The 111,654-nt window shown below is 70.1% G+C and carries 105 protein-coding genes and 13 pseudogenes (2 of these 118 only partly in view); 48 read left to right on the top strand and 70 right to left on the bottom strand.

The annotated features are described in order from the left end of the window. The 3 genes and pseudogenes from ACFYYB_RS27920 to ACFYYB_RS27910 all read right to left on the bottom strand — a co-directional run. Window positions 1–118: the beginning of an anti-sigma regulatory factor gene (locus ACFYYB_RS27920; protein ID WP_389438406.1), read on the bottom strand. It extends 296 nt beyond the left edge of the window; 118 of the gene's 414 nt are visible here — the first part of the coding sequence; the start codon lies at window positions 116–118; its stop codon lies beyond the left edge, outside the window. A gap of 86 nt (window positions 119–204) precedes the next feature. Beyond that, window positions 205–555, bottom strand: a pseudogene (locus ACFYYB_RS27915) (STAS domain-containing protein); the annotation flags it as partial. Continuing rightward, window positions 552–1,406, bottom strand: coding sequence for an STAS domain-containing protein (locus ACFYYB_RS27910; RefSeq protein ID WP_389438404.1), 855 nt, complete (start codon window positions 1,404–1,406; stop codon window positions 552–554). The gene ACFYYB_RS27910 and the pseudogene ACFYYB_RS27915, both read right to left, overlap by 4 nt. A gap of 220 nt (window positions 1,407–1,626) precedes the next feature. On the opposite strand from ACFYYB_RS27910, the gene ACFYYB_RS27905 reads away from it, so the two are divergent. Beyond that, window positions 1,627–2,724 (top strand): glutamate--cysteine ligase, encoded by a 1,098-nt coding sequence (locus tag ACFYYB_RS27905; RefSeq protein ID WP_389438402.1) that lies wholly within the window; start codon window positions 1,627–1,629, stop codon window positions 2,722–2,724. Window positions 2,725–2,814: 90 nt separating this feature from the next. Here the strand turns inward: ACFYYB_RS27905 and ACFYYB_RS27900 are convergent, their stop codons facing one another. Together ACFYYB_RS27900 and ACFYYB_RS27895 are read right to left on the bottom strand one after the other, a co-directional pair. After that, window positions 2,815–3,978 carry an aromatic acid exporter family protein gene (locus ACFYYB_RS27900; RefSeq protein WP_389438401.1) on the bottom strand — a complete coding sequence of 388 codons (1,164 nt, stop codon included), beginning with the start codon at window positions 3,976–3,978 and terminating at the stop codon, window positions 2,815–2,817. Window positions 3,979–4,743: 765 nt separating this feature from the next. Then, on the bottom strand, window positions 4,744–5,652 hold the full coding sequence (locus ACFYYB_RS27895) for a UbiA family prenyltransferase (RefSeq protein WP_389438400.1): 909 nt from the start codon (window positions 5,650–5,652) through the stop codon (window positions 4,744–4,746). Between the two features lie 89 nt (window positions 5,653–5,741). On the opposite strand from ACFYYB_RS27895, the gene ACFYYB_RS27890 reads away from it, so the two are divergent. The 3 genes from ACFYYB_RS27890 to ACFYYB_RS27880 are packed head-to-tail and all read left to right on the top strand — an operon-like array spanning window position 5,742 to window position 8,381. Further along, a complete protein-coding gene (locus ACFYYB_RS27890; protein ID WP_389438398.1) occupies window positions 5,742–6,812 on the top strand; it encodes a type III polyketide synthase in 1,071 nt (356 codons plus the stop codon). A gap of 7 nt (window positions 6,813–6,819) precedes the next feature. Beyond that, window positions 6,820–7,356 carry an isoprenylcysteine carboxyl methyltransferase family protein gene (locus ACFYYB_RS27885; RefSeq protein WP_389438397.1) on the top strand — a complete coding sequence of 179 codons (537 nt, stop codon included), beginning with the start codon at window positions 6,820–6,822 and terminating at the stop codon, window positions 7,354–7,356. Continuing rightward, entirely contained in the window at window positions 7,353–8,381 is a 1,029-nt protein-coding gene (locus ACFYYB_RS27880; RefSeq protein ID WP_389438396.1) for an NAD(P)/FAD-dependent oxidoreductase, read from the top strand. The genes ACFYYB_RS27885 and ACFYYB_RS27880 overlap by 4 nt, the downstream gene beginning before the upstream one ends. A gap of 19 nt (window positions 8,382–8,400) precedes the next feature. Here the strand turns inward: ACFYYB_RS27880 and ACFYYB_RS27875 are convergent, their stop codons facing one another. The 5 genes from ACFYYB_RS27875 to ACFYYB_RS27855 form a co-directional block, all read right to left on the bottom strand. Beyond that, on the bottom strand, window positions 8,401–8,895 hold the full coding sequence (locus ACFYYB_RS27875) for a hypothetical protein (protein WP_389438395.1): 495 nt from the start codon (window positions 8,893–8,895) through the stop codon (window positions 8,401–8,403). Window positions 8,896–8,996: 101 nt separating this feature from the next. Continuing rightward, on the bottom strand, window positions 8,997–10,019 hold the full coding sequence (locus tag ACFYYB_RS27870) for a DNA topoisomerase IB (RefSeq protein ID WP_389438394.1): 1,023 nt from the start codon (window positions 10,017–10,019) through the stop codon (window positions 8,997–8,999). A 151-nt stretch (window positions 10,020–10,170) separates the two neighbouring features. Further along, window positions 10,171–11,463, bottom strand: a complete 1,293-nt coding sequence (locus tag ACFYYB_RS27865) for a cation:proton antiporter (RefSeq protein ID WP_389438470.1) — start codon at window positions 11,461–11,463, stop codon at window positions 10,171–10,173. A gap of 318 nt (window positions 11,464–11,781) precedes the next feature. Further along, window positions 11,782–12,012 carry a hypothetical protein gene (locus tag ACFYYB_RS27860; RefSeq protein ID WP_389438393.1) on the bottom strand — a complete coding sequence of 77 codons (231 nt, stop codon included), beginning with the start codon at window positions 12,010–12,012 and terminating at the stop codon, window positions 11,782–11,784. Between the two features lie 62 nt (window positions 12,013–12,074). Next, window positions 12,075–13,271, bottom strand: coding sequence for a PP2C family protein-serine/threonine phosphatase (locus tag ACFYYB_RS27855; protein ID WP_389438391.1), 1,197 nt, complete (start codon window positions 13,269–13,271; stop codon window positions 12,075–12,077). A 316-nt stretch (window positions 13,272–13,587) separates the two neighbouring features. Between ACFYYB_RS27855 and ACFYYB_RS27850 the strand changes: the two genes are divergently transcribed. The 6 genes and pseudogenes from ACFYYB_RS27850 (at window position 13,588) to ACFYYB_RS27825 (ending at window position 16,598) form a co-directional block, all read left to right on the top strand. Beyond that, the gene (locus ACFYYB_RS27850) at window positions 13,588–13,866 is read left to right on the top strand and encodes a GlsB/YeaQ/YmgE family stress response membrane protein (protein WP_389438389.1); all 279 of its coding nucleotides are present in this window, start codon (window positions 13,588–13,590) and stop codon (window positions 13,864–13,866) included. A 153-nt stretch (window positions 13,867–14,019) separates the two neighbouring features. Beyond that, window positions 14,020–14,292 carry a DUF3253 domain-containing protein gene (locus tag ACFYYB_RS27845; RefSeq protein WP_389438388.1) on the top strand — a complete coding sequence of 91 codons (273 nt, stop codon included), beginning with the start codon at window positions 14,020–14,022 and terminating at the stop codon, window positions 14,290–14,292. Window positions 14,293–14,847: 555 nt separating this feature from the next. Continuing rightward, window positions 14,848–15,432 carry a DinB family protein gene (locus ACFYYB_RS27840; protein WP_389438387.1) on the top strand — a complete coding sequence of 195 codons (585 nt, stop codon included), beginning with the start codon at window positions 14,848–14,850 and terminating at the stop codon, window positions 15,430–15,432. Between the two features lie 24 nt (window positions 15,433–15,456). Further along, window positions 15,457–15,691 (top strand): annotated as a pseudogene (locus ACFYYB_RS27835) (thiamine pyrophosphate-dependent enzyme); the annotation flags it as partial. Between the two features lie 86 nt (window positions 15,692–15,777). Further along, window positions 15,778–16,158 carry a hypothetical protein gene (locus tag ACFYYB_RS27830; protein ID WP_389438386.1) on the top strand — a complete coding sequence of 127 codons (381 nt, stop codon included), beginning with the start codon at window positions 15,778–15,780 and terminating at the stop codon, window positions 16,156–16,158. A gap of 134 nt (window positions 16,159–16,292) precedes the next feature. After that, entirely contained in the window at window positions 16,293–16,598 is a 306-nt protein-coding gene (locus ACFYYB_RS27825; protein WP_389438384.1) for a WhiB family transcriptional regulator, read from the top strand. 77 nt (window positions 16,599–16,675) lie between these two features. Here ACFYYB_RS27825 and ACFYYB_RS27820 read toward each other — a convergent pair whose 3' ends face one another. Together ACFYYB_RS27820 and ACFYYB_RS27815 are read right to left on the bottom strand one after the other, a co-directional pair. Next, window positions 16,676–16,921 carry a hypothetical protein gene (locus ACFYYB_RS27820; RefSeq protein ID WP_389438383.1) on the bottom strand — a complete coding sequence of 82 codons (246 nt, stop codon included), beginning with the start codon at window positions 16,919–16,921 and terminating at the stop codon, window positions 16,676–16,678. Between the two features lie 253 nt (window positions 16,922–17,174). Then, window positions 17,175–17,534, bottom strand: coding sequence for a DUF1622 domain-containing protein (locus ACFYYB_RS27815; RefSeq protein WP_389438382.1), 360 nt, complete (start codon window positions 17,532–17,534; stop codon window positions 17,175–17,177). Window positions 17,535–17,713: 179 nt separating this feature from the next. Here ACFYYB_RS27815 and ACFYYB_RS27810 point away from each other — a divergent pair, with 179 nt between their 5' ends. The 4 genes and pseudogenes from ACFYYB_RS27810 to ACFYYB_RS27795 form a co-directional block, all read left to right on the top strand. Further along, entirely contained in the window at window positions 17,714–18,709 is a 996-nt protein-coding gene (locus ACFYYB_RS27810) for a magnesium and cobalt transport protein CorA (RefSeq protein ID WP_389438381.1), read from the top strand. A 182-nt stretch (window positions 18,710–18,891) separates the two neighbouring features. Next, window positions 18,892–19,630, top strand: a pseudogene (locus tag ACFYYB_RS27805) (YihY/virulence factor BrkB family protein); the annotation flags it as partial. Between the two features lie 163 nt (window positions 19,631–19,793). After that, window positions 19,794–20,050: pseudogene (locus ACFYYB_RS27800) on the top strand (DUF4235 domain-containing protein). A gap of 115 nt (window positions 20,051–20,165) precedes the next feature. Beyond that, a pseudogene (locus tag ACFYYB_RS27795) lies at window positions 20,166–20,387 on the top strand (LLM class F420-dependent oxidoreductase); the annotation flags it as partial. Window positions 20,388–20,436: 49 nt separating this feature from the next. Here ACFYYB_RS27795 and ACFYYB_RS27790 read toward each other — a convergent pair. After that, entirely contained in the window at window positions 20,437–22,158 is a 1,722-nt protein-coding gene (locus ACFYYB_RS27790) for a PP2C family protein-serine/threonine phosphatase (RefSeq protein ID WP_389438380.1), read from the bottom strand. Window positions 22,159–22,454: 296 nt separating this feature from the next. On the opposite strand from ACFYYB_RS27790, the gene ACFYYB_RS27785 reads away from it, so the two are divergent. Further along, window positions 22,455–22,748: an SsgA family sporulation/cell division regulator gene (locus ACFYYB_RS27785; protein ID WP_389438468.1), complete on the top strand. Its 294-nt coding sequence runs from the start codon at window positions 22,455–22,457 to the stop codon at window positions 22,746–22,748. Between the two features lie 277 nt (window positions 22,749–23,025). On the opposite strand, the gene ACFYYB_RS27780 is transcribed toward ACFYYB_RS27785, so the two are convergent. Next, window positions 23,026–23,496, bottom strand: a complete 471-nt coding sequence (locus tag ACFYYB_RS27780) for a Dps family protein (protein WP_389438379.1) — start codon at window positions 23,494–23,496, stop codon at window positions 23,026–23,028. 318 nt (window positions 23,497–23,814) lie between these two features. Here ACFYYB_RS27780 and ACFYYB_RS27775 point away from each other — a divergent pair. Further along, window positions 23,815–23,955, top strand: a pseudogene (locus ACFYYB_RS27775) (AraC family transcriptional regulator); the annotation flags it as partial. Window positions 23,956–23,970: 15 nt separating this feature from the next. Here ACFYYB_RS27775 and ACFYYB_RS27770 read toward each other — a convergent pair. The 4 genes from ACFYYB_RS27770 to ACFYYB_RS27755 form a co-directional block, all read right to left on the bottom strand. After that, entirely contained in the window at window positions 23,971–24,351 is a 381-nt protein-coding gene (locus ACFYYB_RS27770; RefSeq protein WP_389438378.1) for an STAS domain-containing protein, read from the bottom strand. Window positions 24,352–24,559: 208 nt separating this feature from the next. Beyond that, on the bottom strand, window positions 24,560–25,321 hold the full coding sequence (locus ACFYYB_RS27765) for a metallophosphoesterase (RefSeq protein ID WP_389438377.1): 762 nt from the start codon (window positions 25,319–25,321) through the stop codon (window positions 24,560–24,562). Then, complete coding sequence (locus tag ACFYYB_RS27760) at window positions 25,318–25,590, bottom strand: hypothetical protein (RefSeq protein ID WP_389438375.1); 273 nt, start codon at window positions 25,588–25,590, stop codon at window positions 25,318–25,320. The genes ACFYYB_RS27765 and ACFYYB_RS27760 overlap by 4 nt, the downstream gene beginning before the upstream one ends. Continuing rightward, the gene (locus ACFYYB_RS27755; protein ID WP_389438373.1) at window positions 25,587–26,249 is read right to left on the bottom strand and encodes a nucleotidyltransferase family protein; all 663 of its coding nucleotides are present in this window, start codon (window positions 26,247–26,249) and stop codon (window positions 25,587–25,589) included. Before ACFYYB_RS27755 ends, ACFYYB_RS27760 begins: the two co-directional genes overlap by 4 nt. Window positions 26,250–26,637: 388 nt before the next feature. On the opposite strand from ACFYYB_RS27755, the gene ACFYYB_RS27750 reads away from it, so the two are divergent. Together ACFYYB_RS27750 and ACFYYB_RS27745 are read left to right on the top strand one after the other, a co-directional pair. Then, complete coding sequence (locus ACFYYB_RS27750) at window positions 26,638–26,928, top strand: hypothetical protein (protein WP_389438372.1); 291 nt, start codon at window positions 26,638–26,640, stop codon at window positions 26,926–26,928. A gap of 470 nt (window positions 26,929–27,398) precedes the next feature. Continuing rightward, on the top strand, window positions 27,399–27,827 hold the full coding sequence (locus ACFYYB_RS27745) for an SRPBCC family protein (RefSeq protein ID WP_389438370.1): 429 nt from the start codon (window positions 27,399–27,401) through the stop codon (window positions 27,825–27,827). Window positions 27,828–28,193: 366 nt separating this feature from the next. Here ACFYYB_RS27745 and ACFYYB_RS27740 read toward each other — a convergent pair whose 3' ends face one another. Next, on the bottom strand, window positions 28,194–28,445 hold the full coding sequence (locus ACFYYB_RS27740) for a hypothetical protein (RefSeq protein WP_389438368.1): 252 nt from the start codon (window positions 28,443–28,445) through the stop codon (window positions 28,194–28,196). A 213-nt stretch (window positions 28,446–28,658) separates the two neighbouring features. Here ACFYYB_RS27740 and ACFYYB_RS27735 point away from each other — a divergent pair, with 213 nt between their 5' ends. Next, the gene (locus ACFYYB_RS27735) at window positions 28,659–29,447 is read left to right on the top strand and encodes an SDR family NAD(P)-dependent oxidoreductase (protein WP_389438366.1); all 789 of its coding nucleotides are present in this window, start codon (window positions 28,659–28,661) and stop codon (window positions 29,445–29,447) included. A gap of 72 nt (window positions 29,448–29,519) precedes the next feature. Here ACFYYB_RS27735 and ACFYYB_RS27730 read toward each other — a convergent pair whose 3' ends face one another. The 4 genes and pseudogenes from ACFYYB_RS27730 to ACFYYB_RS27715 all read right to left on the bottom strand — a co-directional run. Then, window positions 29,520–30,347, bottom strand: a complete 828-nt coding sequence (locus ACFYYB_RS27730; protein WP_389438364.1) for an aldo/keto reductase — start codon at window positions 30,345–30,347, stop codon at window positions 29,520–29,522. A gap of 86 nt (window positions 30,348–30,433) precedes the next feature. Next, a complete protein-coding gene (locus ACFYYB_RS27725) occupies window positions 30,434–31,849 on the bottom strand; it encodes an NAD-dependent succinate-semialdehyde dehydrogenase (RefSeq protein WP_389438362.1) in 1,416 nt (471 codons plus the stop codon). Between the two features lie 129 nt (window positions 31,850–31,978). Next, window positions 31,979–32,245 (bottom strand): GlsB/YeaQ/YmgE family stress response membrane protein, encoded by a 267-nt coding sequence (locus ACFYYB_RS27720; protein ID WP_389438361.1) that lies wholly within the window; start codon window positions 32,243–32,245, stop codon window positions 31,979–31,981. A 10-nt stretch (window positions 32,246–32,255) separates the two neighbouring features. Further along, window positions 32,256–33,195, bottom strand: a pseudogene (locus ACFYYB_RS27715) (AI-2E family transporter); the annotation flags it as partial. Between the two features lie 1,294 nt (window positions 33,196–34,489). Between ACFYYB_RS27715 and ACFYYB_RS27710 the strand changes: the two are divergent. Both ACFYYB_RS27710 and ACFYYB_RS27705 read left to right on the top strand, forming a co-directional pair. Continuing rightward, on the top strand, window positions 34,490–34,723 hold the full coding sequence (locus ACFYYB_RS27710; RefSeq protein WP_389438359.1) for a WhiB family transcriptional regulator: 234 nt from the start codon (window positions 34,490–34,492) through the stop codon (window positions 34,721–34,723). 518 nt (window positions 34,724–35,241) lie between these two features. Next, a pseudogene (locus ACFYYB_RS27705) lies at window positions 35,242–35,631 on the top strand (VOC family protein); the annotation flags it as partial. Window positions 35,632–35,921: 290 nt separating this feature from the next. Here ACFYYB_RS27705 and ACFYYB_RS27700 read toward each other — a convergent pair. Beyond that, entirely contained in the window at window positions 35,922–36,533 is a 612-nt protein-coding gene (locus tag ACFYYB_RS27700) for a DUF4394 domain-containing protein (protein WP_389438467.1), read from the bottom strand. 645 nt (window positions 36,534–37,178) lie between these two features. Between ACFYYB_RS27700 and ACFYYB_RS27695 the strand changes: the two genes are divergently transcribed. From ACFYYB_RS27695 to ACFYYB_RS27680, 4 genes are all read left to right on the top strand, one after another. Beyond that, on the top strand, window positions 37,179–38,012 hold the full coding sequence (locus ACFYYB_RS27695) for a DUF4352 domain-containing protein (RefSeq protein WP_389438357.1): 834 nt from the start codon (window positions 37,179–37,181) through the stop codon (window positions 38,010–38,012). A 177-nt stretch (window positions 38,013–38,189) separates the two neighbouring features. After that, window positions 38,190–38,384, top strand: coding sequence for a hypothetical protein (locus ACFYYB_RS27690; protein ID WP_389438356.1), 195 nt, complete (start codon window positions 38,190–38,192; stop codon window positions 38,382–38,384). A 32-nt stretch (window positions 38,385–38,416) separates the two neighbouring features. Further along, window positions 38,417–38,695, top strand: coding sequence for a hypothetical protein (locus tag ACFYYB_RS27685; RefSeq protein ID WP_389438354.1), 279 nt, complete (start codon window positions 38,417–38,419; stop codon window positions 38,693–38,695). Beyond that, entirely contained in the window at window positions 38,602–38,934 is a 333-nt protein-coding gene (locus ACFYYB_RS27680; RefSeq protein WP_389438465.1) for a HEAT repeat domain-containing protein, read from the top strand. The genes ACFYYB_RS27685 and ACFYYB_RS27680 overlap by 94 nt, the downstream gene beginning before the upstream one ends. A 240-nt stretch (window positions 38,935–39,174) precedes the next feature. Here ACFYYB_RS27680 and ACFYYB_RS27675 read toward each other — a convergent pair whose 3' ends face one another. Together ACFYYB_RS27675 and ACFYYB_RS27670 are read right to left on the bottom strand one after the other, a co-directional pair. Beyond that, window positions 39,175–39,831, bottom strand: a complete 657-nt coding sequence (locus tag ACFYYB_RS27675; RefSeq protein ID WP_389438352.1) for a fasciclin domain-containing protein — start codon at window positions 39,829–39,831, stop codon at window positions 39,175–39,177. 108 nt (window positions 39,832–39,939) lie between these two features. Next, window positions 39,940–41,523, bottom strand: coding sequence for a molybdopterin-dependent oxidoreductase (locus ACFYYB_RS27670; RefSeq protein ID WP_389438351.1), 1,584 nt, complete (start codon window positions 41,521–41,523; stop codon window positions 39,940–39,942). Window positions 41,524–41,903: 380 nt separating this feature from the next. Between ACFYYB_RS27670 and sigK the strand changes: the two genes are divergently transcribed. From sigK to ACFYYB_RS27655, 3 genes and pseudogenes are all read left to right on the top strand, one after another. Continuing rightward, a complete protein-coding gene (gene sigK / locus ACFYYB_RS27665; protein ID WP_389438349.1) occupies window positions 41,904–42,488 on the top strand; it encodes an ECF RNA polymerase sigma factor SigK in 585 nt (194 codons plus the stop codon). After that, the gene (locus tag ACFYYB_RS27660) at window positions 42,485–43,231 is read left to right on the top strand and encodes an anti-sigma factor domain-containing protein (RefSeq protein WP_389438347.1); all 747 of its coding nucleotides are present in this window, start codon (window positions 42,485–42,487) and stop codon (window positions 43,229–43,231) included. The genes sigK and ACFYYB_RS27660 overlap by 4 nt, the downstream gene beginning before the upstream one ends. A gap of 446 nt (window positions 43,232–43,677) precedes the next feature. Next, a pseudogene (locus ACFYYB_RS27655) lies at window positions 43,678–44,534 on the top strand (DUF4394 domain-containing protein). A gap of 101 nt (window positions 44,535–44,635) precedes the next feature. Here ACFYYB_RS27655 and ACFYYB_RS27650 read toward each other — a convergent pair. The 4 genes from ACFYYB_RS27650 to ACFYYB_RS27635 form a co-directional block, all read right to left on the bottom strand. Then, complete coding sequence (locus ACFYYB_RS27650; RefSeq protein ID WP_389438346.1) at window positions 44,636–44,953, bottom strand: SH3 domain-containing protein; 318 nt, start codon at window positions 44,951–44,953, stop codon at window positions 44,636–44,638. 301 nt (window positions 44,954–45,254) lie between these two features. Further along, window positions 45,255–46,937, bottom strand: a complete 1,683-nt coding sequence (locus tag ACFYYB_RS27645; protein ID WP_389438344.1) for a sulfite exporter TauE/SafE family protein — start codon at window positions 46,935–46,937, stop codon at window positions 45,255–45,257. Next, window positions 46,934–48,247 (bottom strand): tetratricopeptide repeat protein, encoded by a 1,314-nt coding sequence (locus ACFYYB_RS27640; RefSeq protein WP_389438343.1) that lies wholly within the window; start codon window positions 48,245–48,247, stop codon window positions 46,934–46,936. The genes ACFYYB_RS27645 and ACFYYB_RS27640 overlap by 4 nt, the downstream gene beginning before the upstream one ends. A gap of 116 nt (window positions 48,248–48,363) precedes the next feature. Next, window positions 48,364–49,962, bottom strand: a complete 1,599-nt coding sequence (locus tag ACFYYB_RS27635) for a DUF4331 domain-containing protein (protein WP_389438342.1) — start codon at window positions 49,960–49,962, stop codon at window positions 48,364–48,366. A 481-nt stretch (window positions 49,963–50,443) separates the two neighbouring features. On the opposite strand from ACFYYB_RS27635, the gene ACFYYB_RS27630 reads away from it, so the two are divergent. Further along, window positions 50,444–51,280 carry an alpha/beta fold hydrolase gene (locus ACFYYB_RS27630; RefSeq protein WP_389438340.1) on the top strand — a complete coding sequence of 279 codons (837 nt, stop codon included), beginning with the start codon at window positions 50,444–50,446 and terminating at the stop codon, window positions 51,278–51,280. 85 nt (window positions 51,281–51,365) lie between these two features. Here the strand turns inward: ACFYYB_RS27630 and ACFYYB_RS27625 are convergent, their stop codons facing one another. Both ACFYYB_RS27625 and ACFYYB_RS27620 read right to left on the bottom strand, forming a co-directional pair. Continuing rightward, window positions 51,366–51,845: a peroxiredoxin gene (locus ACFYYB_RS27625; protein WP_389438338.1), complete on the bottom strand. Its 480-nt coding sequence runs from the start codon at window positions 51,843–51,845 to the stop codon at window positions 51,366–51,368. A gap of 440 nt (window positions 51,846–52,285) precedes the next feature. Further along, a complete protein-coding gene (locus tag ACFYYB_RS27620) occupies window positions 52,286–52,525 on the bottom strand; it encodes a chaplin (protein WP_389438337.1) in 240 nt (79 codons plus the stop codon). A gap of 509 nt (window positions 52,526–53,034) precedes the next feature. Here ACFYYB_RS27620 and ACFYYB_RS27615 point away from each other — a divergent pair. Both ACFYYB_RS27615 and ACFYYB_RS27610 read left to right on the top strand, forming a co-directional pair. After that, a complete protein-coding gene (locus ACFYYB_RS27615) occupies window positions 53,035–54,315 on the top strand; it encodes a molybdopterin-dependent oxidoreductase (RefSeq protein ID WP_389438463.1) in 1,281 nt (426 codons plus the stop codon). Next, the gene (locus ACFYYB_RS27610; protein WP_389438335.1) at window positions 54,312–54,845 is read left to right on the top strand and encodes a hypothetical protein; all 534 of its coding nucleotides are present in this window, start codon (window positions 54,312–54,314) and stop codon (window positions 54,843–54,845) included. The genes ACFYYB_RS27615 and ACFYYB_RS27610 overlap by 4 nt, the downstream gene beginning before the upstream one ends. Here ACFYYB_RS27610 and ACFYYB_RS27605 read toward each other — a convergent pair. After that, on the bottom strand, window positions 54,815–55,366 hold the full coding sequence (locus ACFYYB_RS27605) for a class I SAM-dependent methyltransferase (RefSeq protein ID WP_389438334.1): 552 nt from the start codon (window positions 55,364–55,366) through the stop codon (window positions 54,815–54,817). The two genes, ACFYYB_RS27610 and ACFYYB_RS27605, sit on opposite strands and share 31 nt — an antisense overlap. Window positions 55,367–55,731: 365 nt before the next feature. Then, window positions 55,732–56,136: pseudogene (locus tag ACFYYB_RS27600) on the bottom strand (transposase); the annotation flags it as partial. A gap of 192 nt (window positions 56,137–56,328) precedes the next feature. Here ACFYYB_RS27600 and ACFYYB_RS27595 point away from each other — a divergent pair. After that, on the top strand, window positions 56,329–57,474 hold the full coding sequence (locus ACFYYB_RS27595; protein WP_389438332.1) for a hypothetical protein: 1,146 nt from the start codon (window positions 56,329–56,331) through the stop codon (window positions 57,472–57,474). A gap of 18 nt (window positions 57,475–57,492) precedes the next feature. Here the strand turns inward: ACFYYB_RS27595 and ACFYYB_RS27590 are convergent. Then, a pseudogene (locus ACFYYB_RS27590) lies at window positions 57,493–57,920 on the bottom strand (transposase); the annotation flags it as partial. On the opposite strand from ACFYYB_RS27590, the pseudogene ACFYYB_RS27585 reads away from it, so the two are divergent. Then, window positions 57,914–58,207: pseudogene (locus tag ACFYYB_RS27585) on the top strand (ferrochelatase); the annotation flags it as partial. The pseudogenes ACFYYB_RS27590 and ACFYYB_RS27585 sit on opposite strands and share 7 nt — an antisense overlap. A 40-nt stretch (window positions 58,208–58,247) precedes the next feature. On the opposite strand, the gene ACFYYB_RS27580 reads toward ACFYYB_RS27585, so the two are convergent. Next, the gene (locus ACFYYB_RS27580; protein WP_389438330.1) at window positions 58,248–58,829 is read right to left on the bottom strand and encodes a DUF4383 domain-containing protein; all 582 of its coding nucleotides are present in this window, start codon (window positions 58,827–58,829) and stop codon (window positions 58,248–58,250) included. Window positions 58,830–58,868: 39 nt separating this feature from the next. Beyond that, window positions 58,869–59,078: a hypothetical protein gene (locus ACFYYB_RS27575; protein WP_389438328.1), complete on the bottom strand. Its 210-nt coding sequence runs from the start codon at window positions 59,076–59,078 to the stop codon at window positions 58,869–58,871. Window positions 59,079–59,639: 561 nt separating this feature from the next. Between ACFYYB_RS27575 and ACFYYB_RS27570 the strand changes: the two genes are divergently transcribed. After that, a complete protein-coding gene (locus ACFYYB_RS27570; RefSeq protein WP_389438327.1) occupies window positions 59,640–60,338 on the top strand; it encodes an HAD family hydrolase in 699 nt (232 codons plus the stop codon). A gap of 592 nt (window positions 60,339–60,930) precedes the next feature. On the opposite strand, the gene ACFYYB_RS27565 is transcribed toward ACFYYB_RS27570, so the two are convergent. Further along, window positions 60,931–61,161 (bottom strand): hypothetical protein, encoded by a 231-nt coding sequence (locus ACFYYB_RS27565; RefSeq protein WP_389438472.1) that lies wholly within the window; start codon window positions 61,159–61,161, stop codon window positions 60,931–60,933. Between ACFYYB_RS27565 and ACFYYB_RS27560 the strand changes: the two are divergent. After that, window positions 61,085–61,621 (top strand): annotated as a pseudogene (locus ACFYYB_RS27560) (IS5 family transposase); the annotation flags it as partial. The gene ACFYYB_RS27565 and the pseudogene ACFYYB_RS27560 overlap by 77 nt on opposite strands. Window positions 61,622–61,694: 73 nt before the next feature. Here ACFYYB_RS27560 and ACFYYB_RS27555 read toward each other — a convergent pair. After that, window positions 61,695–62,033 carry a hypothetical protein gene (locus ACFYYB_RS27555; protein WP_389438325.1) on the bottom strand — a complete coding sequence of 113 codons (339 nt, stop codon included), beginning with the start codon at window positions 62,031–62,033 and terminating at the stop codon, window positions 61,695–61,697. A gap of 302 nt (window positions 62,034–62,335) precedes the next feature. Continuing rightward, complete coding sequence (locus tag ACFYYB_RS27550) at window positions 62,336–62,830, bottom strand: MarR family winged helix-turn-helix transcriptional regulator (RefSeq protein ID WP_389438324.1); 495 nt, start codon at window positions 62,828–62,830, stop codon at window positions 62,336–62,338. A gap of 64 nt (window positions 62,831–62,894) precedes the next feature. Between ACFYYB_RS27550 and ACFYYB_RS27545 the strand changes: the two genes are divergently transcribed. Further along, complete coding sequence (locus ACFYYB_RS27545; protein WP_389438323.1) at window positions 62,895–65,012, top strand: MMPL family transporter; 2,118 nt, start codon at window positions 62,895–62,897, stop codon at window positions 65,010–65,012. A gap of 135 nt (window positions 65,013–65,147) precedes the next feature. Here the strand turns inward: ACFYYB_RS27545 and ACFYYB_RS27540 are convergent, their stop codons facing one another. The 3 genes from ACFYYB_RS27540 to ACFYYB_RS27530 all read right to left on the bottom strand — a co-directional run bounded on the left by ACFYYB_RS27540 (window position 65,148) and on the right by ACFYYB_RS27530 (window position 69,438). Further along, window positions 65,148–65,891 (bottom strand): hypothetical protein, encoded by a 744-nt coding sequence (locus tag ACFYYB_RS27540; protein ID WP_389438322.1) that lies wholly within the window; start codon window positions 65,889–65,891, stop codon window positions 65,148–65,150. Between the two features lie 35 nt (window positions 65,892–65,926). Further along, the gene (locus ACFYYB_RS27535; protein ID WP_389438320.1) at window positions 65,927–67,858 is read right to left on the bottom strand and encodes a nitrate- and nitrite sensing domain-containing protein; all 1,932 of its coding nucleotides are present in this window, start codon (window positions 67,856–67,858) and stop codon (window positions 65,927–65,929) included. 215 nt (window positions 67,859–68,073) lie between these two features. Further along, window positions 68,074–69,438 (bottom strand): NAD(P)-binding domain-containing protein, encoded by a 1,365-nt coding sequence (locus tag ACFYYB_RS27530; protein WP_389438319.1) that lies wholly within the window; start codon window positions 69,436–69,438, stop codon window positions 68,074–68,076. A gap of 257 nt (window positions 69,439–69,695) precedes the next feature. On the opposite strand from ACFYYB_RS27530, the gene ACFYYB_RS27525 reads away from it, so the two are divergent. From ACFYYB_RS27525 to ACFYYB_RS27495, 7 genes are all read left to right on the top strand, one after another. Next, a complete protein-coding gene (locus ACFYYB_RS27525) occupies window positions 69,696–71,492 on the top strand; it encodes a GMC oxidoreductase (protein WP_389438317.1) in 1,797 nt (598 codons plus the stop codon). Further along, entirely contained in the window at window positions 71,473–72,114 is a 642-nt protein-coding gene (locus ACFYYB_RS27520) for an acetoacetate decarboxylase family protein (protein WP_389438316.1), read from the top strand. The genes ACFYYB_RS27525 and ACFYYB_RS27520 overlap by 20 nt, the downstream gene beginning before the upstream one ends. A 47-nt stretch (window positions 72,115–72,161) precedes the next feature. Further along, complete coding sequence (locus ACFYYB_RS27515; RefSeq protein WP_389438315.1) at window positions 72,162–73,958, top strand: AMP-dependent synthetase/ligase; 1,797 nt, start codon at window positions 72,162–72,164, stop codon at window positions 73,956–73,958. Then, window positions 73,955–74,581: a hypothetical protein gene (locus ACFYYB_RS27510; RefSeq protein WP_389438314.1), complete on the top strand. Its 627-nt coding sequence runs from the start codon at window positions 73,955–73,957 to the stop codon at window positions 74,579–74,581. The genes ACFYYB_RS27515 and ACFYYB_RS27510 overlap by 4 nt, the downstream gene beginning before the upstream one ends. Before the next feature lie 126 nt (window positions 74,582–74,707). Then, window positions 74,708–75,643 carry a dienelactone hydrolase family protein gene (locus ACFYYB_RS27505; protein WP_389438313.1) on the top strand — a complete coding sequence of 312 codons (936 nt, stop codon included), beginning with the start codon at window positions 74,708–74,710 and terminating at the stop codon, window positions 75,641–75,643. 36 nt (window positions 75,644–75,679) lie between these two features. Continuing rightward, window positions 75,680–77,074, top strand: coding sequence for an MFS transporter (locus ACFYYB_RS27500; RefSeq protein ID WP_389438312.1), 1,395 nt, complete (start codon window positions 75,680–75,682; stop codon window positions 77,072–77,074). 121 nt (window positions 77,075–77,195) lie between these two features. After that, on the top strand, window positions 77,196–78,164 hold the full coding sequence (locus ACFYYB_RS27495; RefSeq protein ID WP_389438311.1) for a hypothetical protein: 969 nt from the start codon (window positions 77,196–77,198) through the stop codon (window positions 78,162–78,164). 90 nt (window positions 78,165–78,254) lie between these two features. Here the strand turns inward: ACFYYB_RS27495 and ACFYYB_RS27490 are convergent, their stop codons facing one another. The 13 genes from ACFYYB_RS27490 to ACFYYB_RS27430 form a co-directional block, all read right to left on the bottom strand. Further along, window positions 78,255–78,644: an ester cyclase gene (locus tag ACFYYB_RS27490; protein ID WP_389438310.1), complete on the bottom strand. Its 390-nt coding sequence runs from the start codon at window positions 78,642–78,644 to the stop codon at window positions 78,255–78,257. A 352-nt stretch (window positions 78,645–78,996) separates the two neighbouring features. Continuing rightward, window positions 78,997–79,329, bottom strand: a complete 333-nt coding sequence (locus ACFYYB_RS27485) for a hypothetical protein (protein ID WP_389438309.1) — start codon at window positions 79,327–79,329, stop codon at window positions 78,997–78,999. A gap of 465 nt (window positions 79,330–79,794) precedes the next feature. After that, the gene (locus ACFYYB_RS27480) at window positions 79,795–81,228 is read right to left on the bottom strand and encodes an aldehyde dehydrogenase family protein (RefSeq protein WP_389438308.1); all 1,434 of its coding nucleotides are present in this window, start codon (window positions 81,226–81,228) and stop codon (window positions 79,795–79,797) included. A gap of 5 nt (window positions 81,229–81,233) precedes the next feature. Beyond that, window positions 81,234–82,583, bottom strand: a complete 1,350-nt coding sequence (locus tag ACFYYB_RS27475; RefSeq protein ID WP_389438306.1) for an FG-GAP-like repeat-containing protein — start codon at window positions 82,581–82,583, stop codon at window positions 81,234–81,236. 88 nt (window positions 82,584–82,671) lie between these two features. Further along, entirely contained in the window at window positions 82,672–83,418 is a 747-nt protein-coding gene (locus ACFYYB_RS27470; RefSeq protein WP_389438305.1) for an arylmalonate decarboxylase, read from the bottom strand. A gap of 13 nt (window positions 83,419–83,431) precedes the next feature. Next, window positions 83,432–84,151, bottom strand: a complete 720-nt coding sequence (locus tag ACFYYB_RS27465; RefSeq protein WP_389438304.1) for a hypothetical protein — start codon at window positions 84,149–84,151, stop codon at window positions 83,432–83,434. Continuing rightward, window positions 84,148–84,984, bottom strand: a complete 837-nt coding sequence (locus ACFYYB_RS27460) for an SDR family oxidoreductase (protein ID WP_389438302.1) — start codon at window positions 84,982–84,984, stop codon at window positions 84,148–84,150. Before ACFYYB_RS27460 ends, ACFYYB_RS27465 begins: the two co-directional genes overlap by 4 nt. Next, window positions 84,981–85,955 carry a hypothetical protein gene (locus ACFYYB_RS27455; protein WP_389438301.1) on the bottom strand — a complete coding sequence of 325 codons (975 nt, stop codon included), beginning with the start codon at window positions 85,953–85,955 and terminating at the stop codon, window positions 84,981–84,983. Before ACFYYB_RS27455 ends, ACFYYB_RS27460 begins: the two co-directional genes overlap by 4 nt. Beyond that, a complete protein-coding gene (locus tag ACFYYB_RS27450) occupies window positions 85,952–86,743 on the bottom strand; it encodes a hypothetical protein (RefSeq protein WP_389438299.1) in 792 nt (263 codons plus the stop codon). The genes ACFYYB_RS27455 and ACFYYB_RS27450 overlap by 4 nt, the downstream gene beginning before the upstream one ends. Before the next feature lie 4 nt (window positions 86,744–86,747). Continuing rightward, complete coding sequence (locus ACFYYB_RS27445; protein ID WP_389438297.1) at window positions 86,748–87,938, bottom strand: Rieske 2Fe-2S domain-containing protein; 1,191 nt, start codon at window positions 87,936–87,938, stop codon at window positions 86,748–86,750. 49 nt (window positions 87,939–87,987) lie between these two features. Continuing rightward, the gene (locus ACFYYB_RS27440) at window positions 87,988–88,971 is read right to left on the bottom strand and encodes an alpha/beta hydrolase family protein (protein WP_389438296.1); all 984 of its coding nucleotides are present in this window, start codon (window positions 88,969–88,971) and stop codon (window positions 87,988–87,990) included. Further along, window positions 88,968–89,771, bottom strand: coding sequence for a hypothetical protein (locus tag ACFYYB_RS27435; protein ID WP_389438295.1), 804 nt, complete (start codon window positions 89,769–89,771; stop codon window positions 88,968–88,970). Before ACFYYB_RS27435 ends, ACFYYB_RS27440 begins: the two co-directional genes overlap by 4 nt. Before the next feature lie 9 nt (window positions 89,772–89,780). Next, window positions 89,781–91,532: a nitrilase-related carbon-nitrogen hydrolase gene (locus tag ACFYYB_RS27430; RefSeq protein ID WP_389438293.1), complete on the bottom strand. Its 1,752-nt coding sequence runs from the start codon at window positions 91,530–91,532 to the stop codon at window positions 89,781–89,783. 106 nt (window positions 91,533–91,638) lie between these two features. Between ACFYYB_RS27430 and ACFYYB_RS27425 the strand changes: the two genes are divergently transcribed. Next, window positions 91,639–91,923: a Dabb family protein gene (locus tag ACFYYB_RS27425; protein WP_389438291.1), complete on the top strand. Its 285-nt coding sequence runs from the start codon at window positions 91,639–91,641 to the stop codon at window positions 91,921–91,923. 4 nt (window positions 91,924–91,927) lie between these two features. On the opposite strand, the gene ACFYYB_RS27420 is transcribed toward ACFYYB_RS27425, so the two are convergent. From ACFYYB_RS27420 to ACFYYB_RS27400, 5 genes are read right to left on the bottom strand one after another with little or no spacing between them, the layout of a single operon-like run. Beyond that, window positions 91,928–93,412, bottom strand: a complete 1,485-nt coding sequence (locus ACFYYB_RS27420; protein WP_389438289.1) for an aldehyde dehydrogenase family protein — start codon at window positions 93,410–93,412, stop codon at window positions 91,928–91,930. Continuing rightward, window positions 93,409–94,611: an FAD-dependent oxidoreductase gene (locus ACFYYB_RS27415; RefSeq protein WP_389438288.1), complete on the bottom strand. Its 1,203-nt coding sequence runs from the start codon at window positions 94,609–94,611 to the stop codon at window positions 93,409–93,411. Before ACFYYB_RS27415 ends, ACFYYB_RS27420 begins: the two co-directional genes overlap by 4 nt. Further along, complete coding sequence (locus ACFYYB_RS27410; RefSeq protein ID WP_389438286.1) at window positions 94,608–96,119, bottom strand: aldehyde dehydrogenase family protein; 1,512 nt, start codon at window positions 96,117–96,119, stop codon at window positions 94,608–94,610. The genes ACFYYB_RS27415 and ACFYYB_RS27410 overlap by 4 nt, the downstream gene beginning before the upstream one ends. After that, the gene (locus tag ACFYYB_RS27405) at window positions 96,116–97,399 is read right to left on the bottom strand and encodes an acyl-CoA dehydrogenase family protein (protein WP_389438284.1); all 1,284 of its coding nucleotides are present in this window, start codon (window positions 97,397–97,399) and stop codon (window positions 96,116–96,118) included. Before ACFYYB_RS27405 ends, ACFYYB_RS27410 begins: the two co-directional genes overlap by 4 nt. A 13-nt stretch (window positions 97,400–97,412) precedes the next feature. Beyond that, entirely contained in the window at window positions 97,413–98,720 is a 1,308-nt protein-coding gene (locus ACFYYB_RS27400; protein ID WP_389438283.1) for a flavin reductase, read from the bottom strand. Between the two features lie 194 nt (window positions 98,721–98,914). On the opposite strand from ACFYYB_RS27400, the gene ACFYYB_RS27395 reads away from it, so the two are divergent. Then, window positions 98,915–99,703 (top strand): IclR family transcriptional regulator, encoded by a 789-nt coding sequence (locus ACFYYB_RS27395; protein WP_389438282.1) that lies wholly within the window; start codon window positions 98,915–98,917, stop codon window positions 99,701–99,703. A 6-nt stretch (window positions 99,704–99,709) separates the two neighbouring features. Here ACFYYB_RS27395 and ACFYYB_RS27390 read toward each other — a convergent pair whose 3' ends face one another. Both ACFYYB_RS27390 and ACFYYB_RS27385 read right to left on the bottom strand, forming a co-directional pair. Further along, on the bottom strand, window positions 99,710–100,405 hold the full coding sequence (locus tag ACFYYB_RS27390; protein WP_389438281.1) for a hypothetical protein: 696 nt from the start codon (window positions 100,403–100,405) through the stop codon (window positions 99,710–99,712). A gap of 2 nt (window positions 100,406–100,407) precedes the next feature. Continuing rightward, entirely contained in the window at window positions 100,408–101,358 is a 951-nt protein-coding gene (locus ACFYYB_RS27385) for a hydroxymethylglutaryl-CoA lyase (RefSeq protein ID WP_389438279.1), read from the bottom strand. Window positions 101,359–101,422: 64 nt separating this feature from the next. Here ACFYYB_RS27385 and ACFYYB_RS27380 point away from each other — a divergent pair, with 64 nt between their 5' ends. Together ACFYYB_RS27380 and ACFYYB_RS27375 are read left to right on the top strand one after the other, a co-directional pair. Then, a complete protein-coding gene (locus ACFYYB_RS27380) occupies window positions 101,423–102,616 on the top strand; it encodes a CaiB/BaiF CoA transferase family protein (RefSeq protein ID WP_389438277.1) in 1,194 nt (397 codons plus the stop codon). 1 nt (window position 102,617) lies between these two features. Further along, complete coding sequence (locus ACFYYB_RS27375; RefSeq protein WP_389438275.1) at window positions 102,618–103,268, top strand: isochorismatase family protein; 651 nt, start codon at window positions 102,618–102,620, stop codon at window positions 103,266–103,268. A 50-nt stretch (window positions 103,269–103,318) separates the two neighbouring features. Here the strand turns inward: ACFYYB_RS27375 and ACFYYB_RS27370 are convergent, their stop codons facing one another. The 7 genes from ACFYYB_RS27370 to ACFYYB_RS27340 all read right to left on the bottom strand — a co-directional run bounded on the left by ACFYYB_RS27370 (window position 103,319) and on the right by ACFYYB_RS27340 (window position 111,008). Next, window positions 103,319–103,834: a TspO/MBR family protein gene (locus ACFYYB_RS27370; protein WP_389438273.1), complete on the bottom strand. Its 516-nt coding sequence runs from the start codon at window positions 103,832–103,834 to the stop codon at window positions 103,319–103,321. A 191-nt stretch (window positions 103,835–104,025) separates the two neighbouring features. Continuing rightward, window positions 104,026–104,688 carry a neocarzinostatin apoprotein domain-containing protein gene (locus tag ACFYYB_RS27365; RefSeq protein ID WP_389438271.1) on the bottom strand — a complete coding sequence of 221 codons (663 nt, stop codon included), beginning with the start codon at window positions 104,686–104,688 and terminating at the stop codon, window positions 104,026–104,028. Continuing rightward, window positions 104,685–105,380, bottom strand: a complete 696-nt coding sequence (locus ACFYYB_RS27360) for a neocarzinostatin apoprotein domain-containing protein (protein ID WP_389438270.1) — start codon at window positions 105,378–105,380, stop codon at window positions 104,685–104,687. Before ACFYYB_RS27360 ends, ACFYYB_RS27365 begins: the two co-directional genes overlap by 4 nt. Continuing rightward, window positions 105,377–107,188, bottom strand: a complete 1,812-nt coding sequence (locus tag ACFYYB_RS27355) for a hypothetical protein (RefSeq protein ID WP_389438268.1) — start codon at window positions 107,186–107,188, stop codon at window positions 105,377–105,379. The genes ACFYYB_RS27360 and ACFYYB_RS27355 overlap by 4 nt, the downstream gene beginning before the upstream one ends. Beyond that, entirely contained in the window at window positions 107,185–108,270 is a 1,086-nt protein-coding gene (locus ACFYYB_RS27350) for a hypothetical protein (protein WP_389438266.1), read from the bottom strand. Before ACFYYB_RS27350 ends, ACFYYB_RS27355 begins: the two co-directional genes overlap by 4 nt. After that, a complete protein-coding gene (locus ACFYYB_RS27345; protein WP_389438265.1) occupies window positions 108,267–109,244 on the bottom strand; it encodes a WxL protein peptidoglycan domain-containing protein in 978 nt (325 codons plus the stop codon). Before ACFYYB_RS27345 ends, ACFYYB_RS27350 begins: the two co-directional genes overlap by 4 nt. Before the next feature lie 153 nt (window positions 109,245–109,397). Then, window positions 109,398–111,008, bottom strand: coding sequence for a hypothetical protein (locus ACFYYB_RS27340; RefSeq protein WP_389438263.1), 1,611 nt, complete (start codon window positions 111,006–111,008; stop codon window positions 109,398–109,400). A gap of 281 nt (window positions 111,009–111,289) precedes the next feature. Here ACFYYB_RS27340 and ACFYYB_RS27335 point away from each other — a divergent pair, with 281 nt between their 5' ends. Continuing rightward, window positions 111,290–111,654: the beginning of an HpcH/HpaI aldolase/citrate lyase family protein gene (locus tag ACFYYB_RS27335; RefSeq protein ID WP_389438261.1), read on the top strand. It continues 565 nt past the right edge of the window; the window shows 365 of its 930 coding nt (coding positions 1–365); its start codon is at window positions 111,290–111,292; its stop codon lies beyond the right edge, outside the window.

Below are 111,654 nucleotides of genomic sequence, written 5' to 3'. Positions count from 1 at the left end.
GGTCCACCAGTGAGAGCCGGCACTCCTGCGCCAGGGCGCGTACCAGTTGACGGGCCTGGACCACTCCGGCGTTGGCAGTGATCTCCAGTACCTGCGGGCCTTGGTAAGGCCCGTTCACTGCCCGGCCGCGGCATCCGGCACGATGCCCTCGTGCCCGGATCCGCCCCGGGCGGCGAAGCTGTTCTCGCCCAGGGAGAGCGCGCGGGCCTGTTCCAGCATGCGCAGCCCCTTGTCGAGGGTCAGCGCGGTCCTCACCCCACCGAGCGAGAGACCGAGCTCGACCAGGGTGATGGCCACCGCCGGACGCATGCCGACGACGACGGTCTGCGCGTCCAGCAGGCGGGAGATCGAGGCGATGGTGGAGAGCATCCGGCCCACGAAGGAGTCGACGATCTCCACGGCGGTGATGTCGATGACGACCCCGTGTGCACCCGATTCCACCACCGCGGCGGCGAGATCGTCCTGAAGCAGCATGACGGCCTGGTCATCCAGATCCGTCTGGATGGACACCAGGAGGACCTGGCCGATGCGAAGGACCGGAACCTGCTCGCTCACCGGGCACCGGCCGACGGAGCGGTACGGGAGAAGGTGACGCCGGAGCGGCGCAGCGCGTGTCGCAGGGCATCGGCCAGGGTGGCCTTGGTGACGATGTCACCGAAGTCGATGCCCAGGGCCACGATCGTTTGGGCGATCTGCGGCCGGATGCCCGAGATGGTGCACTCCGCACCCATCAGGCGGGCGGCCACCACCGTCTTCAGCAGGTGCTGGGCCACCTCGGTGTCCACCGCGGGAACGCCGGTGATGTCGATGATGGCCTGTTCGGAACCGGTGTCGATCAGGGCCTGGAGCATCTTCTCCATCACGACCATGGTGCGGGCCGAGTCCAGGGTGCCGACCAGCGGAACGCCGATGACCCCGTCCCACAGCTTCACTACGGGCGTGGACAGCTCCATCAGCTGCTCGGCCTGTGCCGAGATCAGTTCCTCGCGCGTCCGGGTGTAGACCTCGATGGTGAACAGACCCAGGGAGTCGAGGAGGGTGGTGAAGCGCACGTAAGCCTGGACGTCGGCGTCACCGCCGGTCAGGGCCGACTCCAGCACTTCCTTGAGGGCGAAGACGCTGACGGCCGTCTCCGTAGGGCTGAAACCCTGTCGGGCGCGGTTGCGCGACAGCTCGGTGAGCAGGGCACGGACCTCGCCGAAGGCCTCCCCGCGGCCGTCCAGGCTGCCGTCTCCGAGGGCGGCCACCAGGGCGGTGTACAGCTCCTGGAGCTCGCGCTCCACCTCGGCGCGGCTCACTCGTCCGCCCAAAGAGTGGGTCACCTTCTGTGCCCACTCGGAGCCCAGGTCCTCACCTCGGACGGTCAGCAGGCCGATCAGACGATCAGTCACGGTCTCATCAGCCACAGCGCACATCCCTAATAGGGAGACCGAGCGGTCCCCTCCGGAACTGTAGGTCATTGCGCCGATCGGGGGACGCACTCGGCCCCGGCGGTACAGATCACGATGTGCTCACGCCCGGGCCCGCCAGGCCACGGGCCGGGGAAGCCCGAGGAGTCCCCGGCCGGTCGCAGTGAGGGACGGATGGAGGGGGGATGATCATGGAGCGTGCGGGTAGCCGCAGGAGGTGATCACCCTCGGAGTCGAAGAAGAGTATCTGCTGCTGGATTCGGCGACCGCCGAACCGACTCCCATGGTGGAGGAAGTCAGCCGCACGGCCGGCCTCGGGTCCCTCGCGGAGCAAGGCGAAGTGCAGGACGAGCTGCTGCAGGCACAGATCGAGGTGGCGACTCCCATCTGCTGGGCGCTCGAGGAGGTCGGAGGCCACTTGCTCCGGTTGCGCCACGCTTTGGCTTCGGCAGCCGAGTCCAACGGCTGCCGGATCGCGGCGACCGGTGCGGCTCCGGTGCGCGGGATCCTGCCCGTACCCGTCACTCGCAAGGCCCGGTACCTGCGGATGGAGGGTGAGGCACGGCAACTCGTCGACGAACACCTGATCTGCGGGATGCACGTCCACGTGGGGGTGCCTGATCGAGAGACGGGGGTGGCCGTGCTCAACCGGATCCGGGTGTGGCTGCCGACGCTGCTGGCCATGTCGGCGAACTCGCCGCTGTGGGACGGGCGTGACACGGGCTTCGCCAGCTGGCGCACCATCGTCTTCAGCCGCTGGCCCGTCAGCGGTCCCCCGCCGCACTTCGAGGGGCTCGCCGACTATGAGCGCCGTCTGGATGCGTTGGTGACCTCTGGCGTCATAGCCGACAGGGGACAGATCTACTGGCAGGCCAGACTGTCCGATCGCTACCCGACCATCGAAGTGCGCTGCCCGGACGTCCAGTTGACGGCCGAGGACGCCGTGCTGCTCGCCGGTGTCATCCGTGCCCTGGTCACCACGGCGATCGCCGAGGAGAAGGCGGGCCTGCCGCCCGTAACGGCGAGCGGCACGGAGGTTCTGCAGGCTGCGACGTGGCACGCGGCCCGGTACGGACTGAACGGCAGCCTCGTAGGGCCGGACGGCCGACCTGGCAGCAGCGGAGACGTTCTGTGTGCCCTCATGCGCCACATCACACCCGCCCTGGAGGACGCCGGTGACCTTCGGGAGGTGAGCGCGCTGTCGCACCGCCTCCTACGTGAGGGCACGCCTGCCGACCGCCAGCGCCGCGCTCTTGCCGATGGCGGGCTGTCAGCACTGACTGGACTGATAACCGGATCGGTACCGCCCAGTTGAAAACCGGGCACGTCCCGGCGCCCCCATCACGGTGTAGCCAGCGGAGTTTCTGCTCGGCGTCCGGTGGCGGGGAACGTCCAGCGGTCCGGTTCAGGCGTTGCTGAGGTCCTGTCGGCCCGTGCGGAGATCGACCAAGAGGCGCGCGGCGTCGGTCAGCAGGGTTCCCTGGAGGGTCGGGGCTGCTGATCGGGCCTCCGGACGGCTTTGGGAGTCTCTGTGTACCTCGTCGAGCCGGGCCGACGCTTCCTCGATGGTGCGATCAAGACGGCTGTCATCGGTGCGGGGGGTGCGTCCCATCTCGTCCATCGCGTCGGCCGAAGTCCTGAGCACGGCGGCGAGGCCGGTGCGGAAGGCCGGCGGCAGGTCATCGATCTCCCGGCTCTCGACGGCGTGGTCCAGCGTGCGGGTGATGGAACGCAGGTGGTCCAGTGCGCGCTGGGCGATCTTGACCGAGGCGCGGGTCCGGGGCAGGGCGCCAGCGGCGCCCTCGAAGCTGCGCCGGGGGTTGAGGAGGCCGTTCTCCTCCTCCGTCTCGATGCTGCGGTGAAGGTCCTCGCAGTCGCGGGAGAGGCGGCGCCAGTCCTGCCGCCACTGCCGCACCCGGTCGGCGTCGGGAGCCGTCGCTTCGAAGGTGTCGGCCAGGCCTGTCATCCGTTCGCTCAGCTCCGCGTAAAGATCGGTGGCGGCCGTCTGCCGGTGGCGGGCGTGGCGGGCGGGGGCGAGGAGAAGATGGGCGGTGAGTCCGCAGACCGCCCCGATCGCCACCGACGCGGCGAGGTGGCCGATGTAGTCGATCCGGCCCTGCCCGGAGGAGAAGGCGAAGAATCCCACGATGGCGACCTGGGCGCCCTGCCGACCCAGTCGCCGCGCGCGGCCGAGACAGAGGGCCACCAGGGTGAGGAGACCGAAGGTCCAGCCGTGGATGCCTGCGGTGGCCGCCAGCGCGGCGGCGAGTGCGGCGCCGACCGCCATGGCCAGGGCGTACTGGGCGCAGTCACGCAGGGAGCGGTACACGGTCGCCTGCAAGGCCACCATGGCGGTGTACGGCGCGAACGTCGCCACGGCCGGCGGCAGGAAATGCCGGGCGGCCGTCCAGGCCACCATGGCGGCCACGACGGTCTTCGCCCCCAGGAGGAGGGTGTCCCGCTCACTGCCCGGAGTCCCTACGGCACGCCGCACGAAGGCGACGGCCCGCGCGGCCGCCGCCTTCGCTCGTCCCGGAATTCCTCCCGGTGCGCTGAGCCGCATCGGCATGACGCCTCACCTCCCGGGGCCCGTCTGCCCTTACGGCGCCTACAAACGCCAGGGACCTGCTGTGACATGCTCGGGGGAGGAGGCCGGAACCGAACGACAGCTCGCACAGTCCCGCCCCTCGACGGTGCGGCGTCCCTCACCGCAGCCCCCCGGCCGGAGCAGGAGCTGCACACCCGCCCCGACGCCGAGGACGCCCGGTGCGAACCGGCCGACCCACGCCGACAACCCGCCTCCTGGCCCCGCGCCGTACCGGAGGCGGGAGCGGGGGCGGGCGCCGCCCGGATATCGCACGTACCGGGCTCTGGGCTCGTCCGGTGGAGGTGTCCTGCGAGCAGGAGGCCGAAGAGGCCGAAGGCGACTCCGCCGGCACCGCCACACAGATCACGGCCCCGGCCCTTGGTCCTCACTGGCAGGCGTGACGACCAAGGGCCTGGGCAGACGCCACGAATCCGTAGCGCCTGCCCTTCCGGAAGGAACTGAAGAATGCTGACCGACTTTGCACTCTCGCCCCAGGCCAGGGGTCAATGGATACCGGACGGCTGGCACTTGCCGATATTCGCGGTGTCCATTGCCGCGGTGGCGGTGATCATCTGGGTGTCACGACGCCGACAGGGGAAGTGAACGTCTCCGGCGGAAGCGGTGCCGTCTACGCGTCGGGCCGCCCACTACCAGGGGGCGTAGGCGTAGACGGTCTTTCCGCCGTCGGGGATGGGGTCGGTGCGGGTGTGAGTGGCGAGGGTCTTGACGGAGTGCCGGAGACCGCCTTCAGTCGACGGTCAGCGCATGGCCGGCGAGGACTAGGAGTACGGCGTCGGCTCCGGCCAGAGCCAGAATGACTAGGAAGGGCATCCGGCCGCGCGCCAGGACGGGTGGGGCGGCCAGTGCCGCCAGGCACAGGGCCAGTGTCACGCCCAGCAGCAGCCGGCCCGCAAGGGTCACGGGGCCGGGCGGGCCGAGGGCGACCACCGCGCATGAGGCGAAGGCGAGCGTCGCGGCCAGCGCGATGGACGCGCGCCGCCCCAGTCGCTGAGGGAGCCCCAGCACACCGGCCGCGATGTCCTCGTCGATGTCGGGCAGGGCATTGGCGAAGTGTGCGCTCGTTCCCAGGAGGGCCGCTGCGGCGGTGAGCCACATCGGGGGCCGGCCGGCCGGAAGCGAGGCCAGTGTCAGGAACCCGGGAAGCAGTCCGAAGGCGACGGCGTACGGCAGCCAGGAGGCGGGGGTGTGCTTCAGCCACACGTTGTAGGCCCAGGCGGCAGTGACGCAGCCGATGTGGACCCAACCGGCCAGGGCCCCGCAGGCCAGCGACAGCGGGACGCAGGCGAGCAGGGCCGCACAGGCCGCCGCAGTCACCGCTCCGGGCCGTACTTCCCCGGTGGCGAGCGGCTTGTCGCGGCGGCCGGCGGCCGCGTCGCGCCGCATGTCCAGCCGGTCGTTGCACCAGCCGATCGACAGTTGACCCGCGGCGACCGCGGCCACGGCTGTGATTCCGGCGACGGGTCCGAGCCCGACGGCTGCGGCCAGCAGCGCCGCGAGGAGGGTGACGGCGGCGGCGGGCACGGGGTGACTGGCCTTCAGAAGCGCCGCCAAGCCCACGTGGACGGGCCGCCGCGCTTTCGTCGACGCTGCGGGCGCCGTGGGCGCGGTGGCTCCTTCGTCGGTGGTGGCGGGCACCGCACCACGCTAGGGGTCCGGATGGGTCCGGCGCGCCCGTGGCGGCCGTGTTCAGCGTGACCGGGCCCGGCTGTCCCTATGTTGGACCAATGACACGGGTCCTCGCGGTGAGCACGGCGTTCCCGCCGCATCGCTACGCGCAGCAGGAGATCACCGACGTCCTCGCCACCTGTCTGCCGCCCGGGGCGGACAGCGCGCTCCTGCGCCGGCTGCACGGAGCGGCCCAGGTGGAGACGCGACACCTCGCCCTCCCCTTGGACCGGTACCGGGACCTCGGTGGCTTCGGCGACACCAACCGCCTGTTCGTCGAACTCGCCGTCGACCTGGGCGCCGAGGCGGTCGAGCGGGCACTCGACGAGGCGGGGGTGCGCGCCGAGGAGGTGGACCTCGTCGTCTCGACGACCGTGACCGGCATCGCCGCGCCCTCCATCGATGCCCGGCTCGCCGCCCGGGCAGGCCTGAGGCCCGACATCAAGCGGGTACCCATGTTCGGACTCGGCTGCTCCGCCGGTGCGGCGGGGCTGGCCCGGGTCCACGACTTCCTCACCGGCCGTCCGGACGGTACGGCGCTCCTGCTGTCCACCGAACTGTGCTCCCTGACCTTGCAGCCCACCGACACCTCGATGGCGAACCTCGTGGCGGGAAGCCTCTTCGGAGACGGGGTGGCCGCACTCGTAGCGATCGGTGACGACCACCCCCGCGCGCCCGCGCACCCGGGCGGCTCGTCCGCACCGGTGGTCACGGCCACGCGCAGCCGCCTGTACCCGGGGACCGAGCACCTGCTGGGCTGGGACGTCGGCGACTGGGGCTTCCGCATGGTCCTCGGCCGGGAGGTCCCCGAGCTCGTCAAACTGCACGTGGCGGAGGAGATCGAGTCCTTCCTCGCCGCCCACGACCTCAAGCCCCGGGACGTCACCGCCTGGATCTGCCATCCCGGCGGCCCGAAGATCCTGGACGCGCTCGCCGGCGAACTCGGCCTGCCGGACTCCGCCCTGGCCCCCTCCCGCCGCGCACTGGCCGCCACGGGAAACCTGTCCTCCGCCTCGGTGCTGCAGATCCTGCGAGACACCCGCGCCACGGCCCCGCCGCCGGGGTCGACCGGCCTGATGATCGCCTTCGGGCCGGGCTTCTCCTCCGAACTCGTCCTGATGGCCTGGTGACCGCGCCATGACCCCGTACACCGTGCTGATCCTGCTGGTCACCGCCGAACGGCTCGCGGAACTCCTCGTGGCGCGCCGCAACGCCGCTTGGAGCCGGGCCCGGGGCGGCCTCGAGCACGGAGCCGGGCACTACCCGGCGATGGTCGCCCTGCACACAGCCCTGCTGCTCGGCTGCCTCGTCGAGCCCTGGGCGGCCGACCGGCCCTTCCTGCCCCTGCTCGGCTGGCCCGCGCTGGTCCTCGTACTGGCCTCTCAGGGGCTGCGATGGTGGTGCATCAGCGCGCTCGGCCCGCGCTGGAACACCCGCGTGCTGATCGTCCCCGGACTTCCGCTGATCACCGGCGGCCCCTATCGGTACCTGCGTCACCCCAACTACGTGGCGGTCGCCGTCGAGGGAGCGGCTCTTCCCCTGGTGCACACCGCCTGGCTGACGGCCCTGGGCTTCACGCTCCTGAACGCCGCCCTGCTGACCGTGCGCATTCGCTGCGAGGACGGCGCACTGGCTCCCGCACGCCCGCTTCCCGTCCCGAGCGCGGCCCCGTGATCGACCTCCTCGTCGTGGGCGGCGGGCCCGCGGGCCTGGCCACCGCGATCCACGGAGCGCTCGCGGGGCTCGACGTCGTCATTGCCGAACCGCGCCCCTCGCCCGTCGACAAAGTCTGCGGAGAGGGCCTGATGCCGGGCGCGGTGCGCGCTCTGGACGCACTCGGCGTCCATGTGCCGGGCCGGCCCCTGCGCGGCATCCGCTACGTGGACGCCGCCGGCGAACGGCGCGCCGAGGCGGCGTTCCGGTCGGGCCACGGCCTCGGCGCGCGCCGCACCCTGCTCCACCAGGCACTCACCGACCGCGCCGTCCAGCTCGGCATCCCGATCCTTCCCCTCCGCATCGGCCGGGTGAGCCAGGACGACGCGTACGTCACGGCGGACGGGATGACCGCCCGCTATCTCGTGGCGGCGGACGGACTGCACTCACCGACCCGAAGGGCGCTCGGCCTGGCCGAGCGGCCGTCCGGGGGCCGGCAGCCACCGCGATACGGCCTGCGGCGCCACTACCGTGCGGAGCCGTGGAGCGACCTGGTGGAGGTGCACTGGTCCGCGCACTGCGAGGCGTACGTCACTCCACTGGGACCGCGCCAGGTCGGTGTGGCCGTTCTGACCTCCGAACAGCTCCCGTACGACATCCAGCTGGCCCGGTTCCCGCTGCTGGTGTCCCGGCTCGGCGCGGCGGACCGGACGCCGGTCCGGGGGGCGGGTCCACTCCGCCAGCGGGCCCGTTGCCGGGTGGCGGGCCGGGTTCTGTTCGTGGGCGACGCCGCCGGGTACGTCGACGCGCTGACGGGCGAGGGACTCGCCCTGGCCCTGACGGCCGCCGCCGAACTGGTGCGCTGCCTACGCGAAGGCCGACCGCAGGCCTATGAATCCGCGTGGCGCCGGCTCTCCCGCAACTACCGGCTCCTGACGCAGTCCCTGCTGTGGGCCCGCAACCAGCCCCGGCTGGCACCTCTGATCACTCCCGCGGCGGCCCGGTTCCCCGGACTGTTCCAGCACGCCGTGAACCTGCTGGCGTGACGGGCGCGGGGAGCGCGCTCTATGCGGCCCGGTAGGTGGGAGCCGGGACCGTGTGGGTGCACCGGGCGGTAGGGGTGGCGGCGGGGATGCGCATGCGGCGCAGGACGCCGCGGGTGGTGCGTCGTGTGACGGTGCTGTGCCAGGTGGTGTCCGGGTGGCGGGAGCGGAGGTGGGACAGGGCGCGGGTGTCGAGCCCGGTGGAGTGGAAGGGCTCCTCGATGTCGATGCCGGTGATCAGGCCCTCACCGCAGTCGGCGCAGGTCTGGTAGTGGATCTGCCCGACGACTTTGCGGATGTGGACCAGGAGCAGGCACTCCTGCTGGGGCCCGTTCCCGGCGCCGTCGGCGATTCCCGGGACCTGGGAGGACCGGAACTCGATGTCGCGGTAGGCGAGGATCCGCAGTCGCAGCCTTCTGGCGAATCCGCCGCGCGCTCCGTGGTTCGCCGCGTGCGCGGGGGTGGCGGTGTCCGTGGCGCGGCTGGTGAGTGCGGGACGTGCATGGAGTCCAGACATGCCTTCCCGTCTGCCCGGACACAGGGCCCTGACACCCACCGCCGCTTCGGTCGGCCACGCCGGATCACCCGGCAGTGAGCTCCGCCATGTCGCCCCGGCGACTATGCGGCGTCGGACTGGAGCAGTCGCAGGACCGCGCGCTCGACGGCACCGTGGGTGGCAGGCCGGCCGAAGCTGCCGTCCTTGCCCAGTGTGCCGAGGGAGTCCGCGATGGTCCGACCGTCCTCGTAGAGCTCGACGAGCCGGGGATGGATGTAGGAGGCCCGGCACACGGCGGGTGTGTTGCCGAGGTAGTCGCTGACCTCGCGCACCGCGCGGGCCACGACCCTGCCGCGCCGGGCGCTGGACTCGTCGGCGGTGCTCTCGGAGACGGCCAGGGCGACCGCCGCCAGCACGGTGGCGTACCAGGTCCGGAAGTCCTTCGCCGTCACGTCCTTCCCGGAACAGTCCCGAAGGTAGGTGTTGAGATCCTTGGCGTGGACGTCGTGCCAGGTTCCGTGCTCCCAGTAGGCGAAGAGCCTCGGGCTCTCGCCCTTGCGCCGCAAAAGGGCGGAGACCACCGCGTGGGCCCGCTCGTCCACCATCGCGCGGGTGACCTCCTTGCCCGACTTCGCGGGGAAGTGAAGCCGGATCTCACCCTTTCTGCAGACGGCGTGCTCCCGCAGAAGCGTGGTGAGCCCGAAGCTGCCGTTGTCACGGGCGTAGCGCTCCCCGCCTATGCGGAGGAATCCCAGGTCGAGGAGGCGGGTCATGCAGGCGAGCACGCGGACACGGGTCAGGCCGCGGCCGGCCAGGTCCCGCGCGACCTGCTTGCGCAGGCGTGGCAGCGCGCCGGCGACGTCCTGGACGTGCTCGTGCTTCGCGGCGTCCTGCTGTTCCCGGAACGTGGGGTGGTACACGTACTGGCGTCGCCCGGCGTCATCCGTGCCCACGGCCTGGATGTGTCCGTTCGGCCACCGGCAGATCCACACGTCCTGCCACGCCGGCGGGATCACGAGAGCGCGGACGCGCTCCCGGTCAGCCGCGGACAGGGGATTCCCGGCAGCGTCCAGATAGCGGAAACCGCGGCCGTGCCGCACACGCCGCCACCCCGGTGCGTGGGGATCACTCGTCCGCAGGCGCACGGCAGCCGACTTCCCCGCCGTGGCCATAGGCGCAGGCGCAGGTGTGACTCCGAGGCGCCATTTCGCGCCGTTTAGGGGCTTTTGTCTGGTTCATGTACGACTTATACCCCAGGGCTGGTGCCCCACCCCGTTCGCCCGGGGCATGGACCAGTCACGCAGAGTGGTCTCGCCCGGCCGGGTGTCGTTCTCCTGGTCCCTCCGGGGCCGCACGGTCGAGCCGGGTGGTGACGGGGGTGGCTGCGACACCGTGCAGGAGGACCGACAAGAGCACGGTGAAGGTCACCACCGCCCACAGCTCCCGGGCGGGGGCGGCGAAGTCGGCTTCACCCAAGGCGTAGGCGAGGTAGAAGAACGAACCAATGCCCCGTATGCCGAAGAACGCGATGGCGATGCGCTCCTTGCCGACGGCCCTGCCCCGCATCTGGACGGCCCAGCCGACGGCGGGGCGGATCAGCAGGAAGAGCACGAGCCCGAGAACGGCTCCGCGCCAGGTCAGTGCGGCGAGGCCACCGTCGGCGATGAAACCGCCCAAGAGGAAGAGGATGACGGCGGTGAGCAGCCTCTCGATCTGATCGGTGAAGGCGTGCATGACGCGGTGGTACCGGTGGGAGCGCTCGGAGTTGCGGATCGTGCAGGCGGCGACGAAGACGGCGAGGAAGCCGTAGCCGTGGAGCAGCTCAGTCACCCCGTACGCGGTGAAGGTGGCGGCCAGTGCGACGAAGCCCTCGCGGTGTTCGGAGAGCCGGACCGCCTTCCAGGAGGCCTGGAAGAACATCCAGCCGAGGAGCCGACCGACACCGAGCCCGACCGCCAGCCCTACCGCGCTGCGCACCAGGATGTCGCTCCACACCCAGTGCCAGAGCCCCTCCGTGGACCAGCCCGTCGCCGAAGCCGTGGTCAGGGCGATGGCGGCCAGGACGAAGGGGAAGGCCAGGCCGTCGTTGAGGCCGGCCTCGCTGGTCAGCGCGAAGCGGACCTCGTCCTCGTCGTCTTCATCGTCGGTCGGTTCTCCCACGCGTACTTCCGCGGCCAGGACCGGATCCGTGGGGGCGAGCGCGGCGGCCACCAGCAGGGCCACGGCCGGCGGCCACCCCACCAGCCACCCCGCCACGGCCGCGGTGAGCAGGATCGTCAGCGGCATGGCCAGGCCCAGCAGCCGCCACGTCGTCGACCAGGCACGCCGCCCCGGAGGCCGGTTGATGGCCAGACCCGCGCCCATCAGCGCGACCACGACACAGACCTCCGTCAGGTGCTCCACCACGCCCCGGTGCCGGACGGGGTCGAGCGTCGGCAGTGCGTCGAGCGGCAGCAGGAACACCAGGAACCCCGCTGTAAGGAACACCATGGGCAGGGACAGGGGCCGCTTCGCGAGGGCGGTCGGAAGCACCGCCGCACACAGCGCCCCCAGCCCCGCGCAGGCATACACCACGTCGATCCCGGTCAAACCCAGCAAGCCCGATCACCATTCCCATGCGAAACCCTCGTGAGGACCGCCTACCCGATCTTGGGACTTGCAGCCTCCGTACGCCCTGCCCCTTGAGCGCGCGATGACCGCCGGGACGCCGCGGAGGCGTACCGGGGTTTCCAGTGGCCACGGATGCGTGGGACCTGCACTCCGTGCGAGCGGCGGCCGCGCTGCCCGGCAGGCAGCCGAACGACGAAAGGGCGGAGCCCCCGGGGGGCTCCGCCCTGTGCGGCGAGCGTGTGCGAACGGGCGGGCCGCCGCCGGCGTCACGCCACCGGCAGGCCGGCCTGCTGGGCTCTACGCGGCTGCGGCGACCGGGGCCGAAGCGTCCGCGAGCGCGGCGACGGCCAGGGAGCGGGTGGACTGGACGTCCAGGCCGTCGGCGCTCGTCTGGGCCCCCAGCGTCCGGCGCGTTTCGGAGGTCGTCGCGACGACGGCCAGCGGTGCGCCTGCGGAGCGGCACATGCGGTGGGTCCGTACGACCGTACTCACCGCGGCCGTGCTCAGCGGCGCGTCCGAGAGGTCCAACAGGACTTTGTGGGCTCCCACCCCATTCGCCCCGCCCCCCCAGGGTTTCCCTGCCACGACGATCAGTTGTTCGTTCCGTGCCCTTGGCCGTGGGGGCCGTGCCAGTCGAGGCACAGGACGGTCGCGTCGTCCTTCGGCGGCCCTCCGTCGTAGGCGTCGCTGACCGCGCCGACCAGAGTGCGTACGACCTCGCGTGGATGCTCGGCCATGGTCTTGCGCAGGAGGGCCGGGAGGTCGACGGCTTCAGCGTCGCGTTCCTGCATGCCGTCGGTGTGGAGCAGGAGCCGGTCGCCGGGGCGCAGGTCGAGGTCCTGGACTGTGTGGGGGCGGGTGAGGGAGGCGCAGCCGAAGGGGAGGTTCACGGCCAGGCGCAGCTCGGTGACCGCTCCTTCGCGAAGGAGGAGGGGCCAGGGGTGGCCGGCGTTGACGAGCTGGGTGCTGCTTCCGTCGAGTGCGATGCGCAGGAGCTGGCCCGTTGCCATGGTCTGCCGGCCGTGGTCAAGGAGGGCTTGGTGGACCTGGCGGGCCTGCTCGGCCAGGTCTTCGCCGGCGCGGCGGGCGCCGCGGGAGGCGCTGACCAGCAGTGTGGCCATGAGGGCGGCATCCACGTCGTGGCCCATGGCGTCGGTGATCGACAGGTGCAGGGTGTGGGCGTCGAGGCTGTAGTCGTACGTGTCCCCGGCGATGGAGGACGCGGGAACCAGAGCCCCGGCGAGCGTGAACTGCGGCGCCTCGCAGGAAGCGGCGGTCGGCAGGAGCTGGCGCTGGATCTCCGCGGCCAGGCTGACGGTGGTGGTGCGGTTGCCCCAGTGGTAGAGATCGGTGAACCGCCGGTCGGTGACCAGGATGTACGCCAGCGCGTGCGCGGCCCCCTCCACCTGCACGAGTACCTCCGGCGTGACCTCGGGCAGGAACAGTTCCAGGACGCCGACGGTGTCACCGCGGTTCGTCACCGGCGCGAGAACCCGCTGTCCCTGCCCGCCGTTCGCCGCGAGCACCACCTTCTGGGAGCACAGGACCTCGTCGTACACGGTGCTGCCGGACAGCGGGACCTGGCGGGCGCGGTTTTCGTGCTGCGCGCCCGCCGTGTCGTGGACCCGCAGCAGACGGCGGCCCACGACGTCGACGAACAGGAACGATACGGAGCGCGCGTCGAACCGGTCGCGCAGGTTGCGGGCCACGACATCGAGGGAATCCACGGGCGCGGCCGCCTCCGCGGCCTCCAGAACCGAGGCCAGTGCCAGTCGGTCGCGCTCCACATCAGCCTCCATCGATCACGGACGACCCATCCGCCGACGCAGCGGAATCCACACTGTCCAGATAGTCGAAACTGGACATATCTCTTCCACGTATTCTCTCCCGCGCAGCGCTTCGGATGCACGGACGAGCATCTCCGGGTACGAACCCGGGCGCCGGCTCGGGCCGGAGGGTGCGCCCGGTACTCAGCCGTGTCCCCGAAGAGGGGGCAGGCGCGCGGCCACCAAACCGGGAGCTCGGGATTCGAACGTTTGAAAACCTCGGCGCGGTGCAGACGGGTGCTAACAACAGCTTTATTCATCGAGGTAGGAGAAGCGCATGGGCATCATTGCTTGGATCCTGATAGGACTGCTCGCGGGCTTCATCGCGAAGGCGCTGATGCCGGGCAAGGACCCGGGCGGCGTCATCATCACCATGCTCATCGGTGTCGCGGGCGGACTGCTCGGCGGCTGGCTCGGCAAGGTGATCTTCGGTGTCGACTCGATCGACGGGTTCTTCGACCTCTCGACCTGGATCGCCGCCATCATCGGCTCGGTCATCCTCCTCGCCGTCTACCGACTGGTCACCGGAAACAAGCGTCACCACAGCCACGCTTGAGCGACCCAGTCGCATTCCTACGGAGAAGGCTCCCCCTCACCTGAGGGGGAGCCTTCTTTCGGCCTGACGGCACACCCACCGGCTCTCCGGAGACGAGAGGGGCACGCGAAGCCAAATAGGCCGCTGCCCCGCCCCCCTTGCGATACTGACGCGATGACGGATACCGAACAACCGGCGGATCGGCGTTTGGAACGGGTCATCCTGGAACTGTTGGAGCGCCGCGGCCCGACCGCTTCGATTTGTCCCTCGGACGCTGCGCGAGCGGTCTATGAAGGGAAGGATGAGGGCTGGCGCGCGCTCATGGAACCGGTCCGCCGCGCGGCCCGTCGGCTGGCCGCGACTGGCGAGGTGGAGATTACCCAAGCGGGCCAACCAGTCGATCCGGCACGCGCCCGCGGCCCGATCCGTATCCGCCGCCCTCGCTGATCTCCGCCGGCTGAATCCATCAGTGTTGCCCTTGGTTGCGGCTCAGAAATTCAGTCGCACTCGGAGACGGCCGAGGCGGTCGCGGTAGAGAACAAGCGTGCCCACTGCGAGGCCGGGCAGTCCCAGGGGGAATGAGAACGCCACCGGTACGCCGAAGGCGACGGTTTGCTGGGCGACGGGCCGACGCCGCGCATCGGTGCCACCGGCGAGGTCCGCCGCCAGGACGCTCCGCCCTGCGAAATAGAGCAGCCATAGCAAGGGCAGCAGGCAAGACCAGGGCGAAATTACCGGAAAACGTTATCTCCAGGCGGCATGTCAGTTCAAGCTGGCTAAGACCCGGGAGAATCCGGGCATGGTGAACGAGTAGGTCTGGAGTGGAATACGCGCCATCCTTTAAATGGCCTTCCGTGCATTCGGCTAAGAGGTTGTCTCACGTGGACAGGTCTCTAAGCTCCTTGCAGCAGGTCGGGGCGGTGACCGTAGCTAACCACGGCTCCGCCAGTCGTTGTGGACCGTGTACGGGATCTTGAGCAGCCCATGGCAGGCTCGTGCCGCATGATCGATGATTTCGCGAAAGGCAACCTGCACAAGAGACTGCGGCGGGACCGTGAGGCGCTGCTCTGGAAGCTCGACGGCTTGTCCGAATACGACGCGCGCCGGCCTCTGACGGCGACCGGGACCAACCTCCTCGGCCTGGTCAAACACGTGGCCACGGTCGAGGCCAGGTACTTCGGTGAGGTCTTCGACCGTCCTTGTCCGGAGCCGCTGTGCCGGTGGCAGGACTCCGACGACAGCGATCAATGGGCGGCCGAGAACGAGACGCGTGGTCAGATCGTCGAGTTCTACCGGCGCACGTGGGAACACTCGGACGCGACAATCAACGAGCTTCCCCTCGACGCCCCCGGCCACGTGCCTTGGTGGCCGGAGCCTCATGCCGCCACGAACCTGTTCGCCATCATGGTCCATGTCCTCGGCGAGACCATCCGGCATGCCGGGCACGCCGACATCCTGCGCGAGGGCGTAGACGGCCGGACCGGAATGCGCGCCGAACACGAGCAGTCGATCGACGAGGAAGCCCGCGCAGCCTACTTCGCGAAGATCGAGCAAGCCGCCAGGATGGCCACACCAACCACCGCGTAGGGACTGTTCGACGACATGACGTGACACCCCGACTTCGCCGCGGTCGCCTCCGCGCTCGACATCACGGGCATCCGCGTCACCGACCCGGCCGATCTGCACGACAGCGTACGCAGGGCGTTCGCGACTCCGGGACCGGTCCTGCTGGACGTCCTGACCAACCCGGAGGAGGTGGCCGTACCGGCGAAGCCGACGGCCGGCCAGGGCTGGGGGCTTCGCCGTCGCCAAGGTCAAGGAGATCCTCTCGGGCGGAGAAGGCTGAGCTGTCCATTCGCGGGTAACCGCGCAACACGCGAGCGAGTGCGAGTAGAGCTCGAGGGAACGCCAAGAAAGGGCACCGAGATGACGATGGCAGGGATACGCGGCGACACGTCCGTCCCCACCGCAGAGGAGCTCCGCCGACAGGTCACCCGCACCTGCAAGGAGCTCGGACGTACGGTCACGGCGCTCGCCTCCAAGGCGGAGCAGTCCGCCGCCTTCAACAAACAGGTCGCACAGGTCACCGACCGGCTACGGGACACGGCGGCGCAGGTCGGCCACCAGCTCGGCCAGCTCGTGGACGAGACGGACCTCGACTCCGTACGGGGCAAGGCCGGCCGGGCGGTGAACGCGGCCCGCAGCAACCGCACTGCGCTGCTCACGGCCGCGGGCGTACTGGCCGTCCTGTTCGTCCGCCGGACCCGGCGGGCACGACGCGCGACGCAGAGCCCCGGGGGCGGCGGAGCCTGAACCGACCGTGTCCGGGGTGGGCTGGCCGCGTGGACTCCTGCTGTTTCAAACGGGCTTCACGGGTCAGGCGAGAAACGAATCTGCACGCGCGTGCGAGATCCGTAGTCGCGTTTGATCCGATGGGGGTTCCAAGGATGGGAAACGTGCCGCGTCTGCCCGGTCGTGCCGAGCACCACTGGTTGTGGCAGGAGGAAGCCGCCTGCCGGGAGCTGGGTTCGCGGCTGTTCTTCCACCACGCGGGCGAGCCGGGCCAGGACCGCGAACGGCGGGACGCGGCTGCCAAGGAGGTCTGCGCCCTGTGCCCTGTGCAGCGCGACTGCCTGCGGCACGCGCTGAAGGTGGGAGAGCCGTTCGGGGTCTGGGGCGGCCTCAGCGAACGCGAGCGGCGCCGGCTCGCGGCCACGAAGGCGGAGCGCTCGGCGCTGACGTCCACCGCTTGACCCAAGCCGTCAGCCCATACGTACTGCGGAAAGGGGTGCGGCCCCCACATCACGGGGCCGCACCCCTGTCCGCGGTCTCAACAGGGGCGGACCGGCTGCAGGTTGTGTACGTAGCGGGCCGAGACCCAGCCCTTCGAGCCGTGTAGCCGGTACCACACAGGTTTGCCGTCCACCCACCCATGGATTTCCGCCGCAGCGGCCAGGGAGCCTGCGAGTGCGGCCCCCGCCGCCATCGCGGCCAGGTACTGGACGCAGTCGTGGACCGAGCGGTACACCGTGGCCTGCAGGGCGACCAGCGCCGTGAACGGTGCGAACGTGGACACGGTCGGAGGCGGCAGGTAGCGGGCGATCACCCACGCGGCCACCGCCGCGACCACCGATTCGACCCCCAGGGTTAGTTAGTCCCGCTCACTTCCAGGGCCTCGTGCGACGCCCCGCAGGTATTCGATTCGTTCCGTGACGGCCGCCCGAATGCGGCCGGCTACCTCGCCCGGTCTGGGCACAGTCGATCACCTCGTCAGCCCGTGTTCCCCACCGCCCCGCATCACACACCGGTGGCCCGGAGGAGTCGGATGGTCAGGGGGCCGCAGCCTGCGGCGCGGGCTCCTTCTGGTTCCGTTCGATCTCGGCGCGTTCCTGTGCGATCTCTCGGGTGAGGAAGAAGTTCAGGACGGTGCGGATGGCCGCGATGGCCGCCAGCTGGCCGATCTCGGTGAAACTGGGGGCTATCGCCGTGCGCAGGACATCGCCCGCCAGCTGGAACTCAAGCCCCAAGACCAGGAAACGTCCGAGACTGAGGCGGATCTTGTTGAACTCGCCGATCAGGGAACGCCGGCGCAGACCGGTCGTGGCGAACCGGGCGAAGGCCCACACAGTGCCGGCGAAGATGATCAGTGCGCCGGCAGCCTCGATGACGTGCACCAGCCAGCCGATCATCTCCCGGACGCCGGACGCCGGACTCGGACAGCAACTCCCCTACGGCGTTCATGGATCCGCTCTTACCCGCGTGCACGCTCCTACACGAGCCGTCGCCGGCGTCTCCCAGCACACGACGGGCGCCAGAGGGAAGTCGGCCGTAGGTGCATGAAAGTGGGATGGCGAAGCATGCGGGAAGGATGGAATGCGTCATATACGACCAGGACTCGGGCCGCTCGGACCACGTGGAGTGTGAGCTGCCCGACGACGCCTGCTTCGCGGCACTCAAGCGACTACGGGACTTGGGTGAGGGCGAGTTCGCCTGGGTCCGGTTGGCGGACCCCGCGGAAGACGAACTGCTTCAGCTGGCCGAGGAGATGGGCTTGCACCCGCTGGCCGTGGAGGACGCCTTGCACGGCCGGCAGCGTCCGAAGCGCGAGCGGTTCGGGGACGTGCTGGCTGTAGCGCTGAAGACTCTGCGGTACGTGGAGGAGTGCGCAGCGGTGGAGACCGGCGACATCATGATCTTCGTGGGACCTCGCAGTGTGCTCACCGTGCGCCACGGACCGATCGATCCCTGTACCGAGGCTGCCAGTCGGCTGGACGCCGATCCGGATATGCTGCGTCCGGGCCCCTGGGCCGTGGTGCACGCGGTGCTGGACGTCGCCGTCGACGCGTACAGTGACGCCGCCCGCAGAGTGCGCGCCACGCTCAACCGGCTCGAGGACGAGGTGTTCTCGACTGACCGCGTCGACCACACCGAGCGGATCTACTCCCTCAAGCGAGAGGTCCGCGAGTTCCGTGACGCGGTACAGCCCCTCGTCCCGGTGGTCCAGGGCCTTCTGAGCGGCCCGGGCGAAGAGAAACATCAGCCGAAGATCATCCCGTACATCCGCGACGTTGCCGATCATCTGCACCGCACGGACATCGAGGTACGAACCCTGGACGAACTGCTGGACTCAGTCCTCGGCGCGCAGCAGGCCCGCGTGGGCACGTGGCAGAACGACGACATGCGGCGCATCTCGGCGTGGGCGGCGATCTTCGCGGTACCCACGATGGTCGCCGGCGTCTACGGCATGAACTTCGAGCACATGCCCGAACTCGGCTGGACCTACGGCTACCCCCTCGCCGTGGGCCTCATGACGCTCGCGGCAGGAGCCCTCTACCGGGCCTTCCGCCGCAACGGCTGGCTGTAGGAGTCGGCCGCTACGAGGCTCCGGGGCCTTCCCGACGTCCCTCGGGGAAGAACCCGGGCGCGGGCCGGGCACTGGCCGCCGCCGAGGCGCGGGGGCAATCCAGTCGCCTCTGAAAAGAAGGCCACCGGCTACTCTCGTGCCTTCGCTGACATGAGTGGCCCTGCGCTGGATCGGCGCGAGGTATGACACGCACACCGACACCCGGCAGCGGCCAGGAGCGCGGGAACCGGCCGCGAGAGTACGCCTGGACCAGACCCGCGGGTGGAGGAGTGGGCGCCTGACCGGCCCACCGAGCTGCCGAAGCGGTCGTGGAAGGCGGTGCTGCGCGGCACCGTGGAGGAGTTCAAGGACGACGAGCTCGCCGACCGGGCCGCGGCGCTCACCTATTACGGGGTCCTGGCCCTTGTCCCCGCCCTGTTGGTGCTGGTGTCCTTGCTGGGCATCGCGGGGGAGTCGGCGACGAAGCGGGTCCTGGACAACCTGCAGAAGCCGGCTCCCGGTTCGGCGCGGGACGTGGTCAGCGACGCCGTGCGGCAGCTCCAGGGCCATGCCGGGGTTGGCTCGTTCCTGGCGGTCGTCGGCCTGGTCGTCGCCGTGTGGTCGGCGTCAGGCTATATCGCCGCGTTCATCCGTACCTCGAACGCCGTTTACGACATGCCCGAAGGCCGCCCCGTGTGGAAGGTCCTCCCGCTGCGCCTGGCCCTCACCGTCACGCTGATGGTCCTGGCCTGCGCCAGTGCGCTGATCGTCGTCTTCTCCGGGTCGCTGGCCCGGCAGGCGGGCTCCGCGCTGGGGGTGGGGGACACGGCTCTGGCCGTGTGGTCGATCGCGAAGTGGCCGGTGCTGGTCCTCCTCGTCACGATCATGATCGCGATTCTCTACTGGGCCGCGCCGAACGCGAAGGGCCGCGGCTTCAAGTGGGCCGAGTGGACAGCCCTGGTCTCCGGCTAGGTCCGGGAGAAGGCAGAGCAAGCCGCCCAGCTTCTGGAGGACAAGACGCCCGACCCGCGCCTGGCGAAGGCCGAACAAGCTGCAACCGTCGCACGCGTCAACCGCACTCCGCCCCTCGCGGCAGGAGCCGCCGATGAAGACGTCCAAGATCGCCTACAAGCCGGTCGGTTGGCCCCTCGGCGCCGTGAGCGCGGGTGCCGCGTTCAAGCAGGTCTGGAGGGTCCTCGAAGGCGAGGGCGACGCTCCGACGCCACCGACGAGGACTGGCCCTAGAAGCAGATCCTGCTCGCCGCGGCCATCCAAGGCGCGACCTTCGCCTTGGTCAAAGCCTCGGCCCACCGGTCAGGAGCGGTGGCCATACGGCGCCTGACGGGCACCTGGTCGGGCTGACCAGAGCGATGGTGGGGCCATTTTCCCCGAGCGTGTCGGCCCCACCGGCGTGGTTACGTCCGAGCGGTGAGGTTGCACGCTGCCTTCCTCGATCAGCGCCGCCCTTGCGCGTTGCCCGCGTCCAGCCTTCAAACAGGCCTCGCAGCACACCCGGCCCGAAGACGTAGCCGAGGCCATCCCCTGCGGCGACGACGTGGACGCTTTCGTTGAGGCAGTACGTCCGTACGCGGAAGCGAGGTTCGCCGAGGTTGCCCTCGTCCAGATCGGCGGCGACTGGCAGGAGCCGTTGCTGGTGTGGACCGAGGCCGAACTGCTGCCCGCACTACGGAACCCGTGAGGCGGCCCGACCGCGAACGGCATCCGCGTGAACCCGTGCGCCCGGCTGGTCAGTCCAGCCGGATGGCCAGCAGGCAGGTGTCGTCCTCATGGGTTTCCGGCGTGTACGCGGCCATGATGCGGTCGAGGGCCTTCTGAGCGGTGAGGCCGTCGCACGCGACCAGCTCCGTGAGGAGGGCGTCGACGCCCGTGGTGATGTCCTCGCCGCGCCGTTCGACCATGCCGTCGGTGTAGAGCAACAGGAGGTCGCCTGGCCGGAGCACCAGGGTCGCCGTGGCGTACGCGTAGCCGGGCAGCATGCCGAACAGCGGCCCCCGATGGCCGGTGTCGAGCGCCGTCGCCAGGCCGTCGCGCAGCAGGAGGGGTGCCAGATGGCCGGCGCAGGCCCAGCGGAAGTTGCGCCGGGCGTCGACGTGCCCGATGATCCCGGTTGCGGTCTGGGCCGCCGGGTCGCCGCACAGGAGTTCGTTGAGCCAGGTGGTGAGCTGGCCGGCGTGGGTTCCCGGAGCGTGGGCGAGTCCGGCCAGGGCGTGCCGCTGCTGAGCCATCCGGGCTACGGCGCCCAGGCCGTGACCGCAGGCGTCACCGATGGCGATGAGGCCGCGGCCGTCAGGGAGCAGCCGGCACTTGTACCAGTCGCCGCCGACGGCGGCCTCCGATTCGGCGGGAACGTAGGCCGCTGCCACGGAGAGCCCGAGCCCGGCGAGCTCCGCCGAGTGGGTGGGCATCAGCGCCTCCCGCAGTACCGAGGCCACCCGCCGCTCGGCGGCCGCTTCCTCGCGCAGGTGCTCCGACTGGCGGCGGGTCGCCGCGAGCCGCTGCCGGCTGCGGACCTGCGTCGTGAGGTCGCGGGCGATGAGGTGCACCGACCACACGAGCCCGTCCGTGGAGAGGACGGGGCGGCCCACCAGGTGCAAGGTCCGGATCTCGCCGAACACACTGAAGCGGACCTCGACTCCGGGCGGCTCCTCGCCGTCGAGCAGACCCGTCAGCAGCTTGCCGAAGCGGGGTACGTCCTCCAGCAGGACGGCGTCACAGAGTTCCGGCAGCGACAGGGGCCGCGCCGCATCGGTACGGAAGAGCGAGCACAGGCCCTCGGACCAGACGGTGTCGCCCGACAGCAGGTCCCAGGTGCCCCAGCCCATGGACGCGATGTACTGCGCGTCACGCGACAGGAGCTCCGCACGGTCGTGGGCGGGCCGCCAAGTCGCCAGTACGTTGTCCCCGCAGGAGGCGGCCTCGTAGAGCAACTGCGTGCGGTGCAGGCCGTCCCCGCGCCGCTCCGTGTAGTCCACCGCCAGTGCCTTCAGGGCCCGCCCCGTCCGCAGCACCCCGGCCAGCGCGTCGACCAGACCGCCGGCCGCGGCCCCCGGCTGGACGTCCCGCAGCTTGCTGCCCACGTGCCGGTCCGGTGACTCCAGCCACCGGGCCGGCCGGACGTGGTTTCCCGCCCGCACGGTGAAGTCCACGGTTTGGCCGGCGTCGTCGCGGACGGGCACGAGCAGCGCCGCTGACACGGGGATGGCGGGCAGCGTGGCGCATACGCATGCCCATGGATCGTGGCCCTCCGGCCCGTCGCCGCAGGAGTGCCCGGGGCCGTCGCCCCCGCCGCAGGCGCAGGTCTGCGGCGGGCCATCCGCCGGAGCGGACGCGGACACTCCTTCGTCCGGCCGCACGCCCGCGGCACTATCGACGGCCTTGCGCAGGGCGGCGACCTCACGCGCGAGGAGTTCCTTCAGCGAGCCCGGGTCCTGCGGGATCAAAGGCGGCATCGTTCCTCACAGGGAAGCGGACGGAATGCGGACTCTCTGGGACCTTGTCACTGTTTGCCTCCGTCGGCCGCCCGTCTCCAGAGCCCGCGGTCTCGCGGTTCCCTCGATCGGTCCAGTGGGGTGGGGGCGGAGCAGGGCACACGCATGTAGCTGCGCAGCTGCCCATCCTGGGGGCCTGCCGTTGTCCTGCGTGTCTGCTCTGATCGATGTGCGCCCCGAGGCGACGACGGGCCACGTCCTCTTTCTTTCCCGCTTCTTATGACGGCGGTGACCCGTACGTGGTGCAGGTGTAGTTCCTGGACGGCGCTAGCGTCCTGGCGCTATGGCACTTCGACCGGCAGATGCTGGCCGAGGGGCTCCGCCGTCCGGTGGGGGAGGGCGATGTTGCAATCCGCCCCCTTGGTCGGTACCGGCCTGGACACCCGGGCCGTGTCCCACCTACGAGCCGCCTCTCCTGCGCCGCTCGCGCATCCTCGACGGCGACAGCCGGTGCAGCCACCTGCGGACACCGGAAGCCCAAGGGCAACCGGTCCTTTGACCGCTTGCGCTGCACCGCCGACGGCGGTACAGCGCAAGCACCCTGCCTCTAGGGGCATCAGGTCCGCACAGCAGTGCCGCCGTGGGCGGCCGCGCATCGTCGCCAAACCGTGTGAGAAGGCCCTGCAGGACGGGGACGAGCGGCTGGACCGCGTCACGGAACTCCCTGATCGTCATCGAGGTGCTGCTGCCCCACGGCAACACGCCTGCCGCGCCTACGGACCGCCCGGCGCCCGCCCCGGGCGAGGGGCCAGGGGTCAGGGGCGGGGCACCACCACCATCTCTCGGGTCGGTGTGCCGGCCGGGGCTCGACCGGATCGGGCGTGCTCGTCAGGCCGCTTCGGCGGCGAACATCCAGTGGTGCTTCTCCAACTCGCCGGTCAGGGCGATCAGGAGGTCCTGGGTCACCGGGTCGGGCTGGTCGGTTGCCGCGATGCGCTCCCGCATCCGGGTGATCACAGTGCTGAGGGAGTCGACGAGGATGCGTACGGCATCCACGTCCCTGACCCAGCCCTCCGGTACGCCGCTGAACGCACTGGCCGATGCCACTGTGGAGGCCCGGCCGTCAGGGGAGATCCCGAGGGCCGCGGCGCGCTCGGCCACGACATCAGAGTGAGTTCGGGCCGCGGCGACGACCTCGTCGAGCTGGAGGTGCACGGAACGGAAGCGGGGGCCGACCACGTTCCAGTGGACCTGCTTCGCGACAAGCGACAGGTCGACCAGGTCCACCAGGGCACCCTGCAGCGCATCACCGACGACCTTGAGGTCGGCTTCCGGCAGGGCGTTATTGACTACGGACACAGCTGTGTCTCCATTCCTCGGTGTAGATGGATTCGAACTCACTGCCATCTACCCGGTGATCTTCGGGTGAACCTGTCCGCTAGGCCATCTGATCAGGGCCTTAAGGCCGCTGGCCCGGTGTCTGAGGGCCCGGTCGATGTCCATCTCTCCGCCGACGGACACGATCACTCGCTGCTTTTGCGCGTGCGCTTCAGCGGGTGGCACGCGGTCCCGCGCATCGTCCGATCCACTGTCCGGCCGGCCGCCAAGGACGAAGGCGTGGGACGAACCGCCTGATCCCGGGATCGCCCCACCCCGCTTGCCGCTGCGCATGCGGAACTCGTCGCGGCGGATCCTGCGGCCGGGACGACTGTGACCGGTGTCGCCGCTCGCTGGGGATTCGCGCACCAGGGCCGGTTCGCCGCCGCGTACAGGCAGGTGTATGAGGTGGCTCCATCGGTCACCCTCGGTACCCGGTGATCGCGGCGGGCGGTCTCACAGCATCGGCGCCGGCCTATCCGGCCCGTCGGCCTCGAGTTCGGTGATGTCGAAGACGGTGTCGGCGCCCGTGATGTTCAGCAGGCGCGACATCTGTGGCGCCGGGTTGGCGAGGGCCAAGGCGCGCCCGCTCTCCACGCACATCAGGCGCCCCTGCAGCAGCGCGTTGAGTCCGGTGGAATCGCAGAAGGCGAGCCCGGCCAGGTCGACGACGACGCGCGCGGGGGCGCCGGTGCAGGCCGCCGACAGCACCGCGCGGAGAGCGGCGACGTGGCCGAGGTCCATGTCGCCTGACAGGTGATCAGGGTGGCGTCGGGGAGGGTGAGGACGGTGACGCTCTGGGGCACTGGGGCGTCCGTGGGGTTCACGCCACCTCATTCGGATGCGGGCACGGAAGCTTGGTGCGGCAGCGGCGCGATCTGTTCTGCTCCGCCCATATGCCTGACTCGACCGGAGCGGCATCAGAAGCAGTGGGCAGCCCCGGAAACGAAGGAACGCACGCTGCTTCGTTTGGCGGACTGGGCGGCGGAGGCCCGGCCCGGCACGGCGCCGCAGAAACGCCGGGCAGTGACGCGCCGACGGCGGCTCATGGCTTGACGGGGTCCACCCGATGGGAGCCCCCTGCCGTCGGCGAGAGGTGGTAGACGGCGAAGGCCCGGTCGATTACGGCCATGGCCACGTTCCGGACGTGGACACCACCCGCCGTCATACCGTGTTCGGTGCCCAGGTGGGCGTGACCGTGCAGGGCCAGGTCGGCGCCGGCCGAGTCGATCGCCTCCGCCAAGTGGTAGCTGCCCAGGAAGGGGTAGATCTCCAGCGGCTCGCCCGCGAGGGTGTCCGGCACCGGTGAGTAGTGAGTGAGGGCGATCCGCAGTGCGGCGCCCCCTTCGTCGAGTTGGCGCAGAGTCCGCTCGAGGCCCTCCGCGCGTGTACGGCTGTGGCGCATGAACGCCTTCATCTCCGGTTCGCCGAACTCGCTGCCGCTGCGCCCGGCGAAGCCCCCGCCGAAACCCTTGGTCCCGGCGATGCCGACCCGCGTCCCTCCGAGGTCGAGGAGAGCGCCGTCTCCCTCCAGGACGTGCACGCCGACGTCGGTGAGCTGGCGGGCGACCGCTTCCTGCTGGTCGCTCTGGTAGTCGTGGTTCCCGAGTACGGCCACCACGGGCACCGCCAGCGCGGCCACCTCGCCGGCCACCACCCGGGCCTCCCGTTCCGTGCCGTGCCGGGTGAGGTCGCCGGCCAGGAGGAGCAGGTCGGCGCAGTCGCCGAGGGTGTCGAAAGCAGGCCTCAGCCGGCCGGCGCTGTCCGGCCCGAGGTGGATGTCCCCCACCGCCGCCACGCGGATCACGACAGCACCTCCGGGTGGTCCGGCGCGCCGCTGTGGCTGACGGTGATGTCCCCATACCAGTCCGTCCCCGCGAGTTCCTCCGCGGCGATCCGCAGCACGGCCTCACGGCACTCCTCGTCGGCCACCCGACCCCGGACGACGGCTCGGGCCCCATGCGCGTCGACCCGTATGCCGAGCTCGGCGACGTCCTCGCGCGCCAGCCGATCTCGCAGGTGCTCGATCCTGTACTCGACGTTCTCCGAGTGTTCGGCGTGCCCGGCGTTCGTCATTGCGCGTCCTCCGTCACATCGGCGCGTTCGATGACGCGGAGCCGGTCGAGGAGGTGGAAGAAGGCATCGGGCAGCGGAGCCGATCGGTGATCCCGGTCGAGTCGCTCCCAGTCGATCTGTTCGCGCAGCATCCTGGCCATGGGCAGCAGGTCGCCGAAGTCGCAGTAGTGCTCACAGAGGGCGGCGAGCCGGCTCTCCATGAGGTCGGTGGGAGCCAGGACCGGCATCCAGACCGAGTCGACCGCCTTGACGCTCGCCCGCTCCAGCAGCGCGGTGTCCACGGGGCGTCGGGCCAGTTCGAAGATCAGATCGATCTCCTCCCCACCCGACCGGCCCTTGACCAGCCAGTCCTCCGGCGCTCGGCGCATAGTGATGCCGCCGCCCTCCAGGGCTTTGATCGCCGCGTCGGCGTCCTCGGGGCGGACGCAGAAGTCCGTGTCGTGCTGGAATCCGGCCGAGAGACCATGAGCGAAGGCTGCCACGCTGCCGGCGAGCGCGAAGGGCAGGCCGGAGCCCTTCAGCAGCGCGGCCACCTGTTTGGTGGTTTCGAGGATGGCCTGGGTGTGGTCCTCGGGAAGGGGTCCGTCCTCCGGTGCCGCGTGGCCCAGAAGATCGGACGGGGGGACCGCCCCCGGTACGGGGACATCGGCATGCGTCACGGAACGCCTCACTCTCACTCGAGGTGCAATCTTCGGCAGGGAGCGCCTAACCCGTCCGGTGCGGGTCAAACTCCCGGTCTCACCCCCGCCGGGCGCCCGGTGTCCATCGCGTCCGGCCGCTGTGATGCCGTACTGGGCGCGCCTCGTCTCGAGCCCCCCGGCCAGCTCGCGTCGACGAGTCCGCCGGCGGCGGCTCCCGGCTGGACGTCCCGCGGCTTGCTGCCCACGTGCCCGTCGGGTGGCTCCAGCCACCGGGCCGGACGGACGTGATTCCAGGCCCGGACAGTGAAGTCCACGGTCCGGCCGGCGTCGTCCGGTGCGAGGGCGCCCGATCGATCGCCCGCGATGTTCTGGCGGGGGCAGCGCGGGGGAGTACCTGCTGAAAGACGTGCTGCTGATCGCATCCGACCTGGTCTCCCACGCGGACCGCCACGCCGGCGGCGTCAGCGACTTCCACGTGTGGCACCTCGCGGGCTGTGTCGCGGCCGAAGTGTCCGACAGATCCTCGTTGTTCCCCGGCACGCCGGAAACACCCCTGGGAGCGTTCTGGTATGGCAGCCGGCGCAGCGCACGGCGCAAGCCCCCTGCTCAGCCGGCCCAGCAGAATGCCGCGGCGCAGGCGCGCCAAGACTCCTGGCAGACGCCCGACGACGGTGCAGGCTCGACACCGCGCGTCTAGGCCGTCTCTTTCGGATCCTGCCGAGCCCGCGCTCACGAGCGTGCACGGGCTGCGGCCGCGAACACGTCGTACGTCCGCAGATCCAGCCAGGAGGGAGCGGAGCAGTCGTGGCAGTACCCCTGGTCGCGGTCGACAACACCGTGATCGGGTACCTCCGTGGGCGTGTCGACGCGGGGCCGGCCTCGACGGTGCACGCAGCCGTCGCCGGAGGGGGCACCGCCGCTGCCGGCCCTGCCGACGTCCAGCCCGCGGTGGAATCCGGGGGACGGACGATGCCGGTACCGACGGTCTGGCCGACGGCGGCGCAGAACCGGGCCCGGTGGGACGGAGCTGAGCCCGTGGGCCAGCCCGGGGGCCGAGTGCGGGCACTTCAGACGTTGTGAGAGCGGGAGTCCGATGCGGTGAGGAAAATCCGGCCCTCGGGGTAGGCGAGGGTTCGACCAGTCACCGCACGGAGGAGATGGACCCAGATGACAACCTCATTGCTCGAAGCCGTTGACATCCAGGCGCCGGTGTCCGTGAGCTGGAACCTGTGGCAGGACGTCGAGCGCTGGCCCTCGTTCCTTACCCACGTCCAGCACGTACAGCGCGTCGACGGGACCACATTCGTCTGGCAGGTCTCACTGCCCGGGGCGCACAAGGAGTTCGTGGCCGAACTCACGGAAGTGATTCCTGAGGACCGCATCGCCTGGCGCACCACCGAAGGCGTTCATCACGCGGGCGTGGTCACCTTCCACCGGCTCAGTGACACGCACAGCCGAGTGACCCTCCAGATCGAGTACGACCCGGCCGGCTTCGTCGAGCACTTGGGTGCCCTCACCAACCTTGATGCTGTCCTGGCCAACTATGACCTGGGTCAGTTCCAGACCATGGCCGAACGCGAAGCGGCAGAATCCTGACCTCCGTGTCCGGGGCATGCGTGACGGATCAGCCCGCCTGCAGCCCCGGCCACCCGGCGGCCTCGCCGCGTTCCACCAGCCCGCACCGCGGGCCGCATGAAAATGGGGCAGGAGGGGGCGGCCCGTGGTGAGCAGGCGCGAGCCTTGGACCACCGAGGAGTCCGGCACCTCCACTCGGGCGCGATCGGGGCCGTCCTCGCCGATGTCACGGTCCCGGGCCCGGCGTACTTCGATGCGGGTGCGGGCGGGGGAGGAGATCGCTGATTCGGACACGGTGTAGGCCGCCGCACATCGCGGGCTCGACAAGCCCGCGGCAGGGTTGCGTGGTCCTTGCGCCGCACGATCGTGGTGCCGCGCCCGTGAGGCTTAGCGACCACCTCCTGCGGAGTGGACGTACCAGGCTGCCAGCGCGGTCACGATGCCCATGGTCATGGTCAGCAAGTACACCGCCGCGTTCGCTCCGAGCGACAGGATCCCCACGACGCCGATGACGGTCGCCAGTGTTCCGGCGAACAGCACGAGGTAGGCGCAGACCAGTGCCGGGGAGGTGTTGCCCTTCATCGGTGGCTCCTTGACGGCCTGCTCGACGTGCGCCTGGGCCTTTTCCGTACCCGACATCAGGACCTTTTCGTGTACTACCGGATTGGTCGTGAGGCTCTCGTGCTCCCGGTCGCCGCCCGCAAACCCCTCGATCCTCCCGAGTGGTGTGCCGGCCCAGGTAGGGGGAGGGCGATAGTTTCCCTACCAGAGGTATTCGGGGTGGAAGCGGGAAAGCGGGACAAAGGATGTTCGTCAACGCGCCGCGTGGCGGCAGATAGGCAGGTAGGCCGCGTGCTCATCGACCTTTCCGGGAAGACCGCCCTGGTCACCGGCTCCACTCAGGGCATCGGCGCGGCGATCGCGGCCGGGCTGGCCGCGGCTGGGGCCGGTGTCGCCATCAACGGCCGGAGCGAAGCGTCCGTTGACGAGGCCGTGACCCGGCTCGGAGTTAATGGTGGCACGTTCATCGCCGCGCCCGGAGACATTGCGACGGACGGCGGCGCCGAAGCCGTCTTCGCTGCGGTCCCGGACGTCGACATCCTGGTCAACAGTCTCGGCATCTTCGGTTCTCGGCCGGCCCTGGAGATCGAGGACGCCGAGTGGCGCCGCTATTTCGACACGAACGTCCTTACGGCCGTGCGGATGATCCGGCACTACCTGCCGGGCATGGTCGAACGGTCCTGGGGCCGGATCCAGAACATCGCCAGCGACTCGGCCGTGGCGATCCCCGCCGAAATGATCCATTACGGCATGTCGAAGACCGCCCTCCTCGCCGTGTCCCGAGGCTTCGCCAAGGAAGCTGCGGGCACGGGGGTGACCGTGAACGCCGTCATCGCCGGGCCCACGCACACGGGAGGCGTGGAGGACTTCGTACACGAGCTCGTGGGCGCAGACCTTCCCTGGGACGAGGCGCAGGGAAGGTTCATGCGCGAGTACCGGCCGCAGTCGCTGCTCCAGCGGCTGATCGAACCCGAGGAGATCGCGAACATGGTGGTCTACCTCAGCTCCCCCTTCGCCTCTGCGACGACGGGCGGGGCGGTTCGGGTCGACGGCGGCTATGTGGACTCCATTCTGCCCTGACCCCAGACCTGCCGCGGGGCCAGCCGGAGCGGTCCCGGCACCGCGCCGTGAGGAGTGCCGGGACCGTGGCTCTCAGCCTGTGAAACGGTCCGGGTCGGGGCCGGTCCGTTCGTCGCGGTTCAGCGCGGAGATCTCGCCCACGTCACCCTCGGTGAGTTCGAAGTCGAAGAGGTCGAAGTTCTCCTCGATGCGCGCGCGGGTCACGGACTTGGGGAAGATGATGTCCCCGCGCTGCACGTGCCAGCGCAGCGTCACCTGGGCGGCCGACTTGCCGACGCGCTCCGCTATGCGCTGGATGGCCGGGGCGTCGAGCACCTTGCCCTGGGCGATGGGAGACCAGGCCTCGGTGGCGATGTCGTGCTCGGCGCCGTAGGCCCTGACGTCATCCTGGGTGAGGTAGGGGTGAACCTCGATCTGGTTGACGGCGGGTACCACCAGGCTGCCTTCCAGTAGTCGTCGCAGGTGGTGGGGCTGGAAGTTGGAGACGCCGATGGCCTTGGCCCGTCCCGAGCGGTAGATCTCCCCCAGGGACTTCCAGATCTCCACGGGGTCGCGACGGGTGGGCAGCGGCCAGTGGATGAGGAAGAGGTCGAGGTGATCGAGGCCCATCACGTCCAGACTGCGGTCGAAGGCCCGCAGGACGTCGTCGTGCGTGTGGACGTCATTGGATAGCTTGCTGGTCACGAAGACGTCGGCACGGTCGAGGCCCGAGTCGAGGACCGCCCGGCCGACCTCCCTCTCGTTCCCGTACATCTGTGCCGTGTCGATGTGGCGGTAGCCGACCTCCAGCGCGGCCAGTGTCGTGTCCCGGGTCTCCTCGGGCGGGATCTGGAAGGTGCCGAAGCCCAACTGGGGTATCTGTACTGCATTGTTGAGGGTGATTGCGGGTACTGCGGTCACGTGTGCTCCTGACGTCGCCGGTGGCATTGACATCCGTACCGGTACTGGCTGGGAGGGCGGGAAGGCGCGGGAGACGGCCGTATCGCTCAGCCGGCGATCCCGCTGAGTGCCGCCCCGGGAGGAAGGATCCGGACGAGCTTGCGGTTCGCGAACTCACGCATGCCGAGATCGGCGAGCTCGCGGCCGTAGCCGGACCGCTTGATGCCCCCGAACGGCAGGTCGGGCTGGGTCGAGGTCGGGTGGTTGACCCAGACCATCCCGGTCTCGACGCGCTCGGCCACCCGACGCCCCCGTTCCACGTCCGCACAGAACACGGACCCGCCGAGGCCGTACTGGCTGTCGTTGGCCAGGGCCACGGCCTCGTCCTCGTCGGCGACCCGGTAAACGACCGCGGCCGGCCCGAAGAGCTCCTCGGCGTAGGCGCGCATGCCCGGCTTGACGCCGGTGAGGATCGTGGGTTCGACGAAGGCGCCCGGTCGGTCGATCCGGTGGCCGCCGGTGACGAGTTCCGCACCCTGCTCCACCGTCTCGCGGATCTGTTCGACGAGGTCCGACGCGGCCCGCTCGGAGGAGAGGGGGCCGAGGGTCGTCGCCGCGTCGGCGGGGTCGCCCGGCCGCAAGGCCTCGAACGCGTGGCGCATGCCGGCCACGAAGTCCTCGTAGACCTCGTCCAGGACGATGAACCGCTTCGCGGCCACGCAGCTCTGCCCGGTGTTCGCCATCCGGCCCGACACGGCGGCGGTGACGGTGCGCTCCAAGTGGTGCCCGTCGAGGACGATGAAGGCGTCGCTGCCGCCCAGTTCCAGGAGGCTGGGCTTCAAGTTCCGTCCGGCCCGTCCGGCGATCACCGCCCCCGCCTTCTCGCTGCCGGTCAGGGAGGCTCCGCGGACGATCGGGCCGTCGATCAGGCGCCCGACCTCCTCGTGACTCACGAAGAGGTTCGTGTAGACGCCCTCGGGTGCGCCCGCGTCGTGGAACAGTGACTCCAGGGCGAGCGCGGACTGCGGGCAGATGCCGGCGTGCTTGACGAGCACGGCGTTGCCCAGCACCAGGTTGGGCCCGGCGAACCGGACCACTTGGTAGAGGGGGAAGTTCCACGGCATGACGCCCATCAGCACGCCGATCGGCTCGGTGACGAGGTACGCCTCGCCCTCGGCGACGTCGAGCGGTTCGGCGGCGGTGAACTCGGGCCCCCGGCGCGCGTAGTACTCGAGGATGGACGCGGCGAGGTCCACCTCTCCACGCGCCTCGGCTATGAGCTTGCCCATCTCCAGGGTGATGAGCCGGGCCAGTTCCTCCTTGCGTTCCCGCATCAGGTCGGCCGCGCGTCCGACGACGGCCGCGCGTTGTGCGATCGGCCGTCCTCGCCACGCCTCGTACGCCTCGGCGGCGAGGTCGAGCGCGACGTCTACCTCCTCACCCTTGACGGCCGGGAACTCGGCGAGGGTTTCGCCGGTGTACGGGTTGACGGTCGCGAACGGGCTCTTGGGTGAATCCGACATGGAACCTCCGGTGGAACAGATGCGGTGTGCGAGTTCGAATGCGTTTGAGGGGGCGGGGTCTCGCGGCCCTGGGGGAGTGGGGGCGCGAAGCAGGAACGGCGCTCCGCGTCCTTCGGCGGCCTCGACGGCTCAGCGGCCGCGCCGGCCGGCTACGAGCCGGTAGAGCAGCAGGAGCACGACCGAGCCCGCCACGGCCGCGATCCAGGTCGAGAGGTGGAAGAACCCGTTGATCGACTCGACGCCGAAGATGACCTTTCCGAGCCATCCTCCGAGCAGACCCCCGACGATGCCGATGATCATCGTGATCAGGCAGCCGCCCGGGTCACGGCCGGGGGTGACGGCTTTGGCGATGGCTCCGGCCAGCAGGCCGAGCAGGATCCAGGCGATGATTCCCATGGTGATCTTTCTATGGAGGAGCACGGGCACTCGTGAAGGTGACCGGGATAAAAGGGTTCAAACCTGCCTTTCTCCTATCTCCGGAGGCTCCGTCCGGGGTAGTGCGACGAAGCTGGACGACCGTCGTGTTGCCCACCGCGACGAGCGGTACGGCGATCACGGCGCCGGCGATGCCCGCCGCCAGACGGCCGGCCGCGACGGACAAGATGACGGCCAGTGGGTGCACGGGACGGCCCGGCCGAGGATGAACGGCTGCAGGACGAGTCCTTCGAGCTGTTGCACCGCCAGGGGGATGAGGAGTACGGCGAGCGCGGTGACTGGCCCGCAGGCCACCAGCGCGACGAGGGCGGCCAGCGCTCCCGAGGCCACGGCGCCCGGGAGGGGGACGAACGCGCACAGGAAGACCAGCGCCGCCAGCGGCACCGCCAGTGGTACGTCCAGGAAGTACAGGCCGAGCCCGATGAAAAGGCCATCGATGAAGGCCACGGCCACGGTGCCACGCACGTAGGCGGCCAGGGTGCGCCACGCGTACGGGGACGCCGCCTCGGCGAGCCTCCCGGCGGCGGGGACCAGCCCGAGTACCCAGCGCCAGACGCGGGGCCCGTCGTAGACCAGGAACAGGGTGGAGAAGGCCGTCAGCAGGGCTCCGATCAGGAACTCCGCCACGAAGGTTGCACCCGGCAGGCCGGTCGCGGCGAGCTGTGAGGCGTTGGATCCGACGGCGTCGCTCAGGCTCTGGGCTGCCTGCTCGACCTGCTCGTCCGTGACGTGGAGGGGGCTGTGCAGGGCCCAGAACCGTAGCTGATGGATGCCGTCCTGGAGGCGACGTCGTCGGAGTTGGCGACGACCTGCCAGACGACGAACCAGCCGATCAGGGTCACCACCGAGAACCCGGCCACGATGACGAAGGCGGCGCCGAGACCGCGGTGGAGGCCGGAGCGTTCCAGGCGGCCTGATAGGTGGGATGCCCCTCGGAGCTGTCGTGGCCAGCTCCTGAATCGAAGCCGTACCGCCGCCTCGGCCGGGGCAGGCCCGGGGCCGCCCGACTTGCGGCAGCGGTTTGCCGAAAGCCGGGTACGCAGGGGTGGAGGGGCAGCGGCAGGGGCCGCTGCGGACCTCGCCCAGGCGGCCGTCCTGTCCCTCCTCGTAGCGGATCTGCTCCTTGCGCACGGTGTTTCGGAGACTTCCTTCTGCTCGGTGACCTCCTCGGTCTCCAGGCGCACCCGCTCCACCGGCACGGTTTCCTTGCGGGTCACCCCCGCTCGGCGTGCTGAGTGACCTCCGTCTCCGCTTCGCCGGGTCGCCGCCCAACCCCTCCCCTTCGCGGACGGGCTCGCGCACGACCCGTACCTCCTTGTGGCTGATCGGGACGGTTCTCGGTCACGACGACGCTGCGCCGTGTCGTTGCCGTGCCCCTGCGAGCCTGCCACCCGGGCCGCGCCCGGACCCGAGAGGTTCTGGACGCGGCAACGGGGCGAGGCACTCACCGACCGGGCCGTCCAGCTCGGCATCCCGATCCTCCTCCGCCGTGTCCACCAAGTGAGCCAGTACGTCAACCACGTCACGGCGGACGGGATGGCCGCCCGCTCTCTTGCGGCAGCGGACGGACTGCACTCACCGACCCGGCGGGCGCTCGGCCTGAACGAGCGGCCGAGGGCCGGCGGCCACGCTGTTGGTGTCCCGCCTCGGCACGGCGGGCCGCACCCCCCCTGCGGGACACGGGTCCGCTCCGCCGGCAGGCTCGCTTCCGGGTGGCCGGGCGGGTCTTATCCGTGGGCGACGCCGCCGGACACGTCGACGCCCTGACGGGCGAGGGACTCGCCCTGGCCCTGACGGCCGCCGCCGAACTCGTGCGCTGCCCGCGCGAAGGGCGCCCCGAGGCCTACGAAGACGCGTGGCGCCGACTCTCCCGCACCTATCGCGTACTGACCAAGTCCTTGCTGTGGGCCCGCAACCAGCCTCGCGTGAGGGCTCGGCGCTGCCGGGGATTCCCCCTCATCCCTGGGGAAGCTGACCAACCGGGCGTGGAGGCACGCGCTTTCGCGGTCCTGGGCTGGTCGTGCGAACCCGCATGTTGCACCGGACTTCCGGCTCGCTGTTTGGGCTCCGTCGAGCGGGCCAGACGGGAAGGGAACGCGCATTCGAACGCGGTGAGCATCCGATGGGGTTGCGAGGTGGGAAACGTGTCGCGTCTGCCCGGTCGGGGCGAGCACCACTGGTTGTGGCAGGAGGGGCCCGCTTGCCGTGAACCGGGCTCGCGGCTGTTCTTCCACCCCAGGGGTGAGCGGGGTTCGGACCGCGAACGGCGCGACGAGGCGGCGAAAGAGGTGCGCGCTGTGGCCGGTGCAACGCGACTGTCTGCGGGACGCACTGAAAGTCGCAGAGCCGTTCGGGATCTGGGGCGGTCTCACCGAGAGGGAGAGGCGCGGGCTCCGTACCGGGGAAGCGGAGCAGTCGGCTTTGCCTTCCACCGCTTGACCCATGCCAACCGCGGGGGCGTGACCCGGCAGGCGTAGTACTTCAGCACCGCGCCCGACTCCGCGATCCACGCTGTTCGTCGTCGGCATGACCGAGGGCTGTCCGGACGCGTGCGGGTGACCGTCAGGGACCGGACGAGGCCGGGAGGTCACCCGGTCTGCGAGGGCGCGACGGGCATCTCCGGGCGGAGATCAGCGAGGGGTCGGAATTCGGTCGGCGGTTCAGGGGGCGGGGGGCGCGCGCCGCGAACAGGACGCTGTCGTCCTGGGCCTCCCGAGGCCCGATGGTGTCCAGGCGTGAGCGCGGTAACGCGTGTAGCCGGATCCCCGGCGGGGCCGAGGCGAGCTCTCGGGCGCAGGGCGGTCCACGGGACCCGGCCGCCGAGCGGCAGGTGCAGGTGCCAGTTCCGTTCGTAGCCGCTCCGCAGCGCCGTGCCGAAGGGCAGGTCGAACACGGCGAGCAGCGTCGCGAGGCAGTACGGAGTGCGTACGGGTGAAGACCCCGGGCACACGCAGGCCATGACGGTACTCAAGACAAGCGTTCTCATCCTGGACTGCGCCGAGCCCGAGCCCCTCGCCCGGTTCTACGCCGAACTGCTGGGAGCCGCCGCTGGTCCGGCGGCTGGGGACGGGGAACTGATCCTCGTCGCCGGTGGCTCCGGCGCGGTTCTCGGGGTCCGGCGCGATCCGAACCACCTGCCGCCGAGCTGGCCGGCGCCGGAGGACTCCCAGCAGACGCATCTGCGCATCCTGGTCGCGGCCGAGGACCTGGACGAAGCCGAGCGGGAGGCCGTGGCACTCGGCGCGCGCCCGTTGGCGGCCGGGGAGGACGGTAGCCGGCTGGACGACCGCACGACGCTGCGCCGGTTCAGCGATCCGGCAGGGCACGCGTTCGTCCTGGCGGCCATGCCCAACACTTCGCCGTCCGCGGCGCCAGCTAGTGAAGTTCCCCAGACAGCGGCCCGACGTCGCCCCCCGTCGGCGTCGGCGTCGGCGTCGGCGTCGGCCTTGGGCTCACGGTGACGGGGCCGCGGGGGCGGGTCTGCGGGTGACGGCTCGCGCTCCATGTGTCAGAGCGTGGGTCCGTGGTGGGGGCAGCGGATTTCCCCGACTCCCACCACCAGCACCCTGACCACGGTTCCCCGTTCACCCAGCGTCCGACTCCGGTCCGGAGCCGTGTTCGGTGCCGCGTCGCGCGATCAGTGGCTTCTCGCCGAGCGCGCGGATCGCTCCGGCCTGCTACCGCCCCCGAAGACGGGTGGTAGCGAAGCCGCGCGGGCCACCGCACTGGAACGGCTTCCGCGGTTTCGGGGCTGCCGCTCACCCAACCACCGGCCTCGCCGTAGCCGCGTACGAAGTTTCAGACCTTGCGCACCATGTCTCCGGTGAACCAGCGTGCCCACCCGGGTTACTGCCATGCCGCTCTCCACCCGGCCTGGGCGGCGGTGTGCGCAGCGCCTGACTACCTGGCCATGGACCTCGAACGGGCACAACGGCTGCTCATTCGGCAGTAGGAGGTCCGATGGTGAGGGGCTGTACGTGTCGAGGGTGTACACGCCGCCGGCGTTGCCCACGCCGTAGAGCAGCCCGTCCTGAACGCGGTAGTCGATCCCGACCAGTGCCGTGTCACCCGCGAGACCGGTGACGGCGCCCGCCGTGGACACCCGGTCGGGTTCGCCGGTACGGAATGACACCAGCTGCTGGTCGTCGGTCAGGCCGGTCACCTTCAGACCGCCCCGGCCGTGGTCGTGCTGGTCGCTGTCCGCGGCGACCGCCGGTCCGGTCACGGACAGGGCGGCGGCGAGCGCCATCACGAGGACTGCCTTACGCATGAGTTCTCCACTGAGTCGACCCGCCCGCACAGCCGGGGGTCACCTGGCAGACACAACCAGTCACATCCCGGTCCGGCTTGTCGAACGCAGCCAGATGGAGGCGTCTTCCCCAGCGCTCCGATGACGCGCACGCACGCGGGCACTGCGTGCCCGCTTCGTCTGATCGACTTAAAGCCGCACCTCACCGAACATTTGTGAGAGTTCTGTGAGAGCTCCCGATGTGATCACGTTCCGTGGGTTGCTGTTGGTGGAACGAGCGGCACCGCGCCCGCGGCGGCGTCCAGGCTCCGACGGCGTGCCCAGCGCCCTCTGGGCCTGACCGGCGAACTCGGCACGGATGCCTTGCCCCGTCCGGTGGTCCGTTGTGGCCGACGGGCGCGATGGCCCCACCTGCCGGAGCCCGTGCTCCGGGGGTCGGGCCGTAGACGTCGCACCTGTGAGGAGCGAAAGGTGCCCAGTCGGCCTTGGGAGATCTGCGCGCCCCAGGCCTTCACTCGACTGAGGCACCCGTCCGCCCGGCGTTCTGCGGCGAATAGAGGGTGGACGGCCAGGCCCGTCAAGCCTCCGTCTGTCGGTCGTCAACCCGTCGGCCGTTACCCCCCTAGGGTGCAGGAGGTCCGCACCATGGCAACAACGACCGCACCGACCTCGCGCCGCCGCCCCAGCAAGCCTCCGTCCCCGGGCGACTGGGTCGGCCACGCCCGCCGGACCGGGCCGGCCGAGGTGGGCTCCGACACTCGCAGCTTCTCCCGCGCCAACATTCCGATCGGCGGACTGACGCTGCTCGGCATGGCGGTCGCCCGCCCCGCGATCCCGATCCAAAACACGATCTTCGGTCTCGCCACGCCGGCACGGGCGCGCGCCCTCGTCGGCGCCGGTGCCTGGTGCGTCCGGTCTCGCACAGGTCTGGCGTTGATCCTCGTGGCCTTCGCCGTCCTAGCTGCCTTCGGACCTGCCGGTACAGCCTCCGCCGCACCCGTCTCTGGCCAGATCCCGCTTTCAGACCGGGCTGCTCCGGATCCAGGGATCGGTAAGCCGGTCCGGGACGGAAAGTTCGAGTTCACCGTCACCCGCCTCCAGCAGGGCGGGGACAACATCGGCGGATCATACGGTGCCGATGCGCAGGGACGCTTCCTCCTCGTCCATGTCACGGTGCGCAACATTGGCGACCAGAGTCAGACCTTCGACGGAAGCGACCAAAAGCTGTTCGACGCGAAGAACAGGCGCTACAACGCCGATACCGGCGCCGCGATCTATCTCAAGGACAGCCACTCCTTCCTCGAAGCGATCAATCCTGGCAACCAGGTCAAGGCCGTCATCGTCTTCGATCTCCCCACCAGCACCCGACCGGTTCGGCTGGAACTGCACGACTCCCTCTTCAGCGGAGGCGTCACCGTCGACCTGATCCGGCATGAACCCCAAGCCCGCACCGCGCCCGGAATCGCTTTCACTGCCTGACCTGCCCGAGGCGTCCCCGCTCAGGCGCGGCCGAGACTGATTCCCAATCGCTCTTGTCAAGGTCACGGAGTCCTGTGCGGACCTTGAGAGGGTCCAAGCGGCGGAGTGGGCCGGCAGCCTCGAACTCCGTCGTCAGAGGCCTGTTGGACAATCCGCTCCGTCAGCCTGCACCGCAGCATGGAGACCCGCAGCGGCAGGCTCGGCGCGGGTCTGAAGGGCATGAGGAGGACGGGGTTGGAAGACCATCGGGCAGCGGATGACCTCACCCCGCGCCTTGACGAACTGGCGGCCGGACTCTCGGATCCGGATTGCGATCTCGACCACCTTGCAGAGATCAAAGAGGAGCTCGCAGCCGCCGGCCGCGGGATCTGAATCCGTACCTGGAACAGCATCTCGCGGCAGCCGTGGAAGCGGGCAACTGGTACGCCCGTCACGTGCTCGCCCGGATTCTGGCGAAGACCGCCGGCCACTCGTCGCTTGCCGCCCTGTTGCGGGCCTACTCCCACGATCTGGATGACGACCAGGGCTCCCTTTCGACGACGCTCTATGTGTTCGCGCAGGAGGAGCCCGCTGTCGCGCTCGAAATCCTCTGCTATGCGCCGTTGGCAACGATGAGGACCTTCGTAGGGCGGCAATCTGGCTGCTCGGCTTCGTCCCCGAACCAGCTGATCTCGACCTGCTGACCCAAGCCGCAAAGGACTCGGACGAAGGAATCCGCAACGCGGCCGTGGGCACACTCGGCAGCCGCGGGAAAGAGCCCGCGGTCATCGACCTGCTGTCGAACCTGCTGGACGACCCTTCCTCACAGGGGCGAATCTCCGGCCTCAGCTCCCTCAGCTTCCTTCAACAACCCAAAATGCGGCATCACGGACGAGGCTTTCCCGCTTGCCTCACGCCAGACGCCGGAACGATGCCGCGGTGAACGTGGAGTGGGCCGCCGGATCGACTCCGCGACAGCACAGGTGTCGTCGGATCTTCGAGGAGGGCGCGAGCCGTACGGGCGTCCGTGTGGCCGCTGCAGTGCCCAGGTCTACGAGGCCGCGACGAACCCAAATCGAGAGCTGAATCCTGTCGGGATCAGAGCGGGTGGGTACACGGCTGTGGGCCGGTCCCCGTGAGGGGGCCGGCCCATCCGTCATCGTCCAGTGTCACGCCTTGGTGATTACTTCGGCATGAGGACGGTGTCGACGATGTAGACGTTGGCGTTGGCGGTCTTGACGTTGCCGCAGACCACGTTGGAGGTGTCGTTGACCTTGTAGGTCTCGCCCGAGCCGCTGGTGGTGAGCTTGGTCTTCTCCAGCGTGTCGAAGGAGCCCGACTCCAGCTGCTTCGGGGTGAGCTTCTCGCCGACGACGTGGTAGGTGAGGATCTTGGTGAGGGTGGCCTTGTCGGCGAGGACCTTGTCGAGGTCGGCCTTGGGGATCTTGGCGAAGGCGTCGTTGGTCGGCGCGAACACCGTGATGCCCTGGGCGTTGTTGAGGGTGTCGACCAGACCGGCCTTCTTGACGGCGGTGACCAGCGTGGACAGCGCCGGGTTGTTGGAGGCGGCGGTGGCGACCGGGTCCTTGGCCATGCCGTCGAAGGAGCCCGCGCCGTCGGCGGGAACCCCGGCGCAGGCCGGGCCGAACGGCTTGTCCATCGCCATCGAAGCGTCCGGGGTCGCGGGCTGCGAGGCGGCGGGGGCTTCGCTGCTCTTGTCCGCGGAGGATCCGGACGCGGAGTCACTGCCGGAGTCGGAGCAGGCGGAGAGGGCGAAGGGCAGGACGGCCGCTGTGGCGACGGCGAGCGCGGTACGACGGAAACACAGGGTGTTCGACATGATCAAAATCTCCTGTTGTGTTCTCAGAAATACGCAAGGGTGAGGTATGTGGCTGGGTCGCGAGGCCGGACCGCAGCACCTGGGAGCCGGGCCGGACCTGCGGGGCTGTTACGTGGTGACGAAGACGCTGTGCCAGCCGCTGGCGCCGTCGGGGATGGTCCTTGTGCGTTCTTCGGTCTGGACCTGGCCGGTGCCGTCGGTGGCGCGGACGGTGAGGTTGTGGCCGCCCGGTGTCGGCTTCCAGGGGTAGGACCACTGTCGCCAGGTGTCCTTGTTCGCCTGGGGGGCGAGGTCGGCGATGTGCCAGGGTCCGTCATCGACCCGGACTTCGACGCGGTCGATGCCGCGGTGCTGGGCCCAGGCCACGCCGGCGACGGTTACGACGTCGCCGGTGGGCCGGCCGAAGGGCTTGGGGGTGTCGATGCGGGCCTGCGTCTTGATGGGCGCCTTGCGGGCCCACCTGCGCTTGACCCAGTAGGGGTCGTAGGAGTCGAAGGTGGTGAGCTCGATCTCCTGGATCCACTTGCAGGCCGACACGTACCCGTACAGGCCGGGGACCAGCATGCGGACGGGGAAGCCGTGGTCGAAGGGCAGGGGTTCGCCGTTCATTCCGACGGCCAGGATCGCGTCGCGGCCGTCCATGACGTCCTCGACCGGTGAGCCGAGCGTCATGCCGTCGACCGAGCGTGCGACCAGCTGGTCGGCCTTGCCGCCCTGGGACGGCGCCTTGACGCCGCACTCCTTGAGCAGGTCGTCCAGGCGCACTCCGAGCCAGCGTGCGTGGCCGATGTAGGGACCGCCCACCTCGTTGGAGACGCAGGTCAAGGTGATGTCCCGCTCGATGAGGCGCCGGTTCAGCAGTTCCTGGAAGGTGTACGTGCGCGGGCGGGTGACGCCCTTGCCTCGGATCCGAAGCCGCCAGGTGTCCGCGTCGACTTTGGGGACGACCAGCGCGGTGTCGACGCGATAGAAGTCCTTGTTCGGGGTGGTGAAGGCGCTGATCCCCTCGACCTTGAGCTGTGCTCCGGCCGGGAGCGCGGGCGCTGCGGACGCGGGTGCGGGCAGGGTGATCGCGGCACGGGAAGCGGTTGCGCCCTGGCCGCTCTTGCCGATGAGCGCGCGTCCCACGGCTCCGGCGCCGGTGGCGGCGACTGCGGTGACGGAGGCCGCGGTGAGGAAGCCCCGCCTCGACCAACCGCCACCGACGACATCCGCATCGGCGGGTGAGCTGCCGGAGTTCAGTTTCCCGGCCAGGAGGTAGAGGACGGCAGCGCCCGCAAGCGCGCCGGCCACGGACGGCAGTGCGTCCGCGACCCCTTTTGTGTCGGGCCTGCCCAGTGCGGCGGCCGCGCCGATCACACCGAAGATCAGAACACCCGCGGCACCGGCTCGCCGGTAGCGCAGGGAGACGATGCCGAGGATGAGTCCGAGGAGGCCGAGGACGGCAAGGATGCCGAGCTGGAGAACCACCTTGTCGTTCTCACCGAACGTGCGGATCGCGAAGTCCTTGACCGCGGCCGGGGTCCGGTCGATGGCGGCGCCGCCGACCACGGTCACCGGCCCGGCCTGCGGTCGGACCAGAGAGGCCACGAGCTCGGCCACCGCCAGCGCCGTGTACCCGGCCAGCAGACCGGACACGGCGCCCAATGCGCTGCGGGCTAGGGACTTGCGGAAGGTGCTCACGATGCCCATTCGCTGTGGTCCGTCCGGCGGATTGGTCGCTTCTACGTTCAACTGGTTATCCGTGCCTGGCGGGCCATGCGGATAGGGGTGTCGGCAGGCTGTCGCAACGGTCTGTCTGGCTTCGCTGTCGCTCACCGAGCTGTGGGGCGGTCGGCGCAAGGGTCACTCAAAGGGATGACAGCCCAGGTGCGGGGTAGCTGCTCAGGGCAATCCGCACATATGCCCGCTCCGAAGAAGCGGTAAGACAGCGGAGGAACATGGCCGGCCCCCGAGGGGCCGGCCCTTCTCGCGGCGAAAGAGCTGTTGATGACCTCAAGGTATGAAGGCGGGTGTGGCCCGTGCACGGCCGTCCCGCAGCACGACACCTGGCGACACGGGGCAGGACGCCGATGACCCAGCCCCAGCGATCCCGCGCCCACGATCCCGTCGGTCAACAGCTGCAAGAGGTGATGGGGCGGGTGAGCCAGGGTGACAAGGACGCCTTCGCCGTTCTCTACGACGCGGTCGCATCCACCGTGTTCGGTATCGCCGTCAAAGTCGTAAGGGACCGGGCCCAGGCTGAGGAGGTGGCACAGGAGGTGATGATCGACGTATGGCGTCAGGCCGACCGCTACCGCCCCGAGCAGGGCACCGTCATGGCCTGGGTGGCGACCATCGCGCACCGCAGGGCTGTGGACCGGGTCCGCTCCGCCCAGGCAGCCGCCAACCGTGAACACGCCACCGGCGTACGCGACCAGATGCGGCCCTTCGACGAGGTCGCCGAGGAGGTCGAGACCCGGCTGGACAGCGAGCAGGTACGGCGCTGCCTCCACCGTCTGACCGAGCTCCAGCGCCGCGCGGTGACCCTGGCCTACTACGGGGGACTGACCTACCGCGAGGTCGCAGAAGAACTGCGGTCCCCGCTTCCGACCATCAAGACCCGAATGCGCGACGGACTGATCCGGCTGCGCGACTGCATGGGGGTGACCACATGAAACACGAAGCAGAACTGCACACCCTCACCGGCGCGTACGCACTCAACGCGCTCACCGGTGAGGAACTCCGCGCGTTCACCGCGCACCTCGAACACTGCGAAAGCTGTCACCAGGAGGTCGGCGAGTTCGCTGCCACGGCCGCACGTCTGGCCGCAGCAGTGAGCCTGCCCGTACCCGTCGCCATGCGACAGGCCGTCCTCGATCGAATCGACGGCGTCCGGCAGTTGCCGGCGCGCGCCCCACTCGCCTCGTCGGTCCGGTTCACCACACGTCTCACTCGCAGGGCCAGTGCGTTCGTGGTCGCGGCCAGCATCGTCGCCGCCGCCGGGTTCGGCGGTGTCGCCCTCTGGCAGCACGAACAGGTGGAACAGGGCCGCACGGAGGCCCAGCGCGCCGAACAGCACGTCCGGGACATGACCGCCGTGATGGCCGCCCCCGACGCCCGGACGACCCGCGGGCGCACCAGCACCGGGGCCTTGGCCTCCGTCGTGACCTCTGCCCGTCTGAACCAGGCCGTCTTCCTCGCCTCAGGGCTCCCCCCGGCACCCGCCGGACAGACCTACCAGCTGTGGTTCGACGACCACGGCACCATGCGCCCCGCCGGCCTCACCCCTGGCGACGGCTCCGTCCTCATGCAGGGAGATCCCGGCCAAGCACTCGCCGTCGGCCTCACCCTCGAACCGGCAGGCGGTTCCACCCAGCCCACCACCAGCCCCCTGGTCCTGCTCTCCCTTCCCGCCTGACCTGGACAGCGGGCAGCAGGGGCTGGCAACGCGTACGCGGCGGACCGGGCGGCGGCTCGGTCAGCCCCGTGCTCTTGGCCGCGAACGCGTCTTCCTGTGGCAGCGGTCGTCGGCCGAGGCCACCCGGTTCCAGCGAGGGGGCCGGAACCGAGGGATGCCATCCCCAGCTCCATCCGCGTCCCGCAGCCCTAGCCGTGATCCTTGCTCGCGTCTGGCCCGGCGGTGGAATCGACAGAAGCGGTCCCGGAGCCAGGGCAAGCCCCGGCAGGAGGCCGCCACTCTGCCTGGGTCGCGACCGCATCATCCCCCCGTCGAGCAGCTGTGCCCGGACGGCCGAGAGGTGTGCGGCATCTGAGTTGCACAGGGCCCGTGCGTACGAAAGACAGCAGTGGACGTGTCGCGGGTGTCGTGGCGCGCCGCCAGGTGTCTCGCCTCAAGGAGTGCTTATTCGTGCTCAGTTCCTGCCCGTCCTCGTCTGCACCGCTGCTGCCGCTCTGGCGGCGCTCTTCGCCAGTGCCGCGAGCGATCAGCCCGCCGAGCAGGCCATGGCCCACTCGGCGCTCCACGCGATCGGGCTGACTGCGGACCAACGGCTCGTGGAATTCGATGTCGACAAGCCGGGCAAGACCTGGGACCTGGGCAAGATCTTGGGCCTGTCCGAGGACATGAAGATCGTCGGGATCGACTTCCGCGTCCAGAACGAGAAGCTCTACGGCGTCGGTGACAAGGGCGGCGTCTACACCCTCAGCACCGAGTCCGCGAACGCGGTGAAGGTCTCCCAGCTGACCGAGGCCCTGGCCGGCACCTACTTCGGCGTCGACTTCAACCCGGCCGCCAACCGCCTGCGGGTCATCAGCGACACGGGACAGAACCTGCGCCACAACATCGACGAGAACGCCGCACCGCACCGCTCACCACCACCGTCGACGGCATGCTCACCAATCCCACCATGCCGCCTTCCTCGGCCCTTGGTGTCACCGGTGCCGCCTACACGAACAACGACCTGAACGCGGCGACCGCGACGACTCTGTTCGACATCGACACCGCGGCCAACCGGACCTCGATCCAGTCCCCTGCCAACGCCGGCACCCTCGCCCCGACGGGCAACCTCGGTGTCGACGCAGGCTTCGACATTTACTACAGCCCCAAGTCGTCCACCGACAGCGGTTACGCGGCCCTCAGCACCACGGACGCGCAGCGCCTCTACGGAATCAACCTGCTGACCGGCGCCGCCCACGGCCTCGGCGCCTGCCCGAAGAACCGCCAGGTCACCGACATCGCCCTCCCGCTCGGCCAGCACTGACACGCACGGCGGGGGCCGCACCACCGATGCGGCCCCGCCGTGGAGTGGGGTTGGCCGGGTCGAGCCACGACAGCTGGAGGCCTCCCGGCCGCCCGTCTCGGTCAGCAGTACCGCACCCACTCGTGGGCGTGGACGTAGCCGGCATCGACCCAGCCGGACTTGTCGGCGAGGTGGTACCAGCCGTCCTGCTGGCAGGCCAGCTTGACGTGGCTTCCCGGGGACAGGCTCCACACCACGTGGGAATGGGTCCACGGGTGCTGGCGAACATTGAGCTCTATCCGGGAGGTCACCGTTCCCGACACTCCGTGATCATGGTGGTGGGACTGCGGAGCAGCCCCCGCCGCGCCCACGCCCGCCACACCGAAACCGGCAGCCAGGACAATGGCGGCAACGCCGCGTCCGATCGTTCGTGCGCTCATAGCAGCACTTCCTTTCGCGCCCCCTTGCCTCTGCGCCCCAGGGCCATGTGAGACCCGGCGCCGCGAGCAGCTTGCGCTCACGCCTCCACCTGGTGATTCGAAGGCTCGAACCAGACGGATTGGTATGGAGTCACCAGATATCTGCGCAGAGGGGTTCTCCGAGCGTCTCCCCGGCTCTCGAATTGGGGCAATCAGGCAGAGGACTCCCGGTATCGTGCTGCGCCGTCGGAGCTGCTGTGGCAGACCGACACAGACTCTGCACAGACGGCCAAGCCCTCTGACCTGCTGGTATCCGCATAGCTCACAACCCGGTGATGGCGCGGGCGGTGAGGCCCAGTCCAACGAGAAGAACGAGGGCCGAGGTGACGGCGGGCCCGATACGCCCAAGCGTCTTCAGGCGCGTGAAGGACCTCTCGGCGGTGCGGGCGGTGATCCGGTCGCGCAGTCGTACGAGGAGGAGTCCGGCGAGGGTGAGGGTGGTGGCCATGCCGAGGCCGTAGCCGATGACGAGGAGCACGCCGAAGGCGGTCCGGCCGAGGGCGACGGCGCCGAGGAGGACGACCAGTGCCGAGGGGCTGGGGACGAGGCCGCCGGCGATGCCGACGCCGATGAGCGACCAGCGCCTTCGGCGCGCCGGCGCGGGCGTGTGGTGGTGGTCGGTTTCGTGGGTGTGGTGGTGGCCGCCTTCGCCGTGGTGGTGATGATCGTGCGGGAGCGCGGTGGCGGTTTTGGTCAGGACGACGGTGGCGCCGTCGGCCGCCGCGCTGTCCGGCGCGCGGCGTGAGGACGGTAGGCCGGTCGGCGGCTCGTGGCTGTGTCCGTGCCCGTGGTCGCCGCCGTGGTGAGGCCCATGGTCAAGGTCACCGTGGTGTGCGTGGCGGTGATCGCCGTGGTGGTGATGTCCATGGCTGTGGCCGTGCTGGAGAGGGTGGCCGCGCAGGGCGGAGTGCAGCAGCCGCAGGCCGATGGCGGTGACGAGGAGGCCGCTGGCCAGGCCGAGCCAGCCGAGGACGGTTTCCCCGGCGAGGTGGGTGGCCAGCGGGAGCGCCAGGCCGAGAGCGAGGACGCCCGCGGTGTGGGTGAGGGTGACGGTTGCTCCGACGGTGACGGCATCGCGTGGGGTGCCGCGCCGTCCGGCGAGGTAGGCCGCCATGATCGTCTTGCCGTGGCCGGGCATCGCCGCGTGGGAGGCACCGAGGACGACGGCGAGGAGCAGGGCGAGGAGGCCGACGGGGACGGTCAGTTCACGGCTGCCGACGAGGGTGTCGAAGAGTGCGGAGACCTTGTTCAGCGCGGCGGTGACCGGGCCTGCGCCGGGCAGGCCGGGCGGCACGATCCGGGCCGCGATCCCCTGCCCGGGAGCGGTCCGCAGTTCAGCGGTGCGCTGGTCGAACGGGTCGGCGAGAGGGTCCTGCGGGTACTGGCGCAGCTGGTTGGTAGGCGAGGCTGCTGGGACGGTGGAGCTGGTCAGGGTGAGACCTTCGCCGCGGGCGATGATCTCGTGCCAGCCGACGCGCCGGCTGTCGTAGTGCGTGGCGACGTGGACATTGGAGGGCGAGGTGAGGTCCGCGTCGGCCGTGAGGTGGCAGGTGAGGCGGCTGGTCTTGAGGCCGGCCTCGCCGGTGTGGAACGTCAGCTTGCCGGCGCCCCGCTCCCACTGGAGGCTCACGTTTCCTACGCCTGCGGCCAGTTGTCCGGCAAGGGCGGTGCACGCCTCGTCCGCGTAGATGCCCTGCTCGTCGGCGCTGATGGATCCGTTGTGGTCCTGGTCGATGAGCGGGTGTTCTTGTGCTGCGGCGATCTCGGCGCGGTCGACCACGATCTCGGCCTCGACCGCCTGCGGGCTCAGGGTCAGGCTGGTCGCGTAGTTGACGGTGAAGTTGCCCAGCGGATGCGCGGCAGCGGGCGAGGCAGAGGCAAGCAGGGTGAACAGCGCGGCTGCGAGCGGTACGGCGGCCAGGCGCCGGCGGGTGCGGGGGTTCATGGGGTGTCGTCGATTCGCCGGAGTGCTTCGCGCGCCGCGGGGGCGTGCAGCGGGTGGAAGGAGGGATCGAGAGCCAGCGCCTGCTGAAGATCGCGCCTGGCGGCCGTGACGTCGCCGAGCGCCTGGTGGATGGCGCCGCGGTGGAAGCGGAAGAGCGCGCTGCGCGTACCCAGGACGAGGGCTTCGTCCGCATGGTCAAGGGCCTCGTCGTCGCGTCCGGCGCGGTGCAGGGCCCAGGCGTAGGCGTCGTGGACTGCGATGAACGGCCGCTCCCGTACTGCTTCTTCGGCCATGGTCACCGCCTGGCGGGGGTCTCCGTGGTCCGCCTCGAAGTAGATCGCGTCGACGTCTGCGGGCGTACCTGTGGCCCGGCGGAGCGTTTCCTGGGCGCGCAGGACCGCGTACTGGGCTTCGGCCTGGTCCTGGTGGCCGAGCGCCTGCTGGAGTTCACCGAGTCCGAGGAGGTATTGCGGGAGCGGGGCCGTCGCGATGGCCGCGGTGTAGCCGGCGACCGCCCGCTCGCGGTCTCCCGTGGCTACGCGTGCCTTGGCCCGGGCTTCCAACAGTCCGGCGTCGCGCGGCGCGATGGCCAGCCCGGCCTCGGCCTGGCGCAACGCGGTCGCCGGGTCGCCGCTGTCCAGGGCGAGGGAGGACAGGTGGGTGTGGGCGAAGGCGCGCTCGCCCGGGGTGCCGGCGGCGCGCAGTGAGCGTTCCATCAGGGTCTTGGCCTGGCCGGTGTCGCCGCGGAGTTCGAAGGTGTACGAGGCGCGGGCCAGGGAGCTGCTGTCGGGGCGGAGGTCGGCCATCTTCTGGACGGCTTCTTCCGCTTCCTTGTACTGGCCGAGCTGGGTGTGGGCGTCGGCCAGGACCCCGTAGGAGGCCGGGGTGGCGGGGCTCGTCGCGACTGCCTTGCGGGCCCAGGTGAGGGCGTCGCGGAACTGGTGGCGGGCCGCACAGAGTGCGCCCATGCCGATCTCGGCGTGCAGGTTCTCGGCCGGTTCCAAGGCGAGGGAGCGCCGCAGGGCCTTCTCCGCCTGGGCGTAGGTGGCCTGGTCGGCGGTGGTGCGGGCCTGCTGCACCAGAGCCATGCCGAGGTCCGCCCAGCTACCCGGATCCTTCGGCAGGCGCTGCACGCGCTCGCGCAGTAGCTCGATGCCGCGCGCCGGACCCGCGGGGGAGGCTCCGGAGGAGGGGGCGTCCGGTGTGCTGGAGCCGGCCGGGGAGAGGCCGATCGCACCGACGGTGAACATGACCACGCCCAGGGCGATCGTGACTGCGGTCGCACGCAGGTGTCTGCGGCGTCGGGGCACGGGAGCAGGCTGGTCTTCGGGCCGGTGCACGGGTCCTCCCCGGGGGGATTTCGGTGGAAGGGGTTCCGGGCGGGAACCGGAGGACCGACCTCGGTGCCCCGCCCGGAGGGATGGAGTCAGCTGGTCTTGCGGTTGCGGCGCAGGCGGTAGCCGCCGAGGCCCATGAGCAAGGCGCCGAGCACGCCGACGGATCCGGTTCGCACGTCACCGGACCGCTCGGGGGCGTTCGGTCCGCTGTTGACGGACTTGGTGTGGGGGAGCGCCAGGTACGGGAACGCGTTCCCGAACGGCACCTCGTTGGTGTTGACCTTGTCGCCGTCGGCGAGGGCCGGGACGAGCTGGCCGGTCTGGGCGGCGCCTTCGACGGCCTGGAGGGAGATGTCGATGACGTCGTCGGTCAGGCGGCGGCCGTTGGGGAAGCCCGCGAGGTCACCGGCGAGGACTCCGTACCGGTTCGGGTTGGGGTTGGGGCGCACGCCCATGTTCAGGCGCAGTTCCTCCGCCGGGACGATCTGCTTCAGCCGCGCGTCCTTGTTCAGGCGGTGGGCGTTCAGGTCGGCCTGGATGGGTCCGCAGGCCTTGCAGATGCCCGTCAGGTAGATCTCGAACAGGTCCCGTCGGGGGGCCGGCGGGGCGGGGATGCCGTAGACCTGTTGGATGAGCTTGGGCAGGATCGGGTCGAGGACCTTGTCCACCACGGGCTGGACGGTGCGGTCCTGGTCCGGGTTGAGGGTGTTGAAGGCGTCCTTGTACTTGAGCGGGACGACGACCTCGTTGACCAGCGGGTTGCCCAGGCGCGAGACCTGCTTCCATTTGTCGCCGTGCTGCTTGTCGCGGGAGTCGGAGACCTGTACGCCCTGGCGGTCGGTCGTGGACCACACGCCGATGACGGGGTTGCGCGAGGGGTTGCCCTTCAGCGCGAGCTGCGTCTTGGGGATCTGCAGGGCCACGGAGTTGACGTTGTAGCCGGCGAGGGTGTCCTGGCCGCGCTCGGACAGGTCGCCGCCGTAGAGGAGGTCGAAGACGCGCAGGTCCGCGAAGAACGGGTCTTCGGCCTGACCGGCGAAGGTCTTGCCGCCGCCGGGGACGTTGCGGATGGCCTGGTTGCGCAGGGCGGCGTAGTCCGGCATTGATGCCGGGCCGACGCGCGAGGGGGCGGCGGGCACGTTCGAGAGCAGGACCTTGCTCTCGTTGCCGTGGGAGACCACCAGGTCGTATACCTGACGGAAGTTGAGGTCCGGGTCGGTCAGCGAGGTGACCGGACCGGTGTTGTAGAGGAACTGGTTGGCGGAATCCTGGTAGCTGTTGCGGAAGCGCCAGGTGTAAGTGATGTCGGAGACACCGTCACCCGTGTTGTCGACCTTGATGTTGTAGCGGAGGTCATCGCCGAACGCGTAGAAGTTCGGTCCGCCGTTGGGCTCCTCGAACGGGATCCAGTTCGCCAGCAGCGTCACCGAGTCGGGCCGGTCCAGGCTCGTGTACGCGTACACGTCGGTGTTGTCCGCACGCGGGTCGCCGGCGATCAGCGGTGCCTCACGGTGGCTGGAGGCGGAGCTGACTCCCGGCGCCAGAGTCAGTGCGGCGAGGCCGGTCGCGAGCGCGCCGGCGCCCAGGACGAGGAGGGACTGGTCGAGCACACGGCGCGAACGGGGCCGTGCGGAGATGGACTTCAAGGGTGTTCCTCTCGACTGCGAACCCTGTCGTTCCGCGCACATCGGCGCGGCCGGACAGGGGCATTCAGGTGGGATGACCACTCGGTCGGACAGCGCGCCCACGCGGCATCAGCAGCAGCCCGGCCCGCCGACCGGGCGTACCGCCATGCGCTCAGATCGCGCCGAGCGAAGGAAAGCACGCAACGCCCACACCCCGTGACCACTTTTCCTTCGAAGTCCAGATGAAACTCCGCCGCCTATTCGCGAATCCGCTGGCCACAGCCTCTTCGCAGAAACGCTGGGGGATTCCACATTCGCTACGACACGCAGGCGATGGGTTAGGCCAATCGAGCACAGGCGGGTTATTGCAACCTGTTCGCAACAAGGGTCTACGCCTTTGGCTGCGAATGTATGACGGCGAGTACCGATGGAATGATGAGGATGAAAATGCCCCTGGCTGTTCTGCGGTGAGTGAAATCCTGCCTTGCCGGGACCCGCTTCGGGTACACGAGTTGCACCACCACACGAAGGGCGTCAATCCAGCATGCCGCGCATCAATGTAAGTGCAGACAAGGGCCGCAGTGTCGAGCTCCACTTCGAGGACTACGGTCGAGGCCGTCCCGTCGTGCTCGTCCACGGCTGGCCGCTGAGCGGCCGCTCCTGGGAGCCGCAGGTCGGACCGCTGGTCGAGGCGGGCCACCGGGTGATCACCTACGACCGGCGCGGGTTCGGCTCTTCCTCCCAGCCGTGGGAGGGCTACGACTACGACACCTTGGCCGCCGACCTGGACGCCCTCCTGACGCATCTCGACGTCCGCGACGTCACGCTGGTCGGGTTCTCCATGGGCGGCGGGGAGGTGGTCCGCTACCTCCACAACTACGGCAGCAGCCGCGTCCGCCAAGCGGTCTTGGCCGCAGCGGTGCCTCCCTACCTCCACAAGAGCGCCGACAACCCGGACGGCGGACTCGACGACGCCACGATCACCCAGTTCGAGGACGGTGTCCGCGGCGACCGACCCGCGTTCATCGAGGGCTTCATCACCGGCTTCTTCCAGGCCGGCGAGAACACCGACCTCGTCAGCGCGCCCCAGCACCGCTATCACGTACACCTGGCGGAGGCCGCCTCACCCAAGGGGACACTGGACTGCATCAACGCCTTCGCCCGCACCGACTTCCGCGACGACCTCGCCCGGATCGACGTACCCACCCTGATCATCCATGGCACCCAGGACGCCATCGTGCCTTTCGAGGTCAGCGGCAAGCGATCCCACGAAGCCCTGCCGGGCAGCGTCCTCGCCCTGATCGAGGGAGCCCCGCACGGACTGAACCTCACTCACGCCAAGGAATTCAACCGGCACCTGACCGACTTCCTCGCCAAGTGATCGCCGCTCCGGCCCACGCCGCACGGGCGCGGGCCGGAGCGGGGGCGGGGCGGGGGCGGGGCGGTTCGGTCGGACGTGAACACGGTCAGGCGAAGACAGCCAGCTCACGTTCCAGTGCTGCCACGCTCTGGAACGTGACCCCCAGCAAGGAGACGTGCTTCCAGCGCAAGGTGCCGTCCGGAGCGATCAAGAAGACGGCCCGCCGCAGCCCGATCCCAGGAGCCGTGATGCCGAACGAACGGCTCACGAGCCGCTGTTCGTCTGCTAGCAGCGGCATGCGCAGGCCGTGGCGGCGTGCGAACGCCTCATGGCTGTCGACCCCCTGAGGGCTGATGCCCCACACCTGCGCACCCACCGCGGAGAACGACTCCAGCCCTCCGGAGTACGAGCACAGCTGCCGGGTGCACACAGGGGTGTCGTCCCCCGAGTAGAAGGCCAGAACCAGTGGCTTGCCGCGCTGCCGGCACAGCTCGAAGTCGCGCCGCTCGAACGATGAGCCTATGAGCTCGCCACCTGGGAGGGCGAAGTCGCCCACTACCGAACCCAGTTTGGGAACGCCTGCCACGAAGATCTCCTTCGCCTCATGAGCATGCTGGACAGATGCCGGCCAGTCGTCTGTCTCTGCCGGGAGCACGCAGTCGGGGCACCCGCCGGCCTGGAGCAACCTCGTCGGAATGGCCCCTTGCCCGCGGACGGCGGCGCCCGACCGAGATCGCTGCAGTGGAAAGGGAACCAGATGGCCCACGGTGCTGACAAGATGCCGAGCAGCCCATCCGAATTCCGCTGCAATAACGATTCTTCTGCCGGGTGTGAAAATTTCGGATCTGTATACCGGCGAAGAGAATGTAGGTGCCATTGATCTAAAGTTGGAGCACTGCGGGATTTGTTTAAGTGTCTCGACCCTCGTTAATCGTGGCGTCCTCGTTCAGGGTGTCAGCCGGGTAAATGGACGGCCGCTTCGCCCCGGCCATGACCCAGACCGGAGCGAAGCGCAACTCAGGTCCTTCAGCTGTTGACGCAGGTGTTGCCGAAGGCGGGGTTGAGCAGGCCGATCACACTGACGCTGTTGCCGCACGCGTTGATCGGGATGTGGATCGGAATCTGGATCAGATTTCCCGACAGCACGCCCGGGGAGCCGATTGCCGCACCGGAGGCACCGGCATCGGCGGATGCGGCGGACGCGCCACCGACAACGGCGAGACCTACTGCGAGCGCGAGACCGGCACTCTTCAGAACACGGGACATAGGGGGCTCTCCTTGCTGGTTCAGTGACGCGTACGCGCCGGCGGCCCGAGACCGGGCCTGTGACACCTCTTCGTTGAGGTACGGCAGGGCGGCTTGGCCTCCTTCCGCCTGTTCCCTCGAAAGGGTGGACCCGTTCCCGTATCTGGCTGAACGCCTGACCCAGATGCCGTATCGCGCCACCTCGCCCTGGCGCCCTCCGGCGGCAGCTCGCCCTCGCCAGGACGGGCGGGACCGTCTACACCACCGCTCGCGACGTCTGTCGTGGCAGTGTCCCGGCTGCCGCAGCGCGCCTCCGGCGGGTGGAAAGGAGCCGTAAGGATGCGATCTGCGTGTCATGAGTCCGGTGAAGTCGTGGGCGCGGGATGTTCTCCCAGACGCTCGTGCCCGATGAGCCGGATACCTATGGAGATGTACGGATGGATGCAAGCGCCGGCAGTGACCAGCCGGACGGTGTGCCTGAGAGGCCGTCTGCCTCTTCGAAGCTCCCGCGCACACCGGTCGCCGAACGGGTGCGGGATGCCGTCGGCCGGGCGCGGGCGGCTGGTCCGCCGCCAGGCCCGGCACGACCCGGGTTCTGGCGCAGTCCGCTGCGGGGTCCGTGGCTGACCGGGGTGTTCGGACTCATCCTGCTGGTCGGGGTCATCGTGCTGTTCGTGACGGGTCTGCTGTCGTACGCGGCCTACAACCCCGACCTCGCCCCGCGCAACGACCAGACACCCGACAAGGGCTGGCTCGGGTTCTACCTGTTCACCTGGCCCACCTCGCCGTACTGGTTGTACCGGCTGACCCAGGGCGTGCACACCGTCCTCGGCGTGGTCCTCGTGCCCGTGCTCCTGGCCAAGCTGTGGTCGGTGATCCCGAAGCTCTTCGATTGGCCGCCGGTCCGCTCCGCCGCACACGCCCTCGAACGGCTCTCCCTGCTCCTCCTGGTGGGCGGGGCCGGGTTCACGTTCGTCACCGGGATCCTGAACATTCAGCTGGACTACATTTTCCCCGGCTCCTTCTACACCCTGCACTTCTACGGCGCGTGGGTGTTCATGGCCGCCTTCGTCGTCCACGTCGCGTTCCGGCTGCCGCGCGCGGTCCGGGCGGTCCGGGCCGGCCGCGGGTGGCAGCCCGCGCCGGACTCCGAGGAAGCAGCGGGGCTGGTCTCACCCCGGCCGGCACCGGCGACGATCTCGCGCCGGGGCGCGGTCGCGATGGTGGGAGCCGGCTCGCTGGCCCTGCTGGTGGTGACGGCCGGCCAGAGCATCGGCGGCTGGTGGCGCAAGACCGCCCTGTTGGCCCCCCACGGCCGCGACCCCGGCACGGGACCGAACGGCTTCCAGATCAACAAGACGGCGGCGTCCAGTGGGATCCGCCCCAGCGACATCGGACCCGACTGGCGCCTGACCGTGCGCGGTGGAGGCCGCCAGGAGGTGCTGACCCGCGCGATGCTGCTGGCTATGCCGCAGCGGGAGTCGGCGTTGCCGATCGCCTGCGTGGAGGGCTGGTCGACGCCGGACCAGCAGTGGTCTGGAGTGCGCCTCACGGATCTCGCCGCCCTCGTGGGACTCGGCGCCGAGACGCCACAGGTGCTGGTCGAATCCGTGCAGCGCGGCGGATCGTTTTCCTCTGTCGTCCTCGCCCCGAACCAGGCCCGCGATGACCGCTCGCTCCTCGCGATGCGCGTGAATGGGGCGGAGCTGTCGCCGGACCACGGCTATCCGGCCCGCGTGATCATCCCGGCGGCCCCGGGCGTCCACAACACCAAGTGGGTCACCCGCCTCACCTTCGGAGAACCCGCATGAACCATCCCACCACAAGCTCGGCCGGGGCCTTCCGCCGCCGCTACGGCGCCTCCCCGCTCCACCTCCTGCTCACCCTGGCCTGCTTCGCCCTGGCCCTCTACGCCGGCATCCGACTGCTCAAGGGCGACACCCTCGGGGTGGCGATCTGGTTCGTCGGCGCCGCCCTCCTGCACGACCTGGTCCTGCTCCCCGCCTACTCGCTGACCGACCGCGCAGCCCAGCTCTTCCTCCGTGGCCGGAGCACCGAGCCTGGGAGCGTGCCGCGTCCGAGCGTGAACCATCTCCGTGTCCCGGCTTTCGTCTCGGGCGTGCTCTTCCTGGTCTGGTGGCCGCTGATCCTGCAGCAGGGTGGGCACTACACCGCCTACACGGCCCTGTCCGCAGACGGCTTCCTGGCCCGCTGGCTCCTCATCACCGCTGGCCTGTTCATCGCCTCGGCGATCGTCTGGCTCGTGCGGACCCGGCTGCGCCTGCGGACGGAGCGGGAGGAGGCCGGGGTTCAGGGGCAGGCCCGCAGAACAGCGAAGTGACGCTCGCCCGAGAGGCTGCTCCACTGCTCGACGGGTGCCCAGCCGGAGAGCCGGCCGTGCCGGACCAAGGCTTGGGTACCGACGGTGGCCCAGGGGAAGACCGGGCTGACCGGACGTCGGCCGGTGTGGATCGCGACCCGACGCCGCTCGTCCACCTCACGCGCTGCGGTTTCCACGAGCAGCAGCCCGGCTGGGCGTACAAGGTCGTACAAACGGCGCAGGAGGCGGCGCGGGTCACCGCCGATGCCGATGTTCCCGTCGATCAGCAGCGCGGTATCCCACGTGCCTTCGTCCTGGACCGGGGCGAACACCGAACCACTGCGGGCGTGGCCGCCCCGGCACGCCGTTGAGATGACGGCAGCCGGGGACACGTCGATGCCCAGGACCGTGTGACCACGACGGGCGAGTGCCTCGACGAGCCGCCCGGCCCCGCATCCCACGTCCAGAACCCGGCCCCTGCACCGTTCCAGGACAGTCCGGTCCGCCGGGTCGGCCCCGCCCGACCATCGAGCGATGTCCAATGGGAAAGACCACCCCTCGCTATCACGAAGCGTGATCTCGCCGAAGGACCCGTTGACCGCCTGCTTGTACGGGACATTGATCCAGGGCTCCGGGCGGCCAGCCACCCGCACAGCGTCACTGACACCGACTCCCGTACCCGTGCGAGCGAGCCCGGTTGACGCCCCAGAGTGGTCGCACAGCTCGGTGTCGGGACCTTCACCGCAGGTGCTGCGGAAGACGCGCGTCATGGCTCGGCCCTTTCGGAGCACGCCTGGAACGGACCCGCACGACGCTATGACCCTTGCTCCCGAGCCGCCCGTCAGGACAGGCAGATGGGCGAGCAACAGGAAACTGTCGTCTGGCTGCCTAGGGCGTTTCGTTTGGATCACCGGGCAGCCCAGTGGAAGATGCCCGCGATGTGGAGACCGGCCAGGTAGATGCTCGCGGTCTTCTCGTAACGGGTGGCGATGCCTCGCCACTGCTTCAAACGGTTGATACAGCGTTCGACGGTGTTGCGCTGCTTGTATGCATCGCGGTCGAAGGCGGGTGGCCTGCCGCCTCGGCTTCCACGCCGCAGGCGGTGGCCGCGTTGATCGGCCGGAACTGGGATCACAGCGCGGATCCCGCGCTTGCGCAGGTGCTCGCGGATCGCGCGGGAGGAATACACCTCGTCGGCCAAGACCACATCCGGCCTGGTGCGGGGCCGTCCTCGCAGTCGGGGAACCCGAAGTCGGGCCATGACGTGTGCAAAGGCGGATGCGTCACCGGCCTGGCCGGCGGTGAGCACTAGGATCTGTCTGACAAATGATCACCTGCAGTCCGCCCACGTCCCGCCCGCCTCCCACCGGTCGGACCACGCATAGACGGGCTGGGCAGGTGGCTGACCGAACGCGGACGGGCGTGGCGGTGTCACGGGACGAACCGGGCCGCTGCTTACGAGGCTTCGGCGTCGGTGTCAGTGCGCTCTTCTATATTCCGGATCATGAGCGGATGGCTGCAGAACACTCAGGTGCTGGTCGAACAGGCGGCAACGTACAAAGCACTCGCCGGGCGTGGTGAGCTGCGCGAGCTGTCACGTGCGGTGATGCGGGCCGCCTGCGCGAACGGCTCGATGACGGGGGTCGGCGTCGGGAACATGGACCTGTTGCGGGCACTACCCGACTGCGACCGTCTGGAGCTGGCTGCGTTGTGGGCCGAGTGGCACGCGCGCGTGGAGAACGACTGGACGGCTGAGGAGTTCAGGCGGGACGTCGACTACCTCCGCACGGAACTACTCATGGTTGCTTCCGGAGTGGCCCGCGGCCTGGACGGTGGGATTCTGGCCGCCGAGCGTGCGTCACAGCTCGCCGCATTGGGTGACCAGTACGTGGTCTGGTCGCATCACCGGATCTGGGAGCTGGCCGACGCGGAGCTCGCGGCCGGGCGCATACCCGGCTCGGCGGTCCTGGCCGCCTTCCGTCGTACCATGGCGGCGGCGACGCTGCCCGGATTCCGGCGCACCCAGGCGTCGGTGAACGCGGCCCAGGTCGGACTGCGCGAGGTCATGGGGCGCTGGCCCGGTCCGCCACTCAACTCCGGGGAGGTCTGGGCCGACCAGGCGCTCAAGGACGCCGGCGTGGGTGGTGAGCCGTGGGTTCGGCTACTGTCCCACGCCGCTCCGGCGACCGCGAGCGCGCCGTCGGCGAGATGGCGACGGGATTCCCTGGCCCTGATCGAGGAGATCGGCCCGGAGGCAGTACGGGAGGCAGTACCGCGATGGTTCGAGTTGGCCGGCCTCGACCGCACGGCCCCTCTGGTGGGCCATCAGCATCTTCCGTTCGACGTGAACACCCGCTTCGACGCCCACAACTCCCATGTGCTGCGCGGGCTCGCCTGGACCCTCGCTCTCGTGCCCGCCGGGCCGGACATCGTCGACGCCCTCGCCGGACTCGTCGAGACCTCTCTGGACCAGCGCTCCGGTGAGGATCCCCGAGCCCCTCATGTGGCGGAAGCGGGCGTCGTGGCACTGGCCCTCACCGCAGACCCGGCAGCGCGGTGCGAGTTGGAGACCCTCCGCAGGTGGATCCGGCACAAGGGCACTCTTCTGCGCATCGACAAAGCTCTTGATCACTTGCCAGACAAGCCCTAGACAGTGTCCGCCAAATGATCATCTGGTTGGTTTGCGGAGCCAGAGGATCAGCGTCGCCAGGACGATTCCGGCGTGGTCGCGGTCGGCGAGCTTGTCGAACCTGGTCGCGATCGCGCGGAACTGCTTGAGGCGTGCGAAGCAGCGTTCGACCACGTTGCCGTCACGGTAGACCTCCTTGTCGAAGACTGGCGGGCGACCGCCGAGACGCCCTCGGCGCCGGCGGTTGGCGACTTGGTCGCGGCGTTCGGGGATCGTGGCGACGATTCCCCGGCGCCGCAGCAGGTCCCGGATTGCCCGGCTGGAGTAGGCCTCGTCGCCCAGGACCCGGGTCGGTGTCGTGCGCGGGCGGCCGGTGTCGGAACGCGGATCCCGTCGAGGACCTGACCGAATGCGGTGGCGTCGTTGATGTTGCCGGGCGTGAGCACGATGGACAGGGGCAGGCTTCGTCTCGGACCACATGGAGGTGCTGTACGACCTCGACACGGAGGCGACGGCCAAGGCCGCCGAGCTGGGGCTGCCGATCGCCCGCTCGGCCACGGTCGGCGCCGACCCCCGGTTCGCGGCGGCGGTACGGGACCTCGTGCTGGAGCGGGCCGCGGCGGAACGCGGCGAGTCCGTGGAGCGTTGCGCGCTCGGGCTGCTCGGCGCGAGCCACGACCTGTGCGCGGTGGGCTGCTGCCCGGCGCGCGGGCCCCGGCCGGCGGCCGCGGGCGTGGACAGCCCGTACGCGTAGGGGGCCGGAGTGGGGAGCGCCTCGGATCATGGGGGAATAGCTATCGCGAGGCTTCACCTGCGCTGAGGGAACTTGTGGGATCTGCAGGTACGACGTGCGCGACGGAGTTGATCACACCGCTGGTGAGAGCAGTGCGTGCGGGCACGGGCTGGTCCGACTCGCGGGCGAGGTGGCGGCGTTTCCAGTACGGGTTGTCGTGGGAGAGCTCGCTCGAGACACGGCCGTACATCCCGAAGGTCATGATGATCAGCCCCATGACGAAGCGGAAGATCACATTGGTGATGCCGAAGCCGAGCACATTGGCGTCCTTGTCGAGGACGAAGATGTGCGCGAAGCCGCTGAGAAGGAACAGGGCTCCCACCGTGATGTTGAGGGTGGATGCGAAGTTGCCGCCAATGAAGGCGCCCGCGGCAAGTGCGAGTCCGACCACGACGGAGATGACGCTGAGGGTCGTGTTCGTCGTCATCCCCGCGATGGTCTCGCCCTGGGTGTCGAAGGGGCGCAGGGCATCGGCGAAGCCGAGGATTCCGAAGGCGAGCAGGATCAGGCCGCAGAGCAGGGCGCCGTACCGGTAGACGGTGGCGAGGTGGTGATCGACGGGTAGCTCGTCACTCAGTTTCATGTCGGTTCCTCTGGGGGGTTGTGTCGGTCCGCGGCTTCGTCACTGCTCGTAGTTCGCGAGGGCCAGGCCGAGGCCGAAGAAGGTGGGCGCCCATTCCCCGACGAAGATGCCCCACCGGTCCGCCCGCTCAATGTCCTCGCGGCTGTTGGAAGCGAGCCACGATGCGAGTGACAGGCCGATGGACAGGGTGGCCGCCAGGTAGGCGTGTTCGCTCTTGACGCCTGTGTCATGCAGCTTCTTGACGATCATGACGAAGTCTCCTTCTGGTCATTCCGGGAGAAGCGCTCGAGCCTCCGAAGAGGATCTGACGTGCCGAACCTACTCGCGGACCACAGGGGAGGTGACTTGCCCCGTTTATGCATGGTTTCGTGTGTTTTTAGGCGTCCTTCTGCCGCACGCGAGCATGCCGGACCGGAGGGGCGCCGCCGGTCCGGCACCGACCGGGCGATGGTGCTGCCACTGGAGTCCAAGGGGTAGAGGTCGGCGTCGTAGGCTTCGCCGGAATGGCGCAGAGTGCGTAGTTCGCCCAGTCGAACATGCCTGTGGTGAAGTTGATGTAGCTGTCGTACGGGTTCGCGAGGGCTTCGGCGCTGGTGACGCTTCCCTTGCAGGCGTCGTAGACGACGGGGCTGTTGATGTGGTGGCCGGCGCTGAGGCCGCCCGAACCCTTCCGCTCTCGTTCCAACCGGAACCGGCTTCGAGGGCGGACACCTCGTCGAACGCCCTGAAGCCGGCTGGGCCTGAGCTCACCCATACGATCGGGGACATGGATCCGACGGCACCGGTCGGCGGGCCTGCTTGAATTTGCCGGTGCAGATAGAAGCGATCGTATTCGACTTTGATGGCCTGCTCATGGACACCGAGACCACACTCTTGGAGTGCTGGCAGTACGAGTGGCGACAGCACGGGCTTGAGCTGGACCCGGCCAACTTCTTCGCCGATCACGGTGGCGACGTCACCGCTGAGCGCTATCGACGACTCGCTGCGGCCGTCGGCCCCGGATTCGACTACGAGACCAGCCACGCCCGACGCCTCTCATATCGCGACGAGTTGCATAGTGGCCTGGGTCTTCGTGATGGCATCGACGCCTGGCTCACCCAAGCCCGCGACGCCGGCCTGCGGTGCGCGGTAGCCAGCAGTTCACACGAGGAATGGGTCACCAGCATGCTGGCACGAGTCGATCGCCTCGACGCGTTCGACGTCCTCGCCTTCGGGAACGAAGTGCCCTCACCCAAGCCGGCGCCCGATGTCTACCTGCTCGCTCTCGACCGGCTCGGGCTCGACCCAGGACAGACAATCGCCGTCGAGGACACCCCCCACGGCGCCGCCGCAGCCCAAGCCGCGGGGCTGTCATGCATCGCCATCCCGAATCCCTTTGCCGACCCCGCACGCTTCACCGCGGCGAATCTGGTCCTCGCCACCGCCGCCGAGCTCCCCCTGCAGGACGCCATAGCGCTCATCAGCACCGAACCCCAGCACAATCCCGATTCGAGCATCCACAAGATGTGACAATTGCTCGCGTGTGCCGGGCGGCGAGGCAGTCGGCCCAACTGTCCTGGAGGTAGGTCGCCCACTGTGGTGGTCGAAGGGGAGAAGCCGAGGAGGTCGCTTACGGCCTTGGGTGGCGTGTCCGTAGTCATGGTGATCATGGCTGTGTTGCGGGCGGCCAGGGTGAGGAGGTGGCGGCCGGTCTGGCCCTGGCCGCCCGGGACCATGCCGGGGAAGAGGTACCAGGAATCGCAGCCAGGTGAAGGGCCGTCGGCGGCCAGGTGGTGAGGCTGGGCAATCAGGTCTTGCACGAGAGCGGCGATGCCGCTGACGGACAGCGGGTACAGACGCACCAGGGCCCCGGCGATGCGGACTTCGAGAGGCAGGGCGGTCTCGGTCAGGCAGCGGCGCGGCTGCGTGTTTGCATCTCGGCTTCGCCGAGGAAGTGCTGAGGAAGGCCTCTTCGCGGCGCGGCAAGGGCGGGGTCGGCGAGGTTGCGCAGGCGGGTCCAGCGGATGAAGGCCACCAGGCCGCGGTGGTCGGGGGCTTGGTCGAGCCAGCGCCGTAGGTCCCCTTGTCGGGCACGTTGCAGGCTCAGGTTCCGGGTCTCCAGTTAGTGCGGGAAGTCCATGACTCGCAGAACCTCGGTGCGGTCCTGGGAGGCGGAGCCGGTGGTGTAGCGTCCGCGGGCGGCTCGGCGGCGGACGGTCTTGAGGATGTGCCAGTCCGCGAAGGCGTGGACGATGCCGCGGTTGCCGGTCAGGAGAGCGGCGGACGAACTGGCAGATCCGGGCAGCTCGCAGATGCGCCAGGCCCTCGGCCGGTCCCGGGGCGGGCTGACCACCAAGGTCCATCTCGCTGTCGACGGCCGGGGCCTACCTCTGTTGATCGTGCTCACACCCGGCAACGTCAACGACGCCACCGCCTTCGCCCAGGTCCTGGCCGGGATCCGTGTTCCGCGAGCCGACACCGGCCGCCCGCGCACGACACCGGACCGGGTCCTGGGTGACAAGGCCTACTCAAGCCGGGCGATCCGGCACCTGCTGCGGCGCCGGGGCATCGCCGTCACGATCCCCGAGCGCCGCGACCAGGTCGCCAAACGCCGGCGTCGAGGGCGCCTCGGCGGCCGACCGCCCGCCTTCGACAAGGAGGTCTACCGTGACCGCAACGTGGTCGAACGATGCTTCGCACGCTTCAAGCAGTTCCGCGCGATCGCGACCAGGTTCGACAAGCTCGCCGACCGCTACCGCGCCGGAGTCGTCCTGGCCTCGGTGATCCTCTGGCTCCGCGAACCAGCCTCATGATCGTTTGTCAGACGCCGCTGTAGCAGTCCCTCAGCGTGAGGTCTCTCTGGCCCGGGTCAGGGAGACCTACGCGTCAAGCTGGGTTCGGATCTGCAGGAAAGAACGAGAACCTGCTCGCTGGCCTTCCGCGGTGAACCGACCTGGCGTAGGGGATGAAGACAGGGACGGGGGCAGCAGCTTTCATCCGCCAGCCGCTGGCGTACCGACACTCTGTCGACGAGGACCTCAGTAGTTCAACGTACTCGCCGAACGAAGCGCCCTCGAACCGTCCGCTCAGAGCCACTGTCTTGCTCTCATGGTTGAAGACCGGAACGGCAGTATCGACCGGCATCCCCCATCCGAGGGCGTGTGTGTTCGTCTCCCCGCAATCGATCATGTAGTCCACCCAGTGGGCGTAAGTCAGTGCCTGCATGGTCAACATCGTCTCCCCTTCACAGGCCTTGAATCAGGCAAAGCGTCTTGTCACGCCTTCTACCTACTCTCACATCGGTGCCACCGTCAGGCACAGTGGTGTGTCAGACAGGCCTTAGGAGTCACTTACGCGGAGAGATCTGCAAGGTGAGCCTCACGATCGACGAAGAGTCCGAGACTCTCCAGGCGCAAGCACGGACAGAGCGCCAGGCACAGCCTTTTGGCTCTCGGGGAAGGCCTTCCTCCTTGCGGTCCCCCTCCGCGAGGCCCGGTGGGGTAAGCGGTTCAGCGGGCTGTGCGCGGTCAGGGTGTAATCCGGTTGAGCTGTCGGTTCATCTCGCCGAGGAAACGCACGACGACGTGCAGCTCCGTGGGTGTGAAGTGCCCGCGGGCGGCATCGGTGGACTGTGCGAGAGGCCTGAAGTACTCGCGTGCCGCGGCGCGGCCGGCCTGCGCGTAGAGCACGTGCACCACACGCCGGTCGTCGGGCGCTCGGACCCTGTGGATGTGACCGGCCTTTTCCAGTCTGTCCAGGCATGCAGTCACTGCTCCCGAGGTCAGGTTCAGATGCGCGCGGAGACGGCCCGGGGTCATGGGCCCCGCGTCCTCCTCGCGATCTGCGTCCAGTACGGCGATCAAAGCTTGCACGTCGGTCAGATGCAGATCGTGTGCCCGTGCGAACTCTTGGGCGATCCGGTTGAACTGCGAGTTCATCTCGCGCAGAAGGACGGCGAAGGACTGCAACCCGATCGGGTCGTCGTACGGAGGTACGGGGGGCGGGGTGTCAGCGGCGGCCATGACCCCAGCATATGATCTCTCAATGGTTGAGATACTCGATTGTTGAGATTACTGAGGGGTTGCAGTGAGAAGCACATCGCGCTGGGTTCGATGGCTGGTGCCGTTGGTTCTGCTGGCGGCATGGCTGGGCATCGGTGGAACATTGGGCCCGTATGCCGGGAAGCTGGGCGAAGTCGCCACCAATGATCAGGCGGCCTTCTTGCCGCAGAGCGCCGAGTCCACCAAGGTCCTTGAGGCGCGCAAGGCCTTTGAGCGCGCCGAGTCGGTACCCGCCATCGTCGTCTGGCAGGCCCCCGAAGGGGTGCGGATCACCGACTCGCAGCAGCAGGAAGCGACTCGGGCTGTAGCAGCTGTGGCCGGGCGCTCCGGAGTTTCCGGAGCGCCGTCCCCTGCCCTGCCCTCGGACGACGGCCGGGCGTTGCAGGCTGTTGTGCCGCTCGCCCCCGATCTGGGCGATGACCTACCGGCCGTCTTGGATGAGGTGCTTTCGTCCGCGGGCGCGGTTCCGGGGCTGGACGTGCAGATCGCGGGGCCAGCTGCTACGCAGGCCGACCTCGCGGACGCCTTCGCCGGCATCGACGGACTGCTGGTCGCTGTGGCCCTCGGCGCCGTGCTCCTGATCTTGCTGCTGGTCTATCGAAGCCTGCTTCTGCCACTGATGATCATCATCAGTGCGGTGTTCGCCCTGGGCCTTGCGTGCGCGGTCGTCTACTGGCTCGCCGACCGGGGCATCGTGCGGGTCGATGGGCAGGTGCAGGGAATTCTGTCCATCCTGGTCATCGGTGCGGCGACCGACTACGCGCTACTGCTGGCCGCGCGGTTCAGGGAAGAACTCGCAGCACGCGACGATCGAGTGGCCGCAGTGATCGCGGCCGTGCGGCGTTCGGCGGGCGCGATCACCGCCAGCGCAGCCACCGTGGCCTTGGGCCTGCTCGCCCTGCTCGCCAGCGATCTGACCAACAACAAGGCCCTCGGCCCTGTCGGCGCCATCGGTATCGTGTGTTCCGTCCTGAGCACGCTCACCTTCCTGCCCGCCGTACTCGCACTGCTTGGCCGTACAGCTTTCTGGCCGGCCACTCCCAAGCCCGGCGAGGCCGCGGGCGAGGGCCACACCGTGTGGCGCCGCGTCGCGGCTGTCATCGACCGGGCACCGCGCCGGGTCTGGGTATCGACGGCGCTGCTCCTGCTCGTCTTGGCCGGGTTCGCGTCAGCCCTGTCCTCCAAGGGCGTGCCCCTGGAGGAAATCTTCGTCAAGGACGCACCCTCCGTCGCCGCTCAGCAGACACTCAGTCGGCACTTCCCGGGCGGATCAGGCCAACCCGCAGTGATCATCGCGGATTCGGCGAAGGCCTCACAGGTACAAGCCGCCGCCCTGGAAACAGACGGCGTAGCCGCTGCGGAGCCCGCAACAGCTTCAGGTAAGCCCGGTGGCGGACCCCTGGTCATCGACGGCCGCGTCCGCATCGACGCCACTCTCAAAGCCGCCGCCGACAGCGACGCCGCGAAGAGGACAGTCGCCGAACTGCGTAAGCGCATGCACGCCGTACCGGAGGCCAACGCCATCGTGGGCGGCTACACCGCCCAGAAGTACGACACCGAGCGCACCGCGGCACGGGACCGCACGGTCATCGTCCCGATCGTCCTCGGCATCATCCTGCTCATCCTCATCCTGCTTCTGCGCGCCTTGCTGGTGCCTCTCCTGCTCGTAGCCACCGTCGCACTCAACTTCTTCGCCACGTTGGGCGTTTCCGCGCTCGTCTTCCAGCACCTGCTGGGCTTCAGCGGCACGGATGCCTCCGTCCCCTTGTACGGATTCGTCTTTCTCGTGGCGCTCGGCGTCGACTACAACATCTTCCTCATGTCCCGCGTCCGGGAGGAGTCCCTTATCCACGGCGTTCGCCAGGGAGTGCTCCGCGGCTTGACCACGACCGGTGGAGTCATCACCTCAGCCGGCGTGGTCTTGGCCGCCACCTTCGCAGCCCTGATGGTGATCCCGCTCGCCTTCCTCGTCCAGATCGCCTTCATCGTTGCCTTCGGCGTTCTCTTGGACACTCTTGTCGTACGGTCCCTCCTGGTCCCGGCACTGGTCATCGACATTGGTCCGCGAAGCTGGTGGCCCAGCAGCTTGGCAAGTTGGCGAGACCCGGTGATGCCCACTGCCCCGCGGAGCAGCACGCCGTAGCTCTCACACGCCCGCTGGTGATTCCTGCCGGCACTCACCGTCGTCGCTGACGGGTGCGGGCCGCTCTCCACAGGGGAGGGCGGCCCGCACGTCCACTCTGCGGCCGGGGCGCGGTTCCGCAGGGGCCGTCTGTGGTCAGAAGTCTCTGAGCAGGCGGCCCGCGCCAGCGATGCGGTCGGTGATGCCGTGCTCGCGCAGGGCGTGCCACAGCGTGGCCGTGTTGATCGCAACGACGGGTTTGCCGAGCTCGGCCTCCAGGGCCTCGGCCTGGGAGACGAAGGAGAGGTTGGTGCCCACCTGCACGATGGCTTCGATCGAGGGGCCGTCCAGGGCGGTGACCATCTCCAGGATCCGGTCGGGTCCCACCCTGGCGATATCAGTCGCGGTCGGGCAGCGCAGTCCTGAAACGGCTGCCACATCGAATCCCGATTCGCTGAAGAACCGGCTGACCTCACGGTCGGCCACAGGCTGGTAAGGGGAGAAGACTGCGATGCGCCGGCACTTGAGAGCGTGCAGTGCGGCCCGGCAGGAACTTGCGCCGGTGGTGACCGGGAGGCCGGTGCGTTCGCGTAGTCGGCGTTCGAAGGCCGCGTTGCCCGCTACGCCGCCCCAGAACGTCTCCGCGGACATCCCCATGACCATCCGGTCCGGTTCGGCCGTAAGGACGTCGCGGACGGCGGTGTCAATGGAAGCCCTGATCTGGGACAGGAGCGCCTCAAAGTCCCGGTCGTCGGCCATGGCCGGGTGTGGGATGTGCATGGAGCCCGTGCGGTATGCGACTCCGGGAATTCGTGCTCTCCAATAGTCGTGTTCGACGACGGTGTTGGTGCTCGGCACGATGACTCCGAAGACGGCTCGTGGGCCCACGGCGTTGGTCATGGCGGATGCTCCAGTTCGCACGGGTAAGTTGACAGTCACCGCGAGTGGCGTACGCGCCGGGGTTCCAGATCCGGTTCGCCCAGACTGCAGAGCGCTGGTGGCAGGGTGACCATGGCGGTGGTCCCGACGCCCTGGCGCGCTGCTCGAAGTTCCACGTGGATCGCGTGATGCTCGGCCAGCCGGGCCACGACGTACAGGCCCATCCGGCGTGCTGCGGAGCCGTCCAGTGCCGGCGGAACGGCGAGACGCCGGTTGTGGTGTGCGAGCTCCTTGGTGGTGAGGCCGAAGCCGAGGTCGCTCACCTCGATGAGGGCGTTTGCGTGGGGGAGTTCGGTCGCGGTGACCATGACGGGACTCTGAGGGCTGGAGAAGGCGGTTGCGTTGTCGAGGAGCTCGGCCAGGAGATGGATGACGTCGCCGGCGGCTGATCCGGCGATGAGCACCTGAGGTACGTTGACGATGCGTACGCGCTGGTACTGCTCCACCTCACCGGCTGCCGCACGCAGGATTCTTTCCAGCGGGATCGGCTCGCCCCACCCGCTGTTGATGCGCTCTCCGGTCAGCACCAGGAGGTTCTCGCCGTTGCGCCGCATTCGGGTGGCGAGGTGGTCGAGGCGGAACAGGCGCTCCAGTCGGTCGGGTGAGGTCTCGTCCTGTTCCAGGGCGCCGATGACTTCCAGCTGGCGCATGGTGAGGCTGTGCGTGCGCTTGGCGAGGCTGGCGAAGAGATCGCTCACGTGCGAGCGGAGCAGGGCCTGCTCGGAGGCCAGGTGGACGGCCTGGCGGGCAACCGCATCGAAGGCTTGCGCTACCTGTGCCAGTTCCCCGCTGCCATGGACAGGGGTGGCTGTCATCGGAGCCACTGCCTGGTCAGGGGCCTCGGTCAGGTGGCTGATGGCGAACGGCAGCTGGTCGCGGGCCACAGAGAGCGCCGAGTGGCGAAGAGCCCGAATCTCCTTCAGCGTGGTGCGCGAGATCCAGATGACGAGCGCGACGGAGAGCAGCACGACGAGGAGAGTGAACACGCCAGAGCGGATCGCGGTGTCCCCGGCGTCGGTGAGCGCACCGGTGGTGATGTCGGCAAGGTCTTGACCGAGCTGGTCTTCGACCTTGTGCAACTGGTCCATTTGCGCGCCGGCGAAGTCGAAGAACGCCTGTGGAGTCGTCGCAAGTCCGGCGTCCGTCGCAGTACCGGACATGACAGTGGCGCGCAGCTGCGTGAAACGTTCCATGCCGAGGGCGGAGACGGTCGAGGAGAAGAGCTGAGCGTCCCCAGGGCCGGCGCCCGCCTGGAACTCTGCCAGAGCCGCCCGCTCGAGACCTGCGGCCACCTGTACGCGCTCTGCGGCTTCGGCGGTTCCCAGACGTCCGCCGAGGACCGCCGTGATGAGCGAACGCTGCGTGGACATGGCGGATTTCGCGACGGACAAGCAGGAGAGGGACTTGCCTTTGGCGCTGGCTTCGGGGGTGAGGGAGATCTCGTTGTGCAGCCCAAGCAGGGGAGCGATGAGGTTCTCGTACTGGCGCTGGACGTCCAGGGTGTCCTGGTAAGTCTCGGCCGCCTTCGGCTGCTGCCTCAGGTTCCCGGCTAAGGCTCCTTGCGCTCGCTGCTCGGCTTCCTCGGCGCTTCGGCGGACTTGAGGCAGGGAGGGGGCCCGCTGGATGAACTCCTCGAGCCGTTTGCGCAGAGCGGGCTGCGAGCCCGGGATTCTGCTGGCAGCGTCGAGGAATTCCTTCCACGCCGTGTCGGTGGCGGCCGCGGGTTGCGCTGACGGTGGGCCTGCCCGCTTTGGGGCAGCCGCAGGCCTGTCGGGTGGCAGGGCTGATCTTCCGGCTTCCTCCTGGAGGGCAGCTGCCACCACGCCTGCCCGCCGGGAGAGGCTTGCGGTGGCGGCGGCCTCGGTTGCCCGGGTGGCGGAATCGGAGGCTTCAAGGGTGCGCAGGGTACCCAGGGCGGAGAAGGCCACCAGCGGCAAGAGGGTGATGGCGGCCAGGCGGAACGTGAAGCCCCAGTTGGCCGGCGATATGCCTGCGGAGCGTCGCCGCCCGGGCGCATCGGTAGAGGTGTGCCTGTGCTGTCCGGACCGTCGCGGGAGGGGCCATCGGATCGGCAAGTCGGCACTCCTGACAGATAGACAATCGAGTACGCGTGTTTCGTTCAGTGAAACGATGTTTCGCAAAACTAGAGGTGGGTGGCCGGACCGTCAACCGTTCCCCGGCGCCGGCCTCTCGTGCGGCTGGTGGAGGAGCGTGCGCGTTCCTCACGCAACTCCCTGAGGTAACTCAGTGCGTCGACCTGGATGGTGTGGCGGCTGGAGGCGACGTATCGCCGTGCCGTGCGGGCGTGGTACTCGTTGATCTCGCGCTGCATCGTGTCGTGCGAGGGCAGGCGGCAGCGGCCTTGGAGCAGGTCGGCCACCCAGCGGGACTGCGCTTCGGCCAGCGGCATGATCGCGCCGAGCGGCTGGACGAGCCCGATGAAGTACAGCCCGCTGTGGTCGGGGGAGACGACACGTCGGTACAGGGTCACCGCGTTGCCGGCCGGGTCGATCAGCTTTTCCGGCAGGAAGGGGAAGTCGATGTCGTAGCCGGTGCAGTAGATGACCGCGTCGATCTCCTCCCGGCTGCCGTCCTCGAAAACGACACCGGATCCGTCGAGTTCCTTGATCATCGGAGTGACGGTGATGTCGCCGTGGCCCAGGCGCGAGAGCAGGTCGTCGGAGATCGTCGGATGGGCGCCGAGGACGCCGTGGCGCGGCTCGGGGAGGCCGTACGCGGACAGGCGGCCGCGGCTGAGCCGCAGGAGCAGCGATAGCCCGAGGGCCTGGATCGCGAGCGGGGCCCGTGCGAGCCAGGACCCGGTGAGGTGATCGGTAGGGGTTCCGAAGAGGTACTTGGGCAGGATGTGTGCCCCGCGGCGCATGGACAGGAAGGTGTGGGTGGAGACGCGAGAGGTTTCGACGGCGATGTCGCACGCGGAGTTTCCGATACCCAGGACGAGAACCCGCGCTCCGGCGAAGGGCTCGGGGGTGCGGTAGTGGTGCGAGTGGGTCTGGCTGCCGGTGAACGAACCCGCTCCGGGGAGCTCGGGGCGTGGCATGCGGGGTTTCCAGTGGTGACCGTTGGCGACCAGCACCGCGTCGTAGGCGCGGCTGGTCGAGGAGCCGTCCTCGAGGCTGCGTGCCGTCACAGCCCACCGGCCGTCGGGTGTCTTGCCGACCTCGGTCACCTCGGTGCGGAACGCGATCGAGGGGCGCAGACCGAAGTGGTCGACGAACGCGTCGAAGTAGCGCGCGATGTGGAAGTGGCTCGGGTAGACCGGGTAGGCGTCCGACATGGGGAAACAGGCGTACTCCATCACCTGCCGGGAGGTGTTGATGTGCAGGGACCGGTAGGCCGAGGACATGCCGTTGTCGTTCTGGTAGCGCCAGTTGCCGCCGACCTCGGAGCCGCTCTCGTAGCAGTCATATGGGATGCCGCGCTCGGCGAGGACCTGGCAGGCGGCGATGCCGGACGAGCCGGCTCCGATCACACAGATTCGTTCCATCCGGACCTCCATTGTGACCACCCGGTCATGTGGCCGGGCGGTCATACAGTCTTCGCGCGCCTGCACATTTGTCAACCGGCATGCAAAAGGCGGCAGTTGTGCAACTCGGGAAGCCTCTGCGTTGCTGACGGATTCATTGACAGGGCACCAGGCTCCGCCCACTATGACCGGGCGGTCACATGACCGCCCGGTCACGCCGCGGGTCGATCACTCCACCGTGGGGTCACCGGCGGATCTGTCGTCCTGCGGGAGCCGTGATGTCCACCTCTTCACCACCCCAAGACGCTCCGCCACCCACCACTGCCGCCCGGCAGCTACCCCCCGACGACGTTGACGTGCTCGTCATCGGATCCGGCTTCGGGGGCAGCGTCACCGCCCTGCGCCTGACCGAGAAGGGCTACCGCGTCGCCGTTCTCGAGGCCGGCCGGCGCTTCGCGGACGACGAGTTCCCCCGGACCTCCTGGCGGGTACGTGACTACCTCTTCGCGCCGCGCCTCGGCTGCCGCGGCATTCTCCGCATGACCCTGCTGGGCCGCGTTCTGGTATTGACCGGTGCGGGCGTCGGAGGCGGATCCCTCGGCTACGCCAACACCCTCTACGTTCCGCCCCCACCCTTCTACGAGGGCACCCACTGGGCCGCCATCACCGACTGGCGCACCGAACTGGCCCCCTACTACGAGCAGGCCCGACGCATGCTCGGCGTCACACTCAACCCCCGGTTCACGCCCTCTGACCGGGTACTGAAGGAAGCCGCCCGGGAACTGGGATGCGAAGGCACTTTCCGTGCCACCCCCGTAGGCGTGCACTTCGGGAAACCCGGCACCGCGCCCGGCACGACCGTTCCCGACCCCTATTTCGGCGGTGCCGGCCCCGCCCGCGCGGCCTGCCTGCACTGCGGGGCATGCATGACGGGATGCCGGCACAACGCCAAGAACACCCTCCCCAAGAACTACCTCGGCCTGGCCGAAGCCGCCGGAGCGACGGTCTGCGCCGAACGCACCGTCACCGAGGTCCGCCCGAACACCACCACCGGCGCCGGCTGGACCGTCACGTCCGTCCGCACCGGACGCACCATCCGCACCGAACTGCACACCACCACCGCACGGCACGTCGTCTTCGCCGCCGGAGCCCTCGGCACCCAGCGCCTGCTCCACCGCCTCCGAGCCGACGGCTCCCTGCCCCACATCTCCCCGCGCCTAGGTCACCTGACGCGGACGAACTCCGAGGCCATCCTCGCGGTGCGCTCCAAGGATCCGGGCGCAGACTTCACCCAAGGCGTCGCCATCACTTCCTCGGTGCACCTCGACGACACCACCCACGTCGAACCGGTCCGATACGGGCCCGGCAGCAACCTACTCGCCCTGCTCGGAGCGATCCTCACCGACCCAGCCCCCGGACGCTCCCGGCTCCTGTCCGGCCTCGCCACGATGGCCGCGAACGCCCGGAGCCTGCCGGCCCTGCACCGCCCGCGCCGCTGGGCGAGGCAATCGGTGGTCCTGCTGGTCATGCAGTCGGCCGACAACTCCCTCACCACCAGGCTGCGCCGCGGTCTGCTCGGACAGCGCCTGACCAGCCTGCCTGGCGAGGGCGCCTCCAACCCCACCTGGATACCGGCCGGCCATCACCTGGCCCGCATCGCCGCCGAACAGAACGACGCGATGGCCTGCGGCACATGGGGAGACTTGTTCAACATTCCGTCCACCGGCCACCTGATCGGCGGCTGCACCATTGCCACCGATGCCGCCCACGGAGTCGTCGACCCGTACCACCGCGTTCACGGGTACCCCGGGCTGCACGTCATCGACGGTTCCACCATCTCCGCCAACCTCGGAGTCAACCCCTCCTTGACCATCACCGCCCTCGCCGAACGCGCCACCGCCCTGTGGCCCAACCTCGGCGACACCGACCCCCGCCCCCGGCCGGACACGCCCTACCGCCGGCTGGATCCCGTCAGACCACGACGCCCAGCCGTCCCCGAACACGCTCCCGCCGCGCTGCGGTTCAGCCCCCGGCCTCCCGAAGAACAGGACCCCGATGCCGACGTACCCGCCTGAGCCCTGGCACCTCGCCGGGCAGATGAACCTCTCCCTGTGGCTCGTCCCACGCAAGGCAGTGCCACCCCTGCCGAACGGCGTACGGCCCCTCACCCTCGCAGGCCGCGCCATCATGGGCGCCGCCTGGGTCATCTACGAGAACGACAGCGTCCTGCACTACAACGAGGTCCTCTCCGCCGTGCTGGTCCGCGACCGCTTCAAGCCCCGCGTCAGCATCACCGACATATGGGTGGACAGCCCGCCATCGCTGGCCGGTGGGCGCGAACTGTGGGGAATCCCGAAGGAGCTGGCCGCCTTCGACATCGCCAGGGACAAGGGCATGGAAGCGACCGCCCGGACCGAGGACACCACGCTGTGCTCCGCGTCCTTCCAGCACCGAACCCCGCTGCCGGGACGCTGGCCGATCTCCTACCGCCTCGCCCAGCAACTCGACGGGCACCTGAAGACAAGCCGCGTGCGCAGCCGCAGCCAGGTCGCACTGGCGCGAGCGACCTGGCGGATCCCGCCCGGCAGCACGCTCAGGCTCCCGGTCGACGGCCCGCCCCTGCTCAGCCTGACCTTGCACGACTTCAGCCTCGCCTTCGGCAGCGCCTCCCCGAGGACGCCGACCACCAAGGTCTGAGAACCCGACGAGGGCCCCCGGCGGGCCTTCCCTTCCGAGGAGCGCTCATGACGCCCGCAACCAATCTGCCCTCCACCCTTTGCGAGGCCTTCCAGCAGACCGTGACCGCCCGGCCCCACGAACCCGCGCTCCTCACCCCCGAGGGCCCCATACTGACCTGGGCCCAATACGCCGATCGTGTCGCATCCGTCGCAGCCGCACTCAAGCACCTCGGCGTCCGCCGAGGCGAGCCAGTGGCCCTCATGCTCACCAACCGGCCCGAGTTCCACATCGCCGACTGCGCCGCCCTGCACCTGGGCGCCGTTCCCTACTCCCTCTACAACAGTCTTCCCGCCGACCAGATTCACGACCTGCTGACCAGCACCGCAACCCGTCTCGTCGTCACCGAACGCCGTTTCCTTCCCGTGCTGCGCGCTGCGCGCGTCGACACCTGCGTCCGGCAGCTGGTAGCCGTCGATGCTCTGGAAGATCCGGCCGAGGACGGTGTCCTCTCCCTCGCCGAGGCCGCGTCGACGGCCCCCACCCCCCTCGATCTCGCCGCCGCCGTTCGCGAGGTAGGTCCCGACGACCTGATCACCTTGATCCACACCTCCGGTACCACAGGCCGCTCCAAAGCCGTTGAGATCACCCACCGCGCGATGATGGCCCAACTCGACGGCACCCAACAGGTCCTGAACGTCACCGCGGGCGACAGTCACATATCCTTCCTCCCCGCCGCACACATCGCCGACCGGTGGGGATCGCACTACACCCACCTCGCCTGCGGAACCCAGCTGACCTGCCTGGACGACCTGTCCCGCCTTGCCGAAACCCTCACCACAGTGCGCCCCACGCTCTTCGGAGCCGTGCCCGCCCTCTGGCAACGCCTGCGCACCGGCCTGGAGAACGCGATCGCCGACGCCGACCCAGGGCTTCGCACCCTGGTGGAGGACGCCCTGGCCACCGGCCGCCGCCTCGCTCCGCGCCGCTGGGCGACCGATCCCCTCACCGAGGCCGAGCGAGCCGAACTCGACGCGGCTGAACCGATCCTCGGCGAACTCCGCCGCCGCATCGGGCTCGACCGCGCCCGCATCTGCATCACCGGGGCCGCACCGGCACCCGAAGGACTCCAGGACTTCTTCCACGCCCTCGGCCTTCCCCTCACCGACGCCTGGGGCATGTCAGAACTCAGCGGCATCGCACTCATCGCCCCACCGGACAGCCCACGGGCCGGAACCGTGGGCCGCCCCGTCCCCGGCGCCGAGATCAGCATCGCCGACGACGGAGAACTCCTCGTACGCGCACCCTTCCTGATGCGCGGATACCGCGGCGAGCCCGAACTCACCGCGCAGACCATCGACACGGAAGGCTGGCTGCACACCGGCGACCTCGCCACCATCGACGCTGCCGGCGACGTGCGCATCGTCGACCGCAAGAAAGACCTCATCATCAGCACGGGCGGCAAGAACATGGCCCCGGCCCGCATCGAGGGCGTCCTCAAGGAGGCCTCGCCCCTGATCGCGCACGCCATCGTCGTCGGCGACGCCCGCCCCTTCAACGTCGCCCTCCTCGTCCCCGACCGCGAGGCCGTCACCGCCTGGGCCCGGAAAATCGGCATCACCTCAACCGCACCCTGGCACACCCACGCTCCTGAGCTCGCGGCAGCCCTCACCGAGGCCGTCGCCGATGCCAACACCCGCCTCTCGCGACCCGAACGGATCCGGGCCCACGAGGTACTCACCGAACAATGGACCCCGGGCGGACCCGAACTCACCGTGACCCTCAAAGTCCGCCGGGCCGCCGTCACCATCCAGTACGCCGACATGGTCGAGGCCCTGTACCAGCGCGCCGGGACCGGCCGGTGATATCGGCCGCACTGGTACTCCTCGCCGCCCTCCAACTCGTCCTGGCCGCAATCGCATTGCGAGCCGGCCCGGCCGGCCTGCTCACCGCGCTCCTTGGATGCGCCCTGGCATACGACTCGGCCGTCGTATCGGTCGGCGTTCTACTCGGTGAGGGTCCGGCACTGGAGACCCTGAGCGTTGGCCGCTTCGTCGCCCACGCCGTGGGAACGCCCCTCGTGCTGCCGTGCGCGATCCTCGCTCTGCGCGGCGGACGCGCCTCCCTCGCAGGAGGTTGGGTCATCGTCGTTTCACTGATCGGGCTCGGCTGTGCGACTACGCTGTCGGGCCTCCACCTCCGTTCCCGCACCTGGGCGGACACCCTGCGCTACGCGGATGCCGAGCCGGGCGCATTCCCGGTCGCAGCCGTCCTCGCGATCGTCATATTGCTGGCGATCGGCGTTGCTGCCTGGATCCGGCTCAGGACGCCTTGGATTGCCCTGGGGGCCCTCGCCGTCCTTGCCTGCTCCGCCGGCGCCTTTGCCGCGCCACCGCTGGGGAACGTGGGCGAGGCCTTGATGCTCGCCGGACTCGTTGTAGAGCTGCGCCGCAGACGGTCGGTACGGCCTGCAGCAGCCGAACACTGAGAAGTCGCCCAAATGGCAACACCGTTCCGTATGGAGAAACGCAGGTGGTCTTGGCGTGTACGCGCCAATGTGCTGCAATGGATACATCGTTTCTCTCCGCGATACCCCCACAGGAGGGCACCCCTCGTGCTACGCACACTCATGCGCGCCGTCCCGGCCATCATCCTGGCCGTCGCCGCCACCCTGACCGCCCCCACCGCGCTGGCGGCCGCCCCCACCCCCGCATCCACCATCGCGGCTGATCCCGCCGCCCCAGGCGCCTACCCCGTCGCCTACACCGACCTGACCGTCTCCGCCTCCGGCCGCTCCTACAGCGCCCGCGTCTGGTACCCCGGCACCACCGCGGGCGCCAACGCCCCCGTCGCCCAAGGCCTCCACCCCGGCCTCGCGTTCGGGCACGGCTTCTTCCAGGACATCTCCAAGTACGAAACTCTCCTGCGCCACTACACCTCGTGGGGCTTCATCACCGTCACCCCCAAGTCGCAGGGCGGCCTCTCACCCAGCCACACCGGATTCGCCGACGACCTCAACGCCGGCCTCACCTGGCTGACCGCACAGAACACCGCCACGGGCTCACGCTTCAACGGCACCGTCGACACCAGCCGCTACGCGGTGTCCGGCCACTCCATGGGCGGCGGCGCGGCCCTCCTCGCCGCAGCCCGCAACCCCGCCGTCAAGACCGTCTCCACCCTCGCGGCCGCCGAGACCAACCCCTCCGCGATCACCGCGTCCGGAGCCATCACCGCCCCGGCCCAGTACGTCGGCGGAAGCAAGGACACCATCGCCGGAGTCGCCGACAACCAGCAGAAGATGTACGACGCCAAGAAGGCGCCGACACAACTGCGGGTCATCACCGGCGGATTCCACTGCGGATTCGTCGACAGCAACGGCTTCGGCTGCGACAGCGGCTCCATCGCCCGAGCCGAACAGCAGCGACTCACCCGCTCGGTGACCACCACATACCTGCTCTACACGCTGGGCCTCGACGCCTCCCTCCAGGGCCAGGTCTGGGGCACCGCCGCGCAGACCCTGCCCGGCGTCGTGTACACCGCCAAGCCCTGACCTCACCCCCGCCGCCCGCCCGCACGGAGGACAACCATGAGCGCACCCGCCCCCCGCCACGAACACGACGGGGAGCGGGTCGCTTTCACCGTCTTCCCCGGGCGGCCCCCGGTCACCGTCCGGCGCGGCGCACCCGCCCCGTTCGGATGGTGGCCCGCCATCTGCATCGCCCTCGTCGCAGCCATCGACCGCATCGAGTACAACCTCCTCGCCGGCGCCCTGCCCACCATCCAGAAGGAGTTCGGATTCGGCGACGCGGCCGGCGGAGCCATCGCCACCGCCGGATCACTCGCCGCAGTGATCCTGCTGCTCCCGGCGGGGCGGCTCGCCGACACCGCCCGCCGCACCTGGACCGTCGCCGTCGTCGTGGCCGTCTGGTCGCTGCTGACCGTCGGCACCGGGCTCGCCGGCAGCTACCTCACCCTCTTCACCGTCCGGATGTTCCTCGGAGCCGCCGGACAGCTCTACAACCCGCCCGCCTCCAGCCTCCTCGCCGACTACTACCCGGGCCCCGGACGCACGCGAGCCTTCGGTTACGAGCGCATGGCCTACTTCGGCGGCCTGCCCATCGGGGTCATCGCCGGAGGCGCTCTTGCACAGAGCGTCGGCTGGCGCACAGGCTTCTTCCTCGTCGCCGTGCCCGGACTGCTCGTCGCCCTGCTCGTCCTGACCCTGCGTGAACCGGCTCGGGGCACCGGAGACCGTCTCACCCTGTGGTACCGGCGCGAGGCCGGCGACCCACCCGCAGAGAAGCTGACCTCGTCATCGGGCCCCGAAGACGTCGCTCCGCAACCGCTGCGCACCCAGGTGCGCGAGCTGCTGCGGATCCGAACCCTGCGCACCGTGGTCACGGGCCTCAGCATTCTCTTCTTCGGACTTGGCGGCCTCTTCTACTGGATGCCTTCCTACTACGGCCGGTTCTTCGGACTCGGCGAGGCCGAGGCCGCCGCCGTGGCCGGCGGCGCCGGACTGGTCGGCATCGTCGCCGGCATCATCACCGGCAGCTGGCTGGGCGACCGCGACGGCACCCCGCGCCCCGGCCGCCGTATCGCCATCGGCGGCTCGGGCCTGCTGCTCGGCACCATCGCCTTGGCCGGCGCCGTCGCGGTGCCGGTCCTCGTGCCACAGGTCCTGTGCTTCGGCCTCGCCAACTTCGGCTTCGCCGCCGCCCTGGCCAACCTCACCGCAGCCAACGCCGACGTCGTCGCAGCCGAACGACGCGGCCTCGGCTTCGCCGTCCTCCAGCTCCTGGTCACCCTTGGTGGATCGCTCGGTCCATGGCTCATCGGTCTGGCGTCCGATGCGACGGGGTCCCTCCGCTGGGCCTTCGCCACCGTGCTGGTGCCCCTGCTGGTGGGGTCAGTGGTGGTTCTGCGCGGCCGCCGCCACTACGAAGCCGACGCCGCTGCGGCGGCCCGACGATCAGCCTGACCGCGACATACCCACTCGACGTGTGCACACACGATCCGTCCAACAGAAAGGAAATCGCGACTTCTTCATGTGCACCACGCACCATCTCACGCCGACAACAGAGAAGAAGATCGGATTACTCATGGCACGCACCAAGCACTCACCGGCACAACGCAGCACCGGCCGCGGCATCGCGGCCGGCCTGCTCGGGTTCGCCCTGCTGACCGCGGTGGGCGTCGCGGCCCCTGCCGCCGCGGAGAGCCCGCAGAGCCCGACCCCCGTCCCCACCCTCGCCTACCCCTCCTCCGTCGGAGCCGATGCCGCCGACATCTACTACCCGGAATCCGGAAGCCGGCTCCCCGTGGTCCTGCTCCAACAAGGAGCGAACGTCGACAAGAGCCACTACGAGGGCTACGCCCGCACCGTCGCGGCATTCGGCTTCGTCGTGGTCGTCCCCAACCACCAGCGCTCCGTCTTCGGCATCCCCGGCCTGTGGGCCTCTGCCGACCAGAGCCTCACCACCGTCGCCTGGTCGAAGACCGAGAACACCCGCGCCGACAGCCCCCTCGCCGGCCGGCTGGACCCTGCCTCGTTCGCCCTCCTCGGCCACTCCTTCGGCGGCGCCGCAGGCATCGCCACCGTCCAGGGGCAGTGCGCCCCGCCCTTCTGCTTCGGCCTGCCGCCGGGGGCCGTCAAGCCCGCCGAACTCAAAGCGGCCGCCTTCTTCGGCACCAACAACGCGCCGCCCGGCGGAGGTCCGGTCGCCCCGGTGAACAACACCGTGCCGGTCGCCCTGATCCAGGGATCCGCCGACGGCGTTGCCGCCCCCGCGGCCGCGCAGGCCACGTACGAGGCCCTGAAGGGCACACCGAAGGCGCTCGTCACGGTTGCCGGGGTCAACCACTACGGCATCACGGGCGTCCAGAATCCGCCCGGCGCCGCCCCTGATCCCTCGGCCCAGACCACCGACCAAGTCGACGGCATCCGCACCTCCGCCCGCTGGTCGGCGCTCTTCCTCAAAGCCGCTCTGGGCGACAGCATCGCCCGCTCCTACATCCGCTACTGGGGGGACGGTGCCGACCCCGCGGTCACCGTGCAGCAGGCCTACTGAGCCACCCGCGCGATCCGCACACCGAGGCGCCGACCCTGGCCGCACTGCCGGGGCCGGCGCCGCGTTGTCAGGGCTCGCGAAGGGACGGTGTCAGAACATGCCGTTGGAGTTCGCGGCCGACGTGGGGACGTCCTGGATGACGTCCCAGTGCTCGACGACCTTTCCGTCCTCCAAGCGGAAGTAGTCCGCCAGCGCACGGCCGGGATTGTCCGGGTTGCCCGGCTCCAGGTCCAGGTGGGAGTGGGTGACGACCAGGTCGCCTTCGGCAATGACGCGCTTGATGTCGAGCTTCAGATCCGGGTACTCGCCGCGCAGCCATGTCACAAAGCCGATGAACGCCTCGGGGCCGTCCTGGGCATCCGGATTGTGCTGCACGTAGACGGGGCCGAAGTGGTCGTCTACGGCCTTCTGGGGGTCGCCGCCGAAAGCAGTCTGGTAGTAATCGACAACGACCTGCTTGTTGTGCTGAAGATCCGACATGATGTGTCCGTTCCGATGGGGGGTTCCCGGAACGGTGAACGAAAAAAGATCAAGGGGTAGCACCGGGAACCCAGGATTACTCGACTGGGTGCGCCCTCGCGTCTGTGAGGCTGCCCGGGCAGGCATGCCGACGCTGTTTGTACTTTCCCTTGCCGCCCCTGACCTGGGCGTACAGCAGGATCCACCGCCAGCTGGCGGCGATCTCCTGTCGCACGAGCAAACCTACGCCCGGTGCCCGGTTCATGCACCCTGCCAAGGTCCCGGAGGTTGGGGACCTTGGTCCCTCAGTTGGCAGCCCGGACCGTGTCCGTGGGCCAGTACGGCCCCCACGGACGGCTTGCGGTCGTTCGGTTCAGATGGTGCGGCCGAGGTAGGCGGCGAGGCGGTCGGCTGCCGGAGCAGTGTCGGGTGCGTCCTTGGAGGGGCCGAACATGCCGGTGGCGGCGCGGATCTCGTCGGGGAAGTTCCCGTACCAGCCGGCGAAGGCGGCCTGGACGGCGTCGGGGTCGCCGGTGCGGTCCTGGCCGGTGGCGGTGGCCAGGTCCCAGCTGTGCAGGACGGCCTCCAGCAGGTGCAGGTCCACGATCCGCGGACCCGACCCGCCGCCGGGCAGCGGCATCTGCCGCCCGAGAGCACCCTCGCTCTGCCAGGCGGCGAGCACGTCCTTGGCGCCGCGGGCGTACACATCGCCGGGCTGCTCGTCGCCGATCTGGTCGCGGCGAAGAGGGAGAAGTCGGGGCCGCCGCCCTGGGCCAGGGTCACGTAGTACGGGTTGCCGGCGAGCAGGTGGTGGGTCAGGGCCCGGACGTCGAAGTCCTCGCACGGCGTGAGCCGGCCGTACTGGTCGGGCGTGACGTTGTTCGACAGCCCGGTGGTGTGGTTCAGGGCCTTCTCCAGCAGCACGATCTCGGACACGGTTGCGCCCTTCCCCGGGGGTGGTCAGGAGCCGGGCGGCCACACGGCCGCAGAGCTCGCCGGTCGGCTCCAGCACCCAGTCGAAGACCGGGGAGCCGCACCAGCAACTTTAGAATGCACGGACTTGCGGACAGTTCCGGTTCGCAATCCGGAACCGCAGCTCCCCGTGGTGCCGATGGGCCGGGGGCACGGCCGACCGGCCCCCGGACAGCAGGGCGCGCCCTCCCGGGGAGCGTCAGTCGCGGCCGTGCCGCAGCCGGATCAGCGCGCGCAGCGCGCGGTGCTTCCACCAAGGCGACCGCAGCCGGGTCAGGCCGGAGCCCGTAAGGTGCAGGCGCCGTGCAGTCACGGCTTGTGCGGAGGTGAACTCCATCAGGCCTTCTCGCCCGTGTACCCGTCCGAAACCGCTCGCGCCGTTGCCGCCGAAAGGCAGGCCCGGAACGCCGGCGAAGGTGAGGATGCCGTTCACGGACACCATGCCCGCCCGCAGCCTCCTGGCGACCGACGGGTCCGCCGATCGGGAGAAGACCGCGGCGCCCAGCGCCTGGGGGACGGCATTGGCGCGCGCGATGCCCTCGTCCAGGTCGCGTACAAGCCGGACCACCACAACCGGCCCGAAGGTCTCCTCCTGCACGGCCGGCCGGTCCTCTGGCACGTCGGTCAGCACGACGGGATCCACGAGGCCGGGCCCCCGGAACGACTCCGGTCCGCCGACTAGGAAGCGGCCGCCGTTGGCCGCAGCGTCCTCGACGTGGACGCGCACCACTTTCTCCTGCTGCGGGGTGGTGAGGCGGCCGTAATGGTGACCGGCGCGCACCGGTGCCAGCTCCGCTGTGAGCGCCGCGAGAAACTGCTCGCCGACCGACTGGACCACGTAGATCCGCTCCACGCCGGCGCAGGTCTGTCCGGCGTTGGAGAAGGCGCCCCAGGCGGCCGCTCGTGCGGCAGCCCTCACATCCGCGTCCTCGGCCACGATCAGCGCGTCGTTGCCGCCGCATTCCAGTACGACCGGGGTGAGGGTGTCCGCGCATGCGGCCATGACCGCCTGGCCGGTTCGCGTGGAACCTGTGAAAGCCACCTTGTCCACGCCGGCCCGGCACAGCGCCTCCCCGGCCTCGGCTCCGCCGGGCAGCAGGCGCAGGACGTCCGCCGACTCAGGATTTGCGCGGTCGAAGGCCTCGACCAGCGCCCGCCCCGTTTCCGTCGTGTACTCGCTCGGCTTGAACACCACGGTGTTCCCCGCCGCGAGCGCGCCGGCCAGTACGCCCAGCGGAGTAAGCACCGGGTAGTTCCACGGGCCGATCACACCGACCACCCCGAGTGGCCGGCGTTCGACCCGCGCCTGGTGCTCGGCGGCGAGGATCCCCGGTGATACCCGGCGCGGACGCAAGGTCCGGCCGGCGTGCCGGGCGGACCACGTCAAGTGTTCCAGGCCGACCAGCAGTTCGAGCTCTGCGTCGGCCTGCGGCTTCCCCGTCTCCTCGCGAACCGTGGCGATGACGTCTGCCCGGGAGCGGGCCAGCTCGTTGGCCCATCGGCGCAGCTGCCGTTCCCGCTCGCCGAATGAGAGCGAACCCCAATGGGCCGCGGCCGTGCGGCATCCGGTCAGTACGCGGTCGAGATCCGATGTGGTCACGTCGATGTCGGCCTTCCAAGCGGGTGGCGGCATGGCGGTCAGTCGCGGGTCCAGACTTTGACGCTGTTCGACTCGAAGACGGTGAAGACCGCCTCGTTGCGCAGGGGCCAGCCGTAGTCGAGATCGGTCACCACGGCTCCTCCCGCCTGACCGGCCCCGCTCGCCAGCACATGGGTGACGAAGGTGTGGTCGGGCTTCTGCTCGAGCCAGAACAGCCGGTCGTCACCGTCGCCGGACACCAGGAGGTCGATGTCCCGGTCCCCGTCCATGTCCCCACTGCCGAACACGCCGGGTGCGGCCTGCCCCGGGCGTCCGCGTGAGGCGATGCCGTTCGAAACGACGGTCGGCGTCCATGCGGAACGGGGGTCCGCGGGGACGGAGAAGGTGACCACCTGCGAGGCCGGTTCCGTGGAGCCGGGCGGGAACGCAGTGTTGGTGTGGTTCGAGCCGACCCATGTGGTGCGGCCGTCGCCGTGCAGGTTGCGTACCGGCCGCAGAGCGATGGCCTTGCCCTGCGTGGTGTCGATGACGTGTTGCGTGAAGCTGCCCATCGGGTGGTCGGGGCGCGGTGCCCCGGTGCGCTCCAGCCAGACGTACGCCGCTCCGGGCTCGAAGTACTGCGGGGATGCGAGGTCCAGGTCTCCATCGGAGTCGATGTCTTCCACGACGGGCAGAGCGCCCCCGCCGGAGGCGATGTCTATCGGCTCGCTGCTGAAGCGTTCCGGGCCGTCCGTCCCCTTGAAGACCTGGATCCAGGCATTGGCCGGGGGTTGGCCCTCGATCCTCGTGACGGGCTGGAAGGACTCGCCGACCGTGACCAGGTCGCGTCGGCCGTCGCGGTCGAAGTCGACCACGATGGCGCGGTGGTAGAACAAGGGCGTGCTGCCCGGCGCGACCACGTCATGACGTTTCCAGGTGCCCTCGGCACGCTGTTCCCACCAGGTGAGGGAGCCGCACGCGGCCGTACAGCGGAAGAAGCCGCCGGGTACGACGATGTCGCGGTCCCCGTCGCGGTCGATGTCGGAGACGGCCGGTTCGTTGGGGAAGGGAATGGCGGCGTCGGTGTCGAACACCAGCCCCTTCGACCAGGTGTCGAGATCCCATCCGCTTTGCCGGTAGACGGCGAGCTGGCCGGCCGCGGGCGGTACGGGTGGGCCGCCGGGAACGGTCGTGAACCGTCCGAACCCCGTGGCGACGATCTCCTGGCGGGGGTCGCCCGAGACGTTGCTCGTGACGGCGAAGGCGGCACCCGGCAGGTCGGGGTCGACCGTGTGCGGGGAGAAGGCCGCGGCAGCGGGAGCGGTGACCTGGGCGCTGGTGGGGGAAGCCACAGAGAGGGCGGACAGCGCGATGAGCACGGCCATCGCCGGGCGGATCAGTGCAGGCACGGAGTACCCCATGTCGGTGTGGTCGGGTCGATGTGGGCGGGTCGATATGGCGGGGCTGCGAGGGCGTCGCCCGTCCCGCGGGCGGGAGTCAGTGCTCGCGCAGCAGGGTGCCGTGGCCGTAGAGCCGTTCCTGTACGCCGTTGTCGCGCAGGGCCATCCAGTAGGTGGCGGCGTTGATGGCGATCACCGGCAGCCCGAGCCAGCGCTCGGCTTCGTCCGCGAGGGACACCATCGACAGGTTCGTCCCGCACTGCACGATCGCCTCGACACCCGGAAGGGCTGCCAGCTCGATCAGCGCGCCGCGGAGTTCGGCTTCCGGAACGTGCGCGATGGAAACTGCTGTGGGACATCGCAGGCCTTTGATGCCGGCCACGTCGAATCCGAGCTCCGTGAAGAACCGGTCGACGTTGGCATCGCCGATGGGCTGGTACGGGGTCACCACGGCGATACGCCGTGCCCCGAACAGCCGCAGGGCCCGCTCGCAGGCCTCGGCGCCGGTTGCCACCCGCAGCCCGGTGATGTCGTGGATCTGCTTGATGAAGGCCCGGTTGCCCTCGACACCGCCCCAGAAGGTCTCCGCGCTCATGCCCATGACCATGTAGTCCGGCTCGCAGGTCAGCACCCGCTCGCAGGCCGCGCCGATCTCGTCGCGGATCTGTTCCAGGAGCCGTTCCATGCCGGAGTCCTGGTCCATGTTCTGGTCGCGGATGTGGATGCGCGAGAAGTGCGAGGTGACGCCCGGTACGGACATGCGGGAGAAGTCGGGTTCGACGATGGTGTTGGTGCTGGGGGCGATGACGCCGAACTTGCGCCGCCAGCCGAGACTGTCCGTCATGCAACGCCGCCGATCAGCCGGAGGAGGAAGAGGTGGATGAAGAGGCAGACGGAGAGGGATCCGTGGAGTGAGCGGCGCGCCGGTGCCTGGTCAGCCGCCATGCGAGCAGGACGAACGCTCCCTGTGTGAGGGTGTTCGCGGACTGCTCCACCCACTGGAGCGCCACGCTCTGGTCGGGCCGGGCCGCCAGCGGTCCGAGCACGTACATGCCGGTGATCCACAGCCCGCCCGCGGCCGCGGCCGCACTATCGCCGTGTGAGCGGGCCAGCAGGATCAGCCGCACCGCGCAGACGGTGACGGCCACGATGGTCAGCACCATGTGCGGCGCCGTCGAGGTGAGGAGCAGGCCGGCGGCGCCCGTGGCCGCCCAAGCCGCCGCGAACCCCCACAACGGCGGGGTCCTGCGAACCGCGTCTGGCTCGCGCTGGTCGTGCGCGGCGGGCAGTGCCAGGAGCGCGTGTGCCAGCAGGAGGAAGCCCGCCGACAGACAGGGGAACAGCGCCTTGTTCAGCACCTGGATGTCCGGGCCGTCCAAGGCCACCAGCAGCTTCCAGGTGGCCTTCGAGAGTCCGCCGAGGAAGACCAGCGAGGCTCCCGCCGTGGCGGTGCGCCCGGCGCTCGCGCTGTGGGCGCGCAGCGGACCGATCAGCAGGGTGGCCCCTAGGCCCGTCAGGATGACGGGGACGAAGTCCTCGGCTGCGAGGGAGAGAGGGTAGTCCAGGGCTCCGCTCACGAGGCTCCCTCCCGATCCGGCGCCGCGGGAAGTTCCTGCGGCAGCACCGCCCGCTTGCGCAATGCGGCCGTCGCGAACCGCCCGGCCGCCTTGCGGCGCGTCAGCCACGCCACCCGACCGCCGTTGGCCGTACGGTCGGCCAGTACTCGGTCGGCGAGCCATGGGGTGACGGTCTCGACCCGGTCGGCCAGGATGTTCAGCACCGGCCTGGCCTTCGTGTACTCCTGCGGCGTGTAGTCGTGCAGCAGCAGGTCGGTGACCACGATCCCGGGGGACAGCAGCAGGGCCCGGACATCGTGGGCGCGGGTCTCCTGCTCCCGCTTCAGGTCGGCCGCCAACGCGCCGGTGAGATACGTGACGGCCCGTTTGCTCGCTCCGTACACGCTGAGCCCGGGCATGGTCCGGCCGTCGGAGCCGAAGCCCTCCATGTTCCAGATCCGGCCGCGGCCCTGGCGCAGGAACCGTTCCGCGGCGACCGCGCTGCCGTTGACGACGCCTTGCAGATTGACCGCCGTCACGGCCTCGGTCTCGCGCGGGTGAAGCTCCCAGAGCGGCTTGCGGGCGGTGGTCGCCCCGGCGTTGTTGATCCAGATGTCGACGGTTCCGAAGGCCTCTTCGGCGGCCGCCCACAGCCCGGCCACCTGCTCGCGGTCGGTCACGTCCGCCGCGTAGCCGATTGCGTTCGCGCCGCCCCCCAGGCTCTTGAGGGCAGCCTCCACACCCGCCGCGTCCCGCCCGCAGAGGGCAACCCGGCAGCCACGGTCGAGGAAGGCGCGGGCCAGCCCGTGCCCGATGCCGCGGGTGCCGCCCGTGATCACCACGGTCGACGTCATGACGCGGCCTTCCAGTCCAGTACGCCGTGCAGGACGGCCGTCAGCACGTTTCCGCCGAACAGCTCGTAGGTGACGGCGAGCCGGCCGCCCGCCGTCATCCCGGGGCGTGCGTCCAGGACGAACTCCCGCCCGCGCACGCGGTGAACATCCCCGCCCGTGAAATGCCACAGCGGGAAGTTGGCCCGGCCGAAGGCCAGCGCGTTGCCCCACGCGTCGGGACCCTCCCAGAACTCGCGGGCACCGTCGCGGCGGCGCTCCACCGTAAAGGACCGGTCCAGGCCCGCACCCCGCCAGGTGACGTGGTGCCGGGCACGCAGCAGGTCCACCGGGCGGACCGCGATCTCCACTTCCACGTCACCGAGGTGCTTTTGCTCCGCGCTCCACACCTCGCACGTGCCGGTGAAGGAGCCCGGCTGTTTGGTGGGCAGGATCCACGGAACCGGCCCGGCATCCGTTTCGGCCGCCAGGTGGCGGGCGACATGCTCGCGGGAGGTCTTACTCAGGTCCGGGTCAGTGGTGCGTACGTAGACTCCGTTGAAGCAGCCGATGACGGTCCAGCCCTGGTGCAGCACGGAAGAGTAGACCTGGGTCAGGCCGTCGGGCAGGACGTGGTTCCAGGTGTTGAGGGCAACCTGCCAGCCCGGCCCGTAGTAATGGGCGTCGACGAAGGATCCGTAGGGCTGGCCACTGCCGTGGAAGTCCGGACCGGTGTAGAGGCGGTTGTCATCCGCGTCGCGCACCTGGAAGGCGAACGGAGCTGCGAGCTGGAACCGGCCGGCGAGCGGACCGCCGTGGCGCAGGCCGCCGTCCATCCGGTAGAGCGTGTGGCCGTCGGTGAACTCCGAGGAGCGGCGGATGTCCTCGTACCCGCACCAGGTCCCCTGAGCATCGAAGAGGGAGGGCCGGCCGTGCCACTCCCCGGCGATGCGCTGCTGCCACTCGCTCGGGCCCGGGTCGGAAGACGCGCTCATGCCCCTGCCTCCTCGCCGGGCAGTCTGCCGGTGGTCAGCAGGCCGCGCAGACCGTCAGTAGTGGCGGGGCCCAGCAGTCGGTCGACTTGCGCCCACACGGGGTCGATCTCCCGGCTGAACAGGGCCTGGCGCAGCCGCCGGTCCCGGGCGGCCGTATCACCCTGCTTGGCTTCGGCAGCGGCGTCGGGAGGGAAGGCCCAGGCCAGCTCGAGCCAGTGCCGCAAGTACTCCTCGGCGATGGGAGTGATCGCCTGCAGAGCTTCTTCGTCGGCTCGGTGCACGAGCATCCACGGCGACATCAGGGAACGCTGGCGAGGGCTGATCGCAGCGGGGCTGAGGCCCGGTACCTCCGAGGCCCGGCCGAACGGCGCCGTCAGCGGCGCGTACACGAGGTCCGTGTAGTGCGGGTGGACAGCGAGGTCGACGCGCTGGACCAGGTCCAGGTGAAACGCGTATCCGCCGCCTGCTTGAACGGAGTCAAGGGTGAAGTGCGGCAGCGGGGAGCTTGCGGCGCCGAAGGCGAACACCATGTGGCTGTCCAGCCCGAACGCGGGCACCACCAGGGAGATCGTGACGGCCGCGTCGACACCGCCTCGCCCGTCACCGCGGAAGTACCGTACCGATCCCACCGGGTCGGGGGATGCCGGAGCGGTCAGCACGGCCCAGGGCGTGGGCCGCTCCTCGAGGGCCGTCCCGGCCAGCAGGGCGTCCAGCACGGTCCGGGAGAGCCTGGCCGCAGGGGTCGCGCCGGCCTCCGGGCTGTCGGGGGAGGGTTGGGGGGAGGTCACGAAGCTACTCCTTCTCAGTGGTCGGCGCCGGTGACTGGGCACCCTCGACCGTCGGATGGAATCCCTGGGCCTTCTGCTCCCATGCGCGGGCGAGCTCGGGGACCGCCCGCCGGCCGGGGGAGGCGATCACGGTGGCGTTACGTGCCGGAATATCGCCGATGATGCGGTCGGCGTCGCTCACCGCCCATCCCTTCGCCGCGAGTTCCTGGCGCCGTCTGCGGTAGGCGACGGAGATCATGTCGGAGCGCAGGTGCAGCTCGGCGCCGAGATCGGCCGGCAGCAGTTCGGGACGGGTCCCGTCCACGACGGGTGCGTCCTGGTCGAAGATGCCCAGGACCCGTTTGCGGGCGTTGTTGTCCGCCCAGTCGCCGGTGAAGAAGTCGCGCAGCGCGACCCACTTCACCAGGGTGGTGGTCTCGTCGATGGGGATATTGGTGTCATAGATGATCATGTTGCCGAGTGGCAGGCGCACGTGCAGTTTGATCAGGTTGGGCAGCATCCAGCCCGCGGTGGTCACCACCGGCGGCCGGTCCTTGCCCTGGGACTTGCGGTCCGTGTAGAGCCTGGACCACAGCCCCTTTGCGGCGGGCGGGTTCAGGGCCACGGTCGCGAAGGCGGACCACTCGTCGGGCTGCTCCACCGTGTACTCCTCGACCTCCGGGCGGTCGGGGTTGCCGAAGGCGCCCCCGTGCACGAAGGGGGTGTGCGCGATGTCGCAGCCGTTCTCCAGGATCCGCTCGTAGTTGGAGTGCCACAGGTATTCGCCGGTCACCGTCTTGAACCGGCCGCCGTCCTGAACCAGGTCCTCGAACTCGGGCCAGTGCGGAATCGGCGGCCGCTCCTCCTCAGGGAGATCGCCCAGGAACACCCAGACGAAGCCGTACCGCTCCTGGACGGGATAGGAGTCCACCCGCGCCTTCTTGGGGATGCCACGGCCGGGCTGGTTGGCGGGAATCGTGGTGCACGCGCCCTCGGGATCGAAGCGCCAGCCGTGGTACGGACACACCACGCAGTCGTCCTTGACGGTACCGGCGGACAGCGCGGCCCCGCGGTGCGCGCACAGGTCCGAGAGCGCGACGAGCGTGCCGGCCGCCGTGCGGTACAGGACGAGGGACTGGCCGAGACAGACGGCCTTGAGCGGTTTGCGGTCCACGCGGTCGGAGAACTCGACCGCGTACCAGAAGTTCTTCAGCATCGGTGGGGCACCTCGCGGTTCCTAACGTGTCGAGACGAGAAGAAGGGGATCAGCGGCGCAGAACGGAGACCAGCCCGGGATGCGGAGGTGCCAGCAGCGTGCCGAACGCCCCGGTGAGCGCCGGGGAAGGCTGCTCCGGGAGCGCTGCGGCGCAGAATGCCGTCACCAGGAGGCCGATGAGAGCGCGAGCATCGCCTTCGGACCTGCCCGGCGTGTCCAGGAAGCCGCGGGCGCTCGTCGCGTCCACGGGGTCGCAGACGGTGAAATGACCCGCGTCTGCGACCTTCACCCACGCGTGCGCGCCATCCGCGTCGGCGAGGGCCTCGTGAAACGTACGGGCGACAGGGTCGTCGCCGGGCTGCGCCGCGGGCCCGTAGCGATCCGCACTCGCGGCGATCACGCCGTCGTGCTCGCCGGACATCAGCAGAACGGGCACGTCCCCGCCGATCGGCAGGACGGTGCCCGGCGGATGCCCGAGAGCCGTCGCCACCAGCGTGTGGGCGCCATAGGTGAACACACCCCGCAGCCCCGGGACATGGCCGGTGGACTGCAGTGCCACGGTGCCGCCGGCCGAATGGCCGCCCACGACCACGCGCCGGGTGTCGAGTTGCCCCGCCAGAGGAGAGGCCGGGGGGAGCTCGGCCAAGGCACGGAGCACCGTGCCGATGAGCGGTGTCGTCGCGCGCGTGCCGTACGAGGCCGGTCCACACGCGTCCAGATCGATGCCCGGGGTGACGCCATGGCTCCCGGCGAACAGCTCTCCGACCAGTTCGGGCGTCACCGCGACGATTCCCCGCGCCGCCAGCAGTACCGCCAGCCAGCGGTACGAGTCGGCCGGCACGTTGATGCCGGGCAGGAGGACCACGATGGGAAACGGGGCGCGCTCGGCGTCGGCCGCCACCACGCCGGTGAGCCGTTCGGCATCGGAGCCGGTGGTCCGGGCGGGGTAGAAGACCCTCAGGTGCGCGGTGTCGAAGGGCTCCTTGAGGCCGGGTACCCGGCAGGCCCACCACAGGGAGCGGACCTGGTTCACGAAGGCCTCGGCAGGGCGCGGTCGCCGCCCCACAGGGCGCGCACCAGCCGGTCGGTGACCTGCTCGCCGAAGTACCGGACGGCCATGACGTTCGCCGGGTCGCGCTCCACGATGTTGCGGCGGATCGCCAGGTCGGTGGCCGCCAGTGCCTCCTGTTCCTCGACCGGTACCGGTTCGGCCGCGTCCACCCAGGTCAGCCAGCGGTCGACTTGCTCGTGCATCAGCTGTCGCACGAGAGCGATGTGGCGGTCGTCGCGGGGCATGGAGTAGCAATAGGCGGTGGGGGAGAGACTGCCGCGGATGAACCCGGTGCGGCTGGTGAACCAGGACAGGTCCTCGTACTCCTCGCGCACCGCCAGCCACCGCTCCTCGGCGGGCGCGTAGTAGCGGTCGTAGTACGCGCCGTCGGCCACCAGGCTGGTGCGGGGTACGGAGTCCAGGTAGAACCAGCCGCCGGGCCAGCACAGCAGGGCGAGGCCCAGGTGCGGCACGCGGATGTGCGGTCCCAGCCAGACGGTGAGGTGGAGGTTGACGAAGCCGTGCTCCGGATCCCCCACCCAGGAGTGGATCATCCAGTCGATCTCGGGGCCGCTGAAGCCGGTGAGGGAGCCGCGGGGGCCGCCGTCCTCACCGAAGGACTCCAACTCCTTGGTGGAAGGGTCGGGGAGCAGCTCGAAGCGGGCGGATATCTTCTCCTTGAGCTCGGCCAGCAGGTCCTGCCATTGGACGAAGGTCGCGGTCACATCGGTGACCGGAGCCTCGTCGGCCATGTCCTGTACCGCCTTGAGTGTCTCTGACACGTCGCTCCTTCACTGACCGGGGTGGGGGAGGGGCCCGGGGCTCCGGGGGGTGGACCGGGGTGCGACCAGGGCCTCAGCGAGCCTCCAAGGGCGCCCGTCGACCAGGTCCGTCGCACGCGAGACCAGACGGTTCTCGGCTTGGCGGGGACGGATCGTGGCGAGCGTGAGGCCGGGGCCCGCCACGGTGGTGGCGGGCGTACTGATGGTGCCGTCGAAGGGCGCGTCGCGTGAGCGCCACAGACCGAACTCCACCGGCAGCGCGTGGAGTGCGCCTCCGTCGTGGCCGGCGGCGACGAGATTCATCCGGTTTTCCGCCGACCGCTCAGGCAGGCCGAGTGCCAGTTCCCAGGGCTCGGTCGCGCCGAGACAGACGGCTGCGGTGTCGACTCCGCGCAGCGCGGCCAGGCGGAGTGTTTCCGGCTGGACGGCGTCGTCACCCAGGACGACGGCGACGCGGCCCCACGGGGTGTCGTGCGTCACGAGCGCCTCGGCTGTGCCGGCCTGGGCCCAGCCGTGATGCCGCGCGCCGGCGTGGAGTTGGTGCTGGGTCAGCACCGGGCCGTCGCGGTCGAGCAGCACGCCGGCGTGGCCGGAAGGCAGGGGGAGGGTGAGGGCGAGATGGGCCCGGCTGCCGGCCAGAGCGGCGCGCAGGATGAGCAGGATGTCCTGGGCGTCCTCGGTGTCCGGGCGCCGCGGATCGGGCAGGACGCCGCCGGCGTGCCAGAAGAGTTCGGGCAGCACGATCAGGCCCGCCCCCTTGTCCGCGGCGATACGGACCAGCCGCGCGGCGTCCCCGACGGCCGCACGGCCACTGCCGGCGGGCCGCACGACGGCGGCCTCCACCTGCTCGGCACGGGATCCGGCAAAGACGGGTGCCGGGGCGGGCGGTGAGGCGATCGGTGTGTAGAGGGCGGGCCTGCGTGCCGCGAATCCGTCGGTGCCGTCCTTGCGGCGCTTGTCGGCTGCGGCGGCCGGCCGGATGTCGGCCACCACCACGGCCTCCCCGCGACGAGGCCCCTTGGCGACGACGCTGCCGTCAGGGGCGACGATCTGGCTTTCGCCCGCGCCGTCGAGAGCCTCGGGCGGCACCCCCATGGCCGTGCTGATCGCACCGATGCGGTCCGCGGGGAGCAGCGGGCCCACCTTGTTGGCCGCGATCACCCACACCCGGTTCTCCGCCGCGCGTACCGGGATGTGCAGCGAGGCCTCGTCCAGGGCGAAAGAGTTGAGGCTGTTGAGCAGCAAGTGGGCACCGCGCAGGGCGAGTCCACGGCACACTTCGTGGATGACCCCCTCCATGCAGGAGTACAGGCCGACCGGCCCGAGCGCGGTGTCCACGATCGGGCCTGCCTCCGTGGCGGGGTCGAGGTGGTCGTTCTCGCTGCCCATCAGGACTTGTTTGTCCGCCGCCCCGGCCAGGAGACCGTCCGGCCCGTAGAGCAGGCTCGCGGCCGTGATGCGCTCGGATCCCGGGGCCCCGGAGGCCAGGGTGACGTGAAGTTTCACGTAGATGCGGTGATGTGCGGCGCGCTGCGCGAGAGGGGTCAGGAAGTCGTCCTCCGCCCGGCAGGCGGCGGCCAAGGCCTGCTCGCGGTCGTCGTACCAGGAGAGGTGGTTGCAGAACTCCGGCAGGACCACGAGAGCCGCGCCCTGCTCCGCGGCAGCGTCGACCGCCCTGAGGCAGGCTGCCAGATTGGTCTTGCGGTCCTGGCCCACTTCGAACTGGGCAGCCGCGACGCGGAACGTGCGCGCTTCGTCCATGGCGAACTCCATTGGTTCCTCTAGCGGAACAGCGTTTCCCAAACATACACTCGGTGCGGCCTCCTGCGACAGGGGGAGGAACCGGCGACCCGAAGGGGCAAGTACCTTGCTCGTACACGTCGTTCTGATGCGGTTCATCGATCCCGTCCAGGCGCCCGAGGCTGCCGAGCGACTGCGGCGCCTCGCCGACTCCGTCCCGCACATCAGCTCCCTGAGCGTCGGCCTCGACGTCACCGGATCGGACCTCTCCTACGACCTGGTCCTCACCACCCGCCACGCGGACTCCGCCGAACTCACCGCCTACCAGCAGCACCCCGACCACCAGCAACTGGCCACGTGGCTGGGGCCGCTGCTCACCGACCGTGCGGTGGTCGACCACCTGGAGCCGTGAGCCCTCACATACCCGGACCCCCGCCCGGGTAGGCGCCCGGAGCCATGCCCGCGCCCCCGGCCCGGAAGGCGGCGGGTGCGTGCGTGAGCACCGGCTGCACGTACTCCATCAGGCCCTCGGCCCCGTACTCGCGGCCGAACCCACTGCGCTTGACCCCGCCGAACGCGGCCCGCAGCGCCATCCCCGTCCGGTTGTGGGTGTTGACGAAGCGGAAGCCGGCATGCAGGCGCGCCGCCAGGTCGAAGGCCCGTGCCTCGTCGGCGCTCCACACCGATGCGGCCAGGCCGTAGGGACCGTGGTTGACGCGGTCCACGAGGTCGTCCTCGTCCTCGTAGGCCAGCACGGGAAGCGCCGGGCCGAACTGTTCCTCGCACACCAGCGGGGCGTCCTCCGCGAGGCCCAGCACCACGGTGGGACGCACGAAGTGCCCGCCGTGCAGGTCCGCGTCGGCCAGCACCGTCCCCACCTCGATGACTTTCCCCCCACGCTGTTGAGCATCGGAGAGCAGGCTGCGTACGCGGTCCGCGGCCTGCGCGGAGATCACCGGCCCCACGGTCGTACCGGGGGCGAGGGGATCTCCGAGCCGTACGACACGGGCGGCCGCGGCCACGTACTGCTCCGCGAAGGAGGAGAGCCGGCTTCGCGGTACATAGATCCGCTTCGCCGCCATGCACACCTGACCGGCCGTCGCGAAGCTCGCCATGACGAGACGGTCCATGTCGGCCTCCGTCAGCGCGGCGTCGTCCAACAGCACCGCGGCGTCGTTGCCGCCCAGCTCCATCGTGGTCGGCGTCAATGCCGCCGCGGCGGCCGCGCCTACCGCCCGACCCGCAACCGCCCCACCGGTGAAGGACAGCTTGCCCACCTCCCGGTGGCCCGCCAGCCGCACCGCGACGTCGGCGTGCCCGTGGCACACCTGAACCACATCGGCGGGTAGCTCATGGGCCGCACCTTCCAGGAAGGCGGACACGGCCAAAGGAGCCAGCGGTGACGGCTTGACCACGATGGTGTTGCCCGCGGCGAGCGCGGGGGCGAGCTTGACGGCGGTCAGGATCACCGGTGCGTTCCACGGGGTCAGCGCGGCGACGACACCGAACGGCCGGTACCTTTGCTCCAGTCGGCCCCGCGCATCGTCGCTCACGTGCCGCGACAGCAGCTGCGGGGACTCGGCGGCATACCAACGCAGCACGGCACAGGCGTACCCCACCTCTCCCCGGCAGTCGGCGAGCGGCTTGCCCGACTCCAGCGCGAGCAGCACCGCGAGGTCTCCCGCCGCAGCCTCCAAGCCGTCGGCCATCCGGGTCAGTGCTTCCGCCCGGTGCGCCGCGGCCGTGCCGGACCAGCTCGGCGCCGCGGCGGCGGCCGCCGCCACCGCGACGTCCACCTCCGCCGGCGTGTGCGACTGGACGCTCCCCACGGGGCAGGCCGTACGGGCCGGATTTTCCACGGGGATCTCCGCCCCGCTTCCCCGCACCCGGTGACCCGTCATCGCGACCACCGGCCAGCGCGCAGCGAGTCGATCATCGAACTGCGCAGCAGGGACCGCCGGGCCGCAACAGGATCCGCCGCCGTGGACCGCAACTCCGCCAGCAGTGCGGCCCGCTCCACCGGGTCACGGGTGCGCAGCCGCTCCCAGTTCGCGTGCGTCTCGGCCCCTACGTACCCCAGCGCGCAGGCACGGCGTTCCTCGGCGCAGTCGGTGAGATCCTCCTCGGACCCCTCTCCCGTCAGGAGGTCCGCCAGGGCGCGGCCCATCAGTACGGCATCGTGGATGCCGCTGTTCATGCCCATGCCGCCGAGGGGATTGTTGACGTGCGCGGCGTCACCGCACAGCAGTACGCGTCCGCTGCGGAAGGTTCCGGCCACCCGCTGGTGGACGCGGTAGAGACTGGCGTGGGCGATGGCCGGACCCCGTACGTCCCTGGTGATGTCCAGCAGCCTGCGGGGCAGGCGGAGCAGCTCCGCCTCGTCGGACGTGCCGTCCGGGGTGGGCAGCAGGACCCGCCAGTGGTCGGGGGTCCGCAGCAGCACCATCCACTCGTCGGGATCCAGCACGTAGGCGATGGGCGCCAGATCGTCCAGAACGGCCCCGGGATCCTCGTCCAGCGAGGCGACCAGGAACCGCTCCGGGTAGGTCATCCCGTGGAACTCGGCGCCGACCGACTGCCGTACGGCGGAGTGCGCCCCGTCGGCGCCCACCAGCCAGGCCCCCCGCACCCTGCTTCTGTCGCCGAGGACCGCGTGGATTCCACGGGAGGTCCGCTCCACTCCGGCCACGCGCGACCCGAAGCGCACCTCGGCGCCGCAATGGCGGCCCAGAGCCTCCAAGAGCAGCGGCGTCAGCTTGTTCTGCTCGCATTGCAGCCGGTACGGGAAGTCAGTGTCACCCGCCAGCAGCGACAGGTCCAGCGTCGCGACGGGCCCCGTGTCCCGGTCGCGGAACTGGAAGGAATCCGCCACGAGCCCGCGCGCGAGGAGCGCGTCGACGACACCCAGGGAGGCGAGCATCTCCAGCGTGGGCGGATGGAAGGTGGAGGCCCGGGACTCCGCCGCGAGCTCCGTTCCCGCCTCCAGCACGGTCACGGGCACGCCCCGGCGGGCCAGTACCAGCGCGGCCGTCAGGCCGACGGGACCGGCCCCCACCACCACGACCCGTTCGGCGCTGGATGCGTCCGGTGCGGTGGTCACCGCTCTCCCTCGTTCCCGTGAGTCGTGTGCAGGGCGAAGCCCGCTTCCACCCCTGTCACGCGGGTACCGGTGAAGTGCAGCAGCGTTTCCGCACTGCCCTCGTCGACCAGTCCGGACAGGCCCCAGGCCGGACGGGGCGTATCCATGTGCAGGCTCAGCACCGACGAGCCGTTCACCTTCACCTCCCCGGCGGCGATGCCGGCGGCCACGCGCAGTCCGTCGTCGGGGTCGGCGGCGCACACGTACCCTTCCAGCCCGTAGCCGGTGGAATTGGCCAGGTAGAGGGCTTCCTCCTCCTGCTCGTAGGTGTGCACGGCCGCCACCGGGCCGAAGAGCTCCCGGCGGGTGGACGCCTCGGGGGCCCCGGTCATCAACAGGGGGGCGAAGTAGCTTCCGTGATCCGGTATCTCGGTCCATACGTGCGCCTTGGCGCCGGCCGAGGTGAGGACGTTCACGCCGGCCTGCAGAGCCGCGTGGTGGCGGGAGTGTGCGAGCGGACCGTAGCCGGTTCCGGCGGTCAGCGGGGCGCCCGCCCGCAGCGCGGCGAGCTCGCGGCCGGTGGCATCGAGTACGTCCGATGCCAGCTCGGCGGGCAGGATGAGGCGGCCCAGCGCCCGGCACCACTGCCCGTTCAGTGTGGTCAGCAGTTCGGCGGCCATCCGCCCGGCGGCGTCGGGATCGGCGCCGCGCAGGACGAGCAGCGGGTTGTTGCCGCCCAGTTCGAGTTGGGCGGGTTTGAGGGCCAGACCGCAGGCGGCGCCGATCTTGCGGCCGGCGTCGGTGCCGCCGGTGAAGGAGACGACGCGGATGCGCTCGTCGGACACCAGAAGGGACCCGGTCGCGGCGTCACCGTGCAGCAACTGGAGCACTGCTCTGGGTGCGCCCGCCGCAGCCAGCCCCTGGGCCGCCGCCTCTACCAGCAGCTGGGTACCGTAGGGGACGAGTTCAGGTGCCTTGACGATGACCGGGCAGCCCGCTGCCAGCGCACTGGCCGCCTTGTGGGCGGCCATCGGTGCCGGGGCGTTGAACGGCAGGATGCACAGGGCCGGCCCGAGGGCGGCGCGCCGCACCCGGACCGGGCGGCCGGCCGCTCCGGCGACCGTGCGGGCCAGGAGTCCGCCGCGCAGCTGGGCCGCCGCGAGGCGGAAAGCCCCGGAGAGAATGACGCCCAAGCCGGCGGTCTGGGCGAGCGGGACGCCGGTGGCGAAGGCCTCCGCCCTCACGATGTGTTCTGATGCCCCCTCTACGTACGCGGCCGCGCTCTCCAGGGCGTCAGCGCGCTCTTCGTCCGGCAGGCCGCACCAGGCACCTGACCCGTGCAGTACCGAGGCTGCCGTGAGCGCGGCTTCGATCCGATCGGGAGTGCTGGCGAATGCCGGGCGGAGCCGCTCGCCGGTATGGGGGTCTTCCAGGTCGAAGCCGAGGCGCACCGCGCAGGGCTGCCACACTCCGTCAACGAAGTCGCTGGTGACCGGCAGGGCATCGGGCAGATCGGCCGGGGAGCTCACTGAGACTCTCCCAACGTCGCGAACAGCGCGTTCTCCTGGGCCTCGGTGGCGATCTTCGCGGCTTCCAGGCGGCCGCGCTCTGCGGGGAAGGTCATCACCAGCCCCATCGCGAGATCACGCAGGGTCCGTCCGATGACCCCGTCCAGGCGGGCTTCGGAGGTGCCGGAAGCCTTGAGGGCTCCGAGAGCGACGGCGAAGCAGGCCTCGGTGACCGCGCCTTTGCCCAGTCTCCACTGACTGAACACCTCGGACTTGGGCCTGATGGGCGGCTCGGACGTCTCCAGCTCGAGCTGGCGCCTGAGCCACTGGTAGGCGGTCTCCAGGTTCTGCGTCATCTCTCCGATGAGCACTTGGTGCATGGGTGAAGAGGCGATCGGCCGTCCGGTGTCGGCAAAGGTCTTGCGTGTCAGCAGGCCGAGCGTGTGGTCATAGGCGGCCTGCGCGGCGCCGGTGTATACGGCGGCGATGGCGAGTTGGTTGCCGACGAAGCTACCGCGGCTGACCTGGAGCATGCGGGTGAAGGCCCCGGGGACGGTCAGCGCGTCGGGGGCGGCCACGAAGACCTCGTCGAGGCGGATGCCGTGGTTGGCGCTGCCTCGCATGCCGAGCCCGTTCCACGGCGGGCGGGAGGAGACTCCGGCCGCGTCGCGCGGCACGAGGAACATGGCCAGGCCGTCGGCGGTCTGCGTCTTCTCCACTCTGGCGGTGACCAGGTAGATGTCGGCGACTCCGGTCGCGCAGCCGAAGGACTTCTCACCGGACAGGATCCAGCCGTCCTCGGTACGCGAGGCGGTGGTGGCGATGGAGATGTTCGCGGCCGAGCTCTTGGCGGACTCGCTGGCGAAGTTCGCCAGCCAGGAGCCGGCTGCCATCGTGGTCAGCACCCGTTCGGCGAAGGCGCTGACAACGGGGATCTCCTCGTCGGTGAACAGGCCCGCGCGAATGGCCTCCAGCGGCAGCAGGCCGCGCGAGGCGCTGGTGTTGTGGAAGAAGAAGGCGAGTGCCGTGGAGGGGCAGGCCGTGCCCATGGCGTAGGTGGCCGCCGCGAGGTCGCGCAGACCCCCGCCGAGCCCGCCGAACTCGGCGGGGACGACGAGGCCGAGCAGGCCCGCATCCCGCAGGAGTGTGGTGTGCCCCTTGGGGAAGGCGGCTTTGGCGTCGGCTTCGGCGGCCGCCTCGCGCAGGGCGGGTAGTACGGACTCGACGCGCTCGGCGCGGGCCTGCTCGGCGGGTGTCATGCGGTCGATGAGGCGTGCGCCCGTGAGCTGGTGCGTGGACATCGGCGGTGACTCCTTACTGGGATTCCGGGGCAGGGAAGGGGACCGCCCGCGTGGGGGACTGGGACACGGATGGGGGGCGCTGCTGCCTTCGGAGCAGGGCCAGTTCGGCGCGCAGGGCACGCAGGGTCGCGGAGTCGATGGGAGCGGCGATGCCCAAGCGGGAGCAGAGCAGGACCAGCCGCTCGGTGGACAGCAGGTTCCCGCTGCCGCCGAGGTGGGTGTCGAAGCACCGGACCCCGCTCTTCATCCCGGTCAAGGCGTTCACGAGGCCGAGGCCGTGGTGGTCGCGCAAGGCGAGGCGCAGGGGTGCGGGTCCTGCCTCGGGAACCGCGTCCTGGAGGAGTCGGCGCAGAGCCAGGGGCGAGGCGCCGCCCGTGTCGTCGGGGGCGTGGGCCGGCTCCTCCAGGACGATCTCACCGCAGCCGGAGGCGGCCAGCCGTTGCACCGTCAGCAGGGAGGCCCGGGCCAGGCCCGGTTCGAGCGCGTCGCGAACCCGGACGATCACAAGGGTGTCAGGGTGGCCGGCTGCGCGTACGGCCCGGACGGCGTCGGTCGCCGCCTGACCGTGGCCGTCCGCAGTGATGGTCAACTCGACGGCGGGCGAGCCGGCGTCCGCCGCTGCGACGGCGCCCCGGGTGTCGGCAACGTGGACCGATGTGCTTGTCCAACCGTCGGCCTCGACTGCGGCTCGCTCCTTGTCCTGGGCATCGAGTGCCGGGAGGCGCACCCTGATCCCGGCTCGCCTCAGCGCTTGAGCCAGGCGAGCGGCACGCGGGGCGGGCAGCGAAGAGGTGAGGCCGGTGTCGGCCAGGTCCACCCGGTCGGGAAGCGGATCGGCGAGTTGCCCCCAGGACCGCGAGTGGAAGAGCAGGGGAGAGGTGATGCGCGGTACTCCCGCCGCCACCACTTCGCCGAGGAAGATGGTGTGGTCCCCGCCCGGGTAGCGGTGCAGCACACGACAGTCGACCCAGGCGGCCGCGTCCGTCAGGACGGGGCTGCCGGTAGCACCGGGGAGCCAGTCACCCGCCGCGAAGCGGTCGGTGACGCCGGATTCCATACCCGCGAACCTGCGTCCCAGGGCGAGATGGTCCCGCCCCAGGACGTTGACGGCGAACACGCCGTTGCGTATGAGGAGGTCGTGGGAGCGAATCCGCTGGTCCAGACAGATCAGGACGAGGGGCGGTGTGAGGCTGACGCTGCTGAACGAGCTCGCCGTCATGCCGTGCCAGCCGTCCTCCCCGGCTGTGGTGACGATCCCAACACCGCTGGGCCATCGGGACAGCACCTGACGGAAGGTCGTCTCGTCGATGACGGTGGTCATCACACCCCCGCATGTCATTGTTTCCTCTAGTGGAACACTGTCTCCATCAGCGTAACGACGTCCTCTTTGAGGTGTCAACGAAAGGGCGCTGGGGAACCCGCTGTTTCCCATGGGGAAATCGGCGTTATGCTTTCGGCACGTCGGGGAACGGCCATCGCCCACGCCCCGAACCATCGCGACGAAGGGCACCTACGGTGACTGAGGAGACGAGCAGCAGCAGATCCATCGCCGCCGTCGAGCGGGCCATGGACGTGCTGCTGATGTTCGGCCGCAGCGGCCGCCCCGACCTCGGCATCACCGAGATCGCCCAGGAACTCGGCATCACCAAAGCCGCCGTGCACCGCATCCTCACCGCCTTGCGCAACCGCGATCTGATCATCACGGATCCGGTCACGCGCCGCTACGCCCTCGGCCCCGCCGCCATCTCGCTCGGGCGGGCCTACCTGGCACGCACGGACCTGCGTGTCCTCGCGGCTCCGGAACTGCGCCGGCTCGCCGCCCAGTGCGGAGAGACAGCCACCCTCTCCATCCGCCGCGGTGACACCAGGCTCTACGTCGACCAAGTCGTCCCGGAGCACGAACTGCGCATGGAGGTCGCCCTCGGGATCCCGCTGCCCCTGCACGCCGGCAGCTCCTCCAAGGCCTTCCTCGCCTTCCTGCCCGACGCCGAGATCGACACCTACCTCGAACGCCACCCCCTGGACGCCGTCACCGACCGGACCATCACCGACCCCGAGCGCATGCGCAAGGAGCTGTCCTCGATCAAACGACGCGGCTACGCCATGTCGGTGGGGGAGCGGCAGAGCGGTTCGGCCTCGCTCGCCGCTCCCGTCTTCGGTCACGACGGACATGTCATCGCGGTGGTCAGCCTCGCCGGCCCGCAGTCCCGCTTCAAGCCCCGCCTGACCGAGTGCGCCCCGCTCCTGCTGGCCAGCGTGGAGCGCCTCTCGGCCGAGTTCGGCTACCGTCCCGGAATCAGCTGACCCCGCTCAGAGGTCGGCCCCGGGCTTGAGCACCCCCAGCGCCGCAGCGGCCAGGACGCACGTCCAGATCCCTGCCACGTACGGGACGCAGCCGTCGACCACACGCCTCAATGCCCGCTCGACCCCTTCGTCGCCACCCCGGCTCGGCAGTGCCGAGAAGGCGGCGCCGAAGGGACGCAGCGTCAGGCGTATGCCCAGCCCGCAGGCGATGGCCGTCGCGTACAGCAAGACCTTGCCGCCCAGCCAGCGGGGATCGGTGTCCACCCCGAACGGCTCGGTCGCCAGCAGGGTGTAGAGCCCGATGCCCCACAACCCTGCGGTGAGCAGCACGCGTATCGACCAGTCCGCCCGGCGTATCCAGGGGTGGCTGCCCGGACGATGGTGGTCACGTACGGTCAGCCACAGCCAGAGCCCCGCGAACGCCCAGGTCGCCGTGGCGGACCAGCCGTTGAGCAGACCCTCGGCTCCGTGGGGCTCCAAGGTCATGAGGGTGACGCCGCTCGGCAGGATCAGCACCAGGCAGATCTTTGGTCCGAGGTCCAACACGCTCATGATCGAGAGCGCCGTGGACCGGGCGGCGAAGGGGAGTTCGGGTTTGAGGACGTACCGGCTGGACACGTAGACGCCCAGGTCGCCGCCCAGCCAGAAGACGAACAGCACGATGTGCAGCAGGATCCACCATCCGTGCGGATGCGCTCCCATGGCTACTCCTCGCCCCGAGCACCGTGAGGACCCTGTCCGGGGAACGGCCCCGCCCGGCCCAGCAGGGCGGGCACCTCGATGCCGAGGACGGACCCCAGCCAGGTTCCCGTCGCCGCGGCCACCTCCAGATCGATGCCCGGTTCGAGGCCCATCCGGCGCAGCAGATAGACGAGGTCCTCGGTAGCGATGTTGCCGGTGGCGGCGGGTGCGAACGGGCAGCCCCCGATCCCGCCGAGGGAGGAGTCGAGCCAGGTCGCGCCTGCCGCCGCGGCCGCGACCGCATTGGCGTATCCGGTGTTGCGCGTGTTGTGGAAATGGCAGCGCAGGACCACTCCCGGCGCCTGTTCGCGTACCGCTGTGAGCAGCCGCGTGACGGCGTCGGGGGCGCCGACCCCGATGGTGTCGGCGAGGACGATCTCCTCGGCACCCGACTCCGCGCCGATCCGGGCCAGTTCCGCCACGGCCGCCTCCGGGGTCTCTCCCTCGAACGGGCAGCCGAACGCGGCCGCGATGGTCAGCGAGCGGCCGATCCCCTCCGCATGGGCACGGGAGGCGATCCCCTCCCACGCGGACAGCGCCTCGCGCGTACCTACGCCTTGATTGCGGCGGGAGAGGGAATCGCTCGCCACCACCACGTAGTTGATCTCGTCCACTCCGCTCGCGCAGGCCCGTTCCATGCCGCGGGCGTTGAGCACCAGCCCGCTGTAGCGCACACCGTCCGGACGCTTGAGCAGGCTCATCACCTCCTCCGCGCCCGCCATCTGCGGCACCCGGCCGGGATGTACGAAGGCCACCGCCTCCACCCGTCGCGCGCCACCGGCCACGGCCCGCTCGATCAGGGCCACGCGCTGGGCCGGGGATAGGGCGCGCGCTTCGTTCTGCAGCCCGTCACGGGGGGCCACCTCCACCACGCCGGGTCCGGCGAGCGGTACTGCTGCCAAGGAGTCGTCCATGGACCGCATTCTGCCGCGTCGATTCCTCTAGCGAAACAGTGTTTCCCAAACTTACACTCGCGCCATGAGTGGACCCCTCTGCGACATCCGTGTCATCGAGACCGGCACCCTGCTTGCCGGTCCCTTCTGCGGCCAGCTCCTCGGCGACCACGGCGCCGAAGTCATCAAGCTCGAAGACCCCGGACGTGGCGACCCCATGCGCCAGTGGGGACGCGAGCGGCCCTACGGCAAGTCCCTGTGGTGGCCCGTCGTCGCCCGGAACAAGAAGTCCGTCACCTGCAACCTGCGCCGCGAGGAGGGCCAAGACCTGGTCCGCCGCCTGGTCGCCCACGCCGACGTCCTCGTCGAGAACTTCCGCCCCGGCACTCTGGAGCGCTGGGGCCTGGGGTACGACGAGCTCAGCGCCATCAACCCCGGCCTCGTCATGGTCCGGGTCACCGGCTACGGCCAGAACGGCCCCTACGCACCCCGCGCCGGCTTCGGCTCCATCGGCGAAGCCATGGGAGGCATCCGCCACATCACCGGCGAACCGGACCGCCCCCCGTCCCGCGCCGGCATCTCCCTCGGAGACGCACTCGCCGGCACCATGGCCGCCTACGGCGCGGTCATGGCCCTGCACGCCCGGGCCCGCACCGGAACAGGACAGATCGTCGACTCCGCCCTGTACGAAGCCGTCCTCGCCTACATGGAGTCCCTCCTGCCCGAATGGGAGATCGGCGGCTACCAGCGCGAACGCACCGGCCCCGTACTGCCCAACGTCGCCCCCAGCAACGTCTACCCGACCGCCGACGGAGCCGCCGTGCTCATCGCCGCCAACCAGGACACCGTCTTCCGCCGCCTCACCGAAGTCATGGACCGCACCGACCTCGCAGACGACCCCAAGTACGCCACGCACACCGCGCGAGGCTCCCACCAGAGCGAACTCGACGACCTCATCACCACCTGGACCGCAGGCCTCGAAGCGAACGCCCTGCTGGGCGCCCTCCACGCCGCCGGAGTTCCGGCCGGTAAGACCTTCACCGCCTCCGACATGCTCACCGACCCCCACTTCGCCGCACGCAACGCCATCGTCCGCCTGCCCCACCCCGACTTCGGCGAGATCCCCATGCAGAACGTCGTGCCCAAGCTCTCCTCCACCCCGGGCAGCGTGCGCTGGGCGGGCCCGGAACTCGGAGCCCACAACGACGACGTCTACGGCGACCTCCTCGGCCTGACCCACGCCGAACGGGACAAGCTCACCGCGGACGGAGTGATCTGACGTGGTGCGCAAACGCCTCGCCGCTGACTACGAGGCCGCCGGCTTCGGCTGCCGCATCGGCTGGGGCGAACACCCCGCCGTCCTCCTCGTCGACCCCGTCCAGGCCTACGTCGAGCCCGACAGCCGCCTCTACCTCGACACCGCCAGGCGGGCCCTGCAGGCCATGGCACACCTCGCCCGAGCAGCCCGCAGATCACAGTTCCCCGTGATCTTCACCGCCGTCCACTACGACTCCGAACCGAGCGCATACGCGCCGCACTTCGCCCGGAAGGCCCCGAGCATCGACGCCTTTCGCGCGAACAACCCGCACGCGGCCTTCACCCCGCACTGCCCACCCGAGCCGGGCGAGATGGTGATCCACAAGCACTACCCGAGTGCCTTCTTCGGAACCCGGTTGGACGACGTCCTGAGCGTCTTGGGCGTGGACACCGTCGTCATCGGCGGCTTCTCCACCAGCGGCTGCGTACGGGCCACCACCCTGGACGCACTGCAACACGGACTGCGCCCCATCGTCGTGCGCGAAGCGGTGGCGGACAGGGACCCGGGCCCCCACGAAGCCAACCTCTTCGACCTCGACTCCAAGTACGCCGACGTGGTCGATGTCGTGTCGGCCTGCCGCCGCCTGGGAGACCCGGTCCCCCCACCCCCCTGACGCTCGTCAGAACGCTGGCGCGAGCGGCCCGAGCGGCAGCCTGCCCGTCCTCAGGTGTTCAGCGACCAGACAGAGGCGTTGAGGGCGGTCGCGAAGGCCACCCACAGCGCGTAGGGGACGAGCAGGAGTGCCGCCGGGACGCTCAACCGCCTGAAGTGCAGCATCGTCGTGACGATCGCGGCCAGGAGCAGCACGATGTCGAGCAGAGCGAGTCCGTACTGGCGAGCAGCGAAGAACAGCGGCGTCCAGGCGAGGTTGAGCACCAGCTGCACGGACCACCACATGAGGGCTCGCCGTCCGCGGTAGCGATCCGGTTGGCGCCAGACCAGCCAGGCCGCGACGCCGATGGCCGCATAAAGGACCGTCCACACGGGCCCGAACAGCCAGGCGGGAGGCGCCCAGGCGGGGCGCGCCAGTGCCCCGTACACCTCACCCGCATCGGCGGAAGTGATTGCACCGATGGCCGCGACGCCGTAGCTGGCGGTCAGGAAAGCCGCACAGGCCCACCGGCTCTTCGCACCGTGCCGGCCATCCGGCGCTGAAGCCGATGATGTGTAGATCTTCACGGCCTGTTCCCTGGGATCGACGATGTCGGTTGACGGCGGACGGTCGAGCAACAGAAAAGACCGCACCCATGCGGACCGTCCACCTACCCTTCTCGCTTCGCACCATCACCGGATGCACGGTGAGCCGCTACCGTCCCGGGGCGCCACGTTGTGGAACCTGCACTGGCGGCAAAGACGTGGAAGATGCCGTATCAGACTCGTCTGCCGCGGCGCAGCAGCACCAGCGCGCAACCGCCGAACAGGAACAGGGTGCTACCCGACAGTGCGGCCACCGGCATGCCGTCGGTGGACCCGGTTCGGGGCAGCGATCCCGCTGCGTTACCACCGGATCCCGTGGCGCTCCCACCGCCCGACGCCGCCGATGCCGATGCCGACGCCGACGCCGTGGGCGGTGCGCTGCTCGGACTGGGGCCGCCGCTCGATCCGACCGTCAGCTTCACCTCCACCAGTTCCTTCGTCGCGGAGATGGACACCGCGATCACGCAGTTCCCCGGCTTGGCCGCGCAGTTCGCCGCGCCGGCTGTTGCCTTGACCGTGATCTGCGCTGTGGCCGCGCCGTTCGCCGCGCTGTGCCACACTCCGGACGCATCGGTCTTCCCGATGACCGCAGAGTCCGGTGACGTCTCACAGTCCGCGGGGCCCGTTGGCTTCGGCTTGCACAGGCCGATCGGTACGAAGCCCTGGTTCGGGCTCAGCCCCGTCGCCGACACCGTGACCTTCTCCCCCACGGTGAGACCACTTGATTTGCTGACCGTCAGCGTTCCGGCGGCCGCGCTGGGCGCAGCCGAGACGGCGACCAGGGCCGCGGCCGCGGCGAGCGCGCCCGCGCATCGGCTTCTTCTCCGAGATGTCATTCGCTTCCTCCACTGTGAGACGGTGATTTTCGGGGTCCTTCCGGGGCCGCCCCCCGGCGGCCCCGGGCGAGGGAGAGCGCTCCGAGCGCGAGGGCCGCGACGGCCACTGCGAGGGACAGGGCCCAGACGCGGGCCGACGGCCCGTTCCAGTCATCGACGCGCCGGGCTGCGGACGATGCGGCCGACGCCGCGGGTTCGGACCGCCCGGTGCCCGAGGGCTCGCCCTGGACCGTTCCGCCTTCGAAACCCACCGCGATCTGCACGCTGTTGGCGGCGATCAGCGCGGGCGGGGTTCCCGAAGGCAGGGGCGCCACGCCGACCACGCACGGCGTCGTGCGGCAGTCGGCCCCCGCCACCCGGCTGTGCGCGGTGAGCGTGACCGGCGGCAGTGATCCGTCGGGGCCGATGGTGACCAGGCGCGCCCCACCGCTCAGATCGCAGTCCTTGTTGCTGGTGTATCCCTTCTTGCACAGCCCGACCGCTACCGAGGTCAGGCCGGCGCGGAACCCGGTGCCCTCGACGGTGATCTGCTGGCCCTCGGCCAGCCCGGTAGAGGCGGAGACCCGGACTGTCGCCGCAGCCGCATCGGTCGTATCCGCCGCGGCCGGCACGCTGCTCCAGCTGTGAAGGGAGAGCGCGGCCGTGGTGGCGAGGACGAGGCGACAGGCTCGGCCGTTGGTCGGGAGATTCATGGCATGTTCCTTCGGGTCCGCCGCAAGAGGGGTGCTCTGGAGCCGCCGGGTGCAGGAAGCACGACGCGGCGCGGTACAGGGCTGCTGTGCGTGGCCGGGACGGCCACCAGGACGGCCGTCCCCCGGCCGGTGATGTGCCGCAGAACGGCCGTGACCGCGGGATCGTCCGCGAGCTGCTCGCACCCGGGACCGGTCAGGTCCAAGAGAAGCAACGCGGGCTCCACCATGAGGGTCTGGGCCAGGCCCAGTAGGCAGCGCTCGCCGACGTCGAGGTCCCTGAGGGTCCCCGGGCCCTTGGCCGCGAGGAACGGGAACGCCGCGACTGCGGCCGCTGCGAGCTCGGTCTTCTGGGAGCTGCCGGTACGGGCGATGGCGGCCGCCACCGCCTCCGTCAGGCGGGCCGCCGGGTGTCCGCGGTGCAGGGCGCCCCATCGGGTGGCATCGGCCGGGTCGACGAAGACGGAGAGCCGCAGGTTCCACCGGGCCTCGGTGCTCATACGGGAGATGTCATGCCCCCGCAGCTGCCAGCTTCCGCCGGTGGCTTTGCGCAGTCCGGCGAAGACCTCCAGGACGGCGGCTGCCCGCCTGCCGGGCAGGGCATCGGTCAGGTACGCGACCTCAGCCGGGGGCAGAGCCAGGTCGAAACGTCGCACCGGTGGCGCTCCTGACCTTTGCACGCCGAGGGCGCGCGCGGTCAGGACGAGGTTGTCGGCGCCCGCGCCGTGGTCCTCGTACGGCTTCGTGTCCTGTCCGCGTCGGAGGCGGGTCCGTTGAACGAGCGCCACCACGGCAGGGGCGGCCCCCAAGGCCGCCAAGGTGTCCGGGCCGCCCAGGAGCCTGCCGGAGAAGGCGATTGCGGTCATCGCGAGAGCCCCGCCGAACAGCAAGGCAGCGGGATAGCGAGTGGCCCGCGTGTGCTCGCCGGTTCGCATGCCGGCCGATCCGGTGCAGGATGTCGCGGCGGCCCCGCAGGTGAGTACGGCCGCCAGCGCAAGGGTGAGCTGCCAGGGGCGCGCGGCGCTCGCGCACGCCACGACCGCCGCCGTGAGCCCAGCCGCGAACAGCGGCGGGAGAACCCGGGCATCCGCGGCGGGACCACGACCGGCCGCTGCCCAGAGGCCGGACGTCAGCGCCGCCGCGAGCAGCGCCGCGTAGGCGAGCGGTCGCACACCTGAGGCACCGAGCAACTCCCAACGGAAGACGACGAGGCTGGGCGCCGCGAACAGCGACCCGAACACGGCCGCGCCCACGGCCATCGCGGGGGCGCGCAGCACGGGGGCACAGGCCGCGATCCCATCCGGCCCGGTGCCTCGGCAGGCCGGAAGCAGCAGCAGCGCGGCGAACGTACACATCAGGGAGCAGCCCAGGTGAGGTCTCTGCACGAAGAGAGCCGTCACGGTTGCGGCCGCTCCGGCGCCGGTCAGGAAGGCTGCGTGCCACGAGTGCCCGGGCCGGTAGAGGCCCAGAGCGCCGCCTCCGAGGCCGGAGGCTACGACTAGCAAGGAAGCGAAGACCACGGGTGAGCCGGTCAGCGGGGCGATGCCGGCCAGCACACACGCCGCCGTCGCGTACCGGGCCGAGATCCTGGAGGCGCGTAGGCGTGCTCGGCCTCGCCACGGGAGTACCGCTCCGACGATGGCGGCGAGCAGCACACCCGTCGGGAGCAGGTAGCGGACCGCCTCGCCCGGCATACCGACGGGCCCGCCTAGAAGCGGTGCGGACGCGAAGTACCCGCCTGTTGCCAGCCCGGCAGCCAGCCCCACGTGCAGGTCCGTCCGTGGGCGGGTGAGGGTGCGGAAAGCCGTCATCGCTCGTGTCCTCCAGGTGACGGGCGCAGCGCGGCGGCGAAGGCCCGCAAGGCGTGAAAGTCGACGAGTGCGGCCTCCCCGGCCAGCTCTCGGACCAATGCACGGGTACTGACCAGCCCGGGGTGCTCACCGTCGCGGGCGCTTGCCGCGAGGGCGCCGGAGAGGCTGTTCGCCTCGACGTATACGGGAAGTACGGGCGCGGGCGTCCGCGCCGGGCGCCGTGCCCGGAGGTGTTGCACCGCGCGGCGGGCACTGACGGCGAGGGTGAAGACGGTCAGCAGGAGTGCGAGCAGGGCGAGGCCCAGCAGGCCCCAGGGATAGACGTCGGTACTCACGGAGAACTCTGCCGAGCCGTACCGGCCGCCGACGGAGTAGCGGCCGAACGCGGCGGCGGGGAGCCTGACGGGGATCCGGTACGTCTGCTCGGCGTGCGCCGCCAGTTCTGCGGTCAGCGGTGTGCCCACGGGCAGGTCCGCGGTGCCACCGGGCCCCCAGGAGACGATCAGCGGGGCCCGTCCCAGAAGCCGGTCACCCGGGTTGCGCAGGGTCACGGTCAGGGTCCTGTGGGCGGGAGCGCCGAAGAGCTCGGCGAACCGCGGTCCGCCGGCCAGGGTCGCTTGCACGACATCGATCCGGATGGCCGGCTCCGGTGCGTCCGGCGGCGCCGCCTCGGCGGCGCCGGAAACGCTCAACGATGTCCGGGCCGTCGTCTCGGTCTGGGCTGTTGTCGCTCGCACCAGACAAGGGCACGCGCGAGGGGGCATGCCCGCGATGAGGGTCAGCCGGAAGGTTCCGTCCGCGGCCACCAGTGCCACCGCGGCACGCAGTGTGTCGCAGTCGGCGCTGCCCCGCAGGGCCCCGCCCCCGCAGATCTCGACCTGGACCGTGGTGCCCGGCTGCCAGCCCGCTCCGACGGTCCTCACAGGCAGGCCGGGGGAGGTTCGGGGGGCGTCCACGGCCACGCTCGGCCCGGCGGCGGCAGCGGCCGGGGCGGCACTGCCGGCAAGCGGCAGGACCGCTGAGGCCAGCAGGAGGAGACCGGCGACGGCGTGGCGGACGGCCAGTGGCAGACGGCGGATCATGACGGCTCTCCGGCGGGCGCCGGCCTTCTGCGACGGATCCAGCCCAGGGCGAGTGCGAGGACGGCGAGCAGGGCGACGACGGCACCGAGCGTGGGCCACGACACGACGACCCGGGCGCTCTGCGCGGAGGTCGGGGGCATTCCCGGCGCGCTGACGCGCACGGTGGCGGTCAGCTGGTCGAGGCCGGGAGCGTCCGGCCAGTCGGTGCTGAACTCGGCGCTCTGCCCAGGAAGCAGGAGGGGGAGGGTGCGCTCCGCGAAAGAGCTGTGCCGCAGGCCGAAGAGTCCCTGCATCCGTGGTGCGGCGGTGGGTCGCAGCGCCGCGTTCCCGGTGTTGACGACGGTGTAGGTGAGCGTGGCGCGAGCTCCCCCGAAGGGCATGGCCGAAGGGCGGTGGCGGACGCGGACCGAGCGGACGGCGAGTCCCGGGGTCACGGGTCCGTCGACCGTCAGCTGGATGCGGACGGCGATGGCCCGCTGGATGCCGACGTCCACCCCGGAAGTAGCGCCTGCCTGTTCGACCGCGTTGTTGAGGGCGACGATCCCGCCGACGTGGCTGCCGGGGGTGACGTCGGCGGGGACGTTCACGGTGAAGGGGATGTCCGCTGCCCGGCCCGGGGGGATGACGAGCGCGTTGGTTCCGAGGGTGATCCAGCCGCCGATGCCTGTCTGGGCCTCACCGGCCTGGCGGTAGGCGAGAGCGCCGTCGCGGGGGGTGTTGTAGGCGTCCGCGCCGTAGACCTGGAAGGACAGCGGGGCGTCGGACAGGTTGCTGACCCGGACGGCGTCCTTCACGACGGAGCCGGGTGTGGAGTCCATGACGAAGGCCGGCCGGCCGCTTCCTCCAGCCGGTTGCACCGCCCAGGACCCGCCGGCGACGCGCGCCGGCGCGGCGGTCGCGGGCGGAGCGCTCACTGCCAGTACGGCCGACAGCGCGGCCAGGCAGGCTGCCATGGCGCGGACCACGGTGCTCATCGGCGTTCGGTCGAGCGCGCTCCCGGTCCGGCCGGCGGGTCGAATTCTGCGTGGTGGTGTCATGGGTCCGCTCTTGCCGGTGCCGGGCGGTGAGCAGGAGAACTCGCCGCCCGGCACACTGCTCGAAGGAGGGGCTGGACGTACGGAACAAGATCAGGAGAGCGTCAGGCGGAGCACGGCCGCGTACTCGCCGCTTTGAACGATCTCCGGGACACGCAGGTTCAGAGCGGCGCCCGCGTCGAAGTGGCCGCCGGTGACCGAGGTGGGGTCGGGGCTCGCAGCCTGGGTGCACAGAGGGACCGCCGTGGTCGAGCTGAGGGGTCCGGCGCTTCCCGCGACGGGGGTGGAGGCCGCCGCGGATCCGGGGTGAACCGCGCACTGCGGGGTCCAGGACAGCTGTGATGCGGAGATCGAGGCTCCGGCGGAGTTGCGGAAGTCGGTGACCGTACCGACCAGGGACCAGCCCTCAGTGGTTCCCCGGAAGTCCTTGACCTCCAGGGCCCGCAGGCTGCCGGTGGAGTCGTGCGCGGTGCCGTCCACTGTCACGGGGGAGAGGATCACCTCGCCCGGTGCGGCGGACATGGTCAGGGCGCCTCCGCTGACGACCACCTTGAGGGTCTGGTCGGAGCCGCCGCCGTTGGAACTCCCGGCCCACGGGGTTTGCGCGGTGTCGCCGCCGTCCTTCTCCGTCGCCACGATCTTCGCTGCTCCCACGGCAGGTACGAGCGTGGCGGTGAAGTTGCCGCGCGCGTCGACGGGGGCGGTGAGTCCGGCTCCGCCGACGGGCCGGCCGTCCTTGTCGACGGTGGTGACGCTGACCTCGTCGCCGGGGTCGAAACTGGCTCCGTTGACGGTGGCGCTCGTACCCGGTCCACCGCCGCCGGGAGCGACCTGGAGGGTACGGGTGCCCAGCACGCCGATGACGAGGGAAGCGGTGACGGAACCCTGGGTGATCTTCAGGCGGTGCGGTCCCGGCGCGGCTGTGGCGCGGACCGCCACCGTGCCGGCCAGCTTCCCGTCGGAGCCGACGCGCAGGTCCGGGGTCAGGTCGGCGCCGGAACAGCCGGTGCCGGACAGGCCGCACAGTTCGACCGCGCCGATCGGAGCCGCCGGGTCCCAGCCCGCGCCGGCGAGCGTGAGGACGTCACCGGGGCGGGCCCCGGTGGTGTCCGACGCCGGGCGGCCCGAGATGCCCGTGACGGCGGCACTGGTGCTGCCCGTGGCCGGCGTGACGGTGAGCGTGTGCAGGGCAGTCGCAGTGCCTTGCAGGGTGCAGGCGAGGGACAGCCCGTAGCTGGGTATGTCGAGCGTCAGCTGATCGGGGGTCAGCGTCACCGTGCCGGGTTGTGCGACGGTGAGCTTGCCGGTCAGATCGGGTATCGGGATCTCGCCCTTGGCGGGGATCGCCGGGTTCGAGGCCGGAGCGGTGAGCGTGAGGGGCGCCTGCCCCGAGACGAGGATCTTGGCCGAGGGGACAACGCTGTTCGCGGGCAGCGCGACCGGACCGTTTGCCGGTCCCTTGTTGGCGAGACTGAGTTTGACGTCCACGCTCTCGCCCGCCGCCGCGGTGGCCGGGGCCGTGAGCGTGGCGGTGGTGGTGAAGAGGGAGTGGGAGGAACTGAAGACGCAGTCGTAGGTCACGGGCGCGCTGCCCGCGTGGGCGGGTGAACCGGCGAGGACCAGCGAACCGGACGCCGCGACGACCAGCGCGGCGAGTGTCGCACCGCCCCGGGTCCGGGCGGATCTTACGGGTTGAGAGTGCATGAGCCGAGGGGTTCCTCTCGAAGGGAGCCAGTGGGTTTCCCTGTACGGAACTTTGTTTCGCTTGTGTTCCCATATACAGCCCGCCGTCCACTCGGCGTGTCAAGGGTCCGGACGGGCGCCCCGGTAAAAGGTGTGTTTCCGATACGCTCACAGACTTCGAAACGCCGGATCCCCTAGGGAAACGCGACCATTGACCGGTCGACGGCCTGCTCCTAGGGTGAACAAACCGCCCGGCTCCAGCGTCAGCTGGGCTGCCCATGGGTTGATCGGAGGGTTCTGCGATGACAACGAGCCACCTCAAAGCCGTGCCCCGCTCCCTTCTCTACGTTCCGGGTGACCGTCCCGAGATGCTGGCCAAAGCGCCGGACCGAGGCGCCGACGCGCTGATCGTCGACCTGGAGGACGCCGTCCCCGCCGCGGGCAAGGACCGGGCGCTGGAGCTGGTGGGCGACTGGCTCGACGCACTGGGTTCCACCCGGGCGCAAGCGGTTCTTCCCGGCACCGAGCCCGGCCCGGAGATCTGGATTCGTGTGAACCCGGGCGCGCGGGGGCGAGAGGAGAGCGCGCGCCTCGCCCGGCCCGAGGTGACGGGCTTCTGCCTCGCCAAATGCTCCGGCACCAAGGAGATCGAGGCCCAGCACCGCCT

This window comes from Streptomyces sp. NPDC002886 (assembly GCF_042888445.1).
Lineage (GTDB): Bacteria > Actinomycetota > Actinomycetes > Streptomycetales > Streptomycetaceae > Streptomyces.
The sequence above is the reverse complement of the archived record's forward strand: the minus strand, read 5'-3'. Positions and strand labels throughout refer to the sequence as shown.

Excerpts from the sequence above, each read along its gene's own strand:
- ACFYYB_RS27700 (WP_389438467.1), bottom strand. The coding sequence starts at position 36,533 with ATGGCGCTCGCCGCCGCCCTGTCCGTGACCGGACCGGCGGTCGCCGCG.
- ACFYYB_RS27815 (WP_389438382.1), bottom strand. The coding sequence starts at position 17,534 with ATGATCGGCTGGCTGGTGCACGTCATCGAGGCTGCCGGCGCACTGATC.
- ACFYYB_RS27645 (WP_389438344.1), bottom strand. The coding sequence starts at position 46,937 with ATGAACCCCCGCACCCGCCGGCGCCTGGCCGCCGTACCGCTCGCAGCC.
- ACFYYB_RS27520 (WP_389438316.1), top strand. The coding sequence starts at position 71,473 with ATGCCGACGTACCCGCCTGAGCCCTGGCACCTCGCCGGGCAGATGAAC.
- ACFYYB_RS27525 (WP_389438317.1), top strand. The coding sequence starts at position 69,696 with ATGTCCACCTCTTCACCACCCCAAGACGCTCCGCCACCCACCACTGCC.
- ACFYYB_RS27745 (WP_389438370.1), top strand. The coding sequence starts at position 27,399 with ATGACAACCTCATTGCTCGAAGCCGTTGACATCCAGGCGCCGGTGTCC.
- ACFYYB_RS27900 (WP_389438401.1), bottom strand. The coding sequence starts at position 3,978 with ATGCCGATGCGGCTCAGCGCACCGGGAGGAATTCCGGGACGAGCGAAG.
- ACFYYB_RS27770 (WP_389438378.1), bottom strand. The coding sequence starts at position 24,351 with ATGAGGTGGCGTGAACCCCACGGACGCCCCAGTGCCCCAGAGCGTCAC.
- ACFYYB_RS27380 (WP_389438277.1), top strand. The coding sequence starts at position 101,423 with ATGAGTGGACCCCTCTGCGACATCCGTGTCATCGAGACCGGCACCCTG.
- ACFYYB_RS27540 (WP_389438322.1), bottom strand. The coding sequence starts at position 65,891 with ATGACCAACGCCGTGGGCCCACGAGCCGTCTTCGGAGTCATCGTGCCG.
- ACFYYB_RS27530 (WP_389438319.1), bottom strand. The coding sequence starts at position 69,438 with ATGGAACGAATCTGTGTGATCGGAGCCGGCTCGTCCGGCATCGCCGCC.
- ACFYYB_RS27350 (WP_389438266.1), bottom strand. The coding sequence starts at position 108,270 with ATGATCCGCCGTCTGCCACTGGCCGTCCGCCACGCCGTCGCCGGTCTC.
- ACFYYB_RS27825 (WP_389438384.1), top strand. The coding sequence starts at position 16,293 with ATGGGAAACGTGCCGCGTCTGCCCGGTCGTGCCGAGCACCACTGGTTG.
- ACFYYB_RS27385 (WP_389438279.1), bottom strand. The coding sequence starts at position 101,358 with ATGGACGACTCCTTGGCAGCAGTACCGCTCGCCGGACCCGGCGTGGTG.
- ACFYYB_RS27365 (WP_389438271.1), bottom strand. The coding sequence starts at position 104,688 with ATGACATCTCGGAGAAGAAGCCGATGCGCGGGCGCGCTCGCCGCGGCC.
- ACFYYB_RS27695 (WP_389438357.1), top strand. The coding sequence starts at position 37,179 with ATGGCAACAACGACCGCACCGACCTCGCGCCGCCGCCCCAGCAAGCCT.
- ACFYYB_RS27400 (WP_389438283.1), bottom strand. The coding sequence starts at position 98,720 with ATGACCACCGTCATCGACGAGACGACCTTCCGTCAGGTGCTGTCCCGA.
- ACFYYB_RS27595 (WP_389438332.1), top strand. The coding sequence starts at position 56,329 with ATGAGCGGATGGCTGCAGAACACTCAGGTGCTGGTCGAACAGGCGGCA.
- ACFYYB_RS27810 (WP_389438381.1), top strand. The coding sequence starts at position 17,714 with ATGGAATGCGTCATATACGACCAGGACTCGGGCCGCTCGGACCACGTG.
- ACFYYB_RS27885 (WP_389438397.1), top strand. The coding sequence starts at position 6,820 with ATGACCCCGTACACCGTGCTGATCCTGCTGGTCACCGCCGAACGGCTC.
- ACFYYB_RS27345 (WP_389438265.1), bottom strand. The coding sequence starts at position 109,244 with ATGAGCACCGTGGTCCGCGCCATGGCAGCCTGCCTGGCCGCGCTGTCG.
- ACFYYB_RS27470 (WP_389438305.1), bottom strand. The coding sequence starts at position 83,418 with ATGACGGACAGTCTCGGCTGGCGGCGCAAGTTCGGCGTCATCGCCCCC.
- ACFYYB_RS27390 (WP_389438281.1), bottom strand. The coding sequence starts at position 100,405 with ATGGGAGCGCATCCGCACGGATGGTGGATCCTGCTGCACATCGTGCTG.
- ACFYYB_RS27630 (WP_389438340.1), top strand. The coding sequence starts at position 50,444 with ATGCCGCGCATCAATGTAAGTGCAGACAAGGGCCGCAGTGTCGAGCTC.
- ACFYYB_RS27460 (WP_389438302.1), bottom strand. The coding sequence starts at position 84,984 with ATGACGTCGACCGTGGTGATCACGGGCGGCACCCGCGGCATCGGGCAC.
- ACFYYB_RS27760 (WP_389438375.1), bottom strand. The coding sequence starts at position 25,590 with ATGACGAACGCCGGGCACGCCGAACACTCGGAGAACGTCGAGTACAGG.
- ACFYYB_RS27445 (WP_389438297.1), bottom strand. The coding sequence starts at position 87,938 with ATGCTGAAGAACTTCTGGTACGCGGTCGAGTTCTCCGACCGCGTGGAC.
- ACFYYB_RS27875 (WP_389438395.1), bottom strand. The coding sequence starts at position 8,895 with ATGTCTGGACTCCATGCACGTCCCGCACTCACCAGCCGCGCCACGGAC.
- ACFYYB_RS27355 (WP_389438268.1), bottom strand. The coding sequence starts at position 107,188 with ATGACGGCTTTCCGCACCCTCACCCGCCCACGGACGGACCTGCACGTG.
- ACFYYB_RS27340 (WP_389438263.1), bottom strand. The coding sequence starts at position 111,008 with ATGCACTCTCAACCCGTAAGATCCGCCCGGACCCGGGGCGGTGCGACA.
- ACFYYB_RS27650 (WP_389438346.1), bottom strand. The coding sequence starts at position 44,953 with ATGAGCGCACGAACGATCGGACGCGGCGTTGCCGCCATTGTCCTGGCT.
- ACFYYB_RS27840 (WP_389438387.1), top strand. The coding sequence starts at position 14,848 with ATGATCGATGATTTCGCGAAAGGCAACCTGCACAAGAGACTGCGGCGG.
- ACFYYB_RS27575 (WP_389438328.1), bottom strand. The coding sequence starts at position 59,078 with ATGATCGTCAAGAAGCTGCATGACACAGGCGTCAAGAGCGAACACGCC.
- ACFYYB_RS27490 (WP_389438310.1), bottom strand. The coding sequence starts at position 78,644 with ATGTCGGATCTTCAGCACAACAAGCAGGTCGTTGTCGATTACTACCAG.
- ACFYYB_RS27620 (WP_389438337.1), bottom strand. The coding sequence starts at position 52,525 with ATGTCCCGTGTTCTGAAGAGTGCCGGTCTCGCGCTCGCAGTAGGTCTC.
- ACFYYB_RS27635 (WP_389438342.1), bottom strand. The coding sequence starts at position 49,962 with ATGTGCGCGGAACGACAGGGTTCGCAGTCGAGAGGAACACCCTTGAAG.
- ACFYYB_RS27405 (WP_389438284.1), bottom strand. The coding sequence starts at position 97,399 with ATGTCCACGCACCAGCTCACGGGCGCACGCCTCATCGACCGCATGACA.
- ACFYYB_RS27515 (WP_389438315.1), top strand. The coding sequence starts at position 72,162 with ATGACGCCCGCAACCAATCTGCCCTCCACCCTTTGCGAGGCCTTCCAG.
- ACFYYB_RS27740 (WP_389438368.1), bottom strand. The coding sequence starts at position 28,445 with ATGTCGGGTACGGAAAAGGCCCAGGCGCACGTCGAGCAGGCCGTCAAG.
- ACFYYB_RS27455 (WP_389438301.1), bottom strand. The coding sequence starts at position 85,955 with ATGAGCGCGTCTTCCGACCCGGGCCCGAGCGAGTGGCAGCAGCGCATC.
- sigK (WP_389438349.1), top strand. The coding sequence starts at position 41,904 with ATGACCCAGCCCCAGCGATCCCGCGCCCACGATCCCGTCGGTCAACAG.
- ACFYYB_RS27500 (WP_389438312.1), top strand. The coding sequence starts at position 75,680 with ATGAGCGCACCCGCCCCCCGCCACGAACACGACGGGGAGCGGGTCGCT.
- ACFYYB_RS27720 (WP_389438361.1), bottom strand. The coding sequence starts at position 32,245 with ATGGGAATCATCGCCTGGATCCTGCTCGGCCTGCTGGCCGGAGCCATC.
- ACFYYB_RS27830 (WP_389438386.1), top strand. The coding sequence starts at position 15,778 with ATGGCAGGGATACGCGGCGACACGTCCGTCCCCACCGCAGAGGAGCTC.
- ACFYYB_RS27690 (WP_389438356.1), top strand. The coding sequence starts at position 38,190 with ATGGAGACCCGCAGCGGCAGGCTCGGCGCGGGTCTGAAGGGCATGAGG.
- ACFYYB_RS27660 (WP_389438347.1), top strand. The coding sequence starts at position 42,485 with ATGAAACACGAAGCAGAACTGCACACCCTCACCGGCGCGTACGCACTC.
- ACFYYB_RS27430 (WP_389438293.1), bottom strand. The coding sequence starts at position 91,532 with ATGGACGAAGCGCGCACGTTCCGCGTCGCGGCTGCCCAGTTCGAAGTG.
- ACFYYB_RS27610 (WP_389438335.1), top strand. The coding sequence starts at position 54,312 with ATGAACCATCCCACCACAAGCTCGGCCGGGGCCTTCCGCCGCCGCTAC.
- ACFYYB_RS27360 (WP_389438270.1), bottom strand. The coding sequence starts at position 105,380 with ATGAATCTCCCGACCAACGGCCGAGCCTGTCGCCTCGTCCTCGCCACC.
- ACFYYB_RS27555 (WP_389438325.1), bottom strand. The coding sequence starts at position 62,033 with ATGCAGGCACTGACTTACGCCCACTGGGTGGACTACATGATCGATTGC.
- ACFYYB_RS27725 (WP_389438362.1), bottom strand. The coding sequence starts at position 31,849 with ATGTCGGATTCACCCAAGAGCCCGTTCGCGACCGTCAACCCGTACACC.
- ACFYYB_RS27550 (WP_389438324.1), bottom strand. The coding sequence starts at position 62,830 with ATGGCCGCCGCTGACACCCCGCCCCCCGTACCTCCGTACGACGACCCG.
- ACFYYB_RS27850 (WP_389438389.1), top strand. The coding sequence starts at position 13,588 with ATGGGCATCATTGCTTGGATCCTGATAGGACTGCTCGCGGGCTTCATC.
- ACFYYB_RS27790 (WP_389438380.1), bottom strand. The coding sequence starts at position 22,158 with ATGCCGCCTTTGATCCCGCAGGACCCGGGCTCGCTGAAGGAACTCCTC.
- ACFYYB_RS27845 (WP_389438388.1), top strand. The coding sequence starts at position 14,020 with ATGACGGATACCGAACAACCGGCGGATCGGCGTTTGGAACGGGTCATC.
- ACFYYB_RS27580 (WP_389438330.1), bottom strand. The coding sequence starts at position 58,829 with ATGAAACTGAGTGACGAGCTACCCGTCGATCACCACCTCGCCACCGTC.
- ACFYYB_RS27675 (WP_389438352.1), bottom strand. The coding sequence starts at position 39,831 with ATGTCGAACACCCTGTGTTTCCGTCGTACCGCGCTCGCCGTCGCCACA.
- ACFYYB_RS27890 (WP_389438398.1), top strand. The coding sequence starts at position 5,742 with ATGACACGGGTCCTCGCGGTGAGCACGGCGTTCCCGCCGCATCGCTAC.
- ACFYYB_RS27495 (WP_389438311.1), top strand. The coding sequence starts at position 77,196 with ATGGCACGCACCAAGCACTCACCGGCACAACGCAGCACCGGCCGCGGC.
- ACFYYB_RS27420 (WP_389438289.1), bottom strand. The coding sequence starts at position 93,412 with ATGACGGGTCACCGGGTGCGGGGAAGCGGGGCGGAGATCCCCGTGGAA.
- ACFYYB_RS27480 (WP_389438308.1), bottom strand. The coding sequence starts at position 81,228 with ATGCCGCCACCCGCTTGGAAGGCCGACATCGACGTGACCACATCGGAT.
- ACFYYB_RS27670 (WP_389438351.1), bottom strand. The coding sequence starts at position 41,523 with ATGGGCATCGTGAGCACCTTCCGCAAGTCCCTAGCCCGCAGCGCATTG.